General features: G+C 55.3%; 119 protein-coding genes, 1 tRNA gene, 2 pseudogenes and 2 riboswitches (2 of these 124 running past the window's edge). Of the genes and pseudogenes, 27 read left to right on the forward strand and 95 right to left on the reverse strand.

Annotation, left to right across the window (positions count from 1 at the left end; all coding sequences use genetic code 11):
- A protein-coding gene (locus V3C63_RS01900; RefSeq protein ID WP_329886117.1) for a heavy metal translocating P-type ATPase crosses the window boundary here: on the reverse strand, positions 1-93 show its 5' end (the start). 1767 nt of this gene lie to the left of the window's left edge; only the first 93 of its 1860 coding nucleotides appear in the window; it begins with the start codon at positions 91-93; its stop codon lies off the left edge, out of view.
- Positions 94-335: 242 nt separating this feature from the next.
- Here V3C63_RS01900 and V3C63_RS01905 point away from each other — a divergent pair, with 242 nt between their 5' ends.
- Together V3C63_RS01905 and V3C63_RS01910 are read left to right on the forward strand one after the other, a co-directional pair.
- Positions 336-917 carry a TetR/AcrR family transcriptional regulator gene (locus V3C63_RS01905; RefSeq protein WP_329886118.1) on the forward strand — a complete coding sequence of 194 codons (582 nt, stop codon included), beginning with the start codon at positions 336-338 and terminating at the stop codon, positions 915-917.
- A gap of 337 nt (positions 918-1254) precedes the next feature.
- The gene (locus tag V3C63_RS01910; RefSeq protein WP_329886119.1) at positions 1255-2706 is read left to right on the forward strand and encodes an alanine/glycine:cation symporter family protein; all 1452 of its coding nucleotides are present in this window, start codon (positions 1255-1257) and stop codon (positions 2704-2706) included.
- 64 nt (positions 2707-2770) lie between these two features.
- On the opposite strand, the gene V3C63_RS01915 is transcribed toward V3C63_RS01910, so the two are convergent.
- The 6 genes from V3C63_RS01915 to V3C63_RS01940 all read right to left on the reverse strand — a co-directional run bounded on the left by V3C63_RS01915 (position 2771) and on the right by V3C63_RS01940 (position 7278).
- Positions 2771-3430, reverse strand: a complete 660-nt coding sequence (locus V3C63_RS01915; protein WP_329886120.1) for an HAD family hydrolase — start codon at positions 3428-3430, stop codon at positions 2771-2773.
- Complete coding sequence (locus tag V3C63_RS01920) at positions 3418-4110, reverse strand: thiamine phosphate synthase (protein WP_329886121.1); 693 nt, start codon at positions 4108-4110, stop codon at positions 3418-3420. Before V3C63_RS01920 ends, V3C63_RS01915 begins: the two co-directional genes overlap by 13 nt.
- Positions 4107-4439, reverse strand: a complete 333-nt coding sequence (locus V3C63_RS01925; RefSeq protein ID WP_329886122.1) for a thiamine-binding protein — start codon at positions 4437-4439, stop codon at positions 4107-4109. Before V3C63_RS01925 ends, V3C63_RS01920 begins: the two co-directional genes overlap by 4 nt.
- Position 4440: 1 nt before the next feature.
- The gene (locus V3C63_RS01930; RefSeq protein WP_329886123.1) at positions 4441-4569 is read right to left on the reverse strand and encodes a hypothetical protein; all 129 of its coding nucleotides are present in this window, start codon (positions 4567-4569) and stop codon (positions 4441-4443) included.
- A gap of 234 nt (positions 4570-4803) precedes the next feature.
- Positions 4804-5553, reverse strand: a complete 750-nt coding sequence (gpmA, locus tag V3C63_RS01935) for a 2,3-diphosphoglycerate-dependent phosphoglycerate mutase (protein WP_329886124.1) — start codon at positions 5551-5553, stop codon at positions 4804-4806.
- A gap of 582 nt (positions 5554-6135) precedes the next feature.
- On the reverse strand, positions 6136-7278 hold the full coding sequence (locus V3C63_RS01940) for an Mbeg1-like protein (protein WP_329886125.1): 1143 nt from the start codon (positions 7276-7278) through the stop codon (positions 6136-6138).
- Positions 7279-7637: 359 nt separating this feature from the next.
- On the opposite strand from V3C63_RS01940, the gene V3C63_RS01945 reads away from it, so the two are divergent.
- A complete protein-coding gene (locus V3C63_RS01945) occupies positions 7638-8081 on the forward strand; it encodes an ECF transporter S component (RefSeq protein WP_425355319.1) in 444 nt (147 codons plus the stop codon).
- Between the two features lie 108 nt (positions 8082-8189).
- Here V3C63_RS01945 and V3C63_RS01950 read toward each other — a convergent pair whose 3' ends face one another.
- Positions 8190-9143 carry an L-lactate dehydrogenase gene (locus V3C63_RS01950; RefSeq protein ID WP_329886126.1) on the reverse strand — a complete coding sequence of 318 codons (954 nt, stop codon included), beginning with the start codon at positions 9141-9143 and terminating at the stop codon, positions 8190-8192.
- 11 nt (positions 9144-9154) lie between these two features.
- Entirely contained in the window at positions 9155-10453 is a 1299-nt protein-coding gene (gene eno / locus V3C63_RS01955; protein WP_329886127.1) for a phosphopyruvate hydratase, read from the reverse strand.
- Between the two features lie 341 nt (positions 10454-10794).
- Here eno and V3C63_RS01960 point away from each other — a divergent pair, with 341 nt between their 5' ends.
- Positions 10795-11382 (forward strand): cytidylate kinase-like family protein, encoded by a 588-nt coding sequence (locus V3C63_RS01960; protein ID WP_329886128.1) that lies wholly within the window; start codon positions 10795-10797, stop codon positions 11380-11382.
- 44 nt (positions 11383-11426) lie between these two features.
- Here the strand turns inward: V3C63_RS01960 and V3C63_RS01965 are convergent, their stop codons facing one another.
- From V3C63_RS01965 to V3C63_RS01980, 4 genes are all read right to left on the reverse strand, one after another.
- Complete coding sequence (locus V3C63_RS01965; RefSeq protein ID WP_329886263.1) at positions 11427-11759, reverse strand: SDR family NAD(P)-dependent oxidoreductase; 333 nt, start codon at positions 11757-11759, stop codon at positions 11427-11429.
- A gap of 18 nt (positions 11760-11777) precedes the next feature.
- On the reverse strand, positions 11778-11951 hold the full coding sequence (locus V3C63_RS01970; RefSeq protein WP_329886129.1) for a hypothetical protein: 174 nt from the start codon (positions 11949-11951) through the stop codon (positions 11778-11780).
- 164 nt (positions 11952-12115) lie between these two features.
- The gene (locus V3C63_RS01975; protein WP_329886130.1) at positions 12116-12535 is read right to left on the reverse strand and encodes a hypothetical protein; all 420 of its coding nucleotides are present in this window, start codon (positions 12533-12535) and stop codon (positions 12116-12118) included.
- Positions 12532-12846 carry a hypothetical protein gene (locus tag V3C63_RS01980; protein ID WP_329886131.1) on the reverse strand — a complete coding sequence of 105 codons (315 nt, stop codon included), beginning with the start codon at positions 12844-12846 and terminating at the stop codon, positions 12532-12534. Before V3C63_RS01980 ends, V3C63_RS01975 begins: the two co-directional genes overlap by 4 nt.
- A gap of 276 nt (positions 12847-13122) precedes the next feature.
- On the opposite strand from V3C63_RS01980, the gene V3C63_RS01985 reads away from it, so the two are divergent.
- From V3C63_RS01985 to V3C63_RS02000, 4 genes are read left to right on the forward strand one after another with little or no spacing between them, the layout of a single operon-like run.
- A complete protein-coding gene (locus V3C63_RS01985) occupies positions 13123-13452 on the forward strand; it encodes a hypothetical protein (protein WP_329886132.1) in 330 nt (109 codons plus the stop codon).
- The gene (locus V3C63_RS01990) at positions 13443-13799 is read left to right on the forward strand and encodes a DUF1304 domain-containing protein (RefSeq protein ID WP_329886133.1); all 357 of its coding nucleotides are present in this window, start codon (positions 13443-13445) and stop codon (positions 13797-13799) included. Before V3C63_RS01985 ends, V3C63_RS01990 begins: the two co-directional genes overlap by 10 nt.
- Before the next feature lie 23 nt (positions 13800-13822).
- A complete protein-coding gene (locus V3C63_RS01995) occupies positions 13823-13951 on the forward strand; it encodes a hypothetical protein (RefSeq protein ID WP_329886134.1) in 129 nt (42 codons plus the stop codon).
- A 31-nt stretch (positions 13952-13982) separates the two neighbouring features.
- A complete protein-coding gene (locus V3C63_RS02000) occupies positions 13983-14435 on the forward strand; it encodes a GNAT family N-acetyltransferase (protein WP_329886135.1) in 453 nt (150 codons plus the stop codon).
- Positions 14436-14583: 148 nt separating this feature from the next.
- Here V3C63_RS02000 and V3C63_RS02005 read toward each other — a convergent pair whose 3' ends face one another.
- Positions 14584-16830, reverse strand: a complete 2247-nt coding sequence (locus V3C63_RS02005) for a Cna B-type domain-containing protein (RefSeq protein ID WP_329886136.1) — start codon at positions 16828-16830, stop codon at positions 14584-14586.
- Positions 16831-17088: 258 nt separating this feature from the next.
- Between V3C63_RS02005 and V3C63_RS02010 the strand changes: the two genes are divergently transcribed.
- The 4 genes and pseudogenes from V3C63_RS02010 to V3C63_RS11905 all read left to right on the forward strand — a co-directional run bounded on the left by V3C63_RS02010 (position 17089) and on the right by V3C63_RS11905 (position 19949).
- Positions 17089-17853, forward strand: coding sequence for an SAM-dependent methyltransferase (locus tag V3C63_RS02010; protein ID WP_329886137.1), 765 nt, complete (start codon positions 17089-17091; stop codon positions 17851-17853).
- A 29-nt stretch (positions 17854-17882) separates the two neighbouring features.
- The gene (locus tag V3C63_RS02015; protein WP_329886138.1) at positions 17883-18524 is read left to right on the forward strand and encodes a cupin domain-containing protein; all 642 of its coding nucleotides are present in this window, start codon (positions 17883-17885) and stop codon (positions 18522-18524) included.
- Positions 18525-18560: 36 nt separating this feature from the next.
- A pseudogene (locus V3C63_RS02020) lies at positions 18561-19745 on the forward strand (anaerobic nitric oxide reductase flavorubredoxin); the annotation flags it as partial.
- A gap of 57 nt (positions 19746-19802) precedes the next feature.
- Positions 19803-19949 (forward strand): rubredoxin, encoded by a 147-nt coding sequence (locus V3C63_RS11905; RefSeq protein WP_329886264.1) that lies wholly within the window; start codon positions 19803-19805, stop codon positions 19947-19949.
- A gap of 187 nt (positions 19950-20136) precedes the next feature.
- Here the strand turns inward: V3C63_RS11905 and V3C63_RS02030 are convergent, their stop codons facing one another.
- From V3C63_RS02030 to V3C63_RS02055, 6 genes are all read right to left on the reverse strand, one after another.
- The gene (locus V3C63_RS02030) at positions 20137-21516 is read right to left on the reverse strand and encodes a hypothetical protein (RefSeq protein ID WP_329886139.1); all 1380 of its coding nucleotides are present in this window, start codon (positions 21514-21516) and stop codon (positions 20137-20139) included.
- A gap of 467 nt (positions 21517-21983) precedes the next feature.
- Positions 21984-23114: a hypothetical protein gene (locus V3C63_RS02035; protein ID WP_329886140.1), complete on the reverse strand. Its 1131-nt coding sequence runs from the start codon at positions 23112-23114 to the stop codon at positions 21984-21986.
- A gap of 160 nt (positions 23115-23274) precedes the next feature.
- Complete coding sequence (locus V3C63_RS02040) at positions 23275-25875, reverse strand: Cna B-type domain-containing protein (RefSeq protein WP_329886141.1); 2601 nt, start codon at positions 25873-25875, stop codon at positions 23275-23277.
- 66 nt (positions 25876-25941) lie between these two features.
- Positions 25942-26217 (reverse strand): HU family DNA-binding protein, encoded by a 276-nt coding sequence (locus V3C63_RS02045; RefSeq protein ID WP_329886142.1) that lies wholly within the window; start codon positions 26215-26217, stop codon positions 25942-25944.
- A 310-nt stretch (positions 26218-26527) separates the two neighbouring features.
- Positions 26528-27382, reverse strand: coding sequence for an AP2/ERF family transcription factor (locus tag V3C63_RS02050; RefSeq protein WP_329886143.1), 855 nt, complete (start codon positions 27380-27382; stop codon positions 26528-26530).
- Positions 27383-27473: 91 nt separating this feature from the next.
- Entirely contained in the window at positions 27474-30551 is a 3078-nt protein-coding gene (locus tag V3C63_RS02055; protein WP_329886144.1) for a Cna B-type domain-containing protein, read from the reverse strand.
- Positions 30552-30848: 297 nt separating this feature from the next.
- Between V3C63_RS02055 and V3C63_RS02060 the strand changes: the two genes are divergently transcribed.
- Complete coding sequence (locus V3C63_RS02060) at positions 30849-31460, forward strand: TetR/AcrR family transcriptional regulator (protein ID WP_329886145.1); 612 nt, start codon at positions 30849-30851, stop codon at positions 31458-31460.
- Between the two features lie 300 nt (positions 31461-31760).
- On the opposite strand, the gene V3C63_RS02065 is transcribed toward V3C63_RS02060, so the two are convergent.
- The 3 genes from V3C63_RS02065 to V3C63_RS02075 form a co-directional block, all read right to left on the reverse strand.
- On the reverse strand, positions 31761-33203 hold the full coding sequence (locus tag V3C63_RS02065) for an ImmA/IrrE family metallo-endopeptidase (RefSeq protein ID WP_329886146.1): 1443 nt from the start codon (positions 33201-33203) through the stop codon (positions 31761-31763).
- A 148-nt stretch (positions 33204-33351) separates the two neighbouring features.
- The gene (locus V3C63_RS02070; RefSeq protein ID WP_329886147.1) at positions 33352-33666 is read right to left on the reverse strand and encodes a YbjQ family protein; all 315 of its coding nucleotides are present in this window, start codon (positions 33664-33666) and stop codon (positions 33352-33354) included.
- Complete coding sequence (locus tag V3C63_RS02075) at positions 33647-33886, reverse strand: hypothetical protein (protein WP_329886148.1); 240 nt, start codon at positions 33884-33886, stop codon at positions 33647-33649. The genes V3C63_RS02070 and V3C63_RS02075 overlap by 20 nt, the downstream gene beginning before the upstream one ends.
- Positions 33887-34244: 358 nt before the next feature.
- On the opposite strand from V3C63_RS02075, the gene V3C63_RS02080 reads away from it, so the two are divergent.
- Positions 34245-35150: an alpha/beta hydrolase gene (locus V3C63_RS02080; RefSeq protein ID WP_329886149.1), complete on the forward strand. Its 906-nt coding sequence runs from the start codon at positions 34245-34247 to the stop codon at positions 35148-35150.
- A 17-nt stretch (positions 35151-35167) separates the two neighbouring features.
- Here V3C63_RS02080 and V3C63_RS02085 read toward each other — a convergent pair whose 3' ends face one another.
- From V3C63_RS02085 to V3C63_RS02160, 15 genes are all read right to left on the reverse strand, one after another.
- On the reverse strand, positions 35168-35458 hold the full coding sequence (locus V3C63_RS02085; protein ID WP_329886150.1) for a hypothetical protein: 291 nt from the start codon (positions 35456-35458) through the stop codon (positions 35168-35170).
- A 32-nt stretch (positions 35459-35490) separates the two neighbouring features.
- Positions 35491-35904: an EamA family transporter gene (locus V3C63_RS02090; protein ID WP_329886151.1), complete on the reverse strand. Its 414-nt coding sequence runs from the start codon at positions 35902-35904 to the stop codon at positions 35491-35493.
- A 30-nt stretch (positions 35905-35934) separates the two neighbouring features.
- The gene (locus V3C63_RS02095; RefSeq protein WP_329886152.1) at positions 35935-36114 is read right to left on the reverse strand and encodes a DUF6440 family protein; all 180 of its coding nucleotides are present in this window, start codon (positions 36112-36114) and stop codon (positions 35935-35937) included.
- Between the two features lie 76 nt (positions 36115-36190).
- On the reverse strand, positions 36191-36583 hold the full coding sequence (locus tag V3C63_RS02100) for a pyridoxamine 5'-phosphate oxidase family protein (RefSeq protein ID WP_329886265.1): 393 nt from the start codon (positions 36581-36583) through the stop codon (positions 36191-36193).
- A 65-nt stretch (positions 36584-36648) separates the two neighbouring features.
- Positions 36649-37617 (reverse strand): NAD-dependent epimerase/dehydratase family protein, encoded by a 969-nt coding sequence (locus V3C63_RS02105; RefSeq protein WP_329886153.1) that lies wholly within the window; start codon positions 37615-37617, stop codon positions 36649-36651.
- Positions 37618-38046: 429 nt separating this feature from the next.
- Positions 38047-38181: a hypothetical protein gene (locus V3C63_RS02110; protein WP_329886154.1), complete on the reverse strand. Its 135-nt coding sequence runs from the start codon at positions 38179-38181 to the stop codon at positions 38047-38049.
- On the reverse strand, positions 38178-38744 hold the full coding sequence (locus tag V3C63_RS02115) for an SGNH/GDSL hydrolase family protein (RefSeq protein ID WP_329886155.1): 567 nt from the start codon (positions 38742-38744) through the stop codon (positions 38178-38180). The genes V3C63_RS02110 and V3C63_RS02115 overlap by 4 nt, the downstream gene beginning before the upstream one ends.
- Before the next feature lie 168 nt (positions 38745-38912).
- Positions 38913-39659 carry an ABC transporter permease gene (locus V3C63_RS02120; protein ID WP_329886156.1) on the reverse strand — a complete coding sequence of 249 codons (747 nt, stop codon included), beginning with the start codon at positions 39657-39659 and terminating at the stop codon, positions 38913-38915.
- The gene (locus V3C63_RS02125; protein WP_329886157.1) at positions 39656-40381 is read right to left on the reverse strand and encodes an ABC transporter ATP-binding protein; all 726 of its coding nucleotides are present in this window, start codon (positions 40379-40381) and stop codon (positions 39656-39658) included. The genes V3C63_RS02120 and V3C63_RS02125 overlap by 4 nt, the downstream gene beginning before the upstream one ends.
- On the reverse strand, positions 40378-40602 hold the full coding sequence (locus V3C63_RS02130) for an AbrB/MazE/SpoVT family DNA-binding domain-containing protein (protein WP_329886158.1): 225 nt from the start codon (positions 40600-40602) through the stop codon (positions 40378-40380). The genes V3C63_RS02125 and V3C63_RS02130 overlap by 4 nt, the downstream gene beginning before the upstream one ends.
- 267 nt (positions 40603-40869) lie before the next feature.
- Entirely contained in the window at positions 40870-42045 is a 1176-nt protein-coding gene (locus V3C63_RS02135) for an InlB B-repeat-containing protein (RefSeq protein ID WP_329886160.1), read from the reverse strand.
- Positions 42046-42231: 186 nt separating this feature from the next.
- Complete coding sequence (locus V3C63_RS02140; RefSeq protein ID WP_425355321.1) at positions 42232-43413, reverse strand: LuxR C-terminal-related transcriptional regulator; 1182 nt, start codon at positions 43411-43413, stop codon at positions 42232-42234.
- A 46-nt stretch (positions 43414-43459) separates the two neighbouring features.
- The gene (locus tag V3C63_RS02150) at positions 43460-44146 is read right to left on the reverse strand and encodes a hypothetical protein (protein WP_329886161.1); all 687 of its coding nucleotides are present in this window, start codon (positions 44144-44146) and stop codon (positions 43460-43462) included.
- Between the two features lie 366 nt (positions 44147-44512).
- Positions 44513-44656, reverse strand: coding sequence for a hypothetical protein (locus tag V3C63_RS02155; RefSeq protein ID WP_329886162.1), 144 nt, complete (start codon positions 44654-44656; stop codon positions 44513-44515).
- The gene (locus tag V3C63_RS02160; protein WP_329886163.1) at positions 44649-45494 is read right to left on the reverse strand and encodes an aldo/keto reductase; all 846 of its coding nucleotides are present in this window, start codon (positions 45492-45494) and stop codon (positions 44649-44651) included. The genes V3C63_RS02155 and V3C63_RS02160 overlap by 8 nt, the downstream gene beginning before the upstream one ends.
- A gap of 163 nt (positions 45495-45657) precedes the next feature.
- Here V3C63_RS02160 and V3C63_RS02165 point away from each other — a divergent pair, with 163 nt between their 5' ends.
- Positions 45658-46032 carry a MerR family transcriptional regulator gene (locus tag V3C63_RS02165; RefSeq protein WP_329886164.1) on the forward strand — a complete coding sequence of 125 codons (375 nt, stop codon included), beginning with the start codon at positions 45658-45660 and terminating at the stop codon, positions 46030-46032.
- Positions 46033-46134: 102 nt separating this feature from the next.
- Here the strand turns inward: V3C63_RS02165 and V3C63_RS02170 are convergent, their stop codons facing one another.
- From V3C63_RS02170 to V3C63_RS02190, 5 genes are all read right to left on the reverse strand, one after another.
- Entirely contained in the window at positions 46135-47004 is an 870-nt protein-coding gene (locus tag V3C63_RS02170) for an aldo/keto reductase (protein WP_329886165.1), read from the reverse strand.
- 108 nt (positions 47005-47112) lie between these two features.
- Positions 47113-47955 carry an aldo/keto reductase gene (locus V3C63_RS02175; protein ID WP_329886166.1) on the reverse strand — a complete coding sequence of 281 codons (843 nt, stop codon included), beginning with the start codon at positions 47953-47955 and terminating at the stop codon, positions 47113-47115.
- Between the two features lie 73 nt (positions 47956-48028).
- A complete protein-coding gene (locus V3C63_RS02180; RefSeq protein ID WP_329886167.1) occupies positions 48029-48508 on the reverse strand; it encodes a flavodoxin in 480 nt (159 codons plus the stop codon).
- A gap of 51 nt (positions 48509-48559) precedes the next feature.
- On the reverse strand, positions 48560-49336 hold the full coding sequence (locus V3C63_RS02185) for a carboxymuconolactone decarboxylase family protein (protein WP_329886168.1): 777 nt from the start codon (positions 49334-49336) through the stop codon (positions 48560-48562).
- 52 nt (positions 49337-49388) lie between these two features.
- Positions 49389-49559, reverse strand: a complete 171-nt coding sequence (locus V3C63_RS02190; RefSeq protein ID WP_329886169.1) for a cyclophilin-like fold protein — start codon at positions 49557-49559, stop codon at positions 49389-49391.
- 154 nt (positions 49560-49713) lie between these two features.
- Between V3C63_RS02190 and V3C63_RS02195 the strand changes: the two genes are divergently transcribed.
- Positions 49714-50283, forward strand: coding sequence for a TetR/AcrR family transcriptional regulator (locus V3C63_RS02195; RefSeq protein WP_329886170.1), 570 nt, complete (start codon positions 49714-49716; stop codon positions 50281-50283).
- Between the two features lie 72 nt (positions 50284-50355).
- Here V3C63_RS02195 and V3C63_RS11710 read toward each other — a convergent pair.
- From V3C63_RS11710 to hemW, 27 genes and pseudogenes are all read right to left on the reverse strand, one after another.
- A pseudogene (locus tag V3C63_RS11710) lies at positions 50356-50562 on the reverse strand (DUF6485 family protein); the annotation flags it as partial.
- A 105-nt stretch (positions 50563-50667) separates the two neighbouring features.
- Entirely contained in the window at positions 50668-51288 is a 621-nt protein-coding gene (locus V3C63_RS02200) for a GNAT family N-acetyltransferase (protein WP_329886171.1), read from the reverse strand.
- Positions 51285-52127, reverse strand: a complete 843-nt coding sequence (locus tag V3C63_RS02205; RefSeq protein ID WP_329886172.1) for a putative ABC transporter permease — start codon at positions 52125-52127, stop codon at positions 51285-51287. The genes V3C63_RS02200 and V3C63_RS02205 overlap by 4 nt, the downstream gene beginning before the upstream one ends.
- Before the next feature lie 140 nt (positions 52128-52267).
- The gene (locus V3C63_RS02210; protein WP_329886173.1) at positions 52268-53092 is read right to left on the reverse strand and encodes a nitroreductase family protein; all 825 of its coding nucleotides are present in this window, start codon (positions 53090-53092) and stop codon (positions 52268-52270) included.
- 187 nt (positions 53093-53279) lie between these two features.
- Positions 53280-53861 (reverse strand): ECF transporter S component, encoded by a 582-nt coding sequence (locus tag V3C63_RS02215; RefSeq protein ID WP_329886174.1) that lies wholly within the window; start codon positions 53859-53861, stop codon positions 53280-53282.
- Positions 53862-53950: 89 nt separating this feature from the next.
- Positions 53951-54085: riboswitch (FMN riboswitch) on the reverse strand.
- Positions 54086-54153: 68 nt separating this feature from the next.
- Positions 54154-54591, reverse strand: coding sequence for an ACT domain-containing protein (locus tag V3C63_RS02220; RefSeq protein ID WP_329886175.1), 438 nt, complete (start codon positions 54589-54591; stop codon positions 54154-54156).
- Between the two features lie 12 nt (positions 54592-54603).
- Positions 54604-55905 carry a phenylacetate--CoA ligase family protein gene (locus V3C63_RS02225; RefSeq protein WP_329886176.1) on the reverse strand — a complete coding sequence of 434 codons (1302 nt, stop codon included), beginning with the start codon at positions 55903-55905 and terminating at the stop codon, positions 54604-54606.
- 148 nt (positions 55906-56053) lie between these two features.
- Entirely contained in the window at positions 56054-56920 is an 867-nt protein-coding gene (locus tag V3C63_RS02230; protein ID WP_329886177.1) for a shikimate dehydrogenase, read from the reverse strand.
- The gene (epsC, locus tag V3C63_RS02235; protein ID WP_329886178.1) at positions 56920-57876 is read right to left on the reverse strand and encodes a serine O-acetyltransferase EpsC; all 957 of its coding nucleotides are present in this window, start codon (positions 57874-57876) and stop codon (positions 56920-56922) included. Before epsC ends, V3C63_RS02230 begins: the two co-directional genes overlap by 1 nt.
- A 177-nt stretch (positions 57877-58053) precedes the next feature.
- Complete coding sequence (locus V3C63_RS02240; RefSeq protein WP_329886179.1) at positions 58054-60828, reverse strand: L,D-transpeptidase family protein; 2775 nt, start codon at positions 60826-60828, stop codon at positions 58054-58056.
- 84 nt (positions 60829-60912) lie between these two features.
- Complete coding sequence (locus V3C63_RS02245) at positions 60913-61395, reverse strand: ACT domain-containing protein (protein ID WP_329886180.1); 483 nt, start codon at positions 61393-61395, stop codon at positions 60913-60915.
- A 10-nt stretch (positions 61396-61405) separates the two neighbouring features.
- Positions 61406-62608, reverse strand: a complete 1203-nt coding sequence (locus V3C63_RS02250) for an aspartate kinase (protein ID WP_329886181.1) — start codon at positions 62606-62608, stop codon at positions 61406-61408.
- A 92-nt stretch (positions 62609-62700) separates the two neighbouring features.
- Positions 62701-63432, reverse strand: a complete 732-nt coding sequence (dapD, locus tag V3C63_RS02255) for a 2,3,4,5-tetrahydropyridine-2,6-dicarboxylate N-acetyltransferase (RefSeq protein WP_329886267.1) — start codon at positions 63430-63432, stop codon at positions 62701-62703.
- A gap of 47 nt (positions 63433-63479) precedes the next feature.
- Positions 63480-64247, reverse strand: coding sequence for a 4-hydroxy-tetrahydrodipicolinate reductase (gene dapB, locus V3C63_RS02260; protein ID WP_329886182.1), 768 nt, complete (start codon positions 64245-64247; stop codon positions 63480-63482).
- Positions 64244-65137, reverse strand: a complete 894-nt coding sequence (gene dapA / locus V3C63_RS02265; RefSeq protein ID WP_329886183.1) for a 4-hydroxy-tetrahydrodipicolinate synthase — start codon at positions 65135-65137, stop codon at positions 64244-64246. The genes dapB and dapA overlap by 4 nt, the downstream gene beginning before the upstream one ends.
- A gap of 59 nt (positions 65138-65196) precedes the next feature.
- The gene (gene asd, locus V3C63_RS02270; RefSeq protein WP_329886184.1) at positions 65197-66285 is read right to left on the reverse strand and encodes an aspartate-semialdehyde dehydrogenase; all 1089 of its coding nucleotides are present in this window, start codon (positions 66283-66285) and stop codon (positions 65197-65199) included.
- A gap of 98 nt (positions 66286-66383) precedes the next feature.
- A riboswitch (Lysine riboswitch) is annotated at positions 66384-66555 on the reverse strand.
- 170 nt (positions 66556-66725) lie between these two features.
- On the reverse strand, positions 66726-67523 hold the full coding sequence (locus V3C63_RS02275; RefSeq protein ID WP_329886185.1) for a hypothetical protein: 798 nt from the start codon (positions 67521-67523) through the stop codon (positions 66726-66728).
- Between the two features lie 213 nt (positions 67524-67736).
- Complete coding sequence (locus V3C63_RS02280) at positions 67737-68147, reverse strand: C-GCAxxG-C-C family protein (protein ID WP_329886186.1); 411 nt, start codon at positions 68145-68147, stop codon at positions 67737-67739.
- Positions 68144-68902, reverse strand: coding sequence for a DUF134 domain-containing protein (locus V3C63_RS02285; protein WP_329886187.1), 759 nt, complete (start codon positions 68900-68902; stop codon positions 68144-68146). The genes V3C63_RS02280 and V3C63_RS02285 overlap by 4 nt, the downstream gene beginning before the upstream one ends.
- A 179-nt stretch (positions 68903-69081) precedes the next feature.
- A complete protein-coding gene (locus tag V3C63_RS02290; protein ID WP_329886188.1) occupies positions 69082-70590 on the reverse strand; it encodes a flippase in 1509 nt (502 codons plus the stop codon).
- A complete protein-coding gene (locus V3C63_RS02295; protein ID WP_329886189.1) occupies positions 70591-71034 on the reverse strand; it encodes a hypothetical protein in 444 nt (147 codons plus the stop codon).
- A gap of 420 nt (positions 71035-71454) precedes the next feature.
- Positions 71455-71528 (reverse strand) — tRNA-Gly (locus tag V3C63_RS02300).
- Positions 71529-71690: 162 nt separating this feature from the next.
- On the reverse strand, positions 71691-72848 hold the full coding sequence (gene dnaJ, locus V3C63_RS02305; RefSeq protein WP_329886190.1) for a molecular chaperone DnaJ: 1158 nt from the start codon (positions 72846-72848) through the stop codon (positions 71691-71693).
- Positions 72849-73017: 169 nt separating this feature from the next.
- Positions 73018-74859: a molecular chaperone DnaK gene (dnaK, locus tag V3C63_RS02310; protein ID WP_329886191.1), complete on the reverse strand. Its 1842-nt coding sequence runs from the start codon at positions 74857-74859 to the stop codon at positions 73018-73020.
- 74 nt (positions 74860-74933) lie between these two features.
- Positions 74934-75488 carry a nucleotide exchange factor GrpE gene (gene grpE / locus V3C63_RS02315; protein ID WP_329886192.1) on the reverse strand — a complete coding sequence of 185 codons (555 nt, stop codon included), beginning with the start codon at positions 75486-75488 and terminating at the stop codon, positions 74934-74936.
- Between the two features lie 42 nt (positions 75489-75530).
- A complete protein-coding gene (gene hrcA / locus V3C63_RS02320) occupies positions 75531-76574 on the reverse strand; it encodes a heat-inducible transcriptional repressor HrcA (RefSeq protein WP_329886193.1) in 1044 nt (347 codons plus the stop codon).
- 154 nt (positions 76575-76728) lie between these two features.
- Positions 76729-77901 carry a radical SAM family heme chaperone HemW gene (hemW, locus tag V3C63_RS02325; protein ID WP_329886194.1) on the reverse strand — a complete coding sequence of 391 codons (1173 nt, stop codon included), beginning with the start codon at positions 77899-77901 and terminating at the stop codon, positions 76729-76731.
- 100 nt (positions 77902-78001) lie between these two features.
- Between hemW and V3C63_RS02330 the strand changes: the two genes are divergently transcribed.
- From V3C63_RS02330 to V3C63_RS02340, 3 genes are all read left to right on the forward strand, one after another.
- On the forward strand, positions 78002-78940 hold the full coding sequence (locus tag V3C63_RS02330; RefSeq protein ID WP_329886195.1) for a tyrosine-protein phosphatase: 939 nt from the start codon (positions 78002-78004) through the stop codon (positions 78938-78940).
- A gap of 93 nt (positions 78941-79033) precedes the next feature.
- Complete coding sequence (locus V3C63_RS02335; protein WP_329886196.1) at positions 79034-79855, forward strand: substrate-binding periplasmic protein; 822 nt, start codon at positions 79034-79036, stop codon at positions 79853-79855.
- A gap of 124 nt (positions 79856-79979) precedes the next feature.
- Positions 79980-80321 carry a hypothetical protein gene (locus V3C63_RS02340; RefSeq protein WP_329886197.1) on the forward strand — a complete coding sequence of 114 codons (342 nt, stop codon included), beginning with the start codon at positions 79980-79982 and terminating at the stop codon, positions 80319-80321.
- Between the two features lie 66 nt (positions 80322-80387).
- Here V3C63_RS02340 and V3C63_RS02345 read toward each other — a convergent pair whose 3' ends face one another.
- The 11 genes from V3C63_RS02345 to V3C63_RS02395 all read right to left on the reverse strand — a co-directional run bounded on the left by V3C63_RS02345 (position 80388) and on the right by V3C63_RS02395 (position 89744).
- Entirely contained in the window at positions 80388-80642 is a 255-nt protein-coding gene (locus tag V3C63_RS02345) for a hypothetical protein (protein WP_329886198.1), read from the reverse strand.
- Positions 80643-80855: 213 nt separating this feature from the next.
- Positions 80856-81524: an L-fuculose-phosphate aldolase gene (locus V3C63_RS02350; RefSeq protein WP_329886199.1), complete on the reverse strand. Its 669-nt coding sequence runs from the start codon at positions 81522-81524 to the stop codon at positions 80856-80858.
- A gap of 39 nt (positions 81525-81563) precedes the next feature.
- Positions 81564-82598, reverse strand: coding sequence for a 2-hydroxyacid dehydrogenase (locus V3C63_RS02355; protein WP_329886200.1), 1035 nt, complete (start codon positions 82596-82598; stop codon positions 81564-81566).
- A gap of 3 nt (positions 82599-82601) precedes the next feature.
- A complete protein-coding gene (locus V3C63_RS02360) occupies positions 82602-84134 on the reverse strand; it encodes an FGGY-family carbohydrate kinase (RefSeq protein ID WP_329886201.1) in 1533 nt (510 codons plus the stop codon).
- Positions 84135-84309: 175 nt separating this feature from the next.
- Positions 84310-85245: a sugar-binding transcriptional regulator gene (locus tag V3C63_RS02365; protein ID WP_329886202.1), complete on the reverse strand. Its 936-nt coding sequence runs from the start codon at positions 85243-85245 to the stop codon at positions 84310-84312.
- 487 nt (positions 85246-85732) lie between these two features.
- Entirely contained in the window at positions 85733-86227 is a 495-nt protein-coding gene (locus V3C63_RS02370) for a hypothetical protein (protein WP_329886203.1), read from the reverse strand.
- Positions 86227-87060, reverse strand: a complete 834-nt coding sequence (locus V3C63_RS02375; RefSeq protein WP_329886204.1) for a metal ABC transporter permease — start codon at positions 87058-87060, stop codon at positions 86227-86229. The genes V3C63_RS02370 and V3C63_RS02375 overlap by 1 nt, the downstream gene beginning before the upstream one ends.
- Complete coding sequence (locus V3C63_RS02380; protein ID WP_329886205.1) at positions 87054-87815, reverse strand: metal ABC transporter ATP-binding protein; 762 nt, start codon at positions 87813-87815, stop codon at positions 87054-87056. Before V3C63_RS02380 ends, V3C63_RS02375 begins: the two co-directional genes overlap by 7 nt.
- A gap of 35 nt (positions 87816-87850) precedes the next feature.
- Positions 87851-88870, reverse strand: a complete 1020-nt coding sequence (locus V3C63_RS02385; RefSeq protein WP_329886206.1) for a metal ABC transporter substrate-binding protein — start codon at positions 88868-88870, stop codon at positions 87851-87853.
- A gap of 76 nt (positions 88871-88946) precedes the next feature.
- A complete protein-coding gene (locus tag V3C63_RS02390) occupies positions 88947-89264 on the reverse strand; it encodes a hypothetical protein (protein ID WP_329886207.1) in 318 nt (105 codons plus the stop codon).
- Between the two features lie 42 nt (positions 89265-89306).
- On the reverse strand, positions 89307-89744 hold the full coding sequence (locus V3C63_RS02395) for a Fur family transcriptional regulator (RefSeq protein WP_329886208.1): 438 nt from the start codon (positions 89742-89744) through the stop codon (positions 89307-89309).
- 441 nt (positions 89745-90185) lie between these two features.
- On the opposite strand from V3C63_RS02395, the gene V3C63_RS02400 reads away from it, so the two are divergent.
- Entirely contained in the window at positions 90186-90332 is a 147-nt protein-coding gene (locus V3C63_RS02400) for a ComC/BlpC family leader-containing pheromone/bacteriocin (RefSeq protein ID WP_329886209.1), read from the forward strand.
- 51 nt (positions 90333-90383) lie between these two features.
- Here V3C63_RS02400 and V3C63_RS02405 read toward each other — a convergent pair whose 3' ends face one another.
- From V3C63_RS02405 to V3C63_RS02460, 12 genes are all read right to left on the reverse strand, one after another.
- Positions 90384-91793: an ABC transporter ATP-binding protein gene (locus V3C63_RS02405; RefSeq protein ID WP_329886210.1), complete on the reverse strand. Its 1410-nt coding sequence runs from the start codon at positions 91791-91793 to the stop codon at positions 90384-90386.
- Complete coding sequence (locus tag V3C63_RS02410; protein WP_329886211.1) at positions 91790-92485, reverse strand: energy-coupling factor transporter transmembrane component T family protein; 696 nt, start codon at positions 92483-92485, stop codon at positions 91790-91792. The genes V3C63_RS02405 and V3C63_RS02410 overlap by 4 nt, the downstream gene beginning before the upstream one ends.
- The gene (locus tag V3C63_RS02415; protein WP_329886212.1) at positions 92485-93099 is read right to left on the reverse strand and encodes an MptD family putative ECF transporter S component; all 615 of its coding nucleotides are present in this window, start codon (positions 93097-93099) and stop codon (positions 92485-92487) included. The genes V3C63_RS02410 and V3C63_RS02415 overlap by 1 nt, the downstream gene beginning before the upstream one ends.
- An 18-nt stretch (positions 93100-93117) precedes the next feature.
- Positions 93118-93858, reverse strand: coding sequence for a class I SAM-dependent methyltransferase (locus V3C63_RS02420; RefSeq protein WP_329886213.1), 741 nt, complete (start codon positions 93856-93858; stop codon positions 93118-93120).
- Complete coding sequence (locus V3C63_RS02425) at positions 93859-94443, reverse strand: L-2-amino-thiazoline-4-carboxylic acid hydrolase (RefSeq protein ID WP_329886214.1); 585 nt, start codon at positions 94441-94443, stop codon at positions 93859-93861.
- Entirely contained in the window at positions 94440-96194 is a 1755-nt protein-coding gene (locus V3C63_RS02430) for an ABC transporter ATP-binding protein (RefSeq protein ID WP_329886215.1), read from the reverse strand. The genes V3C63_RS02425 and V3C63_RS02430 overlap by 4 nt, the downstream gene beginning before the upstream one ends.
- Positions 96191-97933 carry an ABC transporter ATP-binding protein gene (locus tag V3C63_RS02435; protein ID WP_329886216.1) on the reverse strand — a complete coding sequence of 581 codons (1743 nt, stop codon included), beginning with the start codon at positions 97931-97933 and terminating at the stop codon, positions 96191-96193. The genes V3C63_RS02430 and V3C63_RS02435 overlap by 4 nt, the downstream gene beginning before the upstream one ends.
- A complete protein-coding gene (locus V3C63_RS02440) occupies positions 97926-99392 on the reverse strand; it encodes an ABC transporter ATP-binding protein (protein WP_329886217.1) in 1467 nt (488 codons plus the stop codon). The genes V3C63_RS02435 and V3C63_RS02440 overlap by 8 nt, the downstream gene beginning before the upstream one ends.
- Positions 99389-100093, reverse strand: a complete 705-nt coding sequence (locus tag V3C63_RS02445; protein ID WP_329886218.1) for an energy-coupling factor transporter transmembrane component T — start codon at positions 100091-100093, stop codon at positions 99389-99391. Before V3C63_RS02445 ends, V3C63_RS02440 begins: the two co-directional genes overlap by 4 nt.
- The gene (locus tag V3C63_RS02450) at positions 100094-100693 is read right to left on the reverse strand and encodes an MptD family putative ECF transporter S component (RefSeq protein ID WP_329886219.1); all 600 of its coding nucleotides are present in this window, start codon (positions 100691-100693) and stop codon (positions 100094-100096) included.
- Between the two features lie 67 nt (positions 100694-100760).
- Complete coding sequence (locus tag V3C63_RS02455; RefSeq protein WP_329886220.1) at positions 100761-101375, reverse strand: TetR/AcrR family transcriptional regulator; 615 nt, start codon at positions 101373-101375, stop codon at positions 100761-100763.
- Positions 101376-101572: 197 nt separating this feature from the next.
- Positions 101573-101887: a helix-turn-helix transcriptional regulator gene (locus V3C63_RS02460; protein ID WP_329886221.1), complete on the reverse strand. Its 315-nt coding sequence runs from the start codon at positions 101885-101887 to the stop codon at positions 101573-101575.
- Between the two features lie 310 nt (positions 101888-102197).
- Here V3C63_RS02460 and V3C63_RS02465 point away from each other — a divergent pair, with 310 nt between their 5' ends.
- Positions 102198-102344: a hypothetical protein gene (locus V3C63_RS02465; protein WP_329886222.1), complete on the forward strand. Its 147-nt coding sequence runs from the start codon at positions 102198-102200 to the stop codon at positions 102342-102344.
- 270 nt (positions 102345-102614) lie between these two features.
- On the opposite strand, the gene dhaL is transcribed toward V3C63_RS02465, so the two are convergent.
- Both dhaL and dhaK read right to left on the reverse strand, forming a co-directional pair.
- Positions 102615-103250: a dihydroxyacetone kinase subunit DhaL gene (gene dhaL / locus V3C63_RS02470; protein WP_329886223.1), complete on the reverse strand. Its 636-nt coding sequence runs from the start codon at positions 103248-103250 to the stop codon at positions 102615-102617.
- A gap of 133 nt (positions 103251-103383) precedes the next feature.
- The gene (gene dhaK, locus V3C63_RS02475) at positions 103384-104376 is read right to left on the reverse strand and encodes a dihydroxyacetone kinase subunit DhaK (RefSeq protein WP_329886224.1); all 993 of its coding nucleotides are present in this window, start codon (positions 104374-104376) and stop codon (positions 103384-103386) included.
- Positions 104377-104972: 596 nt separating this feature from the next.
- Between dhaK and glpK the strand changes: the two genes are divergently transcribed.
- The 6 genes from glpK to V3C63_RS02505 all read left to right on the forward strand — a co-directional run.
- Positions 104973-106481: a glycerol kinase GlpK gene (gene glpK / locus V3C63_RS02480; protein WP_329886225.1), complete on the forward strand. Its 1509-nt coding sequence runs from the start codon at positions 104973-104975 to the stop codon at positions 106479-106481.
- A 221-nt stretch (positions 106482-106702) separates the two neighbouring features.
- Positions 106703-107311, forward strand: coding sequence for a glycerol-3-phosphate responsive antiterminator (locus V3C63_RS02485; protein WP_329886226.1), 609 nt, complete (start codon positions 106703-106705; stop codon positions 107309-107311).
- 141 nt (positions 107312-107452) lie between these two features.
- A complete protein-coding gene (locus tag V3C63_RS02490) occupies positions 107453-108934 on the forward strand; it encodes an NAD(P)/FAD-dependent oxidoreductase (RefSeq protein WP_329886227.1) in 1482 nt (493 codons plus the stop codon).
- A gap of 18 nt (positions 108935-108952) precedes the next feature.
- Entirely contained in the window at positions 108953-110221 is a 1269-nt protein-coding gene (locus V3C63_RS02495; protein ID WP_329886228.1) for an NAD(P)/FAD-dependent oxidoreductase, read from the forward strand.
- Positions 110222-110581: a DUF1667 domain-containing protein gene (locus V3C63_RS02500; protein ID WP_329886229.1), complete on the forward strand. Its 360-nt coding sequence runs from the start codon at positions 110222-110224 to the stop codon at positions 110579-110581.
- A 223-nt stretch (positions 110582-110804) separates the two neighbouring features.
- Positions 110805-111489: the 5' portion of an ABC transporter permease gene (locus V3C63_RS02505; RefSeq protein WP_329886230.1), read on the forward strand. Its footprint extends 803 nt past the window's final position; only the first 685 of its 1488 coding nucleotides appear in the window; it begins with the start codon at positions 110805-110807; its stop codon lies off the right edge, out of view.

Below are 111489 nucleotides of genomic sequence, written 5' to 3' on the forward strand. Positions count from 1 at the left end.
AAGCGAGCAAATGAGCGCCGCCGCCGAAAGCGCCACACAGACCACGGTGACGCGCGTTTCGTTCGACAGCCAATTTTGAAGGATTGTTTTCATGCGCTTCTCCTTTCCCGGCTCCGGCTTGCATCCGGCCGGGCCATCGTTTAAAATAAAGGACAAATAACCGATAGCAAACATTTTGTTCGTCATCTTCAGGATAGTCCCCCCAAACAAAAAAGACCAGACACAAAACCGCCGGCCTGTTCCTTACGGCACAGTTTGCGGTTTTTGTCCGCTCCTGATCGGCTTTAAACGTTTTTTGGCTCGCTTTATTTTGATTTTATTGAAAAGGAGACCCCATGGACCGCCGCCAGCAAAAAACCCGGCAGGCCATTTTCACCGCCTTTGAGCACCTGCTTGCCACCACCCCCTACGACAAGATCACCGTCGCGGCCATCATCGAGGCCGCCAATGTGGGCCGCTCCACCTTTTACGCCCATTTTCCCGCCAAGGACGACCTGTTTCGCGCCCTGTGCGGCGAGATCTGCGCCCATGTGACCGTCCATCACGACACGGCCGAGCCCACCCACGATTTTAAGGACAAGGGTGACACCCGCTCCGCCATCACCCACATGTTTTATCACCTGCAGGCAGAGGGGCGCCCCATTGCCCGGGTGCTCGCCTCCGACGCGGCGGGGCTTTTTCTCGAGCCCTTCCGCCGGGCGCTCAAGGCGGTTTTCGCCGAAGAACTGGCCTCGGCCATCGCCGCCCGGGATGACATCCCCGCGGATTTTCTTCTCGGGCATCTGGTGGCCACCTTCGTGGAGACGGTGCGCTTCTGGATCGACGGCGGGCGCCGCGCCACCCCGGAGGAACTCGCCGCCTGCTACAGCGCGGTGATCGATCCGGTGTTGAGGCGAGGGGCGCAGGATGCAAGGTGATGCATGACTCTCCGCTTTTCCCAGCCAAGGGGCCGTTTGATCGAATGGCCTCGTGCCTGACCGGCGTTTGGCCAATGCTGATTTGTATCGGCCGAATGCTTTTCTGAGGGAGAGCGAAGGGGATTGACCGATTGGTTTTACGCAAGGCGGATGAGGTCGCTGACCGCTAAGGAAGAACCGCTCCCCCCGGCGCAAAAAGCGTTTCAAGGGTGAAAAAAGAACGCGCTCGACTGATGCAAGCCGCATCATCAATAAAAATTGACCCTTTTCCCATTTCCTGCTAAAATAATAGCACTGCGGCCGCGCGCCGCACATTATCATCAGAAAAGGATTTTTTATGCAAACATTCACGCACTTTTTAGGTGCCGCCAACGCGGCCGTCTGGGGCATCCCCATGCTCGTCCTGCTGGTGGGCACGGGCATTTTTCTTTCGGTTCGGCTCGGCTTTCTGCAGTTCCGCCATTTCGGCCACGTCCTGCGGGAGACCGTGGGCAAGCTCTTTTCCGGCGAGGGCGGCGGCGACGGGGCGCTCACGCCCATCCAGGCCATGACCACCGCCCTGGCGGGCACCGTCGGCACCGGCAATATCGCCGGGGTGGCCGGGGCCATCTCCCTCGGCGGGCCGGGAGCCATCTTCTGGATGTGGGTGGCCGCGCTCTTCGGCATGTGCACCAAATTTTCGGAAATCGTGCTGGCGGTGCATTTTAGGGAGCGCAACAGCCTTGGCGACTGGATCGGCGGCCCGATGTATTACATTAAAAACGGGCTGGGCAAGCGCTGGCGCTGGCTTGGGGCGCTCTTCGCCTTCTTCGCGGCCATCGCGGCCATCGGCACCGGCAACCTCACCCAGATCAACACCATCGCCACCTCCATCGGCGCGATCTTTGCGGCCTATCACCCGGCGATGACGGCGGGCCAGCTGCAAATTGTCTACCTGGCGGTGGGCATCGTCGGCGCCATTCTCACGGTGATGGTGCTTTTCGGCGGGATGCAGCGCATCGGCATCGTCACCGAAAAGCTCGTCCCGGTGATGGCTTTGGTGTATATCGTCGCGACCCTCGCCGTGGTGATCGGCCACGCTTCGGCGCTGGGATCGGTGTTCGCGCTGATTTTCGAGTCGGCGTTTTCGCCCCGGGCCGTCGGCGGCGGTCTCGCAGGTGTCGCCATCGTGCAGGTGGTCAAGGCGGGCTTCGGCCGGGGGATTTTCTCCAACGAGGCGGGGCTCGGCACGGCGCCCATCGCCCACGCGGCAGCCAACGTCTCCCATCCGGTGCGCCAGGGACTTTTCGGCGTGTTCGAGGTCTTCGCCGATACCATCGTCATCTGCACCCTCACGGCGCTGACTATTTTGATCTCCGGCTGCGCCCCGGCGTTTTACGGCAAGACCGCCGGCGCCGACCTGACTATTTCCGCCTTTGCCACCACCTTCGGCAACAAGGCGGCGGCCATCATCATCGCCGTGTGCATCACGATGTTCGCCTTCTCGACGCTCCTCTCCTGGAGCCTTTACGGCGCCAGAGCCACGGAATTTCTCTTCGGCACGAAGAGCATTAAGGTGTATCAGGCGCTTTATATCCTCTTTGTGATCGTTGGCGCCAACGTGCAGCTGGCCGTGGTTTGGCAGATCGCCGACACGATGAACGCGCTGATGGCGATCCCCAACCTGATCGCCGTGCTGGCCCTTTCGCCCACGGTGGTGCAGCTGGCTAAAGCCTACTTTGCAAAGCGGGGCCACGAACGCCCGCGGATTTCCCGGGAAATAAATCTGCCCGACGAACCCGCGTCATGACCCGCGCAGCAAAACAGCCCTGCATTCTCGGTGCAGAGCTGTTTTTTTCTGGTTGATTTTCGGATTAGGCCAAAACGAGGGTCACGGCCGCATCCAACCGCATGACTGCGCCCTCGGCCGCGGCGCAAAGTTTTGGCCAATGGTCCGCGCTTTCGGCGTCGAACACGGCGCAGGTGCGAAAACCGGCCGTCGCCGCGGTGCGAATCGCCGTGAGCTCGTCCTCAAACACCCAGATATCCCCGGGCGTGCGCTCCAAATGGGCCGCCGCGGCTTGGTAAATCGCCGGATCTACCTTGCCCGCCCCCACTTCACTGCAGGTGAGCACCGCCTCGAAGGCCGCTAATATCTCCAGCCGCATCAGCGCCGCCGTCACCGGTCCGCGGTCGCTTGCGGTGGCGAGCACCATGGGCACCCCCGCCCGGCCCATCGCCGAAAGAAAAGCCAGCGCCCCGGGCTTGAGCGCCGCCTCGCGGGCATAAAATTCCTCGACGACGGCGTTAATGCCGGCGACAATGGCCGAAACGCGCCCCGGCAGATCAAAATGCGCCTTCAAATAGGCCGCGCCCTCGGCCATGGCCATCGGAAAGAGCACCTCCCCAAGACCTGCGGGGGCCGCGATGCCAAAGCCCGAAAGATAGCGCGCCCCGGCTGCCTTCCAGATGCCCGTGGAGTCGAGCAGCGTACCGTCCAGATCCAAGATCACGCCCGGGGTCACGCGTGCCACGCCGCCACCAGCTCCGCCGCCGCCCGGCCGGGATCGTCCGCCTCGGTCACGGCGCTCACCACGAAAAAGCCGGCGATGCCCGTTCGCTTCAGATCCGGGATATCGGCGAGCTTCACCCCGCCGCCGATCACCGCGGGAATGGGGCTAATCCGCGCGAGCTCGGCGATTTCATCCAGGCTTCGGGTCACCAGATGCCCGGCAGCGTCCCGACCGGCCTCGGGCTTGGTGGCCGTCTCGTGCAGCGGCCCCGCGCCGAAATAATCGATCTCCGAAATGTCCACGCCGCGCACGTAATCGATGAGCTCCCGGGTGCGCGCCGACAGCCCGATCACAGCAGAGGGGCCGAGGTATTGCCGGCACACCGCCGCGGGAATATCCGACTGGCCCACGTGGATGCCGTCCACCCGGATGCCGGCCGCCCTCGCCGCAAGCGCCACGTCGAGCCGGTCGTTGACCACCAGGGCCACCTGCCCGGATTTGCCCGCCTCGGCAATCGCCGCCGCCGCATCGCCGCACAGGGCGATGAGTTCTCTGGCCGAGGCCACCTTCGAGCGCAGCTGCACGATGGTAAAGCCCGCGGCCACCGCGTCGCAGATCACCGTTTTCACCGGACGGCCCTGGGTGTTTTCCGGCCCGATCACCAAATAGGCCGAGATGTCTAAACGCTCGCGCAGGCTCATGCCGGGCCTCCCTTCCCCGGTTTCGGATCGGTGTCGCCGAGGATCGCGTTCACCCGGTCGACCTTGGCCGTCATCATATCGGAAAAGCCCGGACGCACGTCCGCCTTGAGCACTACTTCGGTGCGGATGCCTGCCTCGGCCAGCACCATGGTCGCGTCCTTCACCACCTGCATCACCGCATCCCACTCGCCTTCGATCTCGGTGAACATCGAGTGCGTGCGGTTTTTAAGCCCGGATGCCCGAATCACGGCGATCGCCCGGGCAACCTCCGGCGCCATTTCGTCCCCCAGGCCCACCGGCGCGATGGCCAAAGCGATTAATGTGTTCATGTTAAACCTCCTCCAAATCAAAGGGGTTCGCCGCGATGGCGTCCCCCGTGGCCCGATGCAGCGCGTCGATGAAATGCATCTGAAAGCTCCCGGAGCCCGCGGCCTGCTCAATCGTTTTTTTCGTTTGCATTGTTTCTCCTTCCGGCGCGTCCGGCAACAAAAAAGCCCTCCCGCGGGGGAGAGCCTGTTCGCTTGTGTTCGCCTCCTGCGACCGTATCCGCTGATCGGTTCAAGGGGTCAGGTTTTAACCCTCTTGGCGCCGCTTGCGTCCCCCCGCGCCACTTTCATGATTACGGACAGGATAGCACGCGCCGCGGAGCGCGTCAAGGGCGCCGGGATCTTCTTCCCCGCGGGCCCGGCCGGCTTATTTGGCCTTGCCCTGGTTGGCCACGGCGCTCACCTTCGCCGCAATCACCTCGGGATCGCCGATGTATTCCTTCGAGATGAAGCCGCCCTTGTCGTCGAGGGTGTAAACCAGCGGCACCGCGGTGGGGATGTTAAATTCGAGGATTTCGGCCTCGCTCATGCCCTCGAGATACATGGCCAAAGCGCGCAGGGAATTGCCGTGGGCCGCGATGATCACTCGCTTGCCGGCGAGCATTTCCGGCAAAATATGCTCTTCATAATAGGGCACCGCGCGGTCGATGGTTAACTTCAGGCTTTCGGCCAGGGGCAGATTCGCCGCATCCACGCCCCGGTATTGATCCTGCAGGGCCGGGTTGCGGGGGTCTTCGGGATCGAGGGCCGGCGGGGTGGTCGCAAAGGAGCGCCGCCAGATCTTCACCTGATCCTCGCCGTATTTCGCGGCGGTTTCGCTCTTGTTGAGTCCCTGCAGCGCGCCGTAGTGCCGCTCGTTCAGGCACCAGGTCTTGATCACGGGCAGCCAGCAGCGGTCGAGGCTCGTGAGCGTCAGGTCGAGGGTGTGGATCGCGCGCTTCAGATAGGAGGTGAAGCACAAATCGAAGTCGAAGCCGGCTTCCTTGAGGGCCTTGCCGGCGTCAGCGGCCTCTTCTTGCCCCTTGGCGGACAGTTCGGCGTCGTGCCAGCCGCAGAATTTGTTTTCCTTGTTGTATTCGCTTTCGCCGTGGCGAAGCAGGACTAATTGCATGGTCATGAATTACCTCTCGTTTCTTTTGCATGGTGCGGCGCCGGGCCGCCTGTGAGAACCTTGTTTAGCTTTATTGTAGGCAACCGGCGCGCCCCCGTCAAGCCCATTCGCCTGTAAATTGTCGCCGGCATCATCGGTTGTGGGGTCTGGATCGCCGACCGTTTCACCTTGACGGCAGGCTATCCGTTTTCAAAATCACAACTTAAAGGAGTGCTCTATGTCTTCAAACCCAGTCATCCGCGACTTGATTCTCCGCCAGCTGTCTGAGCTTCCCGATGTCGCCGCCCGCGCGATGACGGCAGAACCCCGCTTTATGTCCGGGTCATCGGCGGGATTGATGACGACCGCCTGCCCGTCAAGCCCGTGGACGCGGCTCGCACCCTGCTGCCAGATGCGCCGCTGGAGCTGCCATACCCGGGGGCCAAACCCATGCTCCGGGTCGCACAGGGGCGATGCCCGCGCGCCGACGGCGCTTTTCGACACCGCGGCCGACGCCCTGCCCGCCCCAAAGAAGCGATCGAAACCAAAACGCCAACCATCGCGGCCAACACCTGCACATCAAAAAAAGACTGCCAAGCAGTCCTTTTTTTACGATTCTTTGGCGCCCCGCAGCCTTCTCACCCGGCGGGCACCCGCCGCGGCAGCTTCCTTCGCATCGGCGCCGACCTTTGCCCCGCCGGTTTTCACCAGATCGGCCAGCACCGCGAAAAACTGCTCCTGCTCGCCGCGGGGCATCTCCCGCAGGGCGCCCGCCATGGCCCGCATCGCCGCAAATTTGTTGGCTCCCAGCGCCTCCACCGTGTCGCCGCCGCTGCCCAGCACGGCAAAGAGCGCTTCGGTAAAGCGCCGGCGGCTCTCGTCGTCCTGATGGGCGATCCAGCGGGAAAGGGTCGTCTCGAAAAACAAGCTCGCCCCGGTGCGCTCTGCCGGCACAAAACGCCGCCCCCGGACCTGCCAGGTCATCGCGTCGTGCTGCCAGATGCCCCGGCCGTCGCTGGCCACCACCCGGCGGTCCCAGCCACTGACCAAAAGCCCGCCGATGATCGTTCCCGCCGGCACCAGGCTTATGACCCGGGGCAGCAGCCGTCGGTAGCCCGGCTGCCTTGTGATCTCCCGACGAAAGCCCGGCCCGTCGTTGGCATACACGGCGAGGATGCGCGCCTGCACCGAAGGGCGCGCAAAGGCCGCGGCATAAACCGCGAAGTTGCCCCCCTTGGAGTGACCGCCCACCCGCAGCGCGCCGGGATGCCCCCGAGCCGCCTCGGCCAGATAGGCCAGGGCCAGCCGCTGGCCGCCGGTTTCCGGCAGATAGCTCAGGTTAAAATCCTCCTGCCAGCCGACGAGGGTATTGTCCGTCCCGCGGTAGGCCACATAGGCGCTGCCGTCCGGCAGCACAAAGGTCAGCGCCGCCATTTGGGTCTGGGCGGCCGCGTCCACCCGATTCACAAAGCCCGTCACCCGCACCGAGGCAAATCGCCTTGTGCGCGCCGCCTGCTGCAACAGCGTGCCGCCCTGCCGCTCGATCGACGCTTTTGCCGCCCGCTCCCGCCGGCCGGTCCGCCGCAGATACCGCTTCGCAGCCGTCGCCAGCGCCGCGCCGCCCGCGGGCAAAAGGCCTGTCCAATCGGCATAGGTCAGCTCCGAGAGCACCACGTTGTCCACCTCGTTAAAGCCGTCCGCCGCGAGGGGCAGATCCCCCCGCCAGGCCAGATAATCGCTGAGATTTGCCATCTTGCGCACCTTCTTTCGCCGTTTGTTCTATTTTTACCGTTCTTTCTCCCGCTGATGCCGCGCATCCGCTTTTCCCACCGCGCTTATCATAACAGAAAATGTCTGCCCCGCCCAAGACCTTCGCCGAAAAACGGCCTCTGATCCTGTTATTTAAAATGCAATTGACCCTTTTATTCGCGCCGGAATCCGATAAAATAAGCAGTGAATCATTATCTGACCTGCCAGTCGCACACATCAAGGAGGCTTTCACATGAATGAGCACAATCAACAAGTTCTTAAAATCACCTTTACAGGTCTGACGGCCGCTCTGGATCCCGGTCGGCGCCGGCGATCAAACCTCGATCCATCTGGGCAACGCCGTGGTGGTGCTCGCCGCTCAGCTGATCGGCGGCGTATGGGGCGGGCTGGGCGGCGCCGTCGGCATGACCGTCGGCGACCTTTTCGACCCGATTTATATCCCCATCACCTTCATTTTAAAATGGCTTCTCGGCCTGACGACCGGACTTGTCGCTCATAAAATCGGCAGGATCAACACCATCCGCGAACCAAAACGCTATTTTAAATGGGCGCTTTTTTCCGCGATCGCCGGACTTTTGTTCAACGTGATTGCCGATCCGCTTTTGCGCTATTATTACAAGATTCTGATTTTGGGCAAACCGGCGGCCGCCTTGTCGTTAGGCCTTAATCTATTCTCCAGCGCCGCCAATGCGATCGTCTCTGTCGCCGCGGCGACAGCGCTTTATATGGCCCTGCGCCCGGTGCTTGCCAAGGCGGGCCTTCTGCCAAAAGCCGGCCGTCTTTAACCCGGTTCATCAAAAAACGGCGGAGCATTTTCCGCCGTTTTTTGCTATTTTTATTTTCCTTAAAAACACCCGAAGCGCACGGCCCCGGGCACGAAATGCGGATATTTTTTAAAGATCGACGGCGTCGATGATCCCCTGCAGCGCCGTCACCGAACGGAAAAAGCGTTCGCTTTCCCCGGCGGAAAGGTCGAGGGGAAGCACCTTTTCGATGCCCGACGCGCCGACGATCGCCGGCATCGAGAGAAACAAATCGCCTTTGATGCCGTAAATCCCCTGCATGTTCACGGAAACCGGCATCACCGCGTGTTCGTCGCGAAAGAGCGCCTCGGCGATGCGCCCCACCGCCATGCCGACGCCAAAATAGGTGGCGCCCTTCTTCTGAATAATGTCGTAGGCCGCGTTCACCACGTGCTCATAGATCTCCTGCTCGTTTTCCTCGTGGGACCGATAGCCCCGGAACTCGCAGAACTGGTCCAGCGCGATGCCGGACACATTGGCCTCGCTCCACACGGCCAGCTCCGAATCGCCGTGCTCGCCGATGATATAGGCGTGCACCGACTGGGGATTGACCGCCAGGCGCTGCCCCAAAAGATAGCGCAGGCGCGCCGAGTCGAGCACCGTGCCCGAGCCGATCACCCGCTCCTGGGGATAGCCGGAGAGCCGCCACGCCGCATAGGTGAGGATATCCACCGGATTGGAGACGATCAGCAGGATCGCGTCGCGGTTGCGCTTCGCGATTTCGGGGATGATGCTTTTAAAGATCCCGACATTCTTGTTGACGAGGTCGAGTCGCGTTTCCCCGGGCTTCTGAGCGGCGCCCGCCGTCACGATCACAAGCCCCGCGTCGGCGATGTCGCCGTAATCCCCGGCGCGGATGGTCATCGGCTTGGCAAAGGGAATGCCGTGGCTCAAATCCATGGCTTCCCCTTCGGCCTTGTCCCGATTCACATCGATGAGCACCATCTCCGAAAAGAGGCCCTTCTGCAACAGCGTGAAGGCGATGGACGTGCCCACAAACCCCGTCCCGATGATGCCGACCTTTTGAATATTAACCGCTGCCATGACGCGCCGCCCTAAAAGGCCCTGCCCGGCCACACGGCCGAATTGCCCAGTTTTTCCTCAATGCGCAGCAGCTGGTTGTATTTGGCGGTGCGCTCGGTGCGGGACGGCGCCCCGGTCTTGATCTGGCCGGCGTTGGTGGCCACGGCGAGGTCGGCGATGGACGTGTCTTCCGTTTCGCCGGAACGGTGGGAGACAATGGCCTTATAGTCCGCCTGATGCGCCATCTTGATGGCGTCCAGCGTCTCGGAGACAGAGCCGATCTGGTTGAGCTTGATGAGGATCGCGTTGGCGCTGCCGCCGTCGATGCCCTTCTTCAGGCGTTCGGTGTTGGTCACAAAAAGATCGTCGCCGACAAGTTGCACCTTGTCGCCCAGGACGGCGGTCATCTTCTGCCAGCCTTCCCAGTCTTCTTCGTCCAGGCCGTCTTCGATGGAGACGATGGGGTATTTGTCCACCAGAGAGGCCCAGTGGGCGATCAGCTCGTCCGCGGTGAAGTAGCGGCCGCTCTTGGGCTGGTCGTATTCGCCCTTTTTGCCGTCCTTGCTCTTCCATTCGGAAGCGGCCGCGTCCATGGCGAGCACAAAATCGTCCCCGGGCACATAGCCCGCGTTCGTCACCGCCTGGAGGATGTGCTCGATGGTGTCCTCGTCGGAATCGAGGTCCGGCGCAAAGCCGCCCTCGTCGCCGACGGCCGTGGCTTTGCCTTCGGATTTGAGAAGGGCGGCCAGCGCGTGATACACCTCGGCGCAGCGACGCAGCCCTTCCTTAAAGCTGAGCGCCCCCACGGGCATGATCATGAATTCCTGGGTATCCACCGAATTGGTGGCGTGGGCCCCGCCGTTTAGAATGTTCATCATCGGCACGGGCATCCGCGTCGCGTTCAGCCCGCCCCAGAAGCGGTAGAGCGGCACGCCCAGCTGGGCCGCCGCCGCCTTGGACGCCGCCAGCGAAACCGCCAGAATCGCGTTGGCCCCCAGCTTGGATTTATCCCGGGTGCCGTCGGCGGCAAACATCGCCGCATCCACCGCGTAAATATCGGACGCGTCCATCCCAATCACCGCCTCGGCGATCGGCCCCGCGATGTTGGCCACCGCCTTGAGCACGCCCTTGCCGCCGTAGCGCGCTTTGTCGCCGTCGCGCAGCTCGAGGGCTTCAAATTCGCCGGTGGACGCGCCGGAGGGCGAGCAGGCCACGCCGACGGCGCCGCCGGCCAAAACCACCTCGGCTTCCGTCGTGGGATTCCCGCGGGAGTCAATCACTTCGCGGCCGATTACCTGCACAATGGTCAACGCATCTTTCGTTTGGTTCATGTGGATACCTCTTTTCTCATTCTTCCTGTTTTCTCTTATCTTCCTAAACTTTTAATGGCCGGCTGCCCGACCGTCGCCGATGGGCGGCCATCAGTTAGTTATTCCATACCGCTGTCTGTGTTCAGTATAAAGAAAAGTTCCCGAATTGTCAAAAAATCTTTCAGATTTTAAGCTATTTTAATCATTTTTTTTAAAAAGTTCCCAAATTCTTCAATTTTCATTCATCATCCGGTGTCCGGACCGCCATTTGTCAAAATCCCGATTGTCTAAAAATAGACAGACCTTTTCGCCGCACCGCATGCTATAATACAGTTAAATAAACAAGCGAGGAGGTGACCATCATGGGCAAAGTCTTAACCATCGGCAGAGAGTACGGCAGCGACGGCCGGGCCATCGCCCGGGAAGCCGCGCAGGCGCTGGGCGTCGCCTTTTACGACAAGGAGCGTATCCGCCAGATTACCAAAATGGCCAAACTGCCTGAAGTGGTGCGCCAATACGACGCCGGCCGTTTAGAATACGAGGTCGACGACTACAACATCGGACGGGGCTATTTTACCGTTGAAACCGACGACGCCTTCACCTATCACCTGGAGTCGGCGGTCATGGCGCAGGTGGCCGCCGCCGAGGACGCCATCATCGTCGGGCGGTGCGGCGATTATGTGCTGCGGGATAAAGCCGACAGCCGTCACGTTTTTATCTATGCCCCCTTCGATTACCGGGTGAAGCTCGTTTCCCGGCGGGACGCGGTATCGCCGGAGGATGCCGCCCGCGTCGTCAGACAGATGGACCTGCGCCGCAGCCAATACTACACCTACTATACGGATCGATCCTGGAACGATCTGCGGCACTATCATCTGTCCTTCGACGCCGCCGCCTTTTCCCGGGACAGCAGCATCCGCATTTTAATCCAGGCTTTCGCGGCCATCTGACGCGCGAAAAAAGGCTCCTTCGGGAGCCTTTTTATTTTGGCCGTTCACATCGCCGTGTAGCCGCCGTCCACCGGCAGCACCACGCCGTTGACATAGGGCGAGGCCGGCGCGATTTTATTGCCGGCCATCCCGCAGACCGAGGCGATGCTGATCACCCGGCCGCAGCCCTGGGGCAGCATGGTCTTTTTGGCCACCTCCCGCGCCATTTTGAAGGTGCCGAACAGATCGATATCCGGCTCGTTTTTAAACTGCTCGTCGGTGATGTCCTCCGCCGGGGCAACCCCGCCGGTGCCGGCGTTATTCACCAGAATATCGATCCGGCCGAAGCGATCGAGAATCGTCCGGACCGCCTCGCCCACCATGGCCGTATCCGTGATATCGCGGCGTCTCCACCCTCATAGGTATCGTGAATCTCCTGGGCCACCGCGTCGATCAGGGCCTGGCGCCGGGCGATCGGCACGATTTTCGCCCCCCTGGCTGGCCAGGGCATGGGCCATCTGCACGCCGAGCCCGGTGGACGCGCCGGTCACCATGGCCACGCGATCCGTTAAATCAAAATACGCTTTCATTGCGGATCTCCTTTCGTTTAAACCCAATACAGCCTTCGGCCGCCCGGCAATATCGGTGTCGTTTCGGAATGGTTATCCCGGAAAAAAAGATCGGCTCCTATTTTTAAGTCGTTTTCATTGTAAAGTTTCGGCTTTTCTCTGTCAATCGACGGGCATCCTTTTCCTTAAGTTTCATTAAGCGCTTCCGGCGCGGCTTGCAGCTGTCGCCAGAGCGTCTCGGCGTCACTGGCCGTGATGGCGTCCATCAGGGCCTCCCGCCGTTTGGTATCCGCCGCTTCCCGGGCGGATGTGCCCTTTTGGGCCGCGCTCAGGTAATGCAGGGTGTAACGCCCCAGCCGGCCGCTGGCCCCCGGCTGATAGCCGAGGCGTCCGGCGGCGGTCAGTTCCTCTCTGGCCCGCTGCAGGCTTTTGGCCGAAAATCCGCATTGATTGATCAAAAGGGCGGCGGGCGCCTGAAAGCTGCGCGCCCAATGCTGCCGGTTGTTGAGATCGAGCAGCACGAGCCACAAAAGCCGCGCCTTGGGGCTGAGACCGCTGATTTCAAAATCGCGGTGGATGGCGTTGATCTCCTGAATATAGTTCATCGCCGCTCTCCGTGGCCCAGCTTCAGGCCGCCTCGTCCCGGCGGCAGGGGCCAGGTGCGCCGCCGGGGACGCGCCGGATTTTTGCGTCCTGCGATGCCCCCCGCCAAACGTCGATAGGTCTCGCCGTCCGCCAGGATCAGGGCCCGCTCGTCCGCCGCATCGGCCGCCGCCCAGCTCATCCGGGCAAAGCAGGTTTCGGGATGAGCGCATTCCGCCCGCGCCCGGGCATTCAGCGCCCGGCAATGGTTGCTGTAGGTTTCGTCGTAATTGCCGCAGTCTTTGTCAAAACAGGGTATGATGGCCTGTGTCATAATCGGTTCCTTTCGCGCCGGCCGGCTGTTGGTTCATTCATCGATGTGCCTTCGAGTTTAGCCCGAAACCCGCGCGAAGGGCAGAGGCGGCGCGCCCACAAACGACGGATCGGCGGATTTTAAATTCGTCGGCCGGGAGCCGCCGCGCTGTGTTAAAATAAGGAGAGCGATTGATATGGGCGCGCGATCTTTGGCGATCCCGATAAGATCAGCGGACGCGGCGCGATAAGCAAACGCGATAAATCGCGTCCCTACAACGGTCTCGTTGGGATTCAATTGCCGGTCGTCCTCTATTTTCGCAGAAAACAGCAAGAAGACCGCCGAGGAGCCTTCCAAAAACGCGAATCAAAGATGCGCCTTTTAGCTGAAAGCGACCTCGCATTGAATCCGTTAAACAAATCGCTGAGATCTGCGGGCTTGATGAATCACGCCCCTGCAACGATTCGCAGAGATTTGATTTATCAAATCCGGATGTTTGCGAATGTTCACCAGCAAACAGCCTCTTATCGCAACCGCGTGGTTATGCGTCTGCCAGCCGCCCCGGGGGCGATTCGCCCCGCCGGATTTCGCATTTTATTTTTAGAAAGGAATTTTTCATGCATCTGATCACCAAAATTTTGGCGGCGCTTACCGCCCTCGAATTCTTTTATATTTTTTATCTTGAAACCCTCGCCACCGCATCCGAGCGAACGGCCAAGGTCTTCGGCATGAACGTCGAAACTTTAAAAACCGACGCTGTGAATCTCCTCTTCAAAAATCAGGGGGTTTATAACGGGCTGATCGCCGTACTGATTTTGCTGGCCGTTTTCGCCTTCGCGAGCAAGGCCGCCGTGATCTGCCTGATGGCTTATATCGTGGCCGTCGCCCTTTACGGCGGCATTACCAGCAACCCCAAAATCATTTTGATGCAGGGCGGCCTCGCCATTTTGACGCTCATTAGTTGTTTGCTTTAGTGCCTATCGAAAGGAACCCTTTAATGACCCGCGCCTCCACCGTCCGCCTGACCGGCGGGGCAGAGGCCGGCGATCTGCGCCCGGGCTATGAGCGGCTGAGCGCCCCATCCCCGAATCACGAAAGGAGCCCCCATGCGATTCATCCCCTATGACCCGCGCTACCAGAACCAGGTGCTCGGCCTGGTGCTCTATCTGCAAAACTGCGAGAACCGCGCCGAGCTTTCCCTGGAGGACCAGCCGGAGCTGGCCGATATCCCCGGGCATTTCTTCCCCGGCGGCGGGGGCTTTTGGCTCGCCCTCGACGAAGCGGACGACCGCGTCGTGGGCACCATCGGCCTCATGGTCCGCGGCCGGACGGGCCTGCTCAAAAAATTCTTTGTCGATCCGAGCTGCCGCGGCCGGCGCGCCGGCGTTTCCTCCGCTCTCTTTGGCCGCCTAACGGCGCGGGCCCGGGCCGAAAGCCTTGCCCAGATCGTGCTCGACACTCCCGCAAAAGCCCGGCGCGCCCACCGCTTTTACCGCAAAATGGGCTTTCGCGAAACCCCGCGCGCCGCACTGCCCATTCCCTATCCCGCGCCGAGTGTCCCCAGTTTGTTTTTCGTGCTGGATCTTCCCGGCGCGGAGCCGATGCCGTGACCTTGCCGCCGTGAGCGCTCCCGCATCGAACGGGCGTTATCCGGAACCGGTTCAACAAAAAAAAGGACTGACCCCCGTCCTCACGGGGGTCAGTCCTTTTTGTTAGCCGTTTGCCGGGCTTGTCGTTCAAAGCCCGAGCTTAAAATCTTTATCGATCGGTGGCATGCCGCCGTTTTTCCCGAATCCCAAGCACCGCCATCATCGCCGCCGAAATGCCGAGGCTCGCCGCGAGGGCGGCAACATTGGCAGGATCGCCGGTTCTTGGCCGTTTTTGGCCTGCCGGGGGCTGGGGCCCGAATTTCGTCTTTGCCGTATTGGTGATAACGTAACCCTTCGCCGCATTCCCGGTGATCACCTTGCTGTATCTGGCTGGCACCGTCGTTTCGTCCACGGTGTAAACCACAGTTTTTCCGTTTTGTTTTTTGGCAAGGCCGCTCCAGGTGTGGGTCCAGCCGCCCGCTGCGGTGAGCTTCACCGGATCGCCGCTGGCTTTGCCGTCGGCATAAAGCTGCACCATAACGCTGGCAGGCCGCTTTCCGCCCCGGTTGTCGCGCCACACCTTCGTAACCTTCACGCGGGTGCTCGGCACGTTGGTGAGCGTGTAGCCGTTCTCTTGGCTGCCGGTGATCGCTTCCGTGGCATAGCCCTTAACGGCACGCTCCTTCACCGAATACGCATAGGCATGGCCGTCGGCGTCGTTTTTGGGCAGATGCGCGAAGGTCAGCCGCCAGTTGTCGCCGGCCTTCACCGTTTCATACCCCACGTATACCGGCTTGCCGCCGCCTTGGCTGCGCCACAGCTCCACCTGGATGGTGTCCGGACGGCCGTCGCTGTTGCGATCGTCCCATCGCTTGGCGACCGTGACCGATGTCTCTTCGCATTGGCCCATATTGACCGTCCCGTTAGAGCCGATGCCGGCGCCGCGGGTCGCGGAGGTGTTCCCGGAGATCGCGACCTTCGCCAGGTTTTCCGCGCCGGTGTCCACCGTCACGTCGGTATGCAGCGACAGGCTCTCCTGATGGATCGCCATCAGCCGGCCGGTGAGTTTATTGAGCGGCACCTCCGAGCCGTTTTCGTATTTCCAATTATAGGGTGTGCCGCCGAGCATGGACGGGGCAATGCTGTATTCCGGATCGCCGCTGTGGGCACCGTAGGCATTGCTTGCCAGAATATAAATTTCCTTAGCGGATTTCGCCTGATTCCCATAAAGGGCCACGCCGTTTTTCACATAAATATGGGTCTCGGAATTAGGGCAGGAGGCATAGCCGCCGCCTTCCATCGAAGCTTTGTTTTCCTTGATCACCCCGTTGGTCAGGTTGAGCACGCCGTTGTGGAAACCCTTATTTAGATATTTTTTCGAATAGCCATTGACATAGATGCCCCCGCCGCCGAAGGCGCTGTTGCCGGTGCCCTTGCCGTTCATCGTGTTGCCTGTGATTTTGCCGCCGGAAATATTGGCCGTCCCATAGGTTTTGGTGTAGCCCGCCTGCACCAAAATGCCCCCGCCGCTGGAGCCTGCAGTATTGCCAGCCACCGTGCCGCCGGTCATGTTAAGCACATATGCGGCGTTACCGGCAACACCGGTACCAATGGAAATGCCGCCGCCCAGGTTGTCCGACGTGTTGTTTTGAATGGCGCCGCCACTCAGGTTAAAGGTCGACCCCTGGTACACGGCCACTCCGCCGCCGGCCGCCATTCCCCGCATGCCCTCAGCAGTGCCGTCCACGGCCTTGTTCCCTTGGATGGTGCCGCCCGACATATTGAAGACGGCATAGTTCAGAAAGATGCCGCCGCCGTAGTTCGCCGTGTTGTTTTGAATCGTGCCGCCGGTCATGTTGATGGTGCCGCGGTCGCTGTGGATCGCCCCGCCCATCGCGTGAAAATAGTCGAGATCGGTCAGCGCGTTGTTCTGGAGCACGGCGCCGTCCCGAACGTTTAGCGTTCCCGCCACATCGACGAGCGACTTTGTCGTCTTTGTCGCCGCCTGGCTGTTCCCGTCCAGCGTGATGTCCGAAAGGGTAGCCGCGATATTGCTGTTCACCCGCATCAGATAACCGTCAAATCCGGGATCCCGTTTGATCGCCGCGTTGGTGCCCTTCAGGGAAAGCTCCCCGGAAATCGACACCGTGCCGGTGATATAAATCGTCTGAATGCTCTGGTCGGCCGCCGCCAGTTCTTTGGCCCTAGCAAAGGTCTTAACGGCACTTCCTGCCGTGGTCCCGTCGCTGGCATCATCGCCGCCTGCGCCATTCAAATAGACAGCGCCGCCCGCCGCGTGCACCCTGGCCGGCTCCGGAGCCGCCATCGACAGCGCGAGCACACAAAGGATCCCCATCAGCATTGCGAACAGCGCACGGCCGAGCCTGCGGACACTTTTGGTATTTTGCATCATCATCGTTTCTCCATTCTATTGATATCTTTTCATCCTAAACTTTAAAGCGCGATTGCTTAACAATTTCTTATTATGTGATTAGTTTACATTATTTTGTCCCCTGTTGTCAAATCCCGTTTGCATTCTTTCGGCGTTTTCTATCAATTTTTTTAGTATTTTGTTGGCCTAACAACGGTTTTTTTCGCCCATCGGTGTAAAAATAAAACGCAGAGAAGGAAAAATGCTGAAAGATCCTGGGGAGCCGTGGCAGGAGGTCACACAATGGCAGAAGCAGGACATGTATTTTTGGCAAGAATGGGGAAAACCACCCTGCGCCCCGGCGGCATCGACGCCACGGCCTGGCTGATCGCGCAGGCCGGACTCAAGCCGGACACGCGCATCCTCGAGGTGGCGTGCAACATGGGGCGCACGATGATTCAGCTTTCCGAGCGCTTCGGCTGCGCCATCACCGGCGTCGACCGCGACCCCGAGGCCCTGGCCCACGCCCGGGCCAACATCGCAAAGCACCATCTTGAAGACAAACTCACCCTGGTGGAGGGCGACGCCACCGCGCTGCCCTTTGCCGACGCGAGCTTCGACATCGTCGTCAACGAGGCGATGCTCACCATGCTTGTCGGCGGGAAAAAGGAAGCGGCGCTCGCAGAATATTTTCGGGTGCTGCGCCCCGGCGGGCTGCTCCTCACCCACGACGTCGTGCTCTTCACCGATAACCCCGCCGAACAAAAGGATTTGTGCGCCGGGCTGTCCCGGGCAATCAACGTGCACGTCGAGCCCTTTAATCAGACGGGCTGGTATGATCTGCTCACCCAAAGCGGCTTTGACGTCCGGCAGAAGGTCGGCCCGATGACGCTGATGCGCCCGTCAGGCATGATCCACGACGAGGGGCTGGGCCGGACCTTCAAGATCATCCGCAACGCCCGCAAAAAAGAAAACCGGCCGATGTTCCGGAAAATGTTCACGTATTTCAATGCGCACAAGGCGCAGCTGGGCTATATCGCCAATGTGAGCCGAAAGCCCGGCGCCTGATGCGCCCATTTTTTCAAAAGGAGGCCGCCATGAAGGCAGGCAAGGTTTTTTCAATCGCCCGCGACAATCCCGCGGTGCCGGGATGCACCGTCTCCGGGGAAATGCTCCCCGGGGTCCTCTGTTTTTCTCTGGCGGCGGGCACCGATATCAGCGCCGAGCGCTACCCGAATGATACGCTGCAGCTGCAGCTTGCGGGCTACTCTCGGCTCACCGCGCCGGACGGAGAGATTACCCTCGCTCCCGGCACCTTCGCCGTCAAACCCGCGCACACTGATATCGGCGTCGCGGCCGAAGGGCATCAGGACAGTATTTATTTAGAAATGGATTTACCAAAGGAGAACACCATGCATCAATCGATTCAAGCGGGCGAAATTTTCGCCCTGGCCGATCTCGTCCCCTATCAGGACGGCAAAATTGTCAATATGGATGTGGTGAACAGCGATCACCTGAAATTCGTCGTCATGGCCTTTGACGACGGCTGCGCCCTCGCCGAGCACGCGGCGCCGGGGGATGCCCTGGTCTTCGCCCTCGAGGGCCACGCCGAAATCGGCTACGACGGCGAAAGTCACGCCATCGCCGCCGGCGAAAACTTCCGCTTCGCCAAGGGCGGCCTGCACAGCGTGCGCGCGACGGGCCGCTTCAAAATGGCCCTGCTTTTGATGCGGGATTAACCGCACCGATTCATCAAACAGAAGGAGGCAAACACCATGGGCAAAAAAATCACGGACAAGGTGACCTGGGTCGGCAAGGTCGACTGGGAGCTTAAGCGCTTCCACGGCGACGAGTTTTCCACCGACCGCGGCTCGAGTTACAACGCCTATCTGATTCAGGACGAGAAGACCGCCCTCATCGACACGGTGTGGGGACCCTACGACCGGGAATTCGTCAAAAGGCTTGCGGAAACCGTCGACCTGAACCGCATCGACTACATCGTGATGAACCACAACGAAAGCGATCACAGCGGCGCCCTGCCGGAGCTGATGCGCCGGATCCCCGACACGCCGATCGTCTGCACCCAAAAGGGCGAGGCGATTTTGCGCGGGCACTACCACGCGGACTGGCAATTTATGACCGTGAAGACCGGCGACACGCTGAATCTCGGCGAGACGACGCTGACCTTTGTCGAGGCGTCGATGCTCCACTGGCCGGACACCATGTTCAGCTATCTGTCCGGCGAGAACATCCTCTTCTCCAACGACGGCTTCGGCCAGCACTTCGCCACCGAATCCCTCTATGACGACACGGTGGATCCCTCGGCGCTGCGCTACGAGGCCGAAAAGTATTACGCCAATATCTTAAACCTCTACAGCCCGATGGTCACCCGCAAGATCAACGAGATCCTCGGGATGCACCTGCCGCTTCGCATGATCTGCCCGAGCCACGGCATCATCTGGAAAAACGACCCCGGCTGGATCGTGAACCAATACCTGAAGTGGGCCGATGCCTATCAGGAAAATCAGATCACCCTGGTGTACGACACCATGTGGCAGTCCACCCGCAAAATGGCCGAGGCCATCGCCGAGGGCATCCGTCTGGCGGATCCAGCCGTCACCGTGAAGCTCGCGAACGCGGCCAAAGACGACAAGAACGACATCCTCACGGAAATCTTCCAGTCGAAGGCCATCCTCGTCGGCTCGCCCACCATCAACTACGGCCTGACCCACGCCATCGGCGGCATCCTCGAGATGGCCCGCGGTCTGAAGTTTAAAAACAAAAAAGCCGCCGCCTTCGGCAGCTACGGCTGGAGCGGCGACGCCCCGGCCCAGATCACCGAGCAGCTTAATGCCGCGGGTTTTGAGATCGTCGACGACGGCATCAAAACCCTTTGGGTGCCCGATGATGCCGCCACGGAGGCCTGCCGGGCCTACGGCGAGGCCTTTGCCCGGGCCGTGGCGGGTGAAACCGCACCCGAGGGCGACACCCCCGCCGCGGACTTCGGCCCGAGCTATGTGTGCAGCGTCTGCGGTTATGTGTATGACCCGGCGAAGGGAGATCCGGAGGGCGGCATCCCCGCCGGCACCCCCTTTGCCGAGCTGCCGGACGATTGGTGCTGCCCGGTGTGCGGCGTGCCCAAATCCAAATTTAATCCGGCCTAAAGGCCAAGGCAAAAAGACAACCCGCGGGTTGTCTTTTTGATTGCCGGCGGCCGGCTGCGTCTCACCGGGATCCCGTGTCGCCGGCCCATTTCCCATCAAAAAAAGGCTGGTGAAATAATTCCCTCGTTATTTCACCAGCCCTTCGGATGAAGCTGCAGCGCATTTAAAAATGAAAGCCGCCCCATGGCTATAGGTTCCCCAGAAAATAACCAAAGATAAAGATGATAACTCCGGCGACTATTTTTCTGGCCATTTTCCCCACGTAGAAATAAAACCTCGGGTTATCGACGAAAGCAAACGGATCGAACGCTTCGAATATTTCCGTTCCGCCTTTATCGTCATCATTCTCAACTTCATCTTTTTCAAACTCTTCATAAAGCTCGTTCAATTTATCTAATTGCAACGTCGACAGCGTTTCACCTCCAAACGGATCGCTGTAATGCTCCTTTGCCTTGTGCGGCGCTGACGCTGGCTCGTCAGCCGGGGCGGCCGGCTGTTCAGGCGCGCGGGCCGGCGATCTTCTGGGCTGCTTACCCGCTCCTGCGAAGAGATCTGTATCGGTGTGTTCGGCCGCGCGGGCCGGCGGTCTTCTGGACTGCTTATCCGCTCTTGCGAACAGATCTGCATCAGCCTGCTCGGGCGCGCGGGCCGGCGGTCTTCTGGGCTGCTTATCCGCTCCTGCGAAGAGATCTGTATCGGCCTGCTCGGGCGCGCGGGCCGGCGGTCTTCTGGGCTGCTTATCCGCTCTTGTGAAAAGATCTGCATCGGTGTGTTCGGCCGCGCGGGCCGGCGACCTTCTGGGCTGCTTATCCGCTCTTGCGAAGAGATTTGCATCGGTGTGTTCAGCCGCGCGGGCCGGCGATCTTCTGGGCTGCTTATCCGCTCCTGCGAAAAGATTTGCATCGGCCTGTTCGGCCGCGCGGGCCGGCGGTCTTCTGGGCTGCTTATCCGCTCTTGCGAACAGATTTGCATCGGTGTGTTCGGCCGCGCGGGCCGGCGGTCTTTTGGGCTGCTTATCCGCTCTTGCGAAAAGATCCGCATCGGTGTGTTCAGCCGCGCGGGCCGGCGATCTTCTGGGCTGCTTATCCGCTCTTGCGAAAAGATCCGCATCGGTGTGTTCGGCCGCGCGGGCCGGCGACCTTTTGGGCAGCCCTCGCCCTCGGGACGGCTGCGGCGATGTGGACCGCCTTGACGCCGGCGCGACCGATTTTCTTCGGCTATTTTCTGCACTTCTTTCAAAAATGTTCGAAGGTTGCTCGTGCTTCGGCGCTGACGTTTTCTGATCCTGCACTTTTTTTAATTTTGTCTGATTTTCCTGGTAACTGCGGTTCCCCTTCGTTTTAAACTTCTCGGCAAACTCCGCATCATCCGCATCAAACATAAACGCGACCCGGCCATTCGGCTCTTCGCTGAACGCCATTCGCACATGATCGCCGCCTATGCTCTCCGCAAAGATATCATTGTGTTCATTGATCTTAATATCAACATAGCCCATGGCCTGCAATGCTGTCTGAGCCGAATAGACCCAAAGCGCATAATCACCCTTCGCGCGTAGCCTCTTAATCATTTTACGCTCCTTATGTCAACGCCTCCATGCCAAAATCGTTTCTTTTCCCCTGCTTCTAATAATAAGTATGTCTGTCTTTTTTCATTCGGGTTCATCCATCATTCACATCCGCCGCTCAGACACGCTGATCCGTCTGGCGCTGTTTTGTTCGTCCTGTGTCTTAAAATTGCATTCCTGTTTTATCATCGCTATCCGGCCTTCAGCCTGATTCTGAATTTATCTTATTAAAAACTTCCCGGACAGATTGATTTCGTCCTGTCCAGGAAGCTGCGCTTTTGTGCCTGTGGCCGATCGGCGATCCTTCTTTGGCGATGCGTTCGATAAACGGCATCCTGATTCGGATGTCTGCGGTCCGGGTGCATTATCTTTGCCCGGCCGCCCGATGACATGGCTTTTCGCCTGGAGCACAGCGGAGACGATCGACGATGCAAGTCTTAAAATTGCAGTCGCGCGATGCCGCCGCCGTCTTATTTCTTGAGGCTGTCGTAATCCACAATGCCGTTAAATGCCGTATTCAGCACCTGCTGCTGCTCGGCGCTCATATTGCCGTTCGACACATTATAAATCATCAGCATATTATATTTGCTGAAAAAGAAATAACCGTTGATCTTGGCATTGCCCCGCGACATAATGAATTGATACGCCTTCCCCGAAGACACCGGGCTTTTAGTTGTCGTCAGCTGAACCGTCATCCCTCTGAAACGGTTTTGCAGTGCGTTCCTAAAATAATTTTCAAAATCCGCATTGGAATAGTTTTGCGTCTGCGAATTAATATAACTTTTTGCGATCAATAAATGCTGAGAAGCCGTCGTCACACCATTGGGGCCGTAAAAGCTCACCGCGCCGGACGATCGGCTGCTGTCAAGACGCCAGCCCGTCGGAATCGGGACCGTAAAGCTTCCCGCCAGAATGCGCTTGGTGGTCGGCGGATTTTCGGTATAACGCTTCGCCTGCTTTTTAGCTTTTTTCGCATCCCAATAGATTTTTGCATTGTAGTAACCGGATAATTCCTCCACCGTTTTTGCAGTCCGATCATTTGAATTGTAGGACGTGACATTGACGGAGCCGATGACATAATTGGTCGTATCGCTTTTCTTGTTGACCAATTTGGTCACGAATTCCGTCCGGCATTGGCTGTAATAGGTATTGTCATATCTTGACAATACCTGAAAACCCTTGCGATAAACGGTATTGCCGTCTTGCGATTTGTTTACCTTTTTGCTGACGGTATCGACGGCCGCGTTTAAGTTGGGGGTTGACAGCGAACCGTATTTTTTCAAATACGCTTTGGAACCGCCCGCATTATTGACCAGGGAGGCGTCAACACTGCGAAGATTGAGCGTAACGCCGTTGCTCGATGCCATCAAATAAGTGTCAGAAGCATATTTGCTGCCCCCCTTGGGAACAAAGGCCTGAATTTTGTTGCCATTTTTAAGCGCGACGGACGATTCTTCCAATCGTTCAAATTTGTCGTAGCCCTTGGCCTCCGTGCCAAAGATCGGCGGCTTCATGCCGCAGCCCGCCAACAGGGCGATCCCCATGCACAAGGTCAACGCTATCAGTACCGCATACTTTTCAACTTTTTTTATACTCATCATTTTCCCTTTCTTTTAGACTGATTGCTCGCCCGGGAACCTCCTCCCCGGAAAACCACCGGGGAAGGAGGCTGCTTTCGCATAAAGCGAGCAATTATAAAGAGGATTTATTTAGAAATACAGCACGGCCACCCATGACCTCGCCGTGATTTCTCTGAAAAGTCTAACGCGTCAGGCAATAACCATTTTGTGCATTGCCCGTTATGCGGTAGCGGGCATCCGCACCTGCCTTGATCGTATAACGCATCCTGGATTTCCCCTGACGGGCCCTTAATCCGGCGAAGACCGTCTGCCAGCGATTGGCCCGAGTCAGGCGGCGAATCGCGATCACCTTCCCATCAGCCATCAGATATATCTTTACGGAACGCCGTTCAATTTTTTCATCGATCTTTGTCACCGAAACGGAAGTTTTTCCCTTCATTGTGTTCGTAATCGTGTAGCCCTTCGACATGGTTCCGGAGATATTATTCGTATAATTTTTTAAAGGCTTTTCTGAAATGGTATAGATAATCCTGTGGCCATCAATGACGCTGTATTTCGGCAGCCCGCGAAATTCCGTGCACCAGTTCGTTTTGGCCGTCAATGTTTTTGCCGCGATGATTTTATTGTCGGCCAGCAATCTCACCGTCGCACTTTTCGCGGCCGGCCCGACCCATTTCTTCTTCACGGGAACGGTTATTTTTTCCCTGCTGACCATGGTGACCGAATAGCCATAGACGGCATTATAGGTTATGATCGGCCGGTGTCCCCGGGCCTTGCTCGCCATGATGGTATAGTTGATGCGATGGCCGTCTTTCTTGGCATACTGAGGCAATTTTTTAAATGTCGTCCGCCAGCGATTCTTTTTGCAAAGCGTTTTTCTGCGCTTCTCTTTGCCGTCTGCGAAAAGACGCACCTTTATTTTCTTTCTGCTGCCGCCCTGGCAAATTTCCGTTACGGGAATGGTCAGCCGCCCCGTAACGGTGTTATTAATGACATAGCCCGTATCCTCGGAGCCGAAAATGGCGACGTTGTAATTTTTAATGGGCTCTTCCTGCACGGTGTATTTAATTTCATGGCCGTCATTGCCGTCATATTTCGGCAGACCCGTAAACGCTGTCCGCCAATGCTCCTTCGCCGTGACGGTTTTCGTCTCCCGCTGTTCGCCGCCGTCCGCAATCAGCCGGATCGTCGCAAAGTCTCCCGTTTTGCCGAACCACTTCACTTTAGCCGGCACGGAGGTCTTCGCGGTATTGATATTTTTAACCGTAAAGCCCTCTGCGGCACTCCCCGATGTCTGAGAAGCAAACCCTGGGGCTTTCGCAATCGGCCGGTATTTTATCTCGCGGCCGTTCTGCGTGTTGTATTTGGGCACCTCGAAGGTATGTTCCCAGTTGGTTCTCTCCGTGAGTGTCGCCGAGGCATAAGATCGGCCGCCCGCCGACAGATGGATGACGACTCTGCCCGCTCTGGGGCCAACACAGGTCGACCTGACCCTAAGGGATCTTTTAATGCGCTTCCCGCCGTAAACCTTCTCTTCGGTTTGTCCGGCCTTAACGTGCAGCGTCGCCGTTTGACGGTTGATTTCATATCCCTTCGGCGGGGCAATTTCCCGAACAACGTAGTCCCCGGCCGTCAATTTGTCGGCGGCGGCCTTCCCGTCGGCCCGCGTCGTCAGGGTCGTCACCTGCTGATCGCCCTGCCGTGTCAATTGGAAGACGGCCCCCTTCAATTTGACGTTTGCGTTTTCGGAATCCGTTTTTTCTAAGCAAATCTGCGCATTTTTTTCGCCCGTTCCGCTGCCGGAAGCCGGCTGATAAACGTTATTGACCTGCGCGCTGATGTCTTCCCCCGACAGTTTGACAGTGCTTTTCACCGGCCGGTCCGTCTGGCCGCCCGTTTGGTAGGTCAGCTGATATGGCGACGCATCCAGGTCCCCCAAATCGCAGGTAAAGCTGGTTTTGTCTCCGCTCAGTCTGACTTTATCGGAAATATTGACGGACTCTGCCCCCTGCGCAGTCTTCCCGTCCTCCGAACAGGCCATTTTTTGCAGCACAAAAGAACGGTCCACGTAATGAACCCCGCGGTTTTGATCTTTGTTCAGCGCGCCGCTGAGCGTCACGTTCTTATTTCCCTGCTTGGCACAATTAAGCCGAACTGCCCACTGGGCCGTATCGCCTTTTGCACAAGCGGCCGACTGAGAAAGCGTTTCCTTCGCATCGACTTCCGTTTTGATCATGCAAAGCGTCATTTCCTTCGAGGTTTGGCCAGTCGCCGCCTTGAAGACATTATTTTTGTCGCATTGAATTTTGTCTGGAATGAAGCTCCCCAGCAGTCGGATCGTGCCCTTCACCTGATAATGACTTTCAACATAATTTGTAAAAGTGATCTTGACGGTTCCGCCGCCGTCCCTCCCCGGCGTCACGGCCGCATCGGCCACCGCCGTTGTGCCATCGGCGGCGTAGAGTTTGAAATGCGTCGCAGCCGCATTGTCCTGAAACCGAATCTGATCCGGCAGCGCGATGGTAAACGCGTCTCCGGCTTTTAACGTATTGCCGTACCGGCTGGCATCCCAGCCGATTTCCAAATAGTAAGGCTTTGAATCGCTTCCCTGCGATACCGCCGATTGATCCTGATTTAAAAATTTAAGATCCGTGACGGCGACATCTGTTTTTTCCGGCGCATCAGCAGCTCTAACCGTTGTTTTCAGTAATCCAAAACTCAAAAATATCAGAAAAGCAAGTCCGATGATGATCATCCGCTTTTCGGTTTCTGATCGTCTCATAAATTCATCCCTTCTGCCAAACAACACGCCGTCCAAATGACAACCGCACATTTTCCCACACCGCTTTTATTTTTTCAACGCTTTTTTTAAAGCCCTGCCGGCCCTAAACCGCGGGGAATAGCAGGCCGCGATATCAATCGGCTCGCCGGTCCTGGGGTTGCTCCCGGGTCTTCCCCGCCGGTAATAACAATCGAAGGTGCCGAAGTTCATCAATGAAACTTTTTCGCCTTCTTTGACCGTTTCCATAATGATCTTAATCAGAGCATCCAATTCTTTCCTGGTATCTTTTTTAGATAACCCCGCTTTTTTTGCCATCGCGCTGACAAATTCTGATTTCTTCACTTTTATGCTCTCCATTCGTGAGTCACTGATGCCGTTATTCCTGCACTTTTCAATCCGATTCTTATTTTGAGATTTTTAGTAATTTTTTTTAGTATATCATAAAGATTTCTTTAATTTAACAATGTACAAATATTTACTCTTTAAATCGTGAAAAATTCCCCGTCCTTTTCCGTTCGATCCATTGGCAGCGGCTGTCGCCGACCGATTCTTAAACTTTTATCTTTCGATCTTACAGCGCTTGGGTTTCAATTGTTCATATCGGTCACGCTTGCGCGCGCACGAATCCGGCCGCCGCTTCTTCTTTCAAATTTCACTCGGAGTTCTTCGGCGCATTCCGATGGTAATACGCTTCCAAAAAGGGCTGATGGTAGCTTTCCTCTCCGCGTTTTCGCGCGGCGGCGGCCTCTTCAAGGTTATCGTAGGTGCCGAGGTAATGGGTCTTTCCCTGGAATGTAATTTTCGCGCAATACCTGCCGTTTTTCTTGCGATAAACCCCCGTGTGACCGGTGGTATTGTCACTTCTGATTTTGCGGATCAGCGCTTCAACGCAGGTATTGTCTATAAAATGCAGCCGGTCGTGCACGCTTTCGCGAATCTGCTGCCGGATGTGTCCGCAGCTGATCGTGCGCCCGTGAACCAGGGCATTCTCCGACACCTCACATTCCTTTCCGCAGCTGCAGCGGCACCGCCAATAAATGGATCCGGTTCTGGTGCGCCGGCTGGTCGGCGCCAAAGCGGTCAACTCGCCAAACTGACGCCCCGTTAAATCCCTCTTCCACACTTTTTTTCTTTTCTTTCGGCTGCAGCCGCAGTGCGTCGTGAACCCCCGCACCAGATTTCGTTCGGAGGTCTCGAAATGGGTCCCGCAGTCGCAGACGCAGTGCCACATCACCGAGCCGTTCAGCCGTTTGTCCGTCGGCGCCAGCGCAACCACCTTTCCAAAGCGTCTGCCCGTCAGATCCACGTGCTGACGGCGAAGCCTTTCGCCAAGGCAGCCGCAGCTCTTCGTCCGTCCGGACGTCAGATTGGACTGATAAACCTCCGTGATCCGGCCGCAATCGCAGCGGCACCGCCATTTGCGGCGGCCCCTTTCGTCCCGAAGGGGCGCCATGACGGTCAACTGCCCAAAGCGGTCGCCGGGCGCAATTTTTTTTCGCTTTGCCACCTGATTCATCCCTTTCACAAATAAAAGGGCAAGCCATCACTCGGCCTGCCCCTTTTGTTTGATTACGCGTCCGTCATTTTACAGAGCCCGTTTACTGAATCACACGACGTTTCATCCCCAAAGCAAGCAAACCGGCGATGGATGCGATGACCCCGCTCAGGTAAAGCGCCGTTCGGCTATGATCCTTTGTTCGAGGTGCGATGGCTTTTGGTGTGTGCGAATTGGTGATGACGATATTCCCATGATCCTGATCGTTGACGGTTGCCGAATAGCCTGCGCGGACGCCCGTTTCTTTAACGGTGTATCGAATGGTTTGCCCGTTCTTTTTCTGCGGCAGATTCGCCCAGGTCTTGGTCCATTTGTTTTCCGCGCTCAGCTTGACAGCATCGCCGACTTTTTCGCCGTTCGCATAAAGCTGAACCTGAATGTGCGTCGGTCTGATCTTGTCCTTGTTGTCGCTGTCGTTCCAGTGCTTGGTCACGGTCACGCTGGTCTTTTTCGGCGTGTAGCTGTTCACAATGTCATAGCCGGCAATGCTGGTGCTGTAATTCTTTACCGCATCTTCTGTCACGGTATAAATGATTTTCTTTCCGGCGTTATATTCCGGCAGATTCGTAAAACGATATTGCCAGTTATCGGCCGCCGTCACGGTTTTTTCATCCACTTTTTTGCCGTTTGCCAGCAAATTCACGGTGACGCTCTTCGGCCGTTTGCCATCCTGGTCGCCCGCGTCGTTCCAGGTTTTGGTCCCGGATACCGACGTTACCGACGGTGTGTGGCTGTTGGTAATCCGGATATCCCCGATGTTTTGATCGTCAATCGCCGTGGTGTAGCCGCTGACGGTCCCCACTTCCTTCACCGTGTACTGAATGGTTTTGCCCGCCGCCTTTTCCGGCAGGTTGTTCCAGGTGGTCGTCCATTTATTGCCGCTGTTCAGTTCGACTTCGTCGCCGGATTTCTGACCGTTGGCATAGAGCTGAACTTTAACGCTGTTCGGCCGTTTGCCGTCCTGATCATTGGCGTCGTTCCAGTTTTTCGTAACGGTCACGCTGGTTTTCTTCGGCGTGTAGCTGTTCTTAATGTTGCAGCCGCATACTTTTGTATTGTATTCGCTCACCGAATTTTCGGTCACCGTGTAAGTGATTTTCCGACCGTTTTGATATTTGGGCAGATCCTTAAAGTCATATTTCCAACCGTTATCTGCGGTCACTTCTTTCTCGGCCACTTTGTTTCCGTCGGCCAGCAGGTTCACGATGATGCTGCTCGGCCGCTTGCCGTCCTGATTGTTGGCATCGTCCCAGGTTTTCTTTCCGGAAATCGTTGTTTTCTCCGGCGTGTGTTTATTGCAGATAATAATGCTGCCGTTACTGCTGTCTTTGCCCGTGGCGGTGGTATAGCCATTGACGGTGCCGACTTCCTTCACCGTATATTCGATGGTTTTTCCCGCCGCCTTTTCCGGCAGGCTGCCCCAGGTGGTCGTCCAGTTATTGCTGCTGTTCAGCTCGACTTCATCGCCGGATTTCTGGCCGTCGGCATAGAGCTGAACTTTAACGCTGTTCGGCCGGATGCCGTCCTGATTGCCGGCGTCGTCCCATCTTTTCGTGACGGTCACGCTGGTCTTGCTCGGCGTATAGCTGTTGGTAATGTCATAGCCGCTTATTTTTGTGTTGTATTCGCTCACCGAATTTTCGGTCACAGTATAAACGATTTTCTTTTCGCCGTTATATTCCGGCAAATCAGTAAAGCGGTACTTCCATTGATCGGCGGCCGTCACTTTTTTCGACATCACTTTTTTGCCGTCGGCCAGCAGATTCACGGTGATGCTGCTCGGCCGCTTGCCATCCTGATCGCCGGCGTCGTTCCAGGTTTTTTCACCGCTGATCTCTATGTTTTTTTTCTTATCGGTGATGGTTTGCAGCGCGCCGCCGGTTGGCGTGACCTTCAAGGTAAATTCCTGGCTATTCAATTTATATCCAACAGGGGGCGTCTTTTCTTTTACTTTGTAACTGCCCTGTTTCAAAACGCCGGAAGTCACCGTTCCGTCGGCGCCCGTTGTCAGTTCAAAAGTAGAACCGTCCGGTGCCGTTACAGTAAATACGGCATTTGCAAGCAGAATACTACTATTATCCGCATCAACCTTTTTCAGCTTGATCTTGCTGGCAAGATCGCCGCTGCCCGTCCCGCCGGAGTCAGCCGACTGATAAGTAGTCGCAGCCGCAGCATTCTTTTCGGTAGAAGTAAGACTTGCACTATTTTTGAGCTTTGTCCCCGGTGTATAGGTCGAATTGTATTCAAGATAATATTGCTGGGCACCTATATTCCCTAACTTCAATTCGAATGTTTTATTGCCCTCACCAAACGTCAGTTTATTTCCAATTTCAACATCCTGTTCTCTGGAGAGAATATTTCCGTACTCGTCAAATGAAACTTTTACAAGCTTAAAGCTTTCCGGAATAAAGGCTTCTCCTGAATTCCCCATCGTATCTGTTATAACAACATTATTCAGATCCGCCTTGGTGTGATTAATGCGTACATGCCAAACGGCCTGATTCGCATTATTTTCATTGCTGCCGCCCCACTTGCTTAGATATTCATCTTTTAATTCTTTAGGACCTTTTATGATCACCCCATCATCAACCGACTGCGATTGACCTGATACTTCTGAATTAACTTTAATACTAAATGTGTTTTCCTTATCATAGTTCACTTTATCTTTTACAAATTTGGCAGCTAAGTACATTGTCCCTTTAACATTGTATTTGTTTTCTACCGCTTTTGTGAATGTAACGTGAATTTTGCCGCCCTTATCCTCCGGCCCCGGTGTGACATGTGCCTTTGCAACCACCGTGCCGTCGGTGTCTTTAAGGTCAAAATCTCTTGCTGCAGTGTCTGATGGAAATTTCATATTATTCGGAAGCGTGACATCAAAATAATCACCTTCATGCAAATCTGTACCAAGATGCGTTGCGTCCCAATTCATCATCAGCAAAAATCTGTCGGTATAATAAATTTCTGTGGCAGTCGTATGATCAAGATTCTGAATCTCAAATTTCGTAATTTTAACATTGACGGGTTTAGCCTCTGCAAAAACCGTTGCCGCCCCTCCTGCCAATAACCCAAAAGCCATAATAACGAACAATAGAATACTTGTGCGCTTTAGATATTTCACTTTCTGCTCCTTTCTTCAATACACACTACGATCACTACAATTTTCTTTAAATCCGCTGCTTGATCTACATTAAAAATATCTTCATCATATCTTCATCAATTTTTCTTCTTTTACTTTTTTCCTTATCACCTATTATTCTTTATTGTTTCTAAAATATTTAATTTCTATTAAATCATCTTAGGGCTTGTTGAACAACCCAAATAACTTGACAGCGTGTAAAGTTTTTTAACTTGTTCGATGGCTCTATCTGCATTATATTTTAATAAATCGTTTAATTGCAGGGAGGAGTTGGACAATGTGCCGAAAAACACACGTGAAAACATCCTCAATGCATTTTTAAATTTAGCCATGGAGCATCCTAAAAAAACAAATTTTACAATGCGCGAAATCGCAAAACGGGCCCACGTTTCCCGGCAGGCCATCTATCAAAAGCATTTCAAAAATCCCCGTGAAATTGTTCTCTATTTGCGGCAGCTGATTGACGCCGACCTCCATCAGGCCTATAAGGAATATCATTCGGCGCAGCAGACCATGAATCCTTTCGTCCTTGTCGCCAACACCATCATTCCTGTTTTTTATAAAAAGCGAAAGTTAGTCCGCTGTTTTTATATCACGTCCATCGATCCGACATGGGAAAGTTTTATGGTGGATGTCTGTTTGGAATGGGCACTGCCGCGGGTTGCCACGAGGAGCGAGGCCTTTAATCTTTCCGATGAGGATTTGCTGAAACTCCTCGCCAATTCGATCATGTCCATCATCAAAATCTGGATCAGCGGTGAAAACCCCGCGCCGCCCGAGGTTTTTAAAGACGATTTTTTAAAGCTGGTTCGAACGCCTCTGTTTGACTATCTGGCCATGGATCCGGCTCGCTTGACCGGCACGCATCCCCTGCCGAGCCGGCGCACCTAAAGCCAACCCGGCCCGAGGCCAAACAAAAAAAGACAACCGAGAAAAGCATCTCGGTTGTCTTTTTGATTGGGCGATACCTGTAGCCCGGACGGGGCGTCATGCAAACGCGTCCTGCCTATTTGATGATAAGCCACCTTCAGTCAATTGAGCGGCGTCTTAGCCTTGCGCGCTTGGGAGCGCTCCTCAGCGGTCTTCTAACGGTTTTCCGAAAAAAACGAAGGGCGACCGTCCCTTCGCGCCCGCCCTCGCAAAAATGAAGCGCGGACGACGGCGAAAAAAACGGGCAGACGGCCCCACCCTTCACGCGCTTTCCCGGAAGGGTTTAAGTCCCGCCGCTTTTAAAATCGCGTTGCAGTCGGCCACGGAAAGCCCGGAAAACTCAAAGAGAAAATCGTGATACCAGCCCTCCAGCGGATCCTCCGCCATCAGGTGTACCCCGCAGGCCGATAAAAACGGCGTCACCAGCCGCCTCGGCAGGCGCAGCCCGATGGCCAGCTTCACCGCCACCTCTGAGCCCACCCGCATGCGCCCGCGCCGGCGCATTTTTTTCTCGTTGCACAGCTGGTGGATATAATCCGCCGAGACCCAGGAGGCCTCGGCCAGCTCCCCGTCGTTCATCTCCCGCCAGGCCATCAGCCGGGGCAGCACATCCCAGATATAGCCGGAAAGCGTCCCGGCCAGGCGCGCGATCTCCCGGCGGTCTTTCGCGATGGCCGCCGTCTGTCCGCTCACCGGTTTGCCGTCATAGCTGAAGCGCACGGTCACCGGATAGGAATGGCGGCGGCAGCGCAGCCCGCATCGACCAAGCGCAGGCTTCACCCGCCGGGATAGCCCCGCCACCCCGAGCATCGCCAGCCGCGCGAGCACATCCCGGGGATCTGCCCCGTAATGGGCGGCCAGCTCCGGCAGCAGGCAGCCGATCATCTGGCGGCGCCCCAGCGGTACACCCGGCGCCCGGGCTTTTCGCCTGGCATAAAGGGCCCGGGAGCGCGCATTTATCTGCGCCGCCAGGTCATCCCGGGGCATCAGCGCGGCCAGAGCAATGCCCTCCGCCTGGAACTCCGCCGCGTCCATCGGTGCCGCCCGCCGGCGAAAGCGCGATGCGGCCTCATATCCCTGATCCCGGGCGAGACAGGCCGCCGCCTGATGATAATGCCAGTGCACCCATTCGTGCAGCACCGTCACCCGTCGGCTCGCCGCCGACGCCCGGGGATCCACCACCAGCGTGCCCGCCGGCAACGTGCGGCCTCCCAACGCGCAGGGCAGGAGGGCGATCATGCCCAGCACCCGGCCGTCCCCCGGCAGGGGCACTTGAACGCAGCGAAGCGCCTCACCTGCGAGCATCCCCGCCGGGTGTGCCGGCGGCCGGCGCATCCCCCGGCAAAGTCTGGCCGAAAGGGCCCGGCCCTCCGCCTCGATTTCCGCCGGGGAAAGCCGGGGCAGCAGCTCGTCTGAAAGATGCCCCAGGCGCCAGGGCAGGGCTTCGCCCGGGCGCACCGCGATCTGGTCCGCATCGGCGAAATGGCAGCGGATATCCCCGCAGAAACTCACAATGTAGCGCCCCGCCCGCACCCGCACCCGCAGATCCACCAGCATCCGCGCACCGGCGGCGCAGGCCTTCGCCTTTTCGATGGCAAAGGGGCCCGGCGCGACCGACGCCATCGCTTGGGCGACCAGCGGTTCAAAATGCGTCCGGGCATAGTGCGTGAACGACGGCGTCCCGCCCGGTCGATCGGCAGCCATTGACCCACTCTCCTTTCTTTTTATGGATATTTATAGATTTATTATTCTATATTTTATCATTTTATGGATTATCGTGCGGGATTTTTTTACGATTTCGGAAAAAAAGCATTAAAAAAACACCCCGAAGGGTGTTGATGTGCGTCCGCACTTATCCGGCAAAGCGGACTGCCGTGCCGTAGGCAATGACTTCCGCCGCGCCCTGCATCACCGCCGACGAGGCATAGCGCACATTAACAATGGCATCCGCCCCCAGGGCTTCCGCCTCGGCCACCATGCGCTTGGTCGCCAGCGCCCGGGCTTCGTCCATCATCTTGGTGTAGGCCTTGAGCTCTCCGCCGACGATGGTTTTAAGACCTTGGGAAATATCCCGGCCGATGTTCTTCGACTGGATCGTGCTCCCCTTCACCATGCCGAGCATGGCCAAATCTTTTCCCGTAATGTAATCAGTAGTGACTAAGATCATCTTCTTCGCCTCCTTGAATCTCGCGGATCCGCGACACGCAGACGCCGATCAGGGCGATAGCCAGCCCCAGGGGAAACACCCCCAGCAAAACCTTCGGCCAGAAGCCCGGCACCCAGGTCACCAGCAATGCGAAATATAAAATAAAATACGCCACAAAAATCGCCGTGATCACAATGGGTGCGATCATCTTGCGGCGGTGCACGCGCCGTTTATCCATCATGGCAGCCTCCTTATGCCGCGAAGCAGCTTATGCATTAGCATAACAAGCGTTTCTTAAAAATTTTTAAAGCTTTAAACCGCTGCCCCCCTGCTGCCCGCCATAAAAAAAGACGCTCCGAAGAGCGCCAAAGCGACTGCCGCGACAGCACGGCAAACAGTAACAACATGCCCTTCGGCATTTGCCCTGCAGCCGGCAGCATAACATTTATATTGTGACCACGAACACTTAATCTCAGCTTAATTTCCGAAAAAACCGGCGCCTCTCTCCCCGATGCCCGGGATCCGATTGTCAATTTTCATTGCACTCTTCGGCCGAAAAGGCTATGCTGTTAACAGCATTCCACGAAAGGATCCCGTTCATGACCAAAAGAAAAATTTTTTTCGTGTTGATCCTCCTTCTGATCGTCGCCGGCTACGCCCTGGGCTCCCGCCGCCTGGAGCTGTCTGAAGCGGCTTCCCGACGAGAATCACCGCCTCAATCCTATACCGTTTCAAGCGCACCCACCCTCTTTTTTCACGGTTGGGGCAGCGGCAGCTTCACCGAAAATCAAATGGTTCGCTACATGGAGCGCCGGGGTATCACCAATGCCGTTATCCGCGCGGACGTCATGCCCTCGGGCAAGGTGCATCTGCGCGGCCGGCTGCCGAAGCACCCCCGCAATCCCATTGTAAAAGTTAATTATCTCAATTCCCGGCAAAATAATTATTACATTCTGGGCCAGTGGATGAAAAACGTCGTCGTCGCGCTGCAGCAAGCCTATCACATCGAGCGGTTTAACGCCGTGGGGCACTCGGTGGGCAACATGTCCATCGCCTATTATCTGCTGCAATACGGCCGTGATCCCGCCCTGCCGAGGCTCGATCGGCAAGCCGCTTTGGGCGCCCATTTTAACGGCGTGCTCGGTGCCGACGATACCGTCAATCAAATGCAGCTGCTGGCCGGCGGCCGGCCGAAAAAAATGACCGCCTACTACCGCGAGCTTCTGGCCCTGCGGGCCATCTACCCCCGGACCCGAACCGCCGTCCTCAATATTTACGGCGATCTGGACGACGGCACCCATTCCGACGGCGTCGTCTCCAATGCGTCCTCCTGCTCGATGCGCTACCTGACCGGTCCCGGCGTGCAGGCCTACCGCGAGGTGAAAATCACCGGCAAAGACGGCCAACACAGCCGTCTGCACGAAAACCTCGCCGTCGACCGCGATCTCGCGGCGTTTCTCTGGGACGCCAAGCGCCCCCAACAAAAAAGTCAGTCCGCAGACTGACTTTTTTTGATGGCCGATTACGACGACCGGCGCGCCCGGGAAAGCCGCCGCAAAATCACGCCGGCGGTGGCTGCGCTCAGGGCAAACAGGACGAGCCCGGCCCTTCGGTCAATAAAGGCGGCAATGATTGCCGCCATCAAAAGGTGCACCAACACGGCGGCTTCATTCTCAAAACGGCGGGCATCCCGCAAACCGGCGAACAGCGCCACAAAAGCCAGCGCGATCACACCGGCGCTCCGCCAGGCCACAAGGCCGAAGCCGGCCAGATAGCCAAGCATGAGCAGCCCGTTCCACAAGCGTTCCTTCAAAAATAACTCCTTCTCCCGCATCCGGGGCACCGCTAAAGCACCATGAGCAACGTCCCGGCGCCGATGAGCACGCAGCCCGCCACCGATTTGACCGTCGCCTGCTCGTGCAGAAACACAAAGGCGAGCACCAACGTGATGACCACGCTCAGCTTGTCGATGGGCACCACCTTGGAGACCGATCCCATCTGAATCGCCCGGTAATAACACAGCCAGGACGCGCCGGTCATAAGGCCCGACAGGATCAAAAACAACCAGCTCTTCCGGCTGATGGCGCCGATGCCGCCTTGAGCGTTCGTTAAAAACACCATGCCCCAGGCCAGCACGACCACCACCGCCGTCCGGACGGCCGTAGCCAGATTGGCATCGACTCCCTCGATGCCGATTTTAGCCAAAATGGATGTCAGCGCGGCAAACACCGCCGACAGCGCCGCAAACAGCAACCACATGGGCGCGCCTCCCTTCTGCCGGTGCATTGCTCACGCCCGGACCGGGGTCATCACCGGCTTGCCGGCCGCGTCGAGCAGCGGCGTCAGGCCGCCGCCATAGCCCTCGCCGATATACAAATAGTTTACCCCGGTTTCCCGGTCCACCCAGATTTCTGCCGCGGTCAGCTTGCCTTGCTGATAGACCCGTTCAAAACGATCGTTCTTTTTCATTGGATTCGCCTCTTTTCAATCTTGATTGGCGCCCCGCCGCATTTCAAAGCCGCGAAGCCGACACCGAAACGCCGCCCTAAAAGGTGATGGTTTCCGGCGCGGCGGTAAAAGAGCAGAAGGTCGCCCTGGCCGCCTTCAGATAAAAAACCTCGGTGTTGTCGTCGTCGGCCGAATACATCGCCTTGAGATCCGGATAGGCGTCAAGCATCGCCGCCTTGGCTTCCCGCCGCTCGTCCGGCACGAAGGTCGCGGCCACCCGCAGCCACCGGCCGTCCTTAAACGCGCAAAGCTCCGCTTTCGGATTGGCGTGCAGTTGGCGGGACACGGCCTTCACTTTGCCCGTTTGAATATAGAGCCTGCCTTCGAAAAGATGGGCGGTGCCAAAGGGCCGCACCCGGGGCTGATCCCCGTCGAGGGTCGCCAGAAAATACACGCCCGCATCGTTTAAAAATTGTTCAACCTGTTTCAAATCTGCCATCTGATCATCCTGCCTTCCTCTCAATCTCTTGAATGGCCCCAGCCTATCACAAATGCCTAAAGCAAACCTTTGTCCGCCAGCGTATCCCGCAGCGTCACCATCAGGGGCCGCGGGGCATAGCCAAAGGCCGCCGTGGCCTTTTGATGCGAAAAGCGGCTGTTGGTTTGCAGCACATCGATGGCATAGGGCGTGCACACCGCCCGCCGCCCGGACAACCTCTCCAAAAGGCCGGCGCCGATTCTTGCCGCCGGTGCCGGCATCACCCACCGCGGCGGCCGCCTGCCGCAAAGCGCGCAGACCGTCGCCTGAAGGCCGGCCAGCGACACCGCGTGCCCGCTCAATATATAGCCTTCGCCGGGCGCTCCCTGCTGCGCGCAGGCCAAAATTCCCGCCGCCACATCCCGGACGTCTACAAAATCGTAGCCGCCCGCCACGCTCACGGGCATCCGGCCCGCGGCCATCGCCGCCACCGTGCGCACCAAATGGTTCCTGCCGCGGCCGTCCCCCGGGCCGATGATCCCCGAAGGATACACCACACTGATCGCAAGCCCCTCGTCTGCGGCCTCAAAGGCCAGGCGGGTGGCTGCGGCCTTGGCCTTTGCATAGGGCCCCATCACCTGCTCCGGCCCAACGTCCCGCGTCTCCGCGATCACCCCCGGCGCCTCCGGAATCGCGTGCACCGAGCTCACATAAATCATCCGCGACACGGCATGGGTCCGGGCCAGCGCCAGCATATTGGCGGTGCCCGTCACATTTACGGCCCAAAGCGTCGGTTCCGGCCTGGACGCGATCGTCACGATGCCCGCACAATGGATGAGCACCAGAGCCTCGTCGCCCGTCCGCGCAAAAAAGGGCGCCAGGGATTCGCGGCTGCGCACATCGCCGACGACCCGCTCGGCCCCCGCCGGGACCCGCTCGCCGGGGAGCACCAGCGCTCGAACGGCCATGCCCCGGTCCGCCAGCCGCCGCACCACCATCGTGCCCAGGTGGCCGCCGGCTCCCGTCACCAAATAACGCTGCTTCATCCCGCACCTCCTTCACTGCCCGCTTCGGACTTCCTGCGGCGATATTCGACATGATCGTCAGCATGATTATATCAGCGCAGGGGCATCCTTTCAACTGCAGGGCAAAAGATACGCACGCGGGAGAGACCATTCCCGACAGAGGCGGCAACAAAACCGATGCTCCGAAAAATCGACAACATAAATCCATCCACGCCGCCCATCGAGCGTCGCTGCCTTTCAGTAATGAAGAAACGCGGAAAACGCAACCCTAAAATTCGAATGGCAGACCCGCACCTCTAAACTGCGAAACCGACTGACCGACTGTAAAGAAGAGACACGCAGGATACAGCCTATACGCAGGCACGACCTTGACCGGTAAAAAGAAAAGCGGCGGGATAGCAAAACCATCCCGCCGCTCTGCACACTTCTTAATAAGGTTTCTCTACAATTTCAAGAATAACGCCCAGCGTACTCAGTCTTTGCCAAGGCCGTCCATTTCCTGATGAACTCTGTTTTGGCCGCCGTATAGGCATCCCAATCGTGTTCAAACCGCTTCCATTTCTTCATTTTCTTCATCTTCTTCATGCTCCCCTTCTATTCGCAAAGATATGCTTTTCTATTTCCGCAGCCAAAACGCTCGCCGATTCGGCATTGAAATGCACGCCGTCCACACTGGTCGCTAACCCTCTGATTTTTACAAAATAATCTTTCGTAAATGGCAATAAGGTCATGATCGCCGCATCGGCAACTCTCATTAAGAATCTGTATTTCCACGTATATCTGCGGCGTTCGGCACGGATCTTTTCCTTTTGAGGTCCGTACACATCGACAAGCGGGCAGTGATATTTTTCAGCCAATGCTTCCATGCATTTATTTCTTTTTATCAGGCGCGCATGCGGGAAGTTCTTTAAATTGATAAAGGGCATTCCAAAGAGGACCACCTGTTTATTCTTTTTATACAAAAGCGCCAAAATCTTACGGTATTCCCGGCAGAATATCTCATCGTCTTCAACGCATCTCATCAGCCTGCAGCGCAAGCTCATCCGCAAAAACCAGAACAAGGAAGCAGACCTCAGGTATGGCAAAAGGACATCATTCGTGCCAATGCCGATAATATACATTTCTGAATGATCTTTGGACTTGCCCATCAGGTTTTTCAGCCTCTTACCGTATCCTCGTTCCTGCCCTTATTGCTTGATGGCCCGAAATTTTATTCAGGAAATGAATGTATGAATAACCGACATTCCCAAAAGTCAAGCTGTCTCCTATGCAAATTATTTTTATCTTTCCCCTACCCGTCCCCGGGTAAAAGCTTCTTATTTTTCGCCGCTCATTTTACGCTGAAAAACGATCATCGCAAGCGCAAAAATGACGACGGCATAGCCCGTGACAACCGCCAAATGGGGAAGCATGTGACCGACGCTGCCCCTTAAAGCCGCCCGTATCGCTTCCACGCTGTGATAAAAGGGCAGGAAGCTGGTTATCTTTTTGAAGGCGCCGCCGATTAAATCAATCGGAATAAACACCCCGGACAGCCACCCGGCAACATTCGTCAGCAGCGCTCCGCAGACGCCGCCGACGGCCCTATCGTTCAAAAGGCTGCCGAAAAACAGCCCCGTCCCCACGAACAGCAGGGAGGTCAACGCGGTCACAGTCACCGCAAACAGGATATGGATATTTATTTCAAGCCCCAAAGTGCCCGCCCCCAAAAAGGTGATCGCTGCCTGCCCGATCGTTATAACGAGCATCGGCAGCGTGTATCCTAAAATAAAATCCCCGGACGTCATGGGCGAGGCAAACAGCCGCATTAAAAAAGAGGAAGTGCGGTCTTTGGATAATAACATCCCCGCAAACAGCGCCATAAACACGCTCCCGAACATGGCCAGACCGGGCGCGAGATTCTTTATTTCAAACATTGTGTTCTCTGCTTCGGGAGGAATGGCGGCATTGATCATAGACAGCAGCGCCAGCAATACGAGCGGAAATCCCAAACCGAAAAAGAGATTGACGGGGTCGCGCAGGACCTCTTTTGCATTGCGTTTTGCAAATAACAGCATCCTCATCGCGCACCTCCTGAAAGAGCAACAAAGGCGTCCTCCAGCCTGTCCGTGCCGGTCTGTGCCGTTAATTCTGCCACCGTGCCGATCGCCGTTAATTTGCCCCGCGCCATAATGCCGACGCGATCCGATAACATTGCCACTTCATCCATATAATGCGTCGTGAGGATGATCGTCACTTTTCCCTTCAAGGCTTCAATGGATGCCCACAATTCACGGCGGGCCAGCACATCCAGTCCTAAGGTCGGCTCGTCGAGAAATAAAATCTGCGGATCCGAAATCAGCGCCATGGCAATGGAAAGGCGACGCTGCATACCGCCCGACAAGCGTTTGGCTTTTTTGCTTAATTCATTTTCCAGTCCGAATTTCCGCGCTGTTTCGCATGCGTTTTCCCTCGCCGTTTTGCTGTTCTGTCCGTATATTCCCGCGGTAAACTCCAGATTCTCCAAAACCGACAGATTGGCGGCGACCGCCGTTTCCTGCGGCGAAAGATTGATCTTTTTCTTGATGGCGCGGGGATTTGAAAGAATGCTGTCCCCGAGCATCAAAGCATCGCCGCCCGTGGGCATTATCAGGCAGGAGAGCATTTTAATCGTCGTGGTTTTCCCCGCGCCGTTCACGCCCAGCAAGGCGAATAGCTCGCCCCGTTCAACCGTCAAATCAAGATGATCGACAGCAGCGATACGATTGTACTTTTTTGTGAGCTGCGCCGCAGCAATCGCATTCATTTTTCAGCCTCCTTCGGCGCATCGCCGCCGAAAACCGTGTCGATGATATGAGCGAACATGCTTTTAGGCGGAATGGCGATGCCTTGATTGATATCTCCCATCACAATCAAGGTATCCCCGGGGTGAATGTCGAAAACATCGCGGGCCTCCTTAGGGATCACGAACTGCCCCTTTTCCCCCACCTTAACGGTCCAAGCGTATTTTCCTTTTGGGTAATCCATTTTCCTACCTCCGAACGAAAAGTATGATTGATATGATTTATATTTTCAGTATAACATAATCTACTTTTATGTCAATAAAAAACATTTGACAAACCGCTTCATGCCGTGCATTAAAAAACGACGCGACGCGCCGTATCTCAAGCCGGAGAAATCCCCGCTCTCCATTTTCAGCCTCGCGCGGCCCATGGCGAAACTTTTGCATCGGCGGCGGGCACCCTGCCGCCAAGAAAAAAGCAGCCCGGAACAGGCTGCTTTCTAAATCCCGAATTATTGCCGTTTGCCTTCACAATAGAGCGCCCAGGCCATCACTCCCATGAAAGCCATCACGCCGCCCCAAAGCACCATCGGCGGCTGGGTGTCGCCGGTGCGGGGCGCACGGAAACGCCAGCTTACCGTCCTTGCCGGCTGGATGCGCTGCCAGCGAGCCACAAAGCGGTGGTCCCCCGTCACCTTGTAGTGATCGCCGGGGTGATACCACGAGCCTTCCCACCCCAGGAAACGATAGCCCTTGCGCGTCGGCGCATCAAGAATGGTCATGATGGTACCGTCTTCCATTTTAAAGACGAGGGTACCGGTCTTGCCTTCAAGCACGCCGCCATTCAGATCGAAGATGATGGTGTGCATGATCATTTCATTTTTGGTGTAGGTATTGACCCAGATGATATCCGCGAGGTCTTCCGCCTTCATATCAATCGTATAACTCCGGTGGTCCACCTCCCAGCCGCCGCCGCTTTTCTCGGCCAAAAACAATTGCACTTTATCGACATCCCCCGGCACCTTCAGCCATAGGGTGCCCTTGTAGGTGCCCACGCCGTCGGTCGCAATGGCAGTGCCGGTGGCTGAGATCGTTTTGCCGCCTGCCGTCGCGCTCACGTGAAAGGTTCTGGCCGGCGGTGCCACATCGCCGCCCTGGCGAATCTGCAGATTCACCGGAACCTGCACCAATTTCGGAACCTGCATTTCTTTCCAATGGGCCGTCAGCTTCAGGCTCGTCGTGACCGGCATATCAAAATTGAATTTACTGCCGGCCCAATACCAGCCGTCAAAAACGTAACCTTCCTTAGTCGGATCGGCCGGCTTTACCGCTTTCTCGCCATGCTTCACCAGCTGATCGACCACCGGCGTGCCGCCACGCGAATCAAATTCAACCTTGTAAGTCATCTCTGACCGCATTTCCGGCAGCACTTTTTTCTGCTCCGCGGCCGGCGCCTTCGCCTTGGCAGATGCCTGCGGTTTGTCTGCCGCCGGCTGAACAGCCGTGTCGTTCTTCGGTTCCGGGGCGACGGCGGGGGTCGCCGGGGTTACCGGAGCCGACTGCTCGACGGCCGGCTGGACTGTCCCGCTTCCCGACGCCGCCGGTTCTGCAGCGAGCACCAACTGCGGCAGCGTCAGCACGGCGATCATCACGATCGCCAGGACCGCCATTTTTTTCTTCAATTTCATCACTTACTCCTTTCCTGCACATGCGCATCTTTCGGCGGTGCCGCCCTTTGCCGCACCGCACCTGCTTGGCCGTTCGTCTCAACGCTCCATCTTTTCTTTATTATTTCATAATTTTTGTTGACGGTCATCACCCAAAATGCAAAAAGATCAGACCGTTTTCATTGAAAATTTTCAAGCTTGCGCCGTCTATTTGAGTAAGTGCTGTTTGAGCTGCCCCCGGCCGCTGATTGCCAGTTTTTGATACACCACCGAGAGCATGCTCTTAACCGTATTCACCGAGATGGCCATGTGCTCGGCGATGGCCGCGTTCTGCCAGCCCTTGCTGGCCAGCATGGCGACGGAAAATTCCGCGACGGTCAGCGACTCGGCCACCGGCCCCGGAGAGACGTCGTTGTGCACCTTGCGCCATCCCCGGGCAAAGGCGCCGGCAAAGGTAACCACCGCCTTATAGTGCTCGGGATGCCGCTCCTTCAGGCACGTTTCCGCCAGGCCGCCCAAAAGCGCGTGATGTTCCCCAAAGGGACCGATAAATCCGTCGCCTTCGGCCAGCTCCCAAGCCGCCTCAAACCGGAGCTTCGCCTCGGCTCCACGCTTCAGGCTGATCAAATTCATCGCGCAGACCAGGTGCAAATAAATCTGCGCGATGGGATAGGGCTGGTCCGTCATCATCAATGCCGCCGCTGCGATACCGAGGGATTCGCAATAGGCCTCCTCGAGATATTTTTGATGCGCCCACACATAATACGCAAAGAGTTTGAGCCCAACGGGCAATGAGCCGATTGCCGATTCGATGGGCACCTCATCGGCGACGGGCAGATGCAAAAGCACCGCCGCAGCGTAGGCCGCCATCACACCGACGGCCCGCATCTCCGGCATATCGCTTCCCTTCAGCGTCCGGCACGTTTCCCGAAGCTGGCGCATTCCCCACTTGGCCGAGGAAATATCTCCCTCCGTCAAATTGGCATAGCCGTAAATGAGGTTGGCCGATTGGGCGGCCGTCCGCTCCCTGTCCGCCAGCTGACACGCCGCCAGACGCGCGGCCTCCCGGTGTCGACCGGCGAAATAATAGTATTCCGCCCGGGCGATGGCACTCATCGTCCCGTTCATGCTTTCGATGGCCGCCCAGGCTTCCCCCGGCGCAAAGGCCGTGTTTAACAGCGGCAGAAAGGACGGCTCCCGGCTGGACAGGCTTTGGCGGAAGACGACGCCGAGCGCCGCCGCGATCCGAAGGATTTCCTCGTGGGTCAGCGTGTTCCGACGCAGTTTCTTATCAAGGTTCTGCCGGCTCTGACCGATGCGTCTGGCCAATTCCGCCAAGGGCATTTGCTGTCGCCGGCAGGCCTCCCGGATCATCTGGCTCGTCTTCACTGCCGCCTCTCTTCCTTACTTTTATTTTTGCGATTTTTACACTCCGTCAATCATATGGTTGCTGCTTGTTCATCGCGGTGATATAGCCGCCGAGGGCTGTGTCCAAAAAAGTATCCCGGGGATCGACCAGGCGCCACCGTCCGCCGATCTTCTGCAGATCGACCGTCACCCGGCGCGTCACCATATTTTTCGGATCCTTCGCCTGCCGATCCGCGGCGGTCTGAAGGGATTTGGCCATCCGTGTGCGGATAGCCGTTTCGTCGTGATCCTTGCCCCGATGCGCCGCGGCGTAGGCCACGCTCTTCTGATACCATGCCGGCACGATTTTTGTCATGTCCACATTGGTCACCGTCACCCTGATCCTCACATGGTCGTCGGCCACCTTCTTTTTCGAGCGTATCTTGTATTTGACGTGGCGCCCCAGCACCTTTAACAGCGGCGCTTCGTCCGCGTCGTCCAGATCAAGATCAAAATCGTCGCTATCGTCGTCCGGATCATCGTCCAGCTCGTCGTCCGGGTCATCCGCCTTATCGTCGTCGCGCATGTCGTCAATATCCACGTCGTCATCGTCCGTCAGCCGTTCAAGCGTCTTTGCATCTCCGGATTTCAAGGCTTTAAAAACCTGTGCCAGGGTGTTTTCGGCCGCCGATTCCGGCTTTGCCGCGACCCTGCATCCCGCCAGCGCGAACATTAGCAGCAGGGCTATCATCAGTTTCCACCCATTGCGCTTCATAACTCCTCACTCCTTTCAAGACGTCTTGAAAACGTCTTTATTGTAATTTGATTATACTGACATTTTGAATTTAATCAAGTTTTTCAGCATTTCGCTTAAAGAATTCATGACAAATTAAGCCTCTGCCCGCGGCAGAGCCGCCGGCTCCCTTTTTGAACGCGATGGCCGGCACCGAAGACCGCAAAAAAGCGGCAAATCCCTTCTCGGACTTGCCGCTTTGAAGTGTCGCGCTGCGACGGCGCTTCGGTTTTCCCCTTCTTCATTTCTGCCGTTCTTTCGGCCCTTGCACGCTAAAAAGCCTCCGCCGAAGGCCGTGGTTGTCGTCCGCAGGCGGCGAATCTTTCATTTCGTATCAAACGCGCGCGGCTAAACCATCAGCTGATAAATCCGAGTGCAGGCTTCTTCATCCAAGGTCACAAAACCGCTGATGCTGCCGCCGCGCCCTTCGCTGTTTTCGGTATCCTTGCCGAATTCAAAATACGTCGGCGCATAAAAACTAAAATTATCCATCATTTCCCTCGATTCGCGAACGCCTTAGAACGTGGTGATATCCGGATTCGGCCAGAAGCCGCCGAAGCCTTTCAGGTCGGCGATCAGCTGCACGTCGGCCGGCTCCAGTTCGAAGTCGAGAATATCGATGTTTTCCCTTGATGCGCGGCGGCGTCACCGACTTGGGCAGCGGCAGATAACCGCGCTGCAGGCACCAGCGCACGCTGATCTGGGCGATGCTCTTTTGATATTTTTCGGCCAGCCGCTTCATTTCCGGCACCTTGAAGACCTCGCCGCGGCCCAGCGGGCTGTGGGCCTCCACGAGGATGCCGTGTTCGTTGCAGTAATCCACCAGTTCGTCCTGGGTTTCACCGGGACACAGGCGGATCTGATTGACCATCGGCGCGATGGTCGCCGTCTTCATCAGTTCTTCAATGTGACGCGGCTGGAAATTGCTGATGCCGATGGCGCGGATCCGCCCGGCGCGGTAAGGTTCTTCAAAGGCTTTCCAGGTGCCGGCGTTCGCTTCCTGCCAGTTGTCCCGGAAGAAGATCGGGTTCGGCCAGTGGATCAAAAACAGATCGAGGGTGTCCAGATCCAGCTTCTGCATGGTCCGCTCGAAGGCGGCCATGGTCTTGTCGTAGCCGTGCTCGCGGTTTTGCAGCTTCGAGGTGATAAAAAGCGCTTTCCGGGGCACGCCGCATTTTTTAATTGCCGCGCCCACGCTCGCCCCGTTGCCGTAATCCTCCGCCGTGTCGATGTGGCGATAAGCCGCCCCGATGGCGTTGATCACCGCGTCCGTCGCGACGGCGCCGTCCGGCGCCTGCCAGGTGCCGAACCCCGCACAGGGAATTTCCACGCCGTCGCACAGCTGTCGGCTTCGTCCATTTTTTCATTTCATTCACGGTCGTATCTCCTTTCTTGCCCCAGCTCATTGCTTGTGATATCGTCATTATGGAACTTCGAGCTAACTTGAAATCAAGGGATTCTCTTCAATTTTTTAATTTTTTGGGAGGTCAGCCATGCATTATTCCATTCAAACCGTTTCGGAAAAAACCGATCTGAGCGTTCAAGCCCTGCGTTATTATGAAAAGGAAGGGCTGCTGACCGGCATCCATCGGACCAAGGGCGGCATCCGTTATTACACCGACGAGGATCTGCTCGGGCTCATCACCCGCCTGAAGAACACCGGCATGCCCCTCAGGGAGATCCACACCTTTGTGCGGCTCAAGGCCCGGGGGCCGGCCACCCTCAAGCAGCGCTGCGCCATCCTCGAGGTGCAGCGGCAGAAGGTGCTGGACGGCATCGAGGCGATGCAGCACAATCTCGAAAAGGTCAATCACAAACTGCGCTGCTTCTCCGAAGAGCTCGCCGATTACGAGGCCGGCCGCACCTGAGGCGGCCATCCGGCACCGGCATCCCGCCGGTGCTTTTTCCGGCATAAAAAATCCCCGCGCCGGGCGGGGAAGGTTGCTGATTTTGTCTGCGGCCGCCGCTGCCTAAAGCCTGCCGCCAAAAACCGGAAAGACGTTCGCATCGCCGTAATCCGTCATCGGCGCGAGGCCGAGCAGGGTCTGCATGTCCGCATCGCTGATGGCGAAATCGATGGCCGCGTTGTCGCGCATATGGTCGGGGTTCGCCGTCTTGGGCAGCACGATGAGCCCGAGCTGCCAGTCGTAGCGGATGCACAGTTGCGGCACGCTCACTCCGTATTTATCGGCCATGGCGGCGATCTCCGGCCGTTTCATCGCCTCGCCGTGGGCCACCGGGGAATAAGCCTCCACCGCGATGCCCTGGGCCCGGCAGCGATCGATTAACGCCTTGGGCGTGTTGGCAATGTGCGCCAGCACCTGGTTGACCGCCGGCTTCACCCGGCAGGCGCCGAGGATGTTGTCGAGATCACCCGCATTAAAATTGGAGACGCCGACGGCCCGGACCTTGCCGGCCGAAAGCGCATCCTCCAGGGCGCGCCAGGCTTCGCGGTTGCCCTCATAATACCGGTCGTCCGACCGATTGACGGCTTTCCAGGGCTGGGGGCTGTGGATGATCATCATATCGATATAATCCAATCCCGTTTTTTCCAGCGACGTATCAATCGATGCCGCCGCCGCGCCGTAGGTCTTGTGCTCCGCCGCGACCTTGGTGGTCACGAAAAGTTTGTCCCGGGGCACGCCGCATTCGCGAATGCCCTTGCCCACGCCTCGCTCGTTGCCGTAGACCTGAGCCGTGTCGATGTGGTGGTAACCAATGGCCACGGCGGCCTTCACCGCCTCGGCCACCGCCGCGTCGTCGATCAGCCAAGTGCCCAGGGCGAGCCTGGGAATCGCCACGCCGTTGTTTAACGTCAAGGTTTCTTCAAAAACGTTCATCGCATTTCCTTTCGTTATTAAATCAATCTATCCTTCGCCGGTTCACATCCCTTGCAATCGCGCCGCCATGAGCACACCTGCTGAACCGAAGCTGTGAATACGATTTTCTTATTCTGCCTCGTACGCCGGCTTCCAGGCAGCGAAGCCGGCCAACTGCTCATCGGCGCGATGATAATAGCGCTCGTTTTTATTCAGTTTTGCAATGGCCGCCATCTCATCATCGGTTAGGCTAAAATCCATGATGTTCAGATTATCCCTGATATGAGCCACATCCTTGCTCCCCGGAATAACGACAAAGCCCATCTGTGTATGCCATCGGAGAATGACCTGAGCGCTGCTCTTGCCGTACTTTTTGCCGAGCTGCTCAAAGATCGGCTCGGCGATCAGGGACTTGTCGCCGTGACCGAGGGGATACCAGCTCATGAGCTTGATATCATCCTTCTCCAACGTCTGCCGAAGGGCCGCCTGGGTGAAATAGGGATGGGCCTCCACCTGGATAAACTGCGGAACAATCTCCCATTTTTTCGCCAGCTCTGCGATATATTGGCCTTCAAAATTGGAAATGCCGATGGCCTTGGCCTTCCCTTCCCGATAGGCCCTCTCGAGCTGCCGGTATCCGGCCAGCCAGTTGCCGGCGGGCTGATGGATATAGAGCAGATCGACACCGGCAACCCCCAAGCGTTCCAGAGTCTCATCGACGGCCTTTTCATTCTCATATTCACTCGACCACAGTTTAGTGGAAAGAAAAATATCTTCTCTCGGCACGCCGCTTGCTTTGATGCCTCTGCCAACTGCCCTTTCATTAACATAAGCATTAGCGGTATCGACCAGACGGTATCCCATCTTCAACGCTTCTCGAACACTGTTCTCGGCCTCCGCCGGAGCCAGCATAAAAGTGCCGATGCCAATTGCCGGGCATTGAATGCCGTTGTTTAACGTGATAGCTTCCATTGCTTTTCCTCCTCGTTTGATAAATCTACTTATTAATATTGGGGTCGCAAATCGCTGCCCTGCGTCCGCCGCGTCAGCCGAGCACGGCCTTCGCCCAGTCAGCCAGCGCCGCTTCGCCGGTCCCGACTTCAAAACGCCGGCCCGCGCGCCAATCGGCGTCCGGCGCCGAGGGCTTTAAATCATCCAGCACCCGGCCCATGCCGCTGCCGCCGGAGGTCGCGAAGGGGACCACCGTCTTGCCGGCGAAGTTCCCGCTTTCCAGATAGGCGTTCACGAGGGTCGGCGCCGTATACCACCAGATGGGAAAGCCCAGAAAAATCACGTTGTAGGCCGCGACGTCGGCCGCCGCTTTCAGGGCCGGTCTTTCGGCTTTGTCGGCCTTCATCTCGATGCTGCTGCGGCTGTTCGGGTCGGTCCATTTCAGATCCGCCGCGGTGTAGGGCACCGCCGCCTCGATGGGCTCAATATCGGCGCCGATCGCCTTCGCCAAGGTCCGGGCGGTTTTCTCCGTGGTGCCCGTCGCCGAAAAGTAACTGACTAAAATCTTTTTCACCACAATCTCCTTCGCATTTTCGCGTCTCTTTTTAATTTTTTCCGCGCCGGCTCATGCGTTCGCCGCGGCGTAGGCCGCGTCGTCCACCGCCTCGCACCATTCGTTGGCCGTTTCCTCGCCCGGCACCTCGATGGCGATGTGGGCCATCCAGCTGTCTGCTGCCGCGCCGTGCCAGTGCTTGACCTCCGGCGGGATGTTGACGATCTTGCCGGGGGTCAGTTTGACGGCATCCTTCCCCGCTTCCTGATAAAAACCGCGGCCGCCGATGCAGATGAGCATTTGCCCGTCGCCGGATTTCGCGTGATGGATGTGCCAGTGGTTGCGGCAGCCCGGCTCGAAGGTGACGTTAAACACCGGGATCGGCGCGAGGGTCAGCGGCGCGAGGTAGCTCTGCCCGGTGAAGTATTGGGCAAAGCCGTCGTTGGGCTCGCCGATGGGCAAAAAGATCTCCCGCTGGAAAGCGGCCTTCCCATCCGCCGCATCATTCTCCGCCGGCCAGACCTCCTTCGCCTGATTAAAGGCCGCCCAGGCCTTGGGCCAGCCAGCATAAAACGCCGTGTGGGTGATCGCCGCGGCGACGGCCTCCTGGGTGACGCCGGCCCGCTTCGCATTTTGCAGATGATATTGCAGCGAACTGTCGGTGATGCCCGAGGCGACGAGCGCCACCACGGTGATCAGGCAGCGGGTTTTATGATCCAAAGCGGCGTCGTTCCAGTTTTCGCCGAAGAGCACGTCGTCGTTATAATGGGCAAAGGCCGGCGCAAAGGCTCCGAGGGCGTCCCGCCCGGCGGTCTGCACAATTTTTTCCGATTGATTTTGTTGATGCATGCTTTCCCTCCTGATTGAATTCTGCTTGAATCCTGACTGAATCCGCATCGGCTCAGGCGCGGGCAAAGGTGAGCGCCCCCGGCACCCGGCCGGCCAGCCGCGCGGGCTCACCGCGCATCGTCACCGTGAAAGGCAACCGTCGGCCGAAATCTCGGGCCGCTGCCGAATCGCCAAGAACCGCCCGCAGGGTGATCTCTCCGGCGCTGATCGCGATCGTCGTCACCGCGCGCCTCCCTTCACACGCGCGCTGTCCGCGCGTTGCTTTTTTGATCTGCCTTCATTATAATAGCGATAATTCCCAAATACCATGACCAGTTTTTAGCCGCCGGGGTTTATGCCACGGATTTTAAAAACTGGACACTTTTCAGGAGGCTGCCATGCCGGAAACCACCGCCCGCGATCTGCGGGTTCAAAAGACGCTCGCCGCCATTCGCGGCGCGATCAAGGCGATGATCCTCGAAATGGATCCCGCCGCCATCACCGTCAAGGCGCTCGCCGAGCGCGCCCAAATTCACCGTAAGACCTTTTATCTGCACTACACCTGCATCGAGGCGCTCTTCGAGGATCTGCTCCTCGGTCTGGCCGAGGATTATTACGCCGCCATCGACACCCTGCCGCCGGACGCTCCCTTCGCCGAGGTCAACCGGGTGTTTTTCACCTTCATGGCCCGCCGGGAGCCTTATGTGGAGAAAATGGTCTGCACCCCGGCCTACCAAGCCTTTACCGACCGGCTGTTCGCCGCGACCCGGGAGCACAACCGCGCCCGGCACAATCCCTACGCCGCCTATCCCGAGGACGAGCAGCATTTGATCAACACCTATTTGTGCATCGGCTCCCTCAACCTTTACCGCCAGTGGGTGGCCGACGGCAAGCGCGTTCCCCTCGAGCGGCTGATCGCGCTCTCGGGGCAGCTCTTCTGCGACGGCATCAACGCGATTCGCCGATAACCAACCAAAAATCCCCGGCAATGCCGGGGCTTTGATGTCAGTCCTCCGTTTTGGGCGCGCCTGCAGCACCGCCCGGGCAAAATCGATATAATGATAGGCTGGGCGCTTTCGGGGACCGACGGCGGCGTTAGAAAAACAGCTGGGAATCTCTTCTTCGAGCAGGTTCTTCGCGATACAGAGCGTGCAGCCCCGAGCGTGATTGGCGGGATGGTGCGGGCAGCCCCGATCGCTGCAGGTGCAAAAAGCCGCCTTGTGTTTGGCCGCCAGTGATGCATTCATGGTTTTCCTCTTTCTTTTAATCCTGGGCGCAGGAGCCGAACCGCAGGCTCTTTTGAAGGGGCGCCCGGCCCATCGCCACAGTCCGGCCCATCCGCCGGACTTTTTTCATGCGTTAACGGCCGCGGCCAAAGCCGCCGCCACCGTCTCGGCGGGCAGCTTGTCAAAGGGGATCGGCGGCGGCATGGGTGTCCGGTGTTCGCCGATGATCTTTTCCATCCAGATCATGTCGTACCAACGGGCAAATTTATAGCCGCATCGGCGAAAGGTCCCCGTCGGCCGATAGCCCAGATGCGCGTGGAAGGCCGCGCTGGCATCGGTGAGATAAGGATCGTCCGCCTCGGCGGGCATCCCGATGCAGGCGTAGAGATTGGCGATGCCCTGGCCCCGGCTGAGAGTTTCAAGCGCGGTGTAAAGTCTTCGCCCCCAGCCGCGGCCCCGGCGGTCGGCCGCGAGATAAATCGAGACCGCCGCCGACCAATCGTAGGCTGCGCGCCCCACAAACGCCCCGGTATAGGCATAGCCGGCGACGCCCCGCGCGTCCCGGGCCACCAGATAGGGATAGCGCGGCAGGGTGGCCGCGATGCGCCTGCGAAAATCGGCCGCTGCAGGCACCGCCGTTTCGAAGGTCACGGCCGTGTTTTGCACATAGGGCGCGTAAACCGCGAGCAATGCCTCGGCATCCGCCGGGGTCGCCACGCGGATCGCCCGCGTCGTCTCGTCCTTCATCGGCCATCTCTCCCTTTATCGGCCGCTTCCCGGCGTCGCATCGCTTCCCGCAGCTTCTCGCCCAAATTGAGCTCCGGCCGCCGGGGCTTAAAGCTGTGGATGCGGCTTAAGGTATGACGCTGGCCCCAGCTGAGTCTTGCCGCGCTGTGCGTCACCATTGCCTGCAGCCGGGCTTCGCCGCTTTTCACGCGGGCCTCGAGGGCTGCCCGCCTTTCCAAACCGGCATTTTCCAGGCGCGCCGGCACGCGGCTGACCGTTTCATAGGTTTCCTGCGCCCGCGCATTAAATTCGCGGTGGATGCGCGTCATATCGTCGATGAGTGCCGAGAGGCTCGCCTCGGTCAAGGCGACATCCGCGCCGAAAAGCAAGGCAAAGCCGATGGCAAGCCCTTCATAAACTATCGGCGGAATCGCGCCGTGAAGACCCGACGTCCAGGGCAGCAGATAACGCACCACCACGATCCCCGCCAGCCCAAAGCCCAGGCTCACCGGCAGGCAGATCCGCCCCTTCAGGTTGAAAGGCAGCCGGCTGTAGTCCCACCACCGCGCGTGGAAGCGGCGCTCCAGCACCCAGGAGGTGGCGTATTCCGCGACGGCGCTGCCCGCGGCGCAGATGATAAAAATCTGCCACAGCGGCGCCGGTCTCGAATTGATCCGGGAAAGCCCGCCGAACACCAGACTCGCCGTCACCACACAGCCGCCGTAAATCGGGCACACCGGCCCGAAGAGAAAGCCCCGGTCCTGCCAGTGGCGCTCGCTGATGGTGCAGTAGACGAATTCCCAAACCCATCCTAAAAAGCTGAAAAAAATAAATTCGACAAAATATTGTGAAATCGGCATCTCGTTATGGTTTCTCCTCGTTGTCCTGCATGAGGCCAGGAACAGCCCCATCTTTCATGTCCCGCACCAATGTCAGGGCCATCGGCATCCCGATATGCGTGCGCTTCGTTCATCACCGACCGCCGCGGAAAACGGATGGATCAGGGCTCCGCTTCATACGTTAAAACATACGTCGTGTGATCCGGGCAGGCGATGCCGGGATCGGCCGAAGCAAAATGTCCGCGCAGGCCGGCTTCTTTTGCCGCCAGTTCAAAATGGCACAGGGCGATGCCCAGATCCACTTGCTGAATATCCAGAGCCGCCTCCTTGGAAATCCGCCGGGAACGGCACTCATAAAAATGAACGCGCTGTCCGTCGATCACAACGCGCCAGGGCTGTTTATTGACGGCCGACGGGGCCAGCCGCACCATCTCAAGCGGATCGGCCCAATTCCCCGCCGCATCCGGAGCCAAGGGGCTCGCAAAATCGCCGACGAAAAACAGCCGTTCAAAGGGCAGGCGCGTGTCGGCTTTCACAGCCCTGCGCATGGCCCGCTCCCGGATCGAGCGCTTGGCCGCATAGCCCACCGGGCTCGCCGCCGGCATCATCTCGTCGCCCTGAAGCGCCATGGCCGCCTCGAAAGCCGGCCGATCGAGGGTGCCCGCGATCCACACCGTGCCCAGCCCCAGCGCCACCGCGCTCAAAAGCAGATGCTCAAAGCTGTAGCCATAGGCCGCCGCCGCGAGGGGCTGCGTTTTGACCTTGCCGGCCAGATAGGTCCTGGCTCCCGCAATCACCGGGCTGCTCAGCCTGTCGGACTCGGCATCAAGCCATCGAAAGGTCACCGGAGTCGTCAGCAGCCGGGGCGTCCCGGCCATAGCGCGTTCGAGCTCCGCCCGATGTGCCGGGCTCAAATCCCTCCCGTCAAAGGTGCGCACGCTCTTGCGCGCGCGGATCACGTCCGTCCATCGTTTATTTTCCGTCATGTTCAACCTCGTTCCTCAATTGATATTTTTGTCATGCCTCCAGTTTATCGATGATTCCCGCTTTTGCCAACCCAAATTTTCAAAAAAGCCGCCGCGCCCCTTGATCTGTCCCGCGGCCGCCCGAAAACGGGGCATAAAAAAACCGCCTCCGAGCGCTTCGGAAGCGGCTCACTTGAAGCCCGGCCCTTCAAGCTTTCGCTTTCTGGTTTTTCTTGCGGTTAAAATCCGCATCGGCAAAACGGGACACGGATTTGTACACCGCAAAGGTCACGATCGCATTGATTCCCGCCTTGATTAAATTGAAGGGAATGATGACCGGCACCAGCATGGCCGCCACCGCCGCCCGGGGCGTCCCCATGAAGATCGGCGTCATGATCAAATTCCAGGCGCACATCACCGCCGTCATCGTCATGATGCCGGCAAGCAGCGCGGCGACGGCCCCCCGGCGGGTGTGGAAACGGCTGTAAATCAGGCCGGCCACGATCACAAAGCTGCCCGTGGCGAAAAAGTGCATCAGGATGCCGATGATCCCGCTGGACGCCGACACGGTTAATCCCTGCACCACACAGGCCACCGCCGTGATGATGAGTCCGCCCAGTGGCCCGAACATAAAGGTCCCGATGAGAATGGGAATATCCGCCGGATCGTATTCCAGAAAGGGCGCCGCCGGAATGATCGGGAAGTGAATCAGGTAGACCAAAAGCACCGACATGGCGGCGAGAATGGCCATTTTAACCAAAAAATTTGTTTTGCGACTTTGGGCTGTCATTGGATCCTCCTGTTGTCTGTCTCGAAGCGCAGAAAAACCCGCTCACAAAAAAGCCCCGGCAAAAACCAGGGCATGGGAAACAAGGTCGTGCACCGTTTCTTTCATCCGGACTATACCGTCGGTTTCGGATTCACACCGAATCAGCTGGGAGCCGAAGCCCCGGCGCGCAGACTCGCTTTCGCATCACTGCCGGTGGGGAATCGCACCCCGCCCTGAAACAGACTGATATTTGATTGGTTTCAGTATAGTCATTTTCAAGGCTTTTGTCAACACCGCGCTGCGCGTCTGCGCGTCAGCGATCGAGCAGTTCGTCCTTTTCGAGCAGGATGATGCCCGGCGCCTCGGCGAGCACCTTGGCCGCGGCGTCGTTGTCGGCATCCATCACCTTGAGCACGATCACCGCGTTCTTGGTGTTCTTCGGCAAAAACGAATACGCATAGGCGATGCCGATGCCGGCCTCCGCCAGCACGTCGACGATGGCGCTCATGCCGCCGGGGCTGTCGGGCACTTCCGCCGCGAGCACCCGGGTCACGTTGGCCAGGATGCCGGCGCGCTTCAGCGACGCGAGGCCCGCGTCGGTATCCTGCAAAATCAACCGCAGAATCCCGTAATCCAAGGTTTCCGCGATGGTCAGCGAGCGGATGTTCACCTCGGCCCGGGCCAAAACCCGCAGCACCTTGCCGAGCTGGCCGGCCTGATTTTCCATAAAAACCGAAACTTGTCTGATCATTTTGACACCTCCTCAGATTTTGCGCAGATCGATGACGCGCTTAGCCTTGCCCTCGCTGCGCGCGATGCTCTTGGGCTCCACCAGCGTAATCTTGGACTTGATCTGGATGATGGACTTCACCCGGTCGGCGATCTTCGCCTTCATGGCCTCCAACTCGGTAACGGAGTTGATATCGGTGTCTTCTTTGAGTTCCACCTTGATCTCCAGCGTGTCGAGAGCGCCTTCACGCCGCACGATGAGCTGATAGTGCGGTTCCACGTCGCCGGTGTCGAGCAGGGCCGATTCGATCTGGGTCGGGAAGACATTAACCCCGCGGATGACCATCATGTCGTCGGTGCGGCCGGAGAGACGCGCGATGCGGCGGTGGGTGCGCCCGCAGCGGCAGGGCTCGTCGACGATGTGGGTCAGGTCGTGGGTGCGGTAGCGCAAAAGGGGCATGCCCTCCTTGGCCAGGGTGGTGATCACCAGCTCTCCTTCTTCGCCGTCGGGCACCGGCTCGCCGGTGTTCGGATCGACGATTTCAAAATAGAAAAAGTCCTCCCAGAAGTGCAGGCCGTCCTGCTCTTCGCACTCAATGGCGACACCCGGCCCGCAGATTTCGCACATGCCGTAAATATCGAAGGCCTTGATGGCCAGGCTTTCCTCAATGGTTTTGCGCATGTTTTCCGACCAGGGCTCCGCGCCGAAGATCCCAGCTTTAAGTGGCAGCGCGGCCGTGTCGATGCCCGCGTCCCGGAAGACCTCGCCCAGATAGCTGGCGTAGGAAGGGGTGCAGGTCAGATGGGTGGCCTTGAAATCCTGCATCAGCATGATCTGGCGGGCAGTGTTCCCGCTGGACATGGGAATCACCGACGCGCCCATGCGCTCGGCGCCGCCGTGGATCCCGATGCCCCCGGTGAACAGGCCGTAGCCATAGGCGTTGTGGATGACGGCGTGCTCGTCCGCGCCGGCACCAGTAAGCCCGCGGGCCACACATTCGGCCCACATGGCCAGATCGTTGTGGGTATAGCCGTCGCAGACGGGCTTGCCCGTCGTCCCGGACGAGGCCTGCACCCGGGCAATCTGCGACAGGGGCTCGGCCAGCATGTCATAGGGATAGCCATTCCGCAGATCCTCCTTCGTGGTGAAGGGCAGCCGGCGAATGTCTTCCAGACTGTTGATGCTCTCTGGCCCGACGCCCAGCGCCTGCAGCTTTTCCCGATAAAAGGGCACCCGGGCGTAGACCTTGTCCACCGTCTTCTTCAGCCGGTCCAGCTGCAGCGCCCGGAGCTGCTCCCGGGGCATGCGCTCAAAGGTTTCATTCCAATATTTCACACTTTCCTCCTCCGCTGATGCGAACCTGCCGCCAAAAACTGGCGCCTGTCATTAAAAAATCCCCGTGACTTCTGCCACAGGGATCCCACGCGTAACATTGTATCCATAATACTTAAAAGTCCGGAAGATGTCAAGCCGGCCGGCGGCCTTAAACGCCGAAGACCGCCGCCCGGACCGCGGCCACCGGCATCGGGCGGCCAGTCCACAGGGTGAAGGCTTGGGCGCCCTGCCACAGGAGCATCGCCAGGCCGTCCAGCGTCGGGCAGCCGGCCTCCGCCGCCATGGCGAGCAGCCGCGTCTGAACCGGGTTATAGACAAAATCCGCCACGACCGGCCGGCGGGCCAGCCAGCGGGCGTCCGGCAGCACGCAGGTCTCGGGGCGGGGCGCCATGCCCAGCTTCGTCCCGTTGATCACCAGGTCTGCCTCGGCCACCGCCGCGCGGAGCGCCCCGGCGTCATCCAGGGCATAGGCCCGCGCCGCACAGCCGGTCTCGGCCACAATCGTCTCGGCCAGCACCCGGGCCTTGGCCGCCGTCCGGTTGAAAATCGTGAGCTGCGCCGCCCCGTCAAGGGCAAGCTGCACCGCCACGGCCCGGGCTGCGCCCCCGGCGCCGAAAAGCGCCACCTGCTTGCCCGCCGGATCGAAGCCGCGGTCGACCAGCGCCGCGGTAAAGCCGGAGCCGTCGGTGATATGCCCGATCAGCCGGCCGTCCTGCACCACCACGGTATTCACGGCACCGACGATGCGCGCCGCCGGCGACAGCGCATCACAAAGAGCCGCCATCGCGGTTTTGTGGGGCATCGTCACGTTCCAGCCCGCGGCCCCCAGGGCCACAAGCCCCGCCGCTGCCGCCGCAAGCTTCTCTGGCGCCACCTCAAAGGCGAGATAGGCCGCGTTCACACCCGTCGCGGCAAAGGCCGCGTTGTGGATCGCCGGCGACTTTGAGTGGGTCACCGGGCTGCCCAGCAGCCCGATCAGCCGGGTCGCGCCGTCAATGGCCGGGCGCGCCGCCATCAACGATCCTCCGCCCAGTTAAAATCGTCGTGGTACGCCTCGATCGTGCCGTTGTCCATTTGCAGTTCCGGGTCCTTAATGGAAACCTTGCTGCACGGCGGAATAGGCTGGATGATAAAGCAGTTGCCGCCGATCACCGAATCGTGGCCGATCACCGTCCGGCCGCCGAGCACCGACGCTCCGGAATAAATGGTTACCCGATCCCCGATGGTGGGGTGGCGCTTGGCCCCCCGCAGGGACTGCCCGCCCCGGGTGGACAACGCGCCGAGGGTCACCCCTTGATAGAGCTTGACCTCGTCGCCGATTTCCGTGGTCTCCCCGATGACGATGCCGGTGCCGTGGTCCATAAAGAAGGATTTGCCGATGGTCGCCCCGGGGTTGATGTCGATGCCGGTGCGGCTGTGGGCGTATTCCGTCATCATCCGGGGGATAATCGGCACTTCGAGCCGCTCGAGCTCGTGGGCCAGGCGAAACACCATCATCGCAAAGACCCCGGGATAGGTCAAAACGATTTGGTCGAGATCCTTGGCCGCCGGATCGCCGTCGTAGGCGGCCTGCACATCCAGGGTGATCATCTCCCGCACCGCGGGAATCCGGTTCATGAATTCGCAGCTGACTTCCTCCGCCCGGTCCTCCAGCAGGGGCCTGTCCACCCGCAGCGCCGGATCCTTGGTGTCGTTGGCCCGAATCAGGGCCAGACGCACCTGCCGGTGCAGCCGCTCTTCCACCGTCATCATCAGATCGCCGATATAATACTGCAGGGTGCAGTCAAAAAGCTCCCGCCTGCCGAAATGCCGGGGATAAAAAAGCTCGCGCACTTCGTTAATCAGCAAAATGACCTCGCTGCGCCGGGGCAGCGCCGCCGAGGTGTAAGACATATAGGCGTCATCTTCCCGATAGATCGCCACCATCTCTTTGTTGAGCTGGGTAATCTGCCTGTTAAATTTTCTGCTCACCGCATTTTCTCCTTATTTTCGCCTTGCATTCAATGCCTTCAATCGGGCAGCCGGGCACCGGCTGCCGCTTGTCGTTTTAATTTTTATTGTACCGTTCTGAGCCGGCGGCGTCAATGGAATTCGCCGCCATTAAAAAACCCCGCATTGCGGGGTAAGCGCCGGAGCGCTGTTTGTGTTTTAGTAATAGACGACGACCGGCGTGCCGGTTTCCACATTGGCGTAAACCTGCGGCACCTGTGACGGCGGGGTGTTCACGCAGCCGTGGGAGCCGCCGCCCCGGTAAATGGCGCCGCCGTAAGCGCTGCGCCACCAGGAATCGTGAATACCCTGGCCGCCGTTAAAGGGCATCCAGTAGGACACCGGGGTTTTGTAATCCTCCCCTTTAAGCGTCGCGTGACGCGCCTTATAGGCGATGTAATACACGCCGGGGGTCGTGCCGTGGCCGGCAGCCGTGTTGCCGGTGACTATCGCCGTGCTCACCACCTGCCGACCGTTCTTATAAACCCACATGTGCTGCTGGGCAATCGACACCTCCACATAGGAATCGCCGATGTCCTCGTAGATGCTCTTGCGGGTCTTGCCTCTTTGTTTATAGGCCGGCTCGCGATTGACCGCGTTGCTGGACTTGATATCGGCGACGAGCTGCTTCAGCTCGGCATCCCGGTCGATGCGCCAGCCGTAGCTGCCGCCGTTCACCGTGATGGTGTTGCCGCCGCTGGTTTTAAAGGTGTGCTTGCCATAAGCCGTGTTGGTCCTCAATGCCAGCTGATACAAATAATCCGCCGCCTTGGCCTCGTTCACCGTCACGTTCATGTTGCCGTCCACGGTGAGCCAGGAGCCGAACACCTTGCTGTCCACCACTTCATTGTCCGAGCCGAACATATAGGTGATCTTGGCTTTAGCATATCGCTTCATCACCTTGGCGGCCTGCTTGACCGCCGCCGAATCTTTATGGTATTTCGGCTCGACATAGCAGCGGTCCCTTTTCAGGTCGATGGTTTCATCGCCGGTGGCCACGGCTTTAAGGATCGCGGTCTTCAGCCGGGCTTTATCCAGCCGGTTGCCCGTCACCGCGGCTTTAATGCGCACGTCGCCGTCTTTTTCAACCACCGGCCGCGCGTTTTGCGCGTCGGTCACCTGATCGCCGGTGACCAGATTGAGCATCGAGACCACCCGGTTCACCTTGGTTTCGTTATAGCGGATCGCGGAAACCGCATGCTGATCCTTCCGGAAGAACATCGCCGGCCAGGCAAAGCTGTTCTGCCCGGTCAAAAGCTTTTGCAGGGCCGCGTCCCCCTTGTAGGCGATGCCAAGCGCACCCGCCGTCACTTTTTCCACATGGTTGTCCTTGCCCTTGAGCACCAGGCGATAGGTCGCCGCCTTGTTCTGAACGGTTTCCTGCACGGCCGCCGGCGACCGGTTACCCGCCGCCACGCCGTTGATCGTCGTCCCGGCGAAGAAATGCCCGTGATAAAAGGCTGCGCCGGCAAAATAAATCACCGCGAGCACGGCGATCGCCACGCCAGCGATCAATCCGCCTTTTTTCCGCTTTTTCACGGGCGGCGCGGATGCAGGTGTCTCGAACGCACCGAGATCGATGGTCCGCCCTTCAGCCGCAGGTGTTTCGGTCGCCCTTGCACCGTCGGCCGCAACCGCCTCGGCATTGCCGGCCGCTGCCGCTTCGGCGGGAACGGCTTCCGCAGCGGGCTCTGCCGTTTCCGGCTCGGGGAATTCGGTTAAATCCTGCGCCTGTCCCCGCAAGCGGTTATTCGCAATCGCCTCCGCATCGGATGCCGTTGCTTCGCCGGCTTCCAAAACCTCGGCCGTCGGTTCTTCCGCCGCGTCGGCCGGGGCCCCGGGCATCTCCGATGGCGCGACTGCTTCGTCTGAGTCCGTATCTTCTTCCGTCGCCGCTTCGGCGGCGATAGCTTCGTCGCCCGTCGATGCATCCGCCGCTTCGGCTTCAGCCGCCATCTCTTCCGACGGCGCTTCCTCTTCGGGCCGCACCGTTTCATCGGCCGGTTCCGTCACTTCCGACGGCGTTTCGTCCGGCGCTTCGGTGACCGCTTCTGTGTCTGACGATTCGGTTATCATGCTTTCGTCAGCGTCGGTGTCGCCACTGTCCGAATCTTCTGCCGGCGTTTCTTCGTCATAAGCGGTTTCATTCGCTGCGTCGGTGTCGCCGGCCACCTCATCTGAATCCGCATCTGCGATTCCCTCAGACACCACGGCTTCGCCGTTTTCAGAATTCTCAGTCGTCACCGGTTCTTCTGCCGCATCGGTTGGGACCGCAGGTTCGACCGGCGGCGCTTCCTCTTCGGGCCGCACCGTTTCATCGGCCGGTTCCGATGCTTCCGACGGCGTTTCGTCCGGCGCTTCGGTGACCGCTTCTGTGTCTGACGATTCGGTTATCATGCTTTCGTCAGGGTCGGTATCGCCGGCCCCTTCGTCTAAATCCGCGATTTCGTCCGCGCTTTCTTTAGACGCGACCGATTCGTCTGAGTCCGTGTCTTCTTCCGCCGCCGCTTCGTCGCACACCGATGCGTCCGCCACTTCGGCTTCAGCCGCCATCTCTTCCGACGGCGCTTCCTCTTCGGGCCGCACCGTTTCATCGACCGTTTCCGCCGCTTCCGACGGCGTTTCGTCCGGCGCTTCGACGATTACATCCGCGGTCTGCGTTTCTTCATCCGCCGCATCAGGGGCATCCGCCGCTGCGTCGTCAGCCTCGGCCGCGTCCTCACGATCGGCGGCACTTTCGGCATCATCTGCTGATGCGTCGGCCGCTTCGGCGTCCGCGTCAGGCGTTTCCGTCACGCCCCCCTCTTCCAAAAACCGAGCGGTGTCGCCGCCGGCCTCCGGAGGAGACGCTTCGCTAACGGGCATGGATGCTGCCTGCGCTTCGACCGGCGCCTCAGCGACCGCCGGGTTTTTTTTCATTTCATCTTGAGCCATTTTTCTGCTCCTACTTCAAAATTGGAAAAATTATACCATACCCCATCCCGCTTTGCACGACGTCAGCGGCCAAATTCTGTAACATTATTGTAACTGAAAGGCGGCCTGAATCGCCGTCGCTGCCTTTTTGGCATCCTCGTTGCGGACGATGCAGGAGATGCAGATCTCCGACGTGGTGACCATCATCACCTGGATGTCGTTGTCGGCGAAGACCTGCAGATAGCGTGCCGCCACCCCGGACTGGGTGCGCATGCCGATGCCGTGCAGGTTGAGCCGGGTGATGTTCTTGTTGACCGCAATGCCGATCATCTTGAAATCGCCGCCGAGATCATTGGCAATCTCGCGCACCGCAGCCATGTCCCGCTCGGGCACGAGCAGCGACACGTCAAAGGTTTCGCCCACCGGCGCCGTCCGGGAAATCACGTCCACGTTGACGCCGGCTGCCGCCAGATCGTCCAGCAGGCGGCTCATGATGTTTTTGTTGAAGGGCACCGCCTTCAGGGAGATCATCAGGCTTTCGCAGTCGATGGACAGGCTGTCCACCGGATGTTTTTCGATATTAATCACATCGCCCTCCTTATAATTCAAAGCCGTCGGCCACCGCCATGACCGCCCGCTCTCTGGCCTCCGCCGGGATCATGCAGGAGATGCGGATGTCCGAGGTGGTGACCATCAGAATCGGAAAGTGCTGATCCGACAACAGCTTAAAAAATCTACTGGCGACGCCGGGGTGCGCCTTCATGCCGCTGCCGACCACCGACATCTTCACCGCGTCCTCGCGCATATCGACGGCCGTCTGAGGATAAGCCGCGTGGAATTCGGCCAGCGCCTTTTCCAGCGCGTCGATATCGTCGTGAGAGGCCGAAAAGGAAATGTGCATCCGATCGGCGATCGGCGCGGTCTGGCTGATCATGTCGACGTTGATGCCCGCCGCGGCCAGCGCCGAAAAAAGGCGCGCCGAGATGTTCACGTCGTAGGGCACGTTTTTGATCGAGACCATCATCTCGTCGTTATAGACCGCCATCCCGGTGATGGGCTTTTGGGTCGCGGCGGCGTTCGCCGTGATTAACGTGCCGGGCACATCGTGGATGCTCGACGCCACGGTGATGTCCGCGTTGTATTTGCGGCCGAGCTCGATGGAGCGGGTGTGCATCACGCCGGCGCCGAGGCTCGCCATCTCGAGCATCTCGTCGTAGCTCACCACGTCGAGCTTTTTCGCCGGGGGATACAGCCGCGGATCGACGCCGTAGATCCCGTCCACATCGGTATAGATTTCGCAGGGACAGCGCAGCACGCAGGAGAGCGCCACCGCCGAAGTGTCGGAGCCTCCCCGGCCCAGGGTGGTGATGTCGTCGTTCTCGTTCACCCCCTGAAAGCCGGCGACGATCACGACGTTGTCGTCGGCCAGCGCCTGGGTGATCTTGGTGGTGTCGATGTCCATGATGCGAGCGCGCCCGTGGACACCCTCGGTTTTGATGCCCACCTGGGGCCCGGTGAAGGAGATCGCCTTATGCCCCATTTCGGCCAACGCCATGGAGAGCATGGAGATGGAAACCTGTTCGCCGGTGGCGAGCAGCATATCCATTTCGCGCTTCGGCGGCTTGTCGTTGACGGCGTAGGCCATGGCCACCAGCTGGTCGGTGCTCTTGCCCATCGCCGAGACAACCACCACCATGCGGTTGCCCTGTTCCTTCTTGGCAATGATGCGTCTGGCCACATTTTTGATGCGGTCGATCGTCCCCATGGACGTGCCGCCGTATTTTTGAACAATCGTATTCATCGGATTTTCCCTTTGCGTTTGTCTTGATTTTTCCTTTAACACCACAAAAAGCGGCGCCAAAGCACCGCCTTTAAAAGGCCGGCGACGAGCGCTTAGCCGCGCAGATCGTCGAGCAATTCGGTTTTCGATTCGGTTTTTTCGTCCTTTTCCTTGACGATCTTCGCCGGGCTGCCGGCCACCACCGCGCCGGCCGGCACATTTTCGGCGACCACGGCCCCGGCGGCGACCACGGCCCCGGCGCCCACGCGCACGCCCTCGAGCACGACGGCATTAGCGCCGATGACCACGCCGTCCTCGATCACGACGGGATCGCTGGAGGGCGGCTCCAGCACGCCGGCGAGCACCGTGCCCGCGCCGATGTGGCAGTTCTTGCCGACGGTGGCGCGCGCGCCGAGCACCGCGTTCATGTCGATCATCGAGCCCTCGCCGACGGCGGCGCCGATGTTGATCACCGCGCCCATCATGATCACCGCGTTCTTTTTGATCTGCACCCCTTCGCGGATATAGGCTCCCGGTTCGATCCGGGCGTCCACATGCGTCATGTCGAGCATCGGCACCGCAGAGTTGCGGGCGGCGTTTTCCACCTGGCAGAAGGTCAGCTTGGACGCGGTCGCCTCGATGAGTTCGGCCACGGCGTCGCTTTCTCCCAGCACCACGCAGGCCGAGGGAATTCCAAAATAATTAAACCCGTCGAGATCCTGTTCCCGCAGATAGCCGCGCAGGTACGCCTTGACCGGTGTGCTCTTCTGCACTTCCTTGATGTATTTCGCGATCTGATAGGGATCTTTTAAATCGTATTTTTCTTTAATTTCTTCGTTGGTCAATGTTGCTTTCTCCAAAATGTTTTTCTGTCTTGTTTGTCGTTCGCGCTTCACGCTCCGATCACATCGCTCATATCGTAAAGGCCGTTTGATTTCGTGATGAGAAACCGGGCCGCTGTCAGGGCGCCGTTGCCGAAAATCTTGCGGGAAAGCGCCGTGTGTTTGATTTCGATCAGCTCGTCGTCCCCGGCGTAAAGCACGGTATGTTCGCCGGCGATGGTGCCGCCGCGAACAGCGTGGATGCCGAGCTCGTCCGGGGTGCGCTTGCAGTCGCGGCCGCTCCGGCCATAGGTGTAGCGCCTGGGGACGCCGCCGTCCGCCTCGATGCCGGCATTCACCGCGTCTGCCAGCAAAATGGCCGTGCCGCTGGGGGCATCCACCTTGCGGTTGTGATGCTTCTCGACAATTTCGATGTCGAAGCCCGGCGCGAGCAGCCCCGAGATTCTTTGAAGCACGTCCGCAATGACGTTGACCCCGAGGGACATGTTCGCCGTTTTGAAAATCGGGAACAGCTTGGCCTTTTCGGCGATGCGCGCCTTGTCTTCGCCCGTGAGGCCGGTGGTCGCAATGACCAGCGGCAGCCGGCGCTTTTCGGCAAAGGCGATCACCTTTGGAAAAGCGGAAAAGTGCGAAAAGTCGATGATCACATCGGCGTCTTCGGTGCAGGCGTCGAAGTCCGCGTAAATCGGAAAGGCGCCGGCATCGCCAGACTTCTGATCGAGCCCCGCCACCACGGTCACGTCGTCGGCCGCGGCCGCACAATCGGCCACCACCCGGCCCATATGGCCGGCCGCGCCGGAAAGTATCACCTTCATCATCCGATCAGCCCCCCGTACGCTTTGAGCGCTTCTGCCAGGCGGGCCTTGTTGGCTTCGCCCATGGGCACCAGCGGCAGCCGCATCACGCCGGTGTCAAGCCCCATTAGCGCCATGGCCGTCTTCACCGGAATCGGGTTGTTTTCGTAAAACATCGCCCGGTTGAGGATGTTGGTCTTTCGCATGCGGGCTCTGGCGTCATCCATGTCGTCGGCCAGGCAGGCCGCGGCCAGCTCGTGCATGGCCTTCGGCGCGATATTGGCCGTCACAGAAATCACGCCCTTGCCGCCCAGCGCCATGATAGGCAGCGTCTGATCGTCGTTGCCGGAATACACGTCGAAATCGTCGGCAGCCGTCAGCTCGATCACCTCGGCGATCTGGCTGATATCGCCGCTGGCTTCTTTGATGGCCTGCACCGTCGGCAGCTTGGCCAGGCGGGCCGTGGTCGCCGGCAGGATGTTGGAGCCGGTGCGGCTGGGCACGTTATAGACGATCAGCGGCAGCGCGCAGCTGTCCGCGATGGCCTTGATGTGCTGATAGATCCCTTCCTGGGTGGTTTTGTTGTAATACGGGTTGATCACCAGCGCCGCATCGGCCCCAAGGCTTTCGGCGTATTGGGTCAGCCCGATGGAATAAGCCGTGTCGTTGGAGCCGGTGCCCGCAACAAAGGGCACCCGGTGATCGATGCATTCGCCGGCGACTCGGAGCACTTCGCGGTGTTCTTCGTCGCTTAACGTCGAGCTTTCGCCGGTGGTGCCGCAAATCAGCAGCGCGTCTGTGCCTTCGGCAATATGCCGTTCAATATTGGCCTTCATCGTGTCGTAATCCACTCGCCCGCTTGTATCAAACGGGGTGATCATCGCCACGCAGGAACCTGTAAAAATAGTAGCCATTGCTTCCTCCTTAATTCGTGATGGGGCATCGGCCATGCGGTCGATACCCGCCGCGTTCGTTACGCTTCTTTGGATGCGATATAGCCTTTCGCGCAGAGATATTCCGCCGCTTCGACCCCGCCGCCGGCCGCGCCGCGCAGCGTGTTGTGGGAAAGGCCGACGAATTTCCAGTCATAAACGCTGTCTTCCCGCAGCCGCCCGATGGAAATGCCCATGCCGTTCTCGAAATCGACATCCTTCGCGACCTGCGGCCGATCGTCGTCTTCCAGATACTGGATGAAATGCGCCGGCGCCGAAGGCAGCCGCAGCGTCTGGGGCCCGCCGCTGTAATTTCTGAGCGCGCCGACCAGCTCGTCTTTCGTCGGATGCTTGCGAAATTTCACAAAGACCGCGGCCGTGTGGCCGTTGAGCACCGGCACGCGGATGCACTGGGATGTGATCGCCATCCCCTCGGCCTTTTCGATGTGATCGCCGGCAACCCGGCCGAAAACCTTGAGGGGTTCCTGCTCGGATTTTTCTTCTTCCCCGCCGATGTAGGGAATGATATTGCCCGCCATTTCCGGCCAGGTTTCAAAGTTTTTGCCCGCGCCGGAAATCGCCTGATAGGTGGAGACGATCACCTCGTAGGGCTCGAAGGCCTGCCAGGCGGCCAGCGCCGGCGTATAGGACTGGATAGAGCAGTTGGGCTTGACCGCGACAAAGCCGCGCTTCGTGCCCAGCCGTTTTCTCTGCGCGCCAATGATAGCGTAGTGATCGGCGTTGATTTCCGGGATGACCATCGGCACGTCCGGCGTCCAGCGGTGGGCCGAGTTGTTGGAGACCACCGGGATTTCCCGCTTGGCATAGGCTTCTTCAATGGCGCGGATTTCGTCTTTCTTCATATCGACGGCGGAGAAGACAAAATCCACCTGCGCCGCAATGGCGTCGATGTCCTGCACGTCCGCCACGGGCATGGTCGCCGCGGCTTCCGGCATCGGCCCTTCCAGCTTCCAGCGGCCGGCCACCGCCTCGCCGTAGGTTTTCCCCGCGGATCTGGCCGACGCGGCCAGCGCGGTCATCTCAAACCACGGGTGGCCGGCCAAAAGCGTCACAAAGCGCTGGCCCACCATGCCCGTGGCTCCCAAAATTCCGACTTTATATTTTTTCATGGCGATCCTCCTTACCTGCGATCCCAATTTAAATCCCCCTGCGTAAAAAAAGGCCAGTAAAGATACCGGCCGCGCAAAATCAAATCCTGTGTTTGCTTGTGTTTGACAGCCCCCCGCCTGACGGCGACAGTCCCGGCGATGTTCTCGACGGCCCCAGCAATCACCACAGCAGGCAGATGACACTTCGGCGTCTTTTCCTTTCCGCGGTGGTCCCTTCGCCCTGCTGCGATCGCCCCGCATACTCTTAAAAAACGCGCCTCTATCTTTACATATTCGATTGATAATTTTTATTTTATCAGAAAGCCCCCGCCTTGAAAAGCCCCGGATGCAAATTTAAAGCAAAGTTTACAATTCTTTGACCCTGTATTTACATCATTTTCAAAATGCGGCCAATAAAAAAACACAGCGATGTCCATCGCTGCGTTAAAATCGCCGATCTGCTACTGAACGTTCACGTCAAAACTGAAATGCAGTTCGTCGAAATTGGTGTTGTAGCCGCTGCACTGATAGGTAAAATTGGCCTTATTCACGTTTTTAAAGGTGATAATGCCTTCACTGGATGCGCCGGCCGCCAGATCAGAGCTCAGCTGGGGATAGTCGATGCTCGACATCGCCGGATCGTGCTGGGTGTTGTTCTGAATGATTTTGCCGTCCGAATCGGCATAGACCGACACCTCTGTGCTGTTGTTGTTTTTAACGCTCAGATACACACGCATTTCCGAATTCGTCCAATCTACTTTTTTCAAGGTCAAATCGATCCCGCCCTGAGAGACGGTTTTATTCACGTCGACGGTTTTCGTCGCGGGGATGGCGCTGGCGGCCGAAATCTTCTTGACGGTTGACGCCGTGACCTGCACCGCCTTCACATCGCCGCCAAAGGCATTTTCCCCGGTATATTTCCCGTCGATTTTTCCTTTGACCCGGATATAGTCACCTTCCTTCAGGTCTAAATCGGTGTCCTCCGCAACGATTACCGTGTTTTTGCTTGATTTTTCAATATCGTGCCACGCCTGGAACACCAGCTGATCGTCCTTCTTTTCAACATCGCCGAACACCGCCGCCGTGAAAGTGAAGCTTCTGCCCTTAAAATCGTCGGGCGAGCTGTATAATGCTTTAATTTCCGATTGCTTGATGGGCGACGTGTCCTTAGAGCCGCTGCCGCAGCCGGTCGCCCCCAGCGCCAACACCGCCGCCAAGCCGACGACGAGCCATTTTGTCCACTTTTTGCTTTGCATCATTTTCTCTCTCCTCCGGATGTAAAAGATTAACGCCATCATATGTCCAAGGGTTTTTAAACTTTTTCTCTCGGTGCATCTTTTTCTTTATTATACGGGGAAAATGTCGATTGGTGGTGTGCCGGCGGCACACAAATGCAAACAGCAATGCTGGTCCCAAACAAAAAAAGCCGCGTTCATCCAGAACACGGCTTTTGAATCATTGGTTATCTGATTTTAATCGAATACCTGCGGCGCATCCTCGGCATCGTTCAAAACAGCTGCCAGCGCCGTCACCCCGCAGCGCACACAATCGTCACAGCTGCACAGAGGCCGGCCGGCCGCGGTCCCTTTTAAATCTCGGCACACGCTGGCCCCGGTGTCGTCGACGAACTGCCTGAAGATTGCCCGCCGTGCCGTGCCGAGGCCTAAAAGCCCGGCCGCCATCTGGGCGCCGCAAAGCGCCCCGCAGGTGCCTTCCCCAGTGCCCATGCCCGAGCCGAAGGGCAGGCCGAGATCGTCCAGCACGGCTTCCGAAAGCGGGAGCCGATCGGCATAAGCCAGGAGCACCGCCTGGCAGCAATTATGCCCGCTGTGCTTGAGGGTCACAGCCCGTTCTGCCCGGATCCTTGTGTTTTCGCTCATCATGCCTGCGTTTCCCGATGGGCCCCGGCGTGCCCACAATGGTGTTTCCCGTGGCGGTGATAGTCCTCGCCGTGGTGGTGCCCACAGGAATGGCTTTCCCCGTGATGATCGCAGTTGGCCTCGGTCTGATAGGCCAGGGTGCCGGCCAAAAGCGCCGCCACCGCCGCGTCGGCCTCTCCGGTCACGCCGGCATAAAGCGCGACGTCGGCATCCGCCAGCGCCATGCGCGCACCGCCGCCGATGCCGCCGCAAATCAGCGCGTCCACATCGGCGTTCTTCAAAAAACCGCCCAGGGCGCCGTGCCCCTGGCCGTTCGTGTCCACCACGGCCGTTTCCGCCACCGCGCCGTCCCGGATGTCGTAAATCTTGAACTGGCTGGTGTGGCCGAAATGCTGAAAAATCTGTCCGTCGTCATAAGTGACTGCAATGCGTTGTTCCATGTCTTCTCCTTTGCTGATCGGCGCTTCGGCCGACGTTAAAATATAATCGCCGCCGCCGATGATCAGCGGCCGCGCTTCCACCAAGGCGGTGGCCAGCTTCTTTCTGGCCGAACGGTAGATGGCCTGCACCGTCGTGCGCCCCGCGGCCATGGCCGCCGCACATTCCGCCTGACGCATCCCTTCGTAGTCGATGCGGCGCAGGGTTTCGTATTCCTCCACGCTTAGGGTCACCGCCGCGCCGCTCGCCGCCCGCCCGGGGCCGAAGCGTCTGCAGCAGGGCGTGCCGCCGATGCGTCTTTTCTTGCAGGGCCTTGCCATTTGCCACCTCCCGCCTTTCTTTCGTTTGATGATAGCACAATTATCGGCATATGTCAATAACTGTTTTCGGGCTGCCGATCGCCTCCCGCCTGCGCCGGCAGACTCCGCGCAAAAAAATCAATTTTTTGAGCCGTTAAAGTTGCAAGACAAGCCCTGTCGGTTTTCCCAGCCATGGACAATCAGGGCAGAAAGCCCGTGATCTGTTCCTTGATATAGAGGGCCATCGGCTCTCTGTAAAACAAAAGGATCATGATGTATCCAGCAAAAAACAGGCCGAAAGACAGGATTAGCGTCATAAGATTTCCCATGATATTGCCGAAATGTACAATAAAAACAGGGCTAACCTTCAAGGCCCAAAAGGAAAAAATACAGCCGGCCAGCAACGCCAAGCCTATTTTCCCAAAATAAATTTGCCGATAAATAAATTTAATTTCCTGACGGAGTGAAACAAATTGTATTACTAAGACAATGATTTCTGCCAACAGTGTTCCAAATGCTGCGCCCGCCGATGCATACTTGGGAATAAGAAGCCAATTGACCAAAAAATCTATGCCTGCTCCGGCTATCTCCGACCACATAATGATCTTTTGCCGCCCCAGGGGCACCAATATTTGAATTCCCAAAATATTGGTTATCCCAATAAGCATCACTGTTGGCATAATAATTTGCATGGGCTTAATCGCGCCGGCAAAAGCACTGCTCGATAATAAATAAATGCTTGGTTTTGCAAAAAGAATAAAATAAAGACTTATTGGAGAGGCGAAAACCACAACGAAATTTATCGCCTTTTTACTAACTCGACGAAAGTCTTCCAACATTTGATTTTCAACGTAATAAGATGCCCGAGGCAATAAAACGGCACCTAAAGAGGTTACTATTCCAACCAAAATTGTTTTGACCCTTACAGCTGTATTATAGTAACCAACGTCAATATTAGTTGTCAACCATTTAAGCATTATCGTATCTAAATTTGTATAAATAATCGTCGCGCACGACATGGCAAAAAAGATACCGATCGCTCTAAAATGTCTTTTGAATTGATACCCTCCAACATATTTCATCAATATGAATTTCCGTGCATTCATAAAATTCAAAATATTTGAAGCCGACGAAGCAAAAATAGAAATACCTCCATAAATAATATAATCTCCTGGTTGATGAATGAAAGCAAACATCATGATTAAGGCAAAAAATTTAAAAAGAATTGATCTCTTTGTGATGTAGGCATATTGCTCCAATCCTTGATACATCCAGTCGATGCCAAGCGCGTTAAATAAAATGGCTGAACTCATAACAATATAGAGCATTCGATCGTCTTGTAGCTGCGGCACCAAAACCAACAATCCAAAAAACAAAATATATACTAGCCCACTCATCAGCAGATTGATAATAAAAAGTTCTTGAACAACTCGCGTTAATTTCAATTTGTCATCGCGAACTTGCGCACAAGCTCGAATGCCATAGGTAGGGATTCCCAATTGAGCAATCAAATTAAAATACACCACTAAGGAAGTGGCGTAACTAACTCTACCGATCGCAGCCGGTAATAATATTCGAGAAATATATGGGAAAGTAATCATTGGGAAAATAAAAGACGAAAGCGTCAAAAGACTATTCATCAAAAAATTTCTTTTTATAGATACCTTACCAAGGTTTAAATCATATTTTTTGTTTTTTATTTTCTTCATTTATTTCATTTCCAATTTCTTGACAGCACCATTTGTAGAGACTCTTAGCACTTTATTGGCTAGTTGTACAAATTCTTCATTATGTGTGACTATTATTACTGTTTTCTCCTTCATTTCCTTGCTAATTATATTTTTTAACTTTTCTACTTGAAATCGAATGGCAAATACAGAAAAGAATTCCTGTCCGAACAATCTGGGCCATATATGCAATGATAAAAACCGTCTTGGGATAAATATCGATTTTTTTAGTGAAAAGATAGGTGGCAAGAATATCGTTGTTAATCTAAGTTGTTTGCTTACCATAAAATTATTTTGCGTTTTTGTCAGTATCCAGATACCGACAAGCAATTTTATTATCAATGCAATCAAAAACGCATACGTCAATGCCTTAATACAAGTCCCTATTGCTTCATATCGGATAACATTTCCTCTGCGTTTTTTCATAACGAATCCCCTTTTTGTTAAGGGTAACATATATTTTAACGATTATCATTGTTATTTTATCGGAAAACGATAATTTTTCATAGATTTGATTTATCTATCATTGATTATCATCTATCAAACACACGAAGCGAGCGCATTTACCCTTGTGTGTCACGCAGATGATGATAAGATGCGCTGCCCGATAGGCACATAAAAAAAGCCCTTAGGGCTCACTTTGTTAAGGATTATGCTTTGATTTGAACCATGATCCTGATTTTTTATTGAACACGGAAGTTAAAAACAAATTATTTAAAAAGGGTGTAAACAATGATAAAAATTATCTTTTTAAAATAATTTATATTTATGGCCATCAAATGCGTAATCTGCATAAATAAAAAACCCGCAAAGCCTTACACAATGCGGGTTTCAAATTTCAGAAATTGGAGCGGGTAAAGAGAATCGAACTCTCGCGACTGGCTTGGGAAGCCAGGGCTCTACCACTGAGCTATACCCGCTTGAACACGAACGATTATAGCAAATAAGCGAACGGGCATCAAGCAGAATTTAAATTTTTTTCGTCGGAGTCCCGCGGCCGCGGCATACGGATCTGCGGCGCATTAAAAAACGGCAGCCAAACTGCCGTTTTGAATGCTTTCGCGCCCTGCCGCTCGCCCGGCTTATTGAAACGCCTCTTTCACTTTATTCCAAAAGCTGCTGCCCCGCTGTTTGTTTTTGCTCTCCAGCGAATCGTCGAACTTCTTGAGCAGTTCGCGCTGATGCTTGTTGAGCTTCTGGGGAGTTTCGACCTTGACGGTCACGTATTGATCGCCCTTGCCGTAGCCGTTGACATTGGGCACACCCATGCCCCGCATGCGGAAAATCTTGCCCGTCTGGGTGCCTTCGGGAATCTTGATCTTCTTAGTTGTCCCGTCCACCAATGGCACGTCCACATTGCCTCCGAGGGCCGCCTGGCTGAAGGTGATGGGCATATCCAGATAAATATCGTCGCCCTCCCGGCTGAAGATCGGATCCGCCGCAATGCTCATATACACCAGGATATCGCCCTTGCCGCCCCCGTTCGCCCCGGCGTGCCCCTGGCCGCGCAGCGGCAGCACGGAGTCGTTGTTGACCCCGGCCGGAATCTTGATCTCGATGGTGCGTTCCCTTTCTTTCAGGCCGCTGCCGTGACAATAATCGCAGGGCTCTTCGATGACCTTGCCCTCGCCGTGGCACTTGTCGCACACGGTGGTTTGGGCCATCATGCCAAAGGCCGTCTGACGCCGCATCGTCACCTGGCCGGTGCCGCCGCAGCGGTCGCAGGTCTTCACGCCGGAACCGTCCTTCGCGCCGGTGCCGTGGCAGTGAGTGCAGGCTTCCCGCCGCTTGATCTTGATCTTTTTGGTGGTGCCGAACACCGCTTCCTTAAAGCTCAAGTGCAGATTGATGCGCATATCGGCGCCTCGGCTCGGCCCGCGCCGAGCCGAGCCCGTGCCGCTGCTGCCAAAACCGCCGAAACCGCCGAAGCCCCCGCCGAAAATATCGGAGAAAATGTCCTCGAAGCCGCCGAACCCGGCGCCGCCGCTAAAGTCGCCAAAGCCCTGACCGTCCACGCCGGCGTGGCCGAACTGATCATAGTTGCGGCGCTTTTCGTCGTCGCTGAGCACTTCGTAGGCTTCGTTGGCTTCCTTGAATTTATTTTCTGCTTCTTTATCGCCCTGATTGCGGTCCGGGTGATATTTTAAGGCCAGCTTGCGGTAGGCCTTTTTAATGTCGTCTGCGCTGGCGTTTTTATCCACGCCCAGCACTTCATAATAATCGCGTTTTTCTTCACTCATCGCGTTTTCACCTCACGTCGTTTGTTGCCGCCCCATTTTATGCCATCCGGCCGCGTCTGTAAAGCCGGCATTTTTAAATCGCCTTTGTTCAAGAAGGGCAGCCCTTTAAAAAGCTGCCCTTCTCTTTCTGCTCTGCGGCAGATCTTTTGTTGTCGTTAATGCCGTGCGGTTAGTCCGTGACGTCTTCATAGGTGGCGTCTTCCACGTCGTCGTCACCGCCGCCTTGTGTCTGACCTTCGCCCTGGGGCGCTTCCTGGCCGGCCTGCTGCTGCGCCTGCGCATCGGCATACATCTTCTGCGCAATCGGATAAAGGGATTCATTCAGCGCGTCGGTCGCGGTCTTGATGGCTTCGAGGTCGTCGCCCTGGGCCTTTTCCCGCAGCTCGGCAATCGCCGCTTCGACCTTCGCCTTTTCGTCGGCCGTGGCCTTGTCGCCGATGTCTTTTAAGGACTGTTCGGCCTGATAGGCGGCGGAGTCGGCGTTGTTGCGCGCCTCGATGAGTTCCTTTTCCTTCTTGTCTTCGGCCGCGTGCTGTTCCGCTTCCTTCACGGCCTTGTCGATATCGGCCTCGCTCATGTTGGAGGTGGACTTGATGACGATGTTCTGCGCCTTGCCGGTGCCCAAATCCTTGGCCGACACGTTGACAATGCCGTTGGCGTCGATGTCGAAGGTCACCTCGATCTGCGGCACCCCGCGGCGCGCCGCCGGAATGCCCGTCAGCTGGAAGCGGCCCAGCGTTTTGTTGTCTCTGGCCATTTCCCGTTCGCCCTGGAGCACGTGGATGTCGACCGCCGTCTGATTGTCCGCCGCGGTGGAAAACACCTGGGATTTTTTCGTCGGGATCGTGGTGTTGCGTTCGATGAGTTTGGTGCTCACGCCGCCGAGGGTTTCAATCCCCAGAGACAGCGGGGTCACATCGAGGAGCAGCACGTCGTTGACTTCGCCGGCGAGCACCCCGGCCTGAATGGCTGCCCCGACGGCAACGCATTCGTCCGGGTTGACGGATTTGTCCGCATCCTTGCCGGTGATGCCCTTCACTGCGGCCTGCACCGCCGGAATCCGCGAAGAGCCGCCGACGAGAATCACCCGGCCCAGATCGGCGCCGGAGATCTCGGCGTCGGCCAGCGCTTGATTGACCGGCCCGCGGGTGGCGTCCACCAGATCGGCCGTCAGTTCGTCAAACTTGGCCCGGGACAGATCCATCTGCAGATGCTTCGGCCCTTCCGCCGTCGCGGTGATAAAGGGCAGGTTGATTTCGGTCTTCAGCGTGGAGGACAGTTCAATTTTGGCCTTTTCCGCCGCTTCCTTCAAACGCTGGAGCGCCATCTTGTCGGCCTTCAGGTTGACGCCGTTTTCCTTCTTGAATTCGTCGGCCAGCCAGTCGATAACCTTGTTATCAAAATCGTCGCCGCCGAGGTGGTTGTTCCCAGAGGTCGCCATAACTTCAAACACGCCGTCGCCCAGTTCGAGGATGGAGACGTCAAAGGTGCCGCCGCCCAGGTCGAAGACCATGATCTTCTGGGACGCGTCCTTTTCAAGTCCATAGGCCAGCGATGCGGCCGTCGGCTCGTTGATGATGCGTTCCACCTCGAGACCGGCGATCTTGCCGGCATCCTTGGTGGCCTGGCGCTGGGCGTCGTTAAAGTAGGCCGGCACGGTGATCACGGCCTTTTTCACTTCCTCACCCAGGTAGGCTTCGGCGTCAGCCTTCAGCTTTTGCAGAATGATCGCGGAGATCTCCTGCGGGGTGTATTCCTTGCCTTCGACGGTGACTTTGTAATCCGAGCCCATGTGGCGCTTGATGGACGAGATGGTGCCGTCCGGATTGGAGATGGCGCCGCGCTTGGCCACCTGCCCCACCAGGCGTTCGCCGTCTTTGATCTGCACGACCGACGGGGTGGTTCTGGCGCCTTCCGCATTCGGAATAACGACGGGATCGCCGCCTTCAAGCACAGCTACACAAGAATTGGTTGTTCCTAAATCGATGCCGATAATTTTTTCTTTACTCATTTTATTGCCTCCTGAAATTGTTCAAATGGATATTTTTTATCATTAATCGCGCTGAAAAGCGCCGGATTTTTTGCTTACTTCTGGTTGATTTGCACCATCGCGGCGCGCACCACCCGGTCTTTGTAGGTATAGCCCTTCTGAAAGACACTCAACACCACCTGATCGTCCGCTTCGGGATCACTCCCCACCGCCACGCCGTGGTGAAAATTCGGGTCGAAGGGCTGGCCTTCGGCTTCGATTTCCTCGAGGCCTTCCTCTTTGAGCACGCCCATCAGCTCGTCAAAGACCATCCGGACTCCTTCGGCCACCTGGCTCTCCTCGTCCGATTCGGCCGCCGCCTGAGCCCGTTCCAGATTGTCGACCACTGGGAGGAGCTTCTTGAGCAGTCCCTCGGTGGTGTAGGCCGCGATGTCGGCCTTTTCCCGGCTCGTGCGTTTTTTGTAATTGTCGAAATCCGCCCGCAGCCGCATCAGCTGATCTTTGTAATTCTCTTCCTGAGCTGCGTCTGCCTTGGGGGATTCCTGCGATGCTTCCGGCGTTTCGGCCTGGGCCGTCTGCTCGGTGTCAGCCGTCGATTCCGGCGTTGTCGGTTCGGCTTCCTGTGTTAATGGTTCTTTTTCTTCTGCCATGATTCCTGCCTTTGTGTGTTTGCGCCGCGGTCATCGCCGCGGTTATTCCAATAGCTTGTTAATGTTGTCGTTGAGTTCCTCTCGAATGGCATCGAGCACCGAGGACACCAGCGAATAATTCATCCGGGTCGGACCGATCACGCCGAAGGCGCCCATCGGGCTGCCGTTCATCTCGTAAGTCGAGGTGATGATCGAAAATTCCTTCAGATGCTGATTGTCGTTCTCGTCGCCGATGGAGATGTGGATGATCTGATTGCGGTCGTCGCCGGTGTGGGTGATGCCGTTCACCATCACCTTCGCCAAAAGGGGCTTGGCCTCGACCACGTCCACCAGATTCTTGATTTTGTCCACGTCGTTAAATTCCGGGTAGTTGAGCAGATTCTTAAACCCTGTCGCCGTGACTTCGGTTTCCTCCTCGAGGAGGGTCTCCTGAAGGACCGGAAGCATTTCGCGAAGGGCCGCCGTCTCTGCCTGGGTCAGATCGGCGATGCTGTCCACCATATCCGTACCGAAATCCTGCAGTGCGATGTTTTTGAGCATGCTGTTAAGCGCGTTGGACAGGTGCAGGGCCATTTCGTTATCCACATTCTGGGAAAGGGTGATCTCCACATTCTTGGCGATGCCTTCCACCGTGACCACCACCATCAGCACTCGGTTGCGAATCAGCGGCACGATCTGCACATGTTTGCAGTTGAACCGCGAAACCCGAGGCGACAGCACCACCGAGGTATAGTTGGTGAGGGTCGACAGGGCATCGGCCGTGTGGACAATGGCGTGTTCGATCTCCCGGCCGGCCGTCAGATACCCCCGGTGAATGTCCCGGCGCATGCTCTCCGCGAGCTTGCGGATCTGCATGATCTCGTCCACATAATAGCGATAGGCCTTCTGCGTCGGGATGCGCCCGGCGGAGGTGTGAGGCGAAATCAAATAGCCCATCTCTTCCAGGTCGGCCATCTCGTTGCGGATGGTCGCCGGGCTGACCCCGAGCTCGTGATGCTTGGAGAGGGTCCGCGAGCCGACCGGATCGGCCGTATTGATGTATTCCTGAATCACCGCCGTGAGTATTTTCTTTTTTCTGGGCTTCATCTTATCACCGCCTCTTTATTAGCACTCTTTTTGCATGAGTGCTAATATCTGTGTTTAATATAGCACCGGGATTTTGAATTGTCAACAAGAATCCGACGTAAATTTCCCCTTCCGACGTTTTTTCTGAAAAATTTACAGTTTAATTTAAGCCGGCTCACACAAAGGCTACAAACACCTGATTAGCCAAGTCGTATCCCCGGCGGCTCAGCCGCAGCGCATCGCCGGCCACCTCGACGAGTCCCTGCCGCCGCAGCTTGGCGATGGCCGCGTCGTACTCCTCAAAAAAGGAAACGCCGAAAAGTTGCTGAAAAACCGCGTCGCGCACGCCCGCAGTGCGCCGGAGCCCGAGAAACATGAAATCGCCCTTGGCCTCGGCCAGAGACAGCCGGTGATCCTCCGCCAACGCCCGGCCCGGCGCCAGACAATAAGCCGCCAAGTTCGATGTGTTTGCAAAGCGCCGGCCATCTCCGTCCCCCAGAGGCAGGGCCAGCGGCCGCGAAAAGGAGGCCGCCCCGAGGCCATAGCCCCGATAGGGCTCGAAAGTCCAGTACCGGCTGTTGTGCCGACTCGCGTAACCCGGACGGGCCAAGTTGGAAATTTCGTAGGGTTCAAAGCCTGCGGCGGCTGCCATCCGGCGCACCGTTTCATACATCGCGCGCTCCTCCGCCTCCTGAGGAAGCGCGAGCCGGCCTTCCCGCTCTAAACGGTCGAACACCGTCCCCGGCTCGACGATCAGGCTATAGGCCGAGAGATGGGTCAAGGGCTGGGCAAACAGATCCCGCATGGTCGCCGCGACGTCGGCCAGCTGCTGCTCCGGCAGGCCGAAGATCACGTCGGCGGAGATATTCTCAAACCCAGCGGCCTTCGCGGCCGCCACCGTGGCAAAAAAATCCGCCGCGCGGTGCGCCCGCCCCATCAGCGCGAGCAGTCTGTTATCGGTGCTCTGGCAGCCGACGGACAGCCGGTTAAAGCCCAGCGCCCGATAGGCCGCAAGCTTTTCGCCCACCGCCGAGGCGGGGTTCACCTCGATGGTCGCCTCGATATCGGCATCCCGCAGGGAAAAAGCGTAGCGCGCCTCCAGCGCCGCCGCCACCCGGGCAATCTGCGCCGCGTCCACAAAGGACGGGGTGCCGCCGCCAAAATAAAGGCTTGCCACCCGCTTTCCCGCCGCTGCGCCATCGTCTCGAATTTCGGCGATGAGCGCGTCGATATACCGGTCGACGGCCGCCGCGTCCTCCCGAGACGAACAAAAATCGCAATAGCGGCATTTCTTAACGCAAAAGGGAATATGCACATAAACGCCGATTCCCTGTCGATCCTTCTGCATGGCCACCTCCAAAATTTCGCGCCGGCGCCATTATCCGGCGTGCATTATGCTATAATAATGAAAACACCCGCACATTGCAACGCATCCAAGGAGAACGCTCATGAAAAAAATGATCGGCTTCGGGCTCGCGGCCCTCGGCTTTGCCGCCGCCTTCGCCTGCCTGAAGCAAAAGAAAGAAAAAACTGCCTCACATCCATCTGCCGTTCCGGTCATCGATTATCACGACGCCGAACACCTGATTCTCTGCGACGAGTCGCAGCTCGACCGCCGCTTCCTGCTGCCCGAGACCACCATCAACTTCCGGGATATCGGCGGCTACACCGGCCGGGACGGCCGAAAGCTGCGCTGGGGGCTGGTATTTCGCGCCGAGGCGCTTTCAGATTGGAATGACGACGCCATCGCCGCCCTCGAGGCCATCGGTCTGCGCCACGTGATTGACTTCCGCGACACCGGCCGGGCGGGCGAACAGCGCGATCGGCTGCCCGCCACGGCGGACTACATCAACCTGCCGGTGCTGAAGGGCATCCCGGTCTCCGCCCGGGACATCGACTTCGACGATCCAGGCGCCATCGACCGCTTCTTCCGGGAGATTTACCGCTACCAGGTCGAACACAAAGCCCGGGATTTTGCCCGGGTGCTCCATCTGATGACAGACCCCGCGGCCTTTCCGCTGCTTTATCACTGCACCAACGGCAAAGACCGCACCGGCTTTATGACGGCGCTGATCCTTTTGATCTGCGGCGTGCCGGAGTCCGTAATCCTCTCCGACTACACCCTGAGCAACCTCACCTTCGAGCGGGCCTACGAAAGTCTGGGCACCATCATGGCCACCGGCTTTAACATGGCCGCGCCGGAGGAACGGGCCAAGCTGCGGGACTTCTTCGGCGTTCGGCCGGCCTGGCTTAAGTCCCAGCTCGATTTTATCCGCGAACACTTCGGCCATGTCGACCGCTACCTGACCGAGCAGACCGACCTCGCCCCGGCGGATCTCGCCGCCATCCGCGCCAATTTGCTCGCGCCGGCCGGCGACGTTGTATAAAATAAAATTTTCCTGCATATTTACCCATAAAAGGCTGGCCTTTTGCCGGCCTTTGTTTTATAATAAAGATAATTTTAAGAGAGGAGTTCATTCATGAAAAAGAAACTCACAGTGATTGCCCTCGCCGCCTGCCTCGCCGCGGTGATCGGTTTTGCGACGGGCTGCGGCAGCAAACAAAAGAGCGCCCTGGACGACGGGGTTTTGCAGATCGGCACCAACGCCGAATACACCCCCTTCGAATATAAGGATAAAAACAACAAGCTCGTCGGCTTCGACGTGGATCTCGGCCGCGCCCTCGCCAAGAAAATGGGCGTGAAGGCCAAATGGACCAACACCTCCTTCGACGGGATCTTCAACGGGCTCAATTCTGGCCAGTACGAATGCATCATCGCCGGCGTCTCCAACACCGACAAGCGACAGAAGAGCTTCGCCATGAGCAATTCCTACCTGGGCAACGGCGTGGTGATCGTCTCCCCGGCCGGCGGCACCCAGGCCACGGATATCAAGCAGCTTGACGGCAAGAAAGTCGGCGTCCAGCTCGAAACCACCGCGGATTACGCGGCCAAGGCTTTCAAAAAGGACGGCAACAAAATGACCCTCAAGGAATTCGACTCCATGATCGACGCCTTCACCGCGCTGCGGGGCGGCCAGATCGACTACATCATGACCGATGAACCGGTGGCCAACTTCTATGTGGCACAGCAGCCGAATACTTACAAGGTCTCTTCGAGCACGTTGTCCAACGAGCCGGTGGCCGTTGTCTGCCGCAAGCAGGACACCGCCCTGCGCGACAAGATCAACGACGCGCTCAAGGCCATCAAAAAGGACGGCACCTACGGCAAATTGACAAAAAAATGGTTCGGCAAGGACCTGACCCACCAGAAGATCAACAACAAGATCAAGACCTACGACTAAACCTCCATTGGCAGCCCTGCACAACGCAGGGCTTTTTTAGTTTAATTTTTAATTTGATTTTCGTGACAAGCTTTTTGAAATGGTTTATAATTTAAAAAACGATCGCGTGGAGGGAGGCTTCATCATGAAATACGTTTTAGCGTTGGTCCGCAGAACCGAAGATGCCACTGATGTTTTGATTATCGATATCAAGGAAGAACCTCAAAAACATCTGTTAAGTGAGGTGATGCAGGCGGAAGCTTTTCGCGAATTCAACCGCTTCCGGCAATATGATCAAAAACCCGTTGTCCCGTTGAAGGCCATGACCGAGGCCGTTTACTATGGCGATGCCGGCGTGGAATATCAGGAAGCGCCCGGAGACAAGGCGGTTTTCATCGGAAAAAACTACGCCATTTTGGCACTCAACGACGCGGAGGATACTCGCTACGTCTGGCAGATTTCCCCCTGGATCAACGAAGACGCTTAAGGCGTCCATCAAAAAACGACCGAATCTTTATTGATTCGGTCGTTTTTTGTGTGTTGCCCGGCGCGTTCAGGATTTTGGCCCTCGGCCAAACCGGTGGGGCTTATCCGATGCCTTTTCCTCCGACACCTCCCCGACCTTAGGCTCCGCTTTTCCCCGCTCAAACCGTTCGACGGGTTCCTCCTTGCGCTCGTCCGGCCCGGTGTCACCTTTACCGAAGCGTTTCGGGGGCGCTTCTCCCGGGACGGCCGCCTGCTCAGCCGCCTCATCGCTGGCTATCATCACTCTTTTTTCCAATTGGTCTTTGTCCTTCTGATCTTTCATGGTGATCCCCCCTTTCGTGCGTTTTTTCGCTATCATTATACCGCTTGTTCAAGGGATGTCAAGGTTTACAGGCGCTTTTGAGCCGCCCCGCAAAAAAAGAAGGCGCAACGCCCTCTTTTTCCATAGCCAAGTTTCCAATATTAAAGATTATCGTGGTTTTTATCGTTACAAATTTAACCCGGCTCTTCGAAATCGGATTTTCATTTTTATATATTATTTTCGTTTGATGGACTCCATGTGTTTTTGACCGTAATCATCGCGGAATTTAACCATCATGCGTTCCATCTCATCTTCGTCTAAGATCACAGGCTCGCCAATCGATCTGGCGATCACGTAAACCCGTGCGCATTGTTCGATTTGTTCCGCAACATTAAATGCACTGGCAATATTCTTTCCGCCCGCGGTCATCCCGTGATTGGCCATGAGCGCCGCCTGACGATCCCGCATGGCATCAAATGTCAGCCTGGCTAATTCCGGTGTTCCATAAGAGGCGTATCCGCCGCAGCGAATTTCCGGTCCGCCAAACGCGACCAGATAACTTGACGCCGGCAAAGGCTCTCGCAATGTTGCCAAAACTGTGCAATATGTCGAATGCGTATGCACAATTGCGTCGATATCGTCCCGGTCTGTATAAAAAATGCGATGCAAATCTTTTTCGCTCGATGGCTTGCGATCGCCGTCGACGACATTGCCGTCGAGATCCATGACCACGATATCTTCTGGGTTTTGTTCAAAATAATCGATGCCGGACGGACTGATCGCAAATAATTCTTTCTCGCGGTTAAAAATACTAATGTTGCCGCCGGTTCCTGTGGTGAGGCCGGCTGTGATTAATTTTTTGCAATAAATGACGACGTCATTGCGTTCTTGCTTTAACAACATGGTTATTCCCCCTTGATGTTTGAATCGATTATATATGGATTAATGGTAGTGATACAATAGTGGTTTGCCGGCGACAAAGCGTTTGACATCGTCAACGACTTGCCTGGTGTGATTCGTCAGTACATCGTCTGTCGCACCGGCGATGTGCGGCGTAATCACCACGTTATTGAGTTCTGTAATATAGGGATGGTTACGGGCAACGGGTTCTGAGGCGTAGACATCCAGGGCCGCCCCCCTAATGCGTTTTTCGCGCAATGCATCGACGAGCGCATTTTCATCTAAAATGGCTCCGCGCGATGAATTGATCAAATAGGCCGTCGGCTTCATCAGCTTTATCATCTTGTCGCTGATGAGCCCTCTTGTCTGCGGTGTCACTTTCAGGTGACAGGTCACAAAATCTGCCTTCTTCATCAAATCCTCGAGATCTTCAACTTTTTCGATCCCGATTTCTTCGATGTCGATCGGACAGCAGAACGGATCATAAATCAAAAGCTTCATCCCCATCGCTCGGGCGATTCTGCCAACGCGCTTGCCAATGCTGCCGTAACCGACGATCCCCAGTGTCTTGCCTTTAAGCTGGGTCTCCTTGAATACAACATAGGGCGATCCCGGGTTCATGTCCCAGATCATGTCGACTTTCAGGCCTTCTTTTGTTTCTTTGTGATATTCAGGATCCGCTGTATATTGACCTTGTTTGAGGGCCATATGCGCCATCGGAATTTTGCGGGCAATGGCGAGCATCAGGCCGATCGTCATCTCTGCCGCCGTATCGGAATTGCGCCCCGGCGTATAAATGATCGGAATATTTTTCACCTCAGCCGCTTCTATATCGACATTAACCGGCGTCGCACGGGTCACAGCGATGAGCTTCAGCTTTGATGCTCCGTCGATGACTTTTTTTGTGACATCGTCATAACTCGTGATGATGATATCCGCATCTTTCGATTTTTCCGCAAATTCTTCTTCTGTCATTTTTGCTTTGCCGATGGCCCAACCATCTTTAACGACTTCCCCGATATCGTATAGCGGTTTCAGCGCCTCTTCATCGTATTCCGCAGTAAAAAATATTTTCATGCTTTATTCCCCCTCGTCATGGCCAAAATATTTGTCCAAAATCGCCGCCCGCTTGTGCCACAAGCTGTCATTCGCTTTTCGAATGTCGACATAAAGTTCGTACAAATCGCTGTAAATTTTCGTCTTTTCCGGATCCGGACGATGCATCTTTTTCGCGTAACAGCAGGCGCGCTTGGCTTCGGTCAGATCTTTGTAGCAGCCTGCCGCAACCCCCGCTAACATGGCCGCGCCTTTAGCGCCGAATTCATTTCCAGCCGAAATAATCACCTGAACGCCAAGCATATCCGCGATCATCTGCGACCATATTTCACTTTTTGCGCCACCGCCAGCGAGATAAATCTTGACATTTTTATCCAAATGATTCAGGCAATCTTTGATCGAAAATGTAATGCCTTCATAAACCGCATGAACCAAATCGGCTCGTGTCGTGTGCGCACTGATGCCGAAGAAATTGGACTTTGCATCCGGATTATAAAACGGCGCTCTTTCACCTGCCGCACTGATATACGGATGATAGATCACACCGCCGCTGCCCGGGCCGATATCCTTAATCATCGTGTCAATTTGATCAAAATCATTGGTAATTGCAATTTCAGATAAAGCCCAATCCAAATTCGGTGTTCCATTCATCGTTGCTTGAAGATTCATAAAGATATCATCAGGCGCATGTTTAATATAGCGGGTTCTCGGCGCACCAAAACGACAATCGGCTTTGTGGCCAAAAGTTTCTGTCGCACAGGTCGTCCCCAAAATCGTGCAAATATCTGTTTCGTCAATGGCACCGATGCCGACCGCCGTTGCCGCCACATCAATGGCGCCGGCCACGACCGGCGTCCCGGGGGTTAACCCCAAATCTGACGCGATGGCATCGGTCAATACGCCGGCCGTTTCCATCGCATTTTTCACTGGCGGAATTAGGTGGATATAATCATTTAATCCCAAGGCGTCAAATACCTCGGCTGCAGGGTTGCCGGTTTGTGCGTCTAAAATCGACGTGCTGCCGTCACTGAAATCGCCAAAATATTCCCCCGTCAGTTTAAATCGCACAAAATCTTTGCAGAACAACATGTGCGCCGCACGATCTAAGGTCTTTTCGCGATGCGCTTTCATCCAGCTCAATAACATAAGCTGTGTTCCGGTTAACGGCGGTGATCCTGTTTTTTCAAAAATCATATCGCCCAATGCTGGATTTTCTTGAGTGACTTTGTCGACCTGATCTGTCGCACGCCCATCACACCACAAAATTGCATTTTGAACCGGCTCCCCGTTTTCATCGAGGAGCCAAATCCCTTCCCCTTGGCCGGTAACCCCGATACCGACAATATCGTCTTTACTAGCCGGACCTTCCGCAACAATCTGCTTCAAGCACACGACAATCTTGTTCCAAAGTAAATTCATATTTTGTTCAACCGAAGCTTCCCCGATGTAGATCGGTTCATTTTCGAGAGCATGAACCAATAGCTCCCGTCCAATTTCATCGAACAAAACGGCCTTGACACTTGATGTCCCCGCATCAATGCCAATTAAGTATTTCATAGCTTCCTCCCCCGAAACAAATGTAACATATGTATATTTTTTTTACGTTTGTCTTTAATTCAATTATAAGGGGGTTCTTATACATTTGTCAAGCATCCTTACAATATTATTTGCTCAAAAAAGACCGCTGAATCTAATTAAAACTTCAACGGTCCATTATTAAGATCCTGCTCATTTATGCTAAGCAGCTTACAATATTTTGCGCGGTTTCGTCATCAATAATGAGGGTGTCAATGACGCCACTATTAAGACAACCAATGACCGCATTCATTTTATCTTTCCCGCCAGCAATGGCAACAACGTTTGGAATCTTTTTTAGCAGATTCATGTCAGCGCTAACTACACGATTTCTGAGCTCGCACCCGCGCCATTCACCATCTTGTTTGATTGGATTAATACAAATATCTCCAATATAACCCGCATCATTTAATCCTTTTAATTCCAATTCGGATAATAAATGACGGCGTGAAAGCGAAGCGTTCTTATTCAATTGACCAATACCAAAAACAGCCATGTCGCAACCTTCCATGCTCGCAAACGATTTTTGAATAACAGGCTCTGCCATCAATAACTTCTTAGCCTGCGGGCTGGCCAAAATAACCGGCGAATACAAAATCTTGCAAGCACAGTCTAATTTATTCGCTAAAGCTCTTGCGATTTCGTCGGATTTTATACTTTTCTGATCGTTGTTTTCCGCGCCAACCATCTGAACCACTTGACATTCAGATCGATTCAAATAGGACATGTGTTTAATGGTTTCAGCCAGCGTGATCCCCCAGGAAACACCGATGTTCATTTTCTGCTTAATCGCACTTTCAAGATAAATGGCTGCACGCGCCGCAAGCATTGGCAGGAAATTTTTTTCACCGTAGGTGTCAGCGACAATCACTTGTTTAAGTTCAAAATGATTCTCTATCAAGCTTGCCGTTTCAATATTCGTGTCTCCAAAGCCGTTAACCCGAATGGTTACAACACCAAGTTTTTGAAGCTCGCCTATCATCCGATTGACCTTCTGGCGCGTCATATTCAGTTTTTTTGCAATTTCATCCTGTGTTTCGCCCATCGTATAGTACAAATGTGCGATCTTGATATACAATTCTCTATTGGTCATTCTCGTATGTCTCAGTGTATTTGTTTTATTCACCTACGTTGGCTGGTGCTTACCAAGTGCTGCCGTGCCTAATGCCGATAGTAACAGGGCAAATCGCAGCGGCACATTTCAATCTTTTTCAGGATCTGAGCCCCTGGCGTTTATCTGTTGTCTCTTTTATCGTTTCTTCAACTGCCGTTCCAAATTTGCGTCAGATTTTGCTTTGCCCACCATCTGTCTTCGACTAAAGCGATCTTACGGGTGTCTTCTCTATAGTGGTCGTCTAACTTTCCGCTTCATCGCTGGCGCTTGTCACTCTTTTGGCTAATTGATCGTGATCTTTCTGATTCTTTCGTTAGCCCTCACCCTTCAACATTTTACCCTTAATTCCATATATTATTATATCGCCGTCCCAGATGATGTCAAGATTTTTAGGCAACCATCAGCGCGCAAAAAAAGAAGGCGCAACGCCTTCTTTTGGCCGCTTCGCATTTCGCTTGCCGCGCCTCTACAAAAGCTTGGCACCCACCAGGTGACAATAGAGTGCGCCCTTTTCCCGATAGGTTTTGAACCGACCTTCGACAGTGATTTCGCTGTCCTTGGCCGGATAATCCGCCGGATAGGCGTGCTTGCCGGCGAGAACAAACTCAATGCCCTGGGAGCAGCACGCCGTCGCATCCTGAATGACGCAGGAAAAGTATACCCGCTTGTTTTCTTCCAGCACGTTAAAACGGCCCTTCATGCGGACCCGCCTCCCTTCGTAGGCTTTGGGCTTTTGCATCATGCCCGTCACCTCGGCGTATACCGCGGTGCTGCTCATCACCGAAAGGTCGAGGGTTTCTTTTTTTCGGTTGGCCGCGGCGACGCTGTCGGTCTCACCGCCTTTGGCCGCGCCGGCGGCGTCGGACGGTGCCCCGCCGCAGCCGGCGAGCACCGCCGCCAGCATCACAGACAGCAGCAACAAAGCCGCCCCCTTTCTCCGTGCGTCTTTCATCCATCTCATCAGCTCACCGCCTTCCCGGCCAGCCAGAAAACGGCAAACACCGCGAGGTCGACGGCCACAATGGTGGAGCCCACCGGCGTCCCGGCGCACACCGAAATCAAAATGCCCGACGCGGCGCCGATCACCGAGACGACCACCGAGCAGATCGTCACCGAAAGAAAGCTTTTAAACACCCGCATGGCCGACAGCGCCGGGAAAATAATCAGCGCCGAGATGAGCAGCGAGCCCACCAGGTTCATCCCCAGCACGATAATCACCGCGATCACCACCGCGATGAGCAGGTTGTAGGCATCCACCGGCGTGCCTGCGGAGCGGGCGAAGGCCTCGTCAAAGGTCACGTCGAAAATATGATGATAAAAGAAGATAAAGACCGCCGTCACGAGCACCGACAGCCCCACACACAATGCCACCTCTTCATGGGAGAGGGTCAGAATTGCCGTGGAGCCGAAAAGCGTGCTGCACACGTCGCCGGAGAGATTGGCCGAGGTGGAGAAAACATTCATCACCAGGTAGCCAAAGGCCAGCGATGCCACCGAGATCATCGCGATGGCCGCATCGCCCTTGATCTTCGCATTCCGGCCGGTGCGCAGCAGCAACACCGCACTGACGATAGTCACCGGCATCATCAGCACCATGTTGTTGGTCAGCTTCATGACGGTGGCTACCGTCATCGCGCCGAACGCCACATGGGAAAGCCCGTCGCCGATAAAGGAAAAGCGCTTGAGCACGAGCGTTACGCCGATCAGCGAGGAGCACAGCGCAATGAGCACCCCCACCACCAGCGCGTAGCGCACAAAGGCGTGACCCATATACAGGCTGATGGTTGTTAGCATCGGGCTTCACCTCCCCGCCAGTCCACAAAGCGCCGGCCGATATCGCTGGCCAGATACGCCTTGCGGGTGCCGAAAAACGGGCGGCTCCCCACGTGGAGAATATGACTCGCATAGGTCACCGCCTCGCCGACGTCGTGGGAGATCATGATGATGGTCAGTCCCTGGCGGTTGAGCTCGGCGATCAAGGCGTACATTTCCGTCGTAACCCTGGGGTCCAGCCCCGCCACCGGCTCGTCCAAAAGGAGCATCCGGCCGGCAGCGCACAAAGCCCGGGCCAAAAGCACCCGCTGCTGCTGCCCGCCGGAAAGCTCCCGGTAGCAGCGCCGCGCCATATCCGCGATGTCCATGCGCGCCATGTTCGCTGCCGCCCGGGCTTTTTCCGCCCGGGTATAAAAGGGACGAAAGCCCCGCCGCTGAAAGCCGGAAAGCACGATCTCCCGCACCGACGCCGGAAAGTCCCGTTGCACCTCGGTCTGCTGGGGCAGATAACCGATGTCTCGATTGCTCAGCCCCGGAGCAAAAACGATGCTGCCCCCGAGAGGCGGCACAAGCCCCAACAAAGTTTTCATCAACGTCGACTTGCCGACGCCGTTCTCCCCAACGATACACAGATAATCTCCCGCACACACCTCAAAATTGATGCGGGACGCCACGGCCTGTGAGCCGTAGCCCAGCGTCACGTCTGTGCAGGTGATTTGCGGCGCCGCTTCCTCCGGCGCTGCGGCTTTTAATTGCGTTGCTTTCTGACGGTTCATCCGTTTCTCCTGTCAATGTCAAAACCGGTTAGAAATCAAAGGGCCTTCCGCAGAACCTTGAGGTTGCTCTGCATCACCGAAAGGTAGGTGGCTCCGCCTTTGATGTCCTTCGACGTGGTGGACTGCATGGAATCGAGGGTCAGGATTTTCTGATTCTTCTTCTTGGTGTTTTTAATGATGGTTTTTGCGATTTTATGATCGTTGTTTTCGATGGTCATCACGGTTTTCAGGTTCAGCGCGTCCACCTTCTTCGCTAAGAAAGCAATGGTCTTAAAGCTCGCCTCGGATTCCGCCGAGCAGCCGACAAATGCCGCGTAATAATCGAGGTGATAATCGTCGACCAGATAGCGGAAGGGGAAGCGGTCGCCGAAGACAAGGGTTTTGTTTTTCGCCGCGGCCGTGGCCTTGGTGTAATCCGCGTCGAGCGACGCGAGTTTCGCGTCATAGGCCTTGAGGTTTTTCGCATAGGTGTCAGCGTGGGCGCTGTCGGCTTTGGCAAGCGCCTTTTCAATGGCCGCGCAGAGCGTTCTGGCGTTTTTCAGCGACAGCCACACGTGTTCGTCGTATTCGACCTCTTCTTCGCCGCCCTTTTCGTCGTCTTCCTTCTCGGCCTGCATGCCTTCCTTCACTTCCTCTTGCTTTTTGTTCTTGCCCATGACCTCCATCAGGTTGATAACCTGCATGTTTTTATTTTTGGCTTCCTTCAGCGCGTCCTTCACCCAGCCGTCGGATTCGCCGCCGACGTGGATAAACACATCGCAGTTGGCAATCTTGGCGATGTCCCCCGCGCTGGGCTGATAGCTGTGCAGGTCCGTGCCGTTCTTTAAGAGCAGGGTCAGCTCGGTATCGGCCGCCCGCTTGCCCAGGATTTGCTTCGCCCAGTCGTATGCCGGGAAGACGGTGGCGACCACCTTGAGTTTTTTGCCGCCGGCCGCGCTTTTTTTCGATTCGTTTGCTTTGCCGCAGCCCGTCGCAAGCAGCGGCAAGCAAAGCGCCGCCATCAGCACGAGCACGATCAGGGTCCTGATGCCCCGTTTTTGTTTTGCTGTTGTCATTTGTTAAACCTCCGAAATTGAAAATGAATGGTGTCTGTTGTTCCCGATTTGAATCTTTCGTTTCAACCTTAGAAGCTCAATCGTCCAGGCGCACCTTGGCCGCCACCAGGGTCTGACTTGCGGCGGGGCGCCCCGCCGCCCGCATCGCCGGCACGAGCAGAAACCAAAGGCCGCAGGGCGTCACCGCAACCGCGACACTGCCGCCCGCGCCCAAAAGGGCCAGCTGATGCTCACACTGGGCCACGGCGGCGCAAATCGGACAATGATCGCCGCTGCAGTCGTGCCCCGCTTCCGCAATGACAAAAAATAAAAAGGCAGCGACCGTCGCCACGATCAGCAGACTGACGATGCGACGCGCGCTTAAAACCGCTCTTTCGGACGCTTTTGCTGTCATCGTGTGCTCCCCTCCTGTGAAATCCCAAATCCGGCTCCCGGACTACGGCGCGCCGTTTTCTTTCTGCCTCCGACACGCCTCGCACAGCCCGTAAAAAACCGTTCGTTTCGGATCCAGCGCAAAACCGTGCTCCGCAGAGAGATGGTCGCAGATCACCTCCAGCACGTCACAGTTCAGGTGAATCAGCTTGCCGCAGCGCTCGCATTTTAAATGATAACAGGTGCCGCCGGCCGCGTGGGCCCCCTCGCCAATGTATTCAAAGCAGGCCGAATGCCGGCCCCCGCCGTTGTATTTTTCCACCGCGCCTTCGTCCACCAGACGCTCCAGCTGGCGATAAACCGTCGTGCGCCCGATCGGCCGGCCCGCCGCACAAAGATAGGCATAAACATCGCCGGCCGTCACGTGACCGGTCTCCAAACTTTTCAGCGCTGCGAGAATCTCGTCTCGCTGTCTGGTTTTGTATTGTCCTCTGCTTCCCATATCGGCCCTCACGCTTCCAATCCGCTTCAATCTGAATTTGAAATTATGTTTCATTTTAAGCGCTGCGCCGTTATTTGTCAATATGAAATTTAATTCCAAATTGATTTTGCGTATTCAAACGCTTAACGCATGTGCACCACTTTCAAACATCAAATTCAACTTGCAAATCAATAAGCAATAAAATTTTAGATTAATTTGACATTTCGTGCTGTTATTTTATTTGCAAAATATTGTAACAATAAGACAAATATTTACTCATATTGTGGCCGCCATCATTAAATGCAGAAGGCAAAGCGTATTTATAGAGCCTATTTTAAAAAAATCAACAATGACACATTATACAAGGCATCGCAGGAATAGAAATATCTGGAGAAAATACAAAAAATAATAACAAAATATTGTTGTAAAGAATTTTTTATAAATAGAGTAAGGAAATAAAGCATGAATAATTATAAACTTTTAACTGAAAAAGAATTAGATCAAGTATCAGGAGGAGGCGGATGGCTTAGTCTTGGAATAGGCATTGCGAGTGAGATTCCCGATTTTATTAAAGGCGCTAAAAGGGCTATAATCGTGCCAAAAAAATAAACGTCGGTATTAAATTCGAAAATCAGAAAGGTCATATGACTTTTCTGATTTTTACAAACATTTTTCGCTTTGTATTTTGTCTATATTTACTCTGTATTCACAGCAGGCACGCATAAATTCCTCATCATGAGTGATGACTAAAATGGTTTTTCCTTTTTTCGCGGCGTTTTTTAACGCCGCTGCAATCAAAAACATATTTTCGGCATCCAATCCGCTGGTGGGTTCGTCAAGTATCAAAATATTTTTGCTCGACAGCAGCGCACAGCATACTGCCAGTCGTTGCTTCTGTCCTCCTGACAAAGAAGCCGGATGGGAATCTTTATAGTCGTACAGCTGCATATTCTCAAGTAAATTTTTTGCCAGTTCTAAATTTTCTACATCGCATTTTGTTCCAAGCAAAAGTTCCTTTGAAACACTTTCCGTGAAAAATTGCGTCCCTGTGTCATTTGAGCAGTAATAAATATGATTGCGCAGCTTTCTGTGTTTTGCTTTTTCACCATGAAGATAAATATTACCTTCTTTTGATTTTTCCAGCCCGCTCAAAATTAATGCCAAGCTGGTTTTTCCGGCACCGTTACTGCCTGTAACGGCGGTGATGCTGTTCTCATTAGCAAAAATATCCACGTCCTTTAATATTTGTTTCTTGTTTTTTTTGAGCGATATCCTTTCTCCTTTTATTGCAATACTGTCCGTTAGGGACGGGGCAGCCTGTTTTGTAGACGGTATATCCGCAACGCAACGAAGTCCCTTGGAAATGCGTTCACGTTTATCCATTGTACTGAACTCTGAGGGACAATATGCACGCTGTATCCGCCCGCCTTCCATGTACAAATATCTGTCGGCAAGCTCTCCCATCCAACTGAGACGATGCTCGGCAATCAGCAATGCGTATCCCGCTTTCTTTAACTCTACAAGAATATTTTTCATTTGCATGATGCCGTCTTTATCCAGATTTGCGGTCGGTTCATCAAATACAAAGGCCTGCGGATGCATAGCATATACGGAAGCTACTGCCGTTCGCTGTTTTTCGCCGCTTGAAAGTAAATCCAGGGATATACTCCCTATACTCTCCAATCTCATCTTACGGATAGCGTCCTTTGTTCTCTTTTGAATGTCGAATTGTGCGAAACCGTAATTTTCACAGCCAAACGCGATCTCGCCCTCAAGCTCCGACGAAAAGAACTGTCTTTGCGGATCTTGAAATATACTGCCTACCGCTCTGCCGATATCATAGGACGGCATTGTTTCAATATCTTTTCCTGCGATTCGTATGCTGCCTGTTTTTATCCCTTTGTAATACTTCGGGGCCAGACCGTTGACCAGTCTTGTAATGGTCGTTTTTCCGCATCCGGATTTTCCGGTAAGAACCACACATTCGCCGGCTTTTATCGTTAAATTTATATTCGTCACACCGTGGTTGCTGTCAGCATACCGAAAGGAAACATTTTTTAAGTCGATCATATTCTGATGCCTCCGATCCACAAATAACCCAATGCCGAAGCTGCCCATAAAATCATTACCGATATATCCGTTATTTCAATCCTGCTCTCATAGTAGCTGCTTCTTATTCCCGGCGACTCTCCGCCTCTTGCAATAGCTGAAACGGAAAGCTGATCGGCTATCATCAAAATTCTGATGAGGAGGGGGATCAGCACGTATTCGCAGCTTCTTGCAGGTGCTTTCAGTATACGTTTCATACCTGTCAAATTCCTGCTTTTCATGGACAGGCACACACTCCTCAGCTCTGATTTCATGGTAGGAAAAAATCTGAATACTACAAGGACACCCAGAATAGCCGATGTAGGAAGGTGAATGCCGCTTAGGAACGCTGAAACCTTTCCGGGCGGGGTTGTAATCAAGTCCCACGATACTAAAATGACAGGTGAAAGATTCCAAAGCATCAGTACATAAAATTCCGAAAAAATCACCATATGAAGTCCGCGGTGTTGTATGGCATAAAGCAAAAGTCCCAGCAGCATATAAAATATGCCGTAGTTAAATATAATTTTCAGCTTCCCCTGCGCCGCAAGGCACAAACAGGCGGTAATCGTAAGGATACAACTGAGGATAACATCTTTTCCCAGCGAAGCGGCTGTCAGCACACAAAAGAAACCCCATATTTTAGTGATGACAGCAAGTGAAACTTTCTTCATTATAAAAGTCCCGCTTTTTTGAAGTGCTTTCCAATAATTTTTTTGCCTACCAAACTGCCCGCAAGTCCGCATACCGTGGTAAAAATCACAATGAGGGCGATCCATCCGGGAGTCTTATAATAGTGGACATACGCGTCTATATAGCTTTGCTCCATGCCGCTGCTTTTTGCAAAGCTGTAATAGGTTTCCCAGAAGAACCAAATCGGCAGTAAATTGACACCGTTATACAAAAGACTGGAAACGGTCCACGCCGCCATAATTTGTCTGGGATTTCTTTCAGCGCAATCTTTCCACAAGATCGCTTCGCATATCATACCGACAGCTGCAAAATAGGGTAAAAGATACCAGTTCCCCATCAGCATATAAATCATACCTACGATGCTCATATAAACAAGGGTAACAAAGTGTTTTCTTACCCGACACAAAAGCAGATAATAGACCGGTGCGCATAAAAACATGGTAAAACCGACTGATAAAACCATACTGACAAAATGATTGGCCATGCATACCATATTTACAAGAAACTGGATAAGAATGAGAAAGAGGCTCAACAGGACCACCGCAATGACATCTTTTATTTCCCATTTTAATGTTTTATTTTTTTCATTCTTCATTTGTTTTTCTCCTTAATATTACTTTTTTGCTTTAACGAAAAAGGTCGGCATCGTGCGATACCTGAGTGCCATAAAGGGATTCCAATACTTCTCCTGAATAAGCGCCCCGCTTCTGATGTCCTGAAACCCTGTTTCCCTGCATATTTTCAAATCCCATTCCGGACGTTTGATATAACTCAAAGGTAGTTTTTTCAATTCGTCCATCATATCTGTATCATGATAATAATCCTGAAAAGCTCCGTAGCGTTTCGTTAAAAGGTCTTCATCCGACCGGAAGAGCTCTGCCTGTTTCTCTCCCCAAAAAGGGAACAGCCAATTCGCATCTAAGTTCAATATACATCCGCCGGATTTCAAAATCCTGTACCACTGTGCATAAACCCTTTTCGGATGATTGAATAGCCAAAAGGCATGTCTTGAGACCACCGCATCAAAGGTATTCTCAGCAAAATCCATTGACGCTGCGTCTTCAAGCATGAAAGTGATTTTATCTGAAAATCCCAAGCTCTCAGATATTTTTTCGGCTTCCTTGAGCATAGCGGCATTATTGTCTATTGCGATGACTTCACAGCCCATCTTTGCAAGAAGCAACGAAATAAATCCGGTTCCGCATCCGACATCTAAAATTTTCTCCTTCTTACAATCCCCAAGACTCTGTTCTATCAAAGCTTTCCATTCCGAACCTGTTTCCTCGATTTCTCGCAGAAGAAACAGCTTCATTTTTTCGGCATCCTCGGACCATTTTTCTTCAGCCTTATTCATTTAATTCTTTCCTTTTCTGTTTACAAAACAGAAATCGCATTTTTCACCGTTCATTCCCAGCGTCTGGCTTCGCTCAAAAACAAAGTCCTTTATGTTTCCAAATACAATATGATCACACAGACAGAATATTTCAGAGAGCTCCGGGCATTCAAAAAACTCGCAGGTATCCGCCCAAAGGCATTTGAGCACATCAACGCGGTAGTTTCTCCTGTCATTTAATAAGATTTCGCTTTTCCATATTTCATCGCCCGACATCCCTTTGCTCATAAACACGCGGAACAGCCCGAAAAAACCGGGGATATGAAAAAATGTTTTCAAAAGCTTATGCGCCTTTTGGGCAATATGAAATGAATACTCTTTTACCAATTCTTTTGCCTCGTCTTTTGGAAGACCTTGATCTATGAAGCATCGGTACAAGGCGATATTGGAGATGATGCTGCTTTTTTGCCTTTTTTTCTGTTTTTCTGTCCATGCCCCTCGATTGATTCCTTCGATGAGCTGCTTCATTTTCGTTTTATGTTCGGCGTCTATCTCCTTTAATATCTGCGGATCTAACTTTCCGAAGTAAAATCTTTCGTATGTCATGCCCGACCTCCTAATTTCCATCCGATCGCATTTTCCCGGATTTCCACAAATCGCCGGTAAAGCCCTTCCTGCCGTATCAGCTCCTGATGTTTCCCTCGCTGCACAATCTGTCCATCCTCAAGAACGAGAATCTGATCCGCTCCCCGTACCGTATTCAGCCGATGAGCGATCATGAGAAGCGTTTTATCTCTTGTCAGCTCCGCAATCGCCTGCTGCAGCTCCCGTTCGTTTTCAGGATCAACACTTGCCGTAGCTTCATCTAAAATGACGACGGGCGCATCCTTCAAAATCGCTCGTGCAATGGATATTCGCTGCTTCTCCCCGCCGGAAAGGGTTGCCCCGCCTTCTCCGATCTTTGTTTGGTAGCCGCCCGGAAGTGCGGATATGAAATCATGACAGCACGCTTTCTTTGCCGCTGACATCACCTCTTCTCTTGTCGCCTGCGGTTTTCCGAAAAGAATATTATTTTCGATGGTATCCTCAAAAAGGTACACCCTTTGGAATACAATGGAAAAATTCTTAAGAAGGCTGTCGCAGGTATAGTCTTTCACATTAACGCCGCCTAAAAGAATTTCACCACTCTTTACATCCCAAAAGCGTGCAATTAAACTGCAAAGCGTTGTCTTGCCTGAGCCCGAGGGACCTACAACGGCACAGCTCGTTCCTTGAGGAACAGAAAAGCTTACATCGTGCAGGATTTCCTTTTCATCATACGCAAAGGAAATGTTGGAAACGGTAATATCGCAATCTTTTGGGGCAATGTCCGTTCCGTTTTCGTCCAGAAGCGGCATGCTGGATACCGTTTCCAATCTGTCTAAAGAAGCATCCACAACTCTCGCAACGGCAGCCGTACTTCCTGCAAGCTCCACGGTCGTATAAATCATAAAGCTTGCGACAATGAGGAGCAGGCACTTTTCAGGAGTTGTTTCCCCGTTCATAAGCAGGTACGGCGCAGCAACTAGGATTGCGAATCTGGCAAACTTGAATACCATTTGAAAGACGGCCGCCAAACCGGAGAAAACTTTTTCTAATGCGATGTTTGCCTCCGCACTTTCGCTGATGGCGGCGTCTACGGATTTATCCGAACGGTCGGCAAGTCCGAACGCCTTGACCACAGTCATGCCCTGTATATATTCCAAAATACCTGCCACAAGCCCTGCCTGCGCAGCCTGCCTGCGCGGAGAATACTTCGTGCCGGCTTTTTGTGTTTTTGCGTACACGCAAAGGGCAAGAAAAAGTCCTATGAACATTAAAACTCCAATTTGCCATTCATAAAATAAAAGCCATATCCCTATCACTACGGCATGGATAAATCCTCCGGCTACCGCTTCCAAAACGGTAACCGCGCTGGTTTCCAGATCTCCGAGCGTTGTAGTAACCGCCGCCGTAATATCTCCAAGCCGATGCTCGTTAAAATATCCCATCGGGACGCGTTTTAGTTTTTCTCCAAGCTCCATGCGCCATTCGGAACACATAGAAAAGCTTCCAAGGGTTCTTTTTACAGAGGAAAGATTCGTAAAGAGTATGCGCCCTGAAATACTTAAAAGCATAATCCCCAAGGCTGCCCATACCGTTTTAACCGGCATGGTGCCGCTTGAGAGCGATAACAGGATTCCATTCAGAACCGTAAGCACCGCCATAATGGGAAGCATCTCAAATACGGAATTGCACATATGAAAGATAAACGATAAAATCAGTCTTTTTCTTTCCGTTCCGGAAAAATCCAAAAGTCGCCTGAACATGCGAATCATGCTGACACCTCCTTCGTATCAAGTGTGCTGATATGTGCATCCCAAAGCTCCCTGTAAAGAGCACAATTTTGGATAAGCGCGGGATGTTTTCCTTCCGCTTCTATATTTCCTTCATTCATGACGATAATCTTATCAGCAGATGTAATGGTAGAAAGACGGTGCGCAATGACAATCAACGTTTTTCCCGCCACAAGTTCGCTGATGGAATGCTGGATGACCGACTCGTTTTCAGGATCCGTAAAGGCTGTAGCTTCATCCAAAATAACGACGGGGCTGTCCTTTAAGATGGCTCTTGCAATCGCGATGCGCTGCTTTTCGCCGCCGGAAAGATTGCTTCCGCTGTCTCCCGCGACGGTATCGTAGCCGTTTGGAAGCGATGTGATAAAATCATGGCATGCCGCTTTTTTCGCTGCGTTTTCGATTTCCCCGTCCGTAGCGTCAGGCTTTCCGATTCGTATATTTTCCCGTATTGAAAGATGGAACAGGTAATTGTCCTGCGAAACATATGCGATATGTTCCATGATCTGTGAAAGCGGTATGTTCTGCACATCGACCCCGCCTATTTTCACGGTTCCGCTTCCCGCGTTCCAAAAAGATGCAATGAGTCTGGCGACCGTCGACTTGCCTGATCCCGACGGTCCGACGAAAGCGGTCATTTCGTTTGCATCAGCCGCAAATGAAATGCTGTGCAAAACCTCTGTATCCTTGTAAGAGAAGGAGACGCTTAAAAACTCTATTTTCTCCCCATCAAGCTGCGCTCGCTTTTCCGGGCGTTTCATTTCTTCCGTATCTAAAAGACTGCCGATTTCTTTCACGGTGGCGTCTACCATAGCCAGGCTGTCTGTATATCGCAATGCCTGAATCAGCGGAGCGATCAGCCCCAATGATAAAATAATGCAGGATATCAAACTGCCGGCGCTTATGCTTCCGCCTATATAAAACAAGCTTCCGACAGGAAGAACGCCGAGCAGACTGGAAGGGGCTATTGCAATCCCTGCCGCATAATAGGGATTCGTCTTTTTGAACCAGTCCGATTTAGCATTTTCATTCTCTTTCACGGATTCCGCATATTTGCGGTAAGAATCGCTGCTTTGATTAAAAGCCTTGACGACTTCGATTCCCCCTATATATTCAACCGTAGCGGCATCCATCGCTTTGGCGGCTTTCATAACTCGGTCATAACGCTTCTCATAATCTTTCATCATTCCCATATAGCAGAGCATTCCGACAGGAAAGGTTGCCAGAGCAATCAGCGCCAGCCTCCAATCAAGAAACACGAAATAAATCAGCATGAAGACAGGAATCATAATATTAGCCGTCAACTCCGGTATCATGTGAGCAAGGGGCAGCTCCAATTTTTCCACTGTATCAACGATCATGGTTTTGAATTTCCCGGAAGGCGTATCTAAGACAAATCCCATAGGTACCCGTGATAATTTTTTTGTAAGCGCAGTACGAATATTTTTCAACACAGTGAATGCAGCTCTGTGAGACCGTACAGTAGATATGGTTGACAGGTATAGCTGCAGAAGATAACCCGAAAGCGCAATGACCGCCATCAATACGATTGATTTCAAGCTATAGGCGCCGGAACATATTTGAATAATCATGCGTGAAACTGCGATATACGGGACGATTCCAAACCCCGCGCCAAGAACGGCAAAAACAACCGAGCTGACAAGCAGACCTTTGCAGGACCCGGCAAACTCAAATAAGCGATGTAATGTTTTTTTATTCATTCCGATCTCCTCCCGCCAAGATATAGTTTTCGATATTTCCCTTTTCTTTACCCTTTAAATCGGCAATCATTTTACCGCCTGACAAAAGCAAAACTCTGGAACATATTGTTTTTATAAATTCGATATCGTGGGTAATAACGAACAGAATTTTTCCTTGTTCGGAAAGCCGCTCTGTCATCGTTCCCACTTCCCGCATGCTTTTTAAGTCAAGCCCGCTGGTCGGTTCATCAAAAATAAGAATTTCTTTATCACAGAGCAAACTGATTGCCACGGCAAGCCTTTGTTTTTGTCCTCCTGAGAGCGACAAGGGATGTCTGTCTTTCCATTCAGAAAGAGATAACATCGACAGCGTTTCATCAATACAAGTCTCATTTACTGTTTTCGTTCCAAGTGTGCATTCGGTTTTTACACGATCCGTAAACAGCTGATGTCCGACATCCTGCATTACCATATAAGATTTTTGAATGCGTGCCTTCGCCGTCAAATTCCTGCCGTTTACCAATATACTTCCCGATTTTTGCTTGAGCAGTCCGCATACAGTGCGCGCCAGCGTCGTTTTCCCCGCTCCGTTGGCACCGGTAACGGCGACGATTTCTCCGCCGTTTGCGGTGAAGGAAATATTTTGCAAAATCGTATGTTTCCCATATTTGACGCTGATATCTTGCAGTTCTAAGATGCGTTCGGAAATTTTTTTGATATTGATATTTGTTTCGATTTCAGAAAAATTTCGGCACCTGAGTCCCATATTTTGTATCCGCTCAGCCGGCAGTCTGCAAAAAACCCGCATACTCATATTCCTGAAGATCTGACCGTCCTTCATTAAGAGGACTCTGTCTGCGAGATCCGTTAAGTACCACAGGCGGTGTTCGGCAATGATAATCGTTTTTCCCTGCCGCTTGATTCTTTCTATCAGTTTTTTCAGTTCAAGCACAGAGTGAAAATCCAGATTGGAAGAGGGTTCATCCAATACGAAAATATCCGGATTCGCGGCATATACGGACGCAAAGGCGATTTTTTGTTTTTCTCCGCCGGAAAGTTCAAAAATGCTGCGCCCTCTTAATTTTTCTATGTGCAGATCTTTAACAACCCTTTCAAGCTGCTGTTTTAATGCTTCGGGCGCAAGCGTTCTGTTTTCCAGTCCGAAAACAATTTCACTGTCCGTATCCGTATTGAAAAATTGCGTTCGCGGATTTTGAAAAACCGTTCCGACGCTATCGGAAAGAGTGGCGATTTCAGTCTCGGCAACGTTCATTCCCTTTACCGTTGCTTTGCCTGAAATTCTTCCTTCAAAAAAATGGGGAATCAGCCCGTTCACTAATCTCGTGAGAGTTGTTTTCCCGCACCCGGATGCACCGCACAAAAGAACACATTGTCCTTTAGGAATATTTAAGTGCAATTCACGTAGAGAAGCTCCTTCCGAATTTCGGTATGAGAAAGAGATTTTTTCAAATTCTATCAAGAAAATACACCTCCCCGTAAAAAATCAAAAACTATCATACAAATAATCCCTATATATAGCATTACGATCAGGGCATCCCGGATTGAAAAACCAACTTGCTCTATACAGCTGCGTCTTCCCGCATGATCAATCCCTCTGGTAATTGCGGCCTGCGTGATTTCATCGGAGATTTTGGAAGCAGATACCAGCATCGGTACATACACGTACTCCATTGTTCTGAGCGGATGCCGCAAAAATCCTGCGAAAGAAACGGTGATCCCCCGAAGAGCCATGGCATCCTTAATATAGCCCCATTCCTCGGTCATTGTCGGGAAGTATCGCAACGTGACGGAAAGTGCAATCGTAAATCCTTTCGGCAGATGCAATCGGCTGAGTGCAGCGAGAAAAGCACTCACCTTTGTCGTGCGTATTAAAAATGCGCCGAGCATAAAACAGGGAATCAGTTTTCTTATATAGACATCGAACATATATATGACGCCTCCGACTGCAACGGGTAATCTTACTATCACAAACAGCTGAATCATCAACAGCACAATAAAAAAAATTCCGTATTTTGAAACAGTCCGGAACTCTTTTGCCTGCAAAAGCAAGAATGCGGGAACTGCTGTAAAAAGGCATTCGATGACGATACGTTCATTCAGAAAAACGGAAACGCCGGTTATTGATAAAATCAGAAGTTTTGTTCTGGGATCCAAATGCATCTATATGATCCCCACCTTTTCAAAATGCTTTTTCAACAACTTTTTGCCGATCAAGCCTCCGATTACGGCACAAAGAATTGTCCCTGAAATCATCAGAGGGATAATCCACCAATTTACCCTGATCGCATGGATGATTCCCTCAAAAGAGGAAACATTTCCCTTTTTACGCATGAATGCATCAAACTGCGCGGGCATGATGGCCATTGGGATATAGGCACCCATCGGTGACAGCGCAAATATACAATAGGCCAGTAAATTCCTTCTGAATGATTTGAAATTCCCTGTCGAGCAAATATAATCCGCAATAAATCCGAATACGATGAAAAATGCGGACATCATCCAAAACATACCGGTAACAAATAACAGGATCCCGGCAAGTATGCCAAGGATGGAAAGCGAACCTCGCTTCGGTATTTTAGCGGTATATAACATAAAGACGCTGCCTGCAAATAAAGCGACTATCATCGGCATAAACGGAAAAGTGACAGGTGTCATCTGTGCAATACCGCCGATCACAAATGCAATGACAAAATAAATAAGCGAAAAAACGCCTATAGAAATATAATCTCGTGTCTGCAATCTGTTCTCATTTTTCTTCATAATCAAACACATCCTTTCTAAATAAAACCGTTAGTGTAGTCTAACCAAGCTGTAAAATTTTTAAGTCTTATGTAAGCCTTAAAAGTCCGGTCCATCCGGAATTAAAAAAAACGGCAAGCTCTTCAACATATTCTATGGCCTGTTCTCTCGTCATATCATGAACGACTGTTTCAAATGCAGCGGTAAAATATGCACTGGTAATCATGTGATGAAGTTCATGGCTGATACTTCCTGTCATTTTGCCTTTCTCTTTGAGGACGGCATAGTATTTTTCTGTACGAGATACATCCAGTTCTACAAGTTCGTGAATATAATCTGCGTATTTTGTGCCTTCGGAGCAGCAAATCACAAGTTTGAATTCCTCAAAATGATCATAAATATAATTTATAAAATGCAGAAGATATTTTGTAGATAATTCCCAGCTCTCATCAGTCCTATTTTCAGGGATTAAATCAAAATGCGCATCCTGAGCAGCTCTGAATTGCTCGATCAAGCCGTCTGCCGCCTCGGAAACAAGCGCTTCAAATAAAGCCGCCTTATCCGGGTAATATCCGTAAAAAGCTCCCTTTGTAAATCCCGCTTCCGCTACAATTTTTCTAAGGGACGCATCCTTAAAGCCTTTTTCCAAAAACTCCCGCTTGCCGGCCTTTAATATTTTTTGTTGCGTTTCCGATATGTTCATTGAATCCCTCCGCATTTATATTCCATCGGTATATACCACTGGTATATTAACATGGTTTTTATTTTTGGTCAATATCCTTCGGATTATATGGGCCTATTTTATTATCCTTTTTCTTTAAAAGCGTAAAGAAAAAGCGCCGCAATTTTACAACCGCAACGCTTTTTCATAAGCTCTGTTTATGCCGTGAAATAACCTGATCAATCCCTTATTATCATCTGCATTTTTTCTCTATATTCGGTGGGCTTCATTCCTGTATGCTGTCTGAACCTATCGGATAGACTGCTCGTATATTTGTAACCGACCATTTCGGCAATTTGAGAGACCGGAAGCACTGTATCTCTCAGGAGATGTTCCGCATGTGTCATACGGCGCGTAACAATATACTGCTGAATACTTATATGATATACATCCTTGAATATATATTTTAACTTAGCCTGACTCATACAGGCAATTTGCGCAAGAAAATCCATTCTGATATCTTCAGCATAATGGTCGTTAATATAATTAGCCACAGAGATAACGGCATCCAAATCATCATATTGGATCTGGGCTGCGGTGCAGGTTGTCTTGGAATTGCAGTTATACAGGACGGAAGCAACCGCACGGGTGTTCTTTTTGATAGACCAGACATGAAGTCACTTATTGAAGAAACCGTAATATGTTGTTCGCCATTGCAGGCGGTGCGAATTTCTTTGCAAAGTTGAAAAAACATTAAATCCCGGTGGAGTAGTTGTGTGCTTAAATGAAGGAATTGAAGCAGATTATTCCGGACCGTGGGATATGATTTTAGGCTATATGGCATTTAATTGACAGGGGATGCCGATGGGTGTCATCAAAGGTCAAATTGCCGATGCAGCAAAAGCCGGAGGGTTTCATTCCATCGAAAACCGCAATGTGCTTCTCAGCACCGGTATGCACGATATCAATATTTTAAGAAATAAAAGCAGATTGAATTCAGAACTTTTATGAGGAGATCTATAAATTAAAAATACCAAACATGGATTCCTGATGCCGACAACCTGGACGGAACAAGGCAAAATGTTATTAAAAAACGATCCATACCGAATCCACCAAAACGCACAAACAACCTTTGATGCCGGTCTGAATCCTTTGTGCTGCACGGCTGCGCCAGGGCTGAAATCAAAGCGCTGCCTCAACACAAAACAAGCCGCCCTTCAGATCTTTTCGCGATTGGCAAAAGACCTGAAAGGCGGCTTTAAAACTTGCGTTGGTTAAAAACTATTTGGCTTCGGCAACAGCTCTCGCCGCCTGCACCATATAGGTGATGGACGTCGCGCCCGGATCCTGATGGCCGATGGAGCGTTCGCCCAGATAGCTCGCGCGGCCCTTGGTCGCGATGATGGTCTTGGTGTATGCCACGCCCTTCCAGGCGGCGTCTTCCGCGTCGGCCAGGGCTTCGGCGGTGCTCTTGCCCGCGGCGATCCCCGCGTCATAGGCTTCCTTGGCCGGCATCACGGCGTCGAGCATGGTTTTTTCGCCGGCGACGGCTTTGCCGCGCTGCTGAATCCCGCCGATGGCCGCTTCAAACATCGCGGAGATGTCTTCGGCCGAAAGTTCTTCCTTGCCCTTCATTGCCATGCCGGCGCGCATGTAGGCGGTACCGTAAAGCGGGCCGGAAGCCCCGCCGACGGTGGAGACGAGCGTCATGCCGACCTGTTTTAAAATCGCGTCGATGGTTTTATCTTCGATGCCGGGCAGTTTTTCCATCACGGCTTTAAAGCCGCGGTTCATATTGATGCCGTGGTCGCCGTCGCCGATCGCCTGGTCCAGATCGGTCAGCTCCTGATGATGAGCTTCAATGCGTTCGTCCGCCGCTTTGATGAATGCTAAAATATCTGCTTTTGTCACTGCCATGTGATTACCTCGTTTCTTGAATATTGACCCCATTATAAACCATCGGCGAAGGATTGCAACGCCGCGGCCACAATGCGCTCAAAAAAGAATGACAGACCGAGGCCTGCCATTCGTCGTGTTTTTGATTGGGCGATTAGTCCTGGGTGAAAGCGACCGTATCCGCCGGAGCCAGAAGCAATGCTTTCATTTCGTCGTCCAGTTTGAGCAGCGAAATGGAAGCGCCCGCCATATCCAGGGATGTCATCACATTGCCGACATAGGTCTTGGCAATCTTGACGCCCTTGCCGGCCAGCACATCGTGGACGCGTTTGTTCAGGATGTACAGTTCCATCAGCGGGGTGCCGCCGGAGCCGTTGATGATGACCGCCACTTCGGAGCCGTTGGTGTAGTCGACATCGTCGTTCATGATCTTGTCGAGCAGGTGATCGACGATGGCATCGGCCGGCTGGAGCTTTTCGCGGGAAGTCCCCGGTTCGCCGTGGATGCCGATGCCCAATTCCATTTCGTCTTCACCGAGTTCAAAACCCGGTTTGCCGGCGGCCGGCACGGTGGACGGCTTTAACGCCACGCCCATGGAACGGGTGTTGGCGACCACTTTGTCTGCCACGGCCTTCACTTCCGCAAGGCTCTTGCCGGCTTCCGCCGCCGCTCCGGCGATTTTGTGAACGAAGATCGTCCCGGCGACGCCGCGGCGGCCGGTGGTGTAAAGCGAATCTTCCACGGCCACATCATCGTTGGTGACCACTTCAGCGATCTCCACGCCGTCGGCCATTTCGCCGGCCATTTCAAAATTCATCACATCGCCGGTGTAGTTCTTGACCACCATCAGCACGCCCTTGCCGGCATCCACCGCTTCGATGGCCTTTAAGATTTCGTCCGGTGTCGGCGAGGTATAGACCGGGCCGGGAACCGCCGCGTCGAGCATCCCGGTGCCGACGAACCCGCCGTGGGCCGGTTCGTGGCCGGAGCCGCCGCCGGAGATCACGGCCACCTTGCCTTCTTTTTTCTTCGCGCGGACAATCACGTTGGAATCTTCCAGCCGTCTGACCTTATCCGGCTCCGCCAGGCACATCCCGTCAAGCATTTCGCTTTCGACATTTTCGACGTCGTTGATAAATTTCTTCATCGCAAGAAAATCCTCCTTAGGGTATCTAATTTAGTTTTATTATAGCACGTAATCATTTTCTTAGCAGATTTCTTTTTTAAAATTTTCCGTTTTTTATCCGGGCGCCCGAAAAAATCCAAATGCCCGCCAAAGGCGCGTCTGCCTTTTTCCGGCCGCGCCTTTTTTTCGCATTTGCAAAAGCGCCGCTGCCCTGCCGAGGACCGGCCGCCCGTCGGAGGCGCACCCGTCAAAAAAATTTTGCGATAAAAATTTTTTAAAGCCTTGAAGATCGTGAAAAATGAGATAAGATCATTGCGAACGCAAAAATTAGAAAATATTTTTGAGTTGTAAACCCTTTACACGTTTTTTAGAATGTGATATGATGAAGGTACAAAAAAGACGAGCAGGTCTTTCATAATCTTGGCAGGAGGAAATGGAGCGGGCCGTACCAGCAACGAAGCGTTGTGTTATTTGTGTACTGTCCTTTTTTAATGACCACTTTCCCGATTTAACAACCGGAGAACTCATCGGGGCCGAACCGCCTGTCGGCCAGTGTGATTTAACCGCGCATGCGCGTTAAATAAATTCATACATTATAAACATAGGGGGTTTATATTATGGCAAAATACGTAATGGCGTGCGACGCCGGGACAACCAGCTCGCGAGCAATCTTGTTCGATCACGACGGTCAGATTGTCAGTGTCGCACAGCACGAATTCCCGCAGATCTATCCGCATCCGGGCTGGGTCGAACACGATCCGATGCAGATCTGGGCCACCCAGAACGCTGTCTGCGCCGAAGCCATGGCAAAAATCAACGCCACCGCCGAAGATGTCGCGGCCATCGGGATCACCAACCAGCGTGAAACCACCATCGTGTGGGACCGCAAGACCGGCGAACCGGTTTACAACGCCATCGTCTGGCAGTGCCGCCGGACCGCGTCCTATGCCGACCGCTTCCAGGCCATTCCAGGCTTTGCAGATTACGTTCAGGACAATACCGGGCTGGTTCTCGACCCGTATTTCTCCTCCACCAAGCTGCTGTGGATCCTCGACCACGTCGAAGGCGTCCGCGAAAGAGCCGAACGCGGCGAGCTCGCCTTCGGGACCGTCGACTGCTGGCTGCTGTGGAAACTGACGGAAGGCAAGGTCCACGCGACCGACTACTCCAACGCTTCCAGAACGATGCTCTTTAACATCAAGACCCTCAAATGGGACGAAAAGCTCTGTGAAACCTTCGAATGTCCGATGTCCCTGCTGCCGGATGTCCAGCCCTCGTCGAGCATGTTCGGGACCACCACCCTCTTCGGCGGCGGCGAAATCCCGATCACCGGGATCGCAGGCGACCAACAGGCGGCCCTCTTCGGTCAGGCCTGCTTCGAAGCCGGCATGGCCAAAAACACCTACGGCACCGGCTGCTTCCTGCTGATGAACACCGGCGAAGAACCGGTTAAATCCGAAAACGGCCTGCTGACCACCATCGCCTGGGGACTCGGCGGCAAAGTCAACTACGCCCTTGAAGGTTCGATCTTCGTCGCCGGCGCCGCCATTCAGTGGCTGCGGGACGAGCTGCGCATGGTCGACTCCTCGCCCGACTCCGAACACTTCGCGAAAAAAGTGGCCGACACCAACGGCGTCTATGTCGTTCCCGCCTTCACCGGCCTGGGAGCTCCTCACTGGGATGCCTATGCCCGCGGCGCGATCGTCGGCCTGACCCGCGGTGCCAACAAAAACCACATCATCCGCGCGACCCTCGAATCCCTCGCTTATCAAACCCGCGATATCCTGGACGCGATGGAAAAAGACTCCGGAACTCCGCTGCAGTCCCTCAAGGTGGACGGCGGCGCCTGCAACAACAATTTCCTGATGCAGTTCCAGGCGGATATTCTCGGCGTGCCGGTCGATCGCCCGTCCATCGTCGAAACCACCGCTGAAGGCGCTTCCTACCTCGCCGGTCTCGAAGTCGGCTTCTGGGACAACCAGCAGGACGTCGTCGATCACTGGAATATCGACCGAACCTTCGAACCGATGATGGATGCCGACACCCGTGCCAAACTCTATAAGGGCTGGACAAAGGCCGTCGGCCGCTCCATGCACTGGGTCGATCCGGACGAAGTCGAAGAATAAACGCGATTCAATTCAATTATCATTCTGGTCGTATTCAATAAAACGACAGACACCACTCTCCGACGGGTCTTCCTGTCGGAGAGTTTGTGCGTGAAACGGGAGGGTTAGCCCGGGCTATCTCGCAGCCATCACTCAGCCGCAGGACGGATTGAACTAACCTCCCCGCCTTCACACGGTTTTTATATTCAAATCACTATCTGATAGCTTACGGGAGGTCCGAGGTGGCGACTTTAAAATGTCAGCATCTGCTTGAAGCAAATCCGGTGATCGCCGCGATTCGCAATCCGCGGGATATTCACGCCGCGGTGGATTCTCCCTGCCAGATCATCTTTCTGCTCACCGGCAATATTTACAACTTGAAGCCCATGGTGGACCTTGTGAATGCAGCCGGCAAATACGCCTTTGTGCATCTTGATCTGCTCAAGGGCTACGCGGAGGACCATTACTTCATCCGCTACCTGCGGGAAAAGATTCGCCCCGCCGGCGTGATCTCCACCCGCAACACGCTGATCACCCAGGCGCGCAAAGAGGGCCTGATGACCATTCAGCGGCTTTTCCTTCTGGATTCGTCTGCGATGGATGTCACCCTCAACTCCGCGCGCAAGATCAAGCCCGACGCCGTCGAGATTCTGCCCGGGCTCGTTCCCAAGGTGATTGAACGGGTCCACGAAGAACTGTCCCTGCCGATTATCACCGGCGGCTTTATCGAAACCGAAGACGAAGTCAGAACCTGTCTGGGGGCGGGCAGCCTGTCGTCCTCCACGTCGCATAAGCCTTTGTGGGACGCTTTCAATTCCCTCTTAGCATACGCGAAAGACCTGCGGTCTTGACCCCATCGATGTACGACCTCAACAACTAAATCAATCAACGGGCAATGGAGAGCCGCACTTTTTTCACGGATGATTAAATACGTGAAGTCTTGTGCGGTTTTTTATTTATAAATTTAATTTATCATCAAGGAGGATTTTATTATGTACGATATCGCTATAATAGGTGCCGGTATTGCCGGGTCCTACGTAGCACGGGAGCTCTCCCGTTATCAGCTGAACGTCGTCTTGCTGGATGGCGAAAATGATGTGGCCAACCAGATCACCAAAGCCAACTCTGCGATTGTCCACGCCGGCTTCGACGCGGTGCCCCACAAATTAAAGGGCCGCTTCAACGCGCCGGGCAACATCATGTACGAAAAGGTCTGCCGGGATCTTTGTGTTCCCTTCAGGCGCACCGGCTCCCTGGTTGTCGCCCACACGGAACACGAAATGTACACCCTGCAGGAACTGTACAAACGCGGCCTGGAAAACGGCGTGCCGAACATGCGCATCCTGTTCGAAGACGAAGTCCATGAAATGGAAGAAAACCTGGCACCGGACATCTGCGGCGCACTTTACGCGGGAACGGCCGGTCTGGTCTCCCCCTACGAGCTGGGCGTTCGGGTGGCGGAAAACGCCATCGACAACGGGGTTGAACTCAAGCTCAACCACCTGGTGACGAATATCGCCAAAAAAGACGACGGCACCTTCAAAATCGAAACCACAGCCGAAGACATCGGAGCGAAATTTGTGGTCAACGCGGCCGGGGTCTACGCCGACGATATTTACAACATGATCGGCGATCCCTACTTCAAGCTGCTGGCCCGCCGCGGGGTGTACTTCATCTTCGATAAGGAAATCGGCGATCTGGTGCACAATGTCATCTTCCCCTGCCCGACCAAGGTCGGGAAAGGGATCCTCGTCTCGCCGACCGTCCACGGCAACCTGCTCATCGGGCCGGATGCCATGCCGGTGGAAAAGGGCGACATCAACACCACCCAGGACCGCCTGGACTACATCAAGGAAAATGCCCTGAAAAACTGTCCGGCCCTCGGTCAATACTTCAACAAAATCATCCGCTCCTACGCCGGAACGCGCAACACCCCGGTGGCCGATACCTACACCACCACCGACGGCGACTTCATCATCGAAGAATCGCCGGTTAAAAACTTTGTCAACTTCGCTGGCTACGAATCGCCCGGCTTGACCTCCGCCCCGGCCGCTGCCTATTACTGTGTGGAAGAGATCATTCTGCCGATGCTCGAACGGGAAGGTATGGCCCCGGCGATCAACGAAAGCTTCAACCCGAAGGCCCGGCCACATCTCATCTTTAACGAATTGTCCGATGAAGATAAGAAAAAAGCCATCGAAGCCGATCCGCGTTACGGCAAGATCATCTGCCGCTGCGAATCCATCACCGAAGCGGAAATCGTCGACGTGATCCATCGCAATGCCGGCGCCACCACCGTCAACGGCGTAAAGAAACGCTGTCGTCCGGGGGCCGGCCGTTGCCAGGGCGGCTTCTGCTCGCCCCGCGTGGTCGAAATTCTCGCCCGCGAGCTCGACTGCGACATGGAAGACATTATGTACGACGCCAAGGATACGAGCTATATCCTCAATGGCAAAACGAAAAATAATCAATAACGGGGAGGAAGTCTTACTATGTACGATATTATAGTCATCGGCGGAGGCCCCGCCGGTCTTGCTGCTGCTGTGGAAGCCCAAAAGGAAGGCGTCGACAATATTCTGATTCTCGAACGCGACCGCGAACTCGGCGGCATTTTAAACCAGTGCATTCACAACGGCTTCGGCCTGCACACCTTTAAAGAACAGCTCACCGGCCCGGAATATGCCGAACGCTACATCGACATGGCCGCGGAAGCCGGCATTCCCTACAAGCTCAACACCATGGTGCTCGACCTGACGGTGGACGGCGACGCGAAAACCGTGCACGCCATCAACGAGGAAGACGGTTATATGGCGCTTCAGGCCAAGTCCGTGATCCTCACCATGGGCTGCCGGGAAAGAACCGCCGGCGCCATCGGCATCCCGGGCTTCAGACCTTCCGGCGTCTTCACCGCCGGCACCGCCCAGCGCTTCATCAACATGGAAGGCTATATGACAGGCAGGGAAGTCGTGATTCTCGGCTCCGGAGACATCGGCCTGATCATGGCCCGCCGCATGACCTTAGAAGGCGCCCACGTCAAGGCGGTCTGCGAAATCATGCCCTATTCCAACGGGCTGACCCGCAACATCGTTCAGTGCCTGGACGACTACGACATTCCGCTCAAACTCTCCCACACCATCACCTTCATCCACGGCAAAGACCGGGTGGAAGCGGTGGACGTCACCCGGGTGGACGAACATTTGAAACCCATCCCGGGCACGACGGAAACCGTCCCCTGCGATACGCTCCTGCTTTCGGTGGGGCTGATCCCGGAAAACGAAATCTCCCGGGGCGCCGGCGTCGAGATCGACCGCCGCACCAGCGGGCCGTCCATCACCGAGCTGTGTGAAACCAATCTGCCCGGCGTCTTCGCCGCGGGCAACGTCGTCCATGTGCACGACCTGGTCGACTTCGTATCCCAGGAGGCGGCGCTCGCCGGCAAGGGGGCCGCCCGCTACGTGAAGGGACATCTGGAAGAAGACATCAATTTCGAAACGGTCAACGGCGACGGCATCGGCAACGTGGTGCCGGAAAAAATCACCGTGGCCAACCTCGATGACGCCGTCAACTGCTACATGCGCGTGCGGAACGTCTGCACCGACTCGGTGATCAACGCCTATATCGGCGACGAGAAGATCGCCACCAAGCGCGCCCAGAAGTTCGTCCCGGCAGAAATGGTCAACTTCAAAATCAGAAAGAGCGTTTTGGAAAAATATCCCGACGGCGAACTCAAATTCGTCGTGGAACCGAAGGAGGCTAAATAAATGAAGAAGGAAATGACTTGCATTGCCTGCCCGATGGGCTGCCACCTAACCGTTGAGGGTGAAGGGGACAACTGGACGGTCACGGGCAACTCCTGCAAGAACGGCGAACGCTACGGCATTCAGGAAATGACCGACCCGAGGCGCATTGTTCCGTCGACGGTGGTCATCAAAGGGGCCATGCTCCACCGCCTGCCGGTAAAAACCGCCCAGGAAATTCCGAAGGGCAAGATCTTCGACTGCATGACGGAACTCGCCAAGGTCGTCGTGAAGGCGCCGGTGAAAATGGGCGATGTGGTGCTCAAGGACGTGTGCGGCACCGGCATCGACGTCGTGGCCACCAAAACCATGCCCGCGGTTTAAGCCAAAAACAATCAACCTTAACGAAGGCTGTCACAGATTTTCTGTGGCGGCCTTTTTAAGTTTTTTGAATGGCTGCCGATCTTATAATCAATCTGTGATCACCTCAATTTAAAACGTCCCGGTCGGCTGCGCACCGGCTCATTTTTATGCGATGAACGAATAACCGGGACGATTCGGATTTGAAAAGCGCTTTTCGAAAGGAGTCAAAACACAGGAGGATATCATGTTTATTTTTAAAAATGCGTGGCGCAATATCACCCGAGCCAGAGGGCGAAGCATTCTGATCGGCGCGATTATTGCCATTATTGCATTTTCAGTCTGCATCGGGCTGAGCATCCGTCAATCAGCGGCGGACGCCAAAACCGCGGCTTTGTCTAAGCTGAATATCACGGCGCAGATTTCGCCCAACCGGGACCGCGCCATAAAAAAAGCCAGGGCCTCAGGGTCCTTGAACTTCTCAGGTCTGAAGAAAAATCTCGGCACGAGCCTAAGCCTCAGCCGGCTAAAGAAATACGCCAAGGCCAAGGCTGTTAAATCCTTTTATTACACGCTGGCCGCCTCCTTTGACGCGTCGGGCAGCGCCAAGGCCTACAGCACGTCGGACCGTTCAGGCAACTCATCAAAGGCAGATAGCAATGCGCCCAAGGGCATGACCACCGGAGATTTTTCCGTCGTCGGCTATTCGTCTGACGAGGCGATGACCGCCTTTACCCAGGGCACCAGCAAAATCACCAAAGGCAAAATGTTCACGGAAGGCACCTCGGAGATGGTCTGCGCGATCTCCAAGGAACTGGCCAACTACAACAATTTATCTGTCGGCGACAGCATCACCCTCGCCAACCCGAACGCCAGCAGCGAAACCTATACCTTGAAAATCGTCGGGATCTACAAAAACAGTCAAAGCTCGG

Source organism: Pseudoramibacter faecis (assembly GCF_036289405.1).
Classification (GTDB): Bacteria; Bacillota; Clostridia; order Eubacteriales; family Eubacteriaceae; genus Pseudoramibacter; species Pseudoramibacter faecis.

Excerpts from the sequence above, each read along its gene's own strand:
- V3C63_RS02115 (WP_329886155.1), bottom strand. The coding sequence starts at position 38,744 with ATGGGCAAGTCCAAAGATCATTCAGAAATGTATATTATCGGCATTGGC.
- eno (WP_329886127.1), bottom strand. The coding sequence starts at position 10,453 with ATGAACCAAACGAAAGATGCGTTGACCATTGTGCAGGTAATCGGCCGC.
- V3C63_RS02330 (WP_329886195.1), top strand. The coding sequence starts at position 78,002 with ATGAAAAAAATGATCGGCTTCGGGCTCGCGGCCCTCGGCTTTGCCGCC.
- V3C63_RS02390 (WP_329886207.1), bottom strand. The coding sequence starts at position 89,264 with ATGACAGCAAAAGCGTCCGAAAGAGCGGTTTTAAGCGCGCGTCGCATC.
- V3C63_RS02155 (WP_329886162.1), bottom strand. The coding sequence starts at position 44,656 with ATGGATAATTTTAGTTTTTATGCGCCGACGTATTTTGAATTCGGCAAG.
- V3C63_RS02345 (WP_329886198.1), bottom strand. The coding sequence starts at position 80,642 with ATGAAAGATCAGAAGGACAAAGACCAATTGGAAAAAAGAGTGATGATA.
- asd (WP_329886184.1), bottom strand. The coding sequence starts at position 66,285 with ATGAAAAAATATAAAGTCGGAATTTTGGGAGCCACGGGCATGGTGGGC.
- V3C63_RS02110 (WP_329886154.1), bottom strand. The coding sequence starts at position 38,181 with ATGAAGAAGATGAAGAAAATGAAGAAATGGAAGCGGTTTGAACACGAT.
- V3C63_RS01905 (WP_329886118.1), top strand. The coding sequence starts at position 336 with ATGGACCGCCGCCAGCAAAAAACCCGGCAGGCCATTTTCACCGCCTTT.
- V3C63_RS02490 (WP_329886227.1), top strand. The coding sequence starts at position 107,453 with ATGTACGATATCGCTATAATAGGTGCCGGTATTGCCGGGTCCTACGTA.
- V3C63_RS02285 (WP_329886187.1), bottom strand. The coding sequence starts at position 68,902 with ATGGCAAGGCCCTGCAAGAAAAGACGCATCGGCGGCACGCCCTGCTGC.
- V3C63_RS02295 (WP_329886189.1), bottom strand. The coding sequence starts at position 71,034 with ATGAAAAAACGCAGAGGAAATGTTATCCGATATGAAGCAATAGGGACT.
- V3C63_RS02170 (WP_329886165.1), bottom strand. The coding sequence starts at position 47,004 with ATGAACGTTTTTGAAGAAACCTTGACGTTAAACAACGGCGTGGCGATT.
- V3C63_RS02070 (WP_329886147.1), bottom strand. The coding sequence starts at position 33,666 with ATGATCTTAGTCACTACTGATTACATTACGGGAAAAGATTTGGCCATG.
- glpK (WP_329886225.1), top strand. The coding sequence starts at position 104,973 with ATGGCAAAATACGTAATGGCGTGCGACGCCGGGACAACCAGCTCGCGA.
- V3C63_RS02360 (WP_329886201.1), bottom strand. The coding sequence starts at position 84,134 with ATGAAATACTTAATTGGCATTGATGCGGGGACATCAAGTGTCAAGGCC.
- hemW (WP_329886194.1), bottom strand. The coding sequence starts at position 77,901 with ATGCAGAAGGATCGACAGGGAATCGGCGTTTATGTGCATATTCCCTTT.
- V3C63_RS02250 (WP_329886181.1), bottom strand. The coding sequence starts at position 62,608 with ATGAATACGATTGTTCAAAAATACGGCGGCACGTCCATGGGGACGATC.
- V3C63_RS01920 (WP_329886121.1), bottom strand. The coding sequence starts at position 4,110 with ATGAGCCTGCGCGAGCGTTTAGACATCTCGGCCTATTTGGTGATCGGG.
- V3C63_RS02290 (WP_329886188.1), bottom strand. The coding sequence starts at position 70,590 with ATGAAGAAAATAAAAAACAAAAAATATGATTTAAACCTTGGTAAGGTA.
- V3C63_RS02370 (WP_329886203.1), bottom strand. The coding sequence starts at position 86,227 with ATGAGATGGATGAAAGACGCACGGAGAAAGGGGGCGGCTTTGTTGCTG.
- V3C63_RS02445 (WP_329886218.1), bottom strand. The coding sequence starts at position 100,093 with ATGCATTTGGATCCCAGAACAAAACTTCTGATTTTATCAATAACCGGC.
- hrcA (WP_329886193.1), bottom strand. The coding sequence starts at position 76,574 with ATGAAGCCCAGAAAAAAGAAAATACTCACGGCGGTGATTCAGGAATAC.
- V3C63_RS01995 (WP_329886134.1), top strand. The coding sequence starts at position 13,823 with ATGACCCGCGCCTCCACCGTCCGCCTGACCGGCGGGGCAGAGGCCGGC.
- V3C63_RS02350 (WP_329886199.1), bottom strand. The coding sequence starts at position 81,524 with ATGTTGTTAAAGCAAGAACGCAATGACGTCGTCATTTATTGCAAAAAA.
- V3C63_RS02380 (WP_329886205.1), bottom strand. The coding sequence starts at position 87,815 with ATGAACCGTCAGAAAGCAACGCAATTAAAAGCCGCAGCGCCGGAGGAA.
- V3C63_RS02230 (WP_329886177.1), bottom strand. The coding sequence starts at position 56,920 with ATGGCGGCGCGCCCGGCCATTGACGGCGCGACCCGGCTGATCGGGCTG.
- V3C63_RS01975 (WP_329886130.1), bottom strand. The coding sequence starts at position 12,535 with ATGAACTATATTCAGGAGATCAACGCCATCCACCGCGATTTTGAAATC.
- V3C63_RS02010 (WP_329886137.1), top strand. The coding sequence starts at position 17,089 with ATGGCAGAAGCAGGACATGTATTTTTGGCAAGAATGGGGAAAACCACC.
- V3C63_RS02500 (WP_329886229.1), top strand. The coding sequence starts at position 110,222 with ATGAAGAAGGAAATGACTTGCATTGCCTGCCCGATGGGCTGCCACCTA.
- V3C63_RS02175 (WP_329886166.1), bottom strand. The coding sequence starts at position 47,955 with ATGGAAGCTATCACGTTAAACAACGGCATTCAATGCCCGGCAATTGGC.
- V3C63_RS01960 (WP_329886128.1), top strand. The coding sequence starts at position 10,795 with ATGGGCAAAGTCTTAACCATCGGCAGAGAGTACGGCAGCGACGGCCGG.
- V3C63_RS02495 (WP_329886228.1), top strand. The coding sequence starts at position 108,953 with ATGTACGATATTATAGTCATCGGCGGAGGCCCCGCCGGTCTTGCTGCT.
- V3C63_RS01970 (WP_329886129.1), bottom strand. The coding sequence starts at position 11,951 with ATGAAAGCGTATTTTGATTTAACGGATCGCGTGGCCATGGTGACCGGC.
- V3C63_RS02165 (WP_329886164.1), top strand. The coding sequence starts at position 45,658 with ATGCATTATTCCATTCAAACCGTTTCGGAAAAAACCGATCTGAGCGTT.
- V3C63_RS02465 (WP_329886222.1), top strand. The coding sequence starts at position 102,198 with ATGGGTGTCATCAAAGGTCAAATTGCCGATGCAGCAAAAGCCGGAGGG.
- V3C63_RS02105 (WP_329886153.1), bottom strand. The coding sequence starts at position 37,617 with ATGAAGCAGCGTTATTTGGTGACGGGAGCCGGCGGCCACCTGGGCACG.
- V3C63_RS02375 (WP_329886204.1), bottom strand. The coding sequence starts at position 87,060 with ATGCTAACAACCATCAGCCTGTATATGGGTCACGCCTTTGTGCGCTAC.
- V3C63_RS02150 (WP_329886161.1), bottom strand. The coding sequence starts at position 44,146 with ATGAAGCGCAATGGGTGGAAACTGATGATAGCCCTGCTGCTAATGTTC.
- dnaJ (WP_329886190.1), bottom strand. The coding sequence starts at position 72,848 with ATGAGTGAAGAAAAACGCGATTATTATGAAGTGCTGGGCGTGGATAAA.
- gpmA (WP_329886124.1), bottom strand. The coding sequence starts at position 5,553 with ATGACCATGCAATTAGTCCTGCTTCGCCACGGCGAAAGCGAATACAAC.
- V3C63_RS02415 (WP_329886212.1), bottom strand. The coding sequence starts at position 93,099 with ATGAAGAATGAAAAAAATAAAACATTAAAATGGGAAATAAAAGATGTC.
- V3C63_RS02335 (WP_329886196.1), top strand. The coding sequence starts at position 79,034 with ATGAAAAAGAAACTCACAGTGATTGCCCTCGCCGCCTGCCTCGCCGCG.
- V3C63_RS02125 (WP_329886157.1), bottom strand. The coding sequence starts at position 40,381 with ATGAATGCGATTGCTGCGGCGCAGCTCACAAAAAAGTACAATCGTATC.
- V3C63_RS02410 (WP_329886211.1), bottom strand. The coding sequence starts at position 92,485 with ATGAAGAAAGTTTCACTTGCTGTCATCACTAAAATATGGGGTTTCTTT.
- V3C63_RS02355 (WP_329886200.1), bottom strand. The coding sequence starts at position 82,598 with ATGAAAATATTTTTTACTGCGGAATACGATGAAGAGGCGCTGAAACCG.
- V3C63_RS02135 (WP_329886160.1), bottom strand. The coding sequence starts at position 42,045 with ATGAAATTGAAGAAAAAAATGGCGGTCCTGGCGATCGTGATGATCGCC.
- V3C63_RS02425 (WP_329886214.1), bottom strand. The coding sequence starts at position 94,443 with ATGACATACGAAAGATTTTACTTCGGAAAGTTAGATCCGCAGATATTA.
- V3C63_RS02275 (WP_329886185.1), bottom strand. The coding sequence starts at position 67,523 with ATGATGCAAAGCAAAAAGTGGACAAAATGGCTCGTCGTCGGCTTGGCG.
- V3C63_RS02030 (WP_329886139.1), bottom strand. The coding sequence starts at position 21,516 with ATGATTAAGAGGCTACGCGCGAAGGGTGATTATGCGCTTTGGGTCTAT.
- dnaK (WP_329886191.1), bottom strand. The coding sequence starts at position 74,859 with ATGAGTAAAGAAAAAATTATCGGCATCGATTTAGGAACAACCAATTCT.
- V3C63_RS02455 (WP_329886220.1), bottom strand. The coding sequence starts at position 101,375 with ATGAACATATCGGAAACGCAACAAAAAATATTAAAGGCCGGCAAGCGG.
- dhaK (WP_329886224.1), bottom strand. The coding sequence starts at position 104,376 with ATGAAGAAATTTATCAACGACGTCGAAAATGTCGAAAGCGAAATGCTT.
- V3C63_RS02240 (WP_329886179.1), bottom strand. The coding sequence starts at position 60,828 with ATGGCTCAAGATGAAATGAAAAAAAACCCGGCGGTCGCTGAGGCGCCG.
- V3C63_RS02420 (WP_329886213.1), bottom strand. The coding sequence starts at position 93,858 with ATGAATAAGGCTGAAGAAAAATGGTCCGAGGATGCCGAAAAAATGAAG.
- V3C63_RS02405 (WP_329886210.1), bottom strand. The coding sequence starts at position 91,793 with ATGATCGACTTAAAAAATGTTTCCTTTCGGTATGCTGACAGCAACCAC.
- V3C63_RS02215 (WP_329886174.1), bottom strand. The coding sequence starts at position 53,861 with ATGACAGCCCAAAGTCGCAAAACAAATTTTTTGGTTAAAATGGCCATT.
- V3C63_RS02195 (WP_329886170.1), top strand. The coding sequence starts at position 49,714 with ATGCCGGAAACCACCGCCCGCGATCTGCGGGTTCAAAAGACGCTCGCC.
- V3C63_RS02130 (WP_329886158.1), bottom strand. The coding sequence starts at position 40,602 with ATGGATTACCCAAAAGGAAAATACGCTTGGACCGTTAAGGTGGGGGAA.
- V3C63_RS02400 (WP_329886209.1), top strand. The coding sequence starts at position 90,186 with ATGAATAATTATAAACTTTTAACTGAAAAAGAATTAGATCAAGTATCA.
- V3C63_RS02430 (WP_329886215.1), bottom strand. The coding sequence starts at position 96,194 with ATGATTCGCATGTTCAGGCGACTTTTGGATTTTTCCGGAACGGAAAGA.
- V3C63_RS02220 (WP_329886175.1), bottom strand. The coding sequence starts at position 54,591 with ATGATCAGACAAGTTTCGGTTTTTATGGAAAATCAGGCCGGCCAGCTC.
- V3C63_RS02090 (WP_329886151.1), bottom strand. The coding sequence starts at position 35,904 with ATGTGGTTGCTGTTTGCGGCGCTGTCGGCGGTGTTTGCCGCGCTGACA.
- dapA (WP_329886183.1), bottom strand. The coding sequence starts at position 65,137 with ATGGCTACTATTTTTACAGGTTCCTGCGTGGCGATGATCACCCCGTTT.
- V3C63_RS01940 (WP_329886125.1), bottom strand. The coding sequence starts at position 7,278 with ATGGCAAATCTCAGCGATTATCTGGCCTGGCGGGGGGATCTGCCCCTC.
- V3C63_RS02120 (WP_329886156.1), bottom strand. The coding sequence starts at position 39,659 with ATGAGGATGCTGTTATTTGCAAAACGCAATGCAAAAGAGGTCCTGCGC.
- V3C63_RS02210 (WP_329886173.1), bottom strand. The coding sequence starts at position 53,092 with ATGACGGAAAATAAACGATGGACGGACGTGATCCGCGCGCGCAAGAGC.
- V3C63_RS02035 (WP_329886140.1), bottom strand. The coding sequence starts at position 23,114 with ATGATGAGTATAAAAAAAGTTGAAAAGTATGCGGTACTGATAGCGTTG.
- V3C63_RS02365 (WP_329886202.1), bottom strand. The coding sequence starts at position 85,245 with ATGACCAATAGAGAATTGTATATCAAGATCGCACATTTGTACTATACG.
- V3C63_RS02385 (WP_329886206.1), bottom strand. The coding sequence starts at position 88,870 with ATGACAACAGCAAAACAAAAACGGGGCATCAGGACCCTGATCGTGCTC.
- V3C63_RS02075 (WP_329886148.1), bottom strand. The coding sequence starts at position 33,886 with ATGATGGATAAACGGCGCGTGCACCGCCGCAAGATGATCGCACCCATT.
- V3C63_RS01980 (WP_329886131.1), bottom strand. The coding sequence starts at position 12,846 with ATGACACAGGCCATCATACCCTGTTTTGACAAAGACTGCGGCAATTAC.
- V3C63_RS02200 (WP_329886171.1), bottom strand. The coding sequence starts at position 51,288 with ATGAAGGACGAGACGACGCGGGCGATCCGCGTGGCGACCCCGGCGGAT.
- dhaL (WP_329886223.1), bottom strand. The coding sequence starts at position 103,250 with ATGGCAGTGACAAAAGCAGATATTTTAGCATTCATCAAAGCGGCGGAC.
- V3C63_RS02040 (WP_329886141.1), bottom strand. The coding sequence starts at position 25,875 with ATGAGACGATCAGAAACCGAAAAGCGGATGATCATCATCGGACTTGCT.
- V3C63_RS02185 (WP_329886168.1), bottom strand. The coding sequence starts at position 49,336 with ATGCATCAACAAAATCAATCGGAAAAAATTGTGCAGACCGCCGGGCGG.
- V3C63_RS01910 (WP_329886119.1), top strand. The coding sequence starts at position 1,255 with ATGCAAACATTCACGCACTTTTTAGGTGCCGCCAACGCGGCCGTCTGG.
- V3C63_RS02005 (WP_329886136.1), bottom strand. The coding sequence starts at position 16,830 with ATGATGATGCAAAATACCAAAAGTGTCCGCAGGCTCGGCCGTGCGCTG.
- V3C63_RS01990 (WP_329886133.1), top strand. The coding sequence starts at position 13,443 with ATGCATCTGATCACCAAAATTTTGGCGGCGCTTACCGCCCTCGAATTC.
- dapB (WP_329886182.1), bottom strand. The coding sequence starts at position 64,247 with ATGATGAAGGTGATACTTTCCGGCGCGGCCGGCCATATGGGCCGGGTG.
- grpE (WP_329886192.1), bottom strand. The coding sequence starts at position 75,488 with ATGGCAGAAGAAAAAGAACCATTAACACAGGAAGCCGAACCGACAACG.
- V3C63_RS01925 (WP_329886122.1), bottom strand. The coding sequence starts at position 4,439 with ATGAACACATTAATCGCTTTGGCCATCGCGCCGGTGGGCCTGGGGGAC.
- V3C63_RS02080 (WP_329886149.1), top strand. The coding sequence starts at position 34,245 with ATGACCAAAAGAAAAATTTTTTTCGTGTTGATCCTCCTTCTGATCGTC.
- V3C63_RS02015 (WP_329886138.1), top strand. The coding sequence starts at position 17,883 with ATGAAGGCAGGCAAGGTTTTTTCAATCGCCCGCGACAATCCCGCGGTG.
- V3C63_RS02435 (WP_329886216.1), bottom strand. The coding sequence starts at position 97,933 with ATGAATAAAAAAACATTACATCGCTTATTTGAGTTTGCCGGGTCCTGC.
- V3C63_RS01950 (WP_329886126.1), bottom strand. The coding sequence starts at position 9,143 with ATGGCAGCGGTTAATATTCAAAAGGTCGGCATCATCGGGACGGGGTTT.
- V3C63_RS02280 (WP_329886186.1), bottom strand. The coding sequence starts at position 68,147 with ATGATGAGCGAAAACACAAGGATCCGGGCAGAACGGGCTGTGACCCTC.
- V3C63_RS02065 (WP_329886146.1), bottom strand. The coding sequence starts at position 33,203 with ATGGCTGCCGATCGACCGGGCGGGACGCCGTCGTTCACGCACTATGCC.
- V3C63_RS02340 (WP_329886197.1), top strand. The coding sequence starts at position 79,980 with ATGAAATACGTTTTAGCGTTGGTCCGCAGAACCGAAGATGCCACTGAT.
- V3C63_RS02395 (WP_329886208.1), bottom strand. The coding sequence starts at position 89,744 with ATGGGAAGCAGAGGACAATACAAAACCAGACAGCGAGACGAGATTCTC.
- V3C63_RS02450 (WP_329886219.1), bottom strand. The coding sequence starts at position 100,693 with ATGAAGAAAAATGAGAACAGATTGCAGACACGAGATTATATTTCTATA.
- V3C63_RS02095 (WP_329886152.1), bottom strand. The coding sequence starts at position 36,114 with ATGAAAAAGAACGATCGTTTTGAACGGGTCTATCAGCAAGGCAAGCTG.
- V3C63_RS01930 (WP_329886123.1), bottom strand. The coding sequence starts at position 4,569 with ATGCAAACGAAAAAAACGATTGAGCAGGCCGCGGGCTCCGGGAGCTTT.
- V3C63_RS02205 (WP_329886172.1), bottom strand. The coding sequence starts at position 52,127 with ATGCCGATTTCACAATATTTTGTCGAATTTATTTTTTTCAGCTTTTTA.